Raw genomic sequence first — 115,343 nt, forward strand, 5'->3', positions numbered from 1 at the left:
AACGAGCTGTGCGAGATCGCGAATGGCATTAGGCACGCGCAGGCGCTGGCAAAGCGCATTGACCAGCGCCACGCCGGCTGGACCGTGACCGTGATGGCTGGGCCATAGCGCAGGCGGCGTCAGACCTTTGCCAATATCGTGGCATAGGGTCGCAAAACGAATATCTACTTCCGGACTGAGCTGAGCGGCCATCGCCAGCGTCATTAGCGTATGAATGCCGGTATCTATCTCCGGGTGCCATTTTGCCGGCGCGGGAACGCCAAACAGCCGATCGATTTCCGGGAACAGTATTGCCAGCGCGCCGCAGTCCCGCAGAGTCTGGAAGTAGACCTGCGGGTTGGCGCTGCGCAGCGCGTTTTCCGTCTCCTTCCAGACCCGCTCTGGCGTAAGGGCATCCAGCTCGCCGCTGGCGGCCATCTGGCGCATCAGCGCGGCGGTTTCATCGGCAATGCGAAAGTTCAGGTGGGCGTAGCGTGCGGCAAAGCGCGCTACGCGCAGCACCCGCAGCGGATCTTCACTAAATGCCGGGGAGACGTGGCGGAGCAGACGCAGCTGCAAATCGCGGCGGCCGTGCCAGGGATCGTAGTAGTCGCCAGCCTGGTCGCGGGCAATCGCATTGATTGTCAGGTCGCGGCGCTGCAGGTCTTGCTCCAGGGTAACGTCCGGCGCGCTGTAGCAGGTGAATCCGGTATAGCCACTGCCGCTTTTTCGTTCCGTGCGGGCAAGGGCATACTCTTCCTGGGTGTGTGGATGTAAAAAAACCGGAAAGTCGCGGCCTACCTGCTTGAATCCTTCCGCCAGCATCTCTTCCGGCGAAGCGCCGACCACCACCCAGTCCCGGTCTTTAACCGGTATATTCAACAGGGTATCGCGGACTGCGCCGCCGACAAGAAAGGTTTTCACTACGCACTCCGCAAAAAGAGAAAGACTATCTTACAAAATAGCGGCTACGACAAAAAGGGCATCGCCCGGATGCCCCAATAATAAATTCAGACAGGGTGGATGAAGCTCAATTCATCCAGCGGTCGCTTCTTTTACGGCGCGGGATCATATGCGGAAGCAGCAGACCGAGCAGCAGGCCGATGCCAGCTACGCCACCGCCATACATGAACCACTGCATAATGATGGCCCGCTGCTTGTCATCAAGCTGAACGTTTGCCGCACTGACCTTCTTCTGCGCGACGATAAGCTGATTTTTTAACTGCTCATTTTCATTTTTCAGGCCGTTAATAATGCCGTCGCTGGCCGCCACTTTTTTCTGCATATCCGCAGTACGCTGGTTCCAGCTGCTGTCTATATTGGTCAGCTTGTCGCTGAGATCTTTCACCTGCTGCTCAAGTTGCGGAACGCGGGTGCGCAGGCTGGGATCGTTGCTGAGCTGAGACAGGGGAATCCAGGCCGTGCGGCCGCTTGCGTCGCGAACCTGGCCGTAATGGGTATTTTCGTTAGTTTGCAACAGAGAGACTTCTTCGCCTGCATTAACGGTTCCTGTCAGTCGATACTGGTCACCGGGGCCGCTGCGCAGCCATGTGGTGAGTTCATCAGAAACGTAACGTTTCTCTTCGGCGTGGACGGCTGTTGCGGCGCTAAAAGCCAGTAAAGTCAGGCTAATCAGGTGTATTTTTTTCATTCGATGTCTTTTGGGTTAAGTCCTGGAAAAAAGTAAAGGCTCAGTCTGAAACCGCGTAACCGTAATCTGAATGAGAACAATCCTGGACTCATTACGCTGAGAGATATGACCGGAAAGCGCTGGCTGGATAAAGCACAAACGGTCATGCTGCACGGTATGAAAGTCACCTAAATTCCGCTGTACCGCCAGAATAGTTGTTTCTGCCCGACAGAACGACAAAAACAGCCGGAAAAAGAGCGTTATAATCACTTTCAGAGCGCGAATTTAACAGGTAACAAGCTGAATCAAAAAAATATGACTATCGAAATCGAAATAAAGTTCATTGCCAATGACGAAGCGGTATCGAATCTGCCGCATTGGCTTGCAGCCTGGCCGCATCAGCATTGTGCTGGCGAAAAGCTAACCAATATCTATTTTGAAACCTCAGATAATCAGCTGCGTCGCTGGGATATGGGGCTGCGCATTCGCGGCTTTGGCGATCGCTATGAGATGACGCTGAAGGGAAAAGGGGACAGCATTGGCGGTCTGCACCAGCGTGCGGAATATAATGTTCCACTCAGTCAGCCGACGCTGGATATTGCCCTGCTGCCGACGGAAATCTGGCCGGAGAATACCGATGTGGCGGCGTTACAGCAGCGACTCAGTGCGCTGTTCAGCACCCATTTTGTGCGTGAAAAATGGACCATTTCTTATCAGCAAAGCGAGATTGAAGTGGCCTTCGATCGCGGTGAGGTTGCCGCGGGCGATCTGAGCGAACCGCTCCATGAAATCGAGCTGGAGCTGAAAAGTGGCGAACGGCAAGATCTGATGGCGTTTGCCGCCGAGCTGGCGCGCTATGATGGCCTGCGCCTCGGCAGCCTGAGCAAAGCGGCGCGCGGCTATGCGCTGGCGCAGGGCAACCCTGAACGCCCGCTGCGTCCGCTGCCGCTGCTGGCAGTCAAAAATAAAGCTCGGGTTGAAGAGGGCATGCAGGCGGCGCTTCAGCTGGGGTTGGCGCAGTGGCAGTATCACGAAGAGCTTTGGCTGCGTGGCAATCCGCAGGCGCTGGGGGAAATAAAAACGGCGCTGGCGTTAATCCGCGAAGCGCTGGCGCTGTTCGGTGCATTGGTGCCGCGCAAAGCCAGTACCGTCCTACGACAGCAGCTTACCGCCCTGGAAAATATACTTGAGATTGAGCCGCCGGCAGCGGATAACCTCTGCTTCTCTGCGGCATGGTTACAGCCCCAGTTAGCGCTTACTGACTGGCTGGTCGGCAAGCGCTGGCTGGCGTTTCTCAATGAAAAAGACAGCGCACGCCTGCAGGGTTCTCTTAAACGTTTCGCCGATATTATGCTGTCGCGTATTGCCGCCGATCTGCGGGAAACCTTTGAAAATGTTCAGCAGCCAGGCCAGTACCAGGATAAGTTAACGCGTCTGCAGCGTCAGCTGCTGGCGGTTCACCTGCTGGGTGGCATCTACCCGGCTGAGGCGGTAGTGCGCTGGCTGGAACCCTGGCAGCTTTTGGCCAGGAGTGTCGCGCTGCGCCAGCAGCATATGCTAAAAGTCCAGACGCGTGAGGCGCTAAAGCAACCCCCCTTTTGGAAGCATAGCGGCCAGTAAATAACGTTAACGATCAGGGAGTCACTATGTCGCCATTATCTGCCCGGCCTTTGCCCGCCCGCCTGGCTCAGCACCTTCAGCAGGTACAGGATGGCTGGCTGAGCGACGAACCGCCGCCCGACGCCGATGCGCTCAGGGTATGCGCCTTCAGTGATTTTATTGGCGACGGTTTACAACAGCATCCCCAATGGTGGCAGACGCTGGTGCAGCAGCCCCCGCAGGCGAATGAATATAGCGGCTACAGCGCCGAGCTGGCGCTGCTGCTGGCCGGCGTACAGGATGAAAATCAGCTGATGCGCGCGCTGCGCTTGTTTCGCCGCGAAAAGCTGATCCGTATTGCCTGGATGCAGACCCAGGCGCTCTGTGACACCGACTTATCGCTAATGCAGCTCAGCACGCTGGCCGAGGCGCTGATTGTCGCCGCCCGTGACTGGCTGTACGCCGCCTGCTGTCGCGAGATGGGTACCCCTTGTAATCCCCAGGGCGAGGCGCAGCCGCTGCTGATTCTGGGCATGGGAAAACTTGGCGGTAACGAGCTTAACTTTTCTTCTGATATCGATCTGATTTTCACCTGGCCGGAAAATGGCGCAACCCGTGGCGGCAGGCGCGAGCTGGATAATGCGCAGTTTTTTACTCGTCTGGGGCAGCGGCTGATAAAAGTGCTCGATCAGCCTACTGCTGACGGGTTCGTCTACCGCGTTGATATGCGTCTGCGCCCGTTCGGCGACAGCGGTCCGCTGGTGATGAGTTTTGCCGCGCTGGAGGATTACTATCAGGAGCAGGGGCGTGACTGGGAACGCTATGCGATGGTTAAAGCCCGCCTGATGGGGGAGCGGGACGATCGCTGGAGTGAAGAGCTGCGCAGTATGCTGCGTCCCTTCGTTTACCGGCGCTATATCGACTTCAGCGTTATTCAGTCGCTGCGCAATATGAAAGCCATGATTGCCCGGGAAGTCAGGCGTCGCGGCCTGGTGGATAACATTAAGCTCGGGGCCGGCGGCATTCGGGAAATTGAGTTTATCGTGCAGGTTTTTCAACTGATACGCGGCGGACGTGAGCGTACTCTGCAGGGTCGCTCGCTGCTGCCGACCCTGGCCGCGATTGGCGAACTCGGCCTGCTGCTGCCGGCGCAGGTGGCGACGCTGCAGGCGTCCTATCTTTTCCTGCGCCGCCTTGAGAATCTACTGCAAAGCATCAACGATGAGCAGACGCAGACCCTGCCCGCCGATGAGCTTAACCGCGCGCGGCTGGCCTGGGCGATGGAATATCCGGACTGGCAGGCGCTTCACCGGCAGCTGGAAAACCATATGAGCCAGGTGCGGGCTATCTTTGACGAGCTGATTGGCGACGAAGCGCCGGAGCACGGCGAATCGAATGACAGCGGCGACTATGCCGGGCTGTGGCAGGATCAGCTGGAGGATGCCGATCTTCTGCCGCTGGTACCGCAGCTTGATGATGGCGCGCGCCTGTCTTTGCTAAACGCGATCACCGCATTTCGCCAGGATATTAACCGCCGGACTATCGGGCCGCGTGGGCGCCAGGCGCTCGAACAGCTAATGCCACGCCTGCTGGCGGAAGTTTGCCCGCGTGAAGATGCGGCGGAAACCCTGAATCGCCTTGCGCCGCTGCTACTAAGCGTGGTGACCCGCAGCACCTACCTGGAGCTGCTGACGGAATCTCACGGCGCCCTGCGCCATCTTATTCGCCTTTGCGCCGCTTCGCCGATGATCGCCAGCCAGCTGGCGCGCTATCCGCTGCTGCTTGATGAGCTGCTCGATCCTTCAACCCTTTATCAGGTTACCGCGCCTGATGCCTACCGTGACGAGCTGCGGCAGTATCTGCTGCGCGTACCGCTCGAAGATGAAGAGCAGCAGCTGGAAGCGCTACGGCAGTTTAAGCAGGTACAACAACTGCGTATTGCCGCTGCGGATATAGCCGGTACTTTGCCGGTCATGAAAGTAAGCGATCACTTAACCTGGCTGGCTGAAGCCATCATCGAGGCGGTGGTGCAGCAGGCCTGGGTCATGATGGTGCAGCGTTATGGCCGGCCTGCGCATCTGCAAAGCGACGAGGCGCGTGGATTTGCCGTACTGGGCTATGGCAAACTCGGCGGCTGGGAGCTGGGCTATAGTTCAGATTTGGACCTGGTGTTTCTGCACGACTGCCCGGCAGACGTGATGACTGCGGGCGAACGTGAGATTGACGGCAGGCAGTTCTACCTGCGACTGGCGCAACGCATTATGCATTTGTTTAGTACGCGCACCTCGTCGGGCATTCTCTACGAAGTGGACGCCCGGCTGCGGCCTTCCGGCGCGGCGGGCATGCTGGTGAGCACGTTCGATGCTTTCGCAGAATATCAGCGCGATGACGCCTGGACATGGGAACATCAGGCGCTGGTCCGGGCACGGATCGTATATGGCGATGCGGCGCTGGCGGCCAGATTTGCTACCATTCGTCGCGATATGCTTTGTCGCCAGCGCGACCCGCAGCAGCTCAGGACCGAGGTCCGCGAGATGCGCGAAAAAATGCGCGCCCATCTCAGCAATAAGCATAAGGGACGCTGGGATATCAAGGCGGATCGGGGAGGCATTACCGATATTGAGTTTATCGCCCAGTACCTGGTGCTGTGCTATGCCGCCGGGCAGCCAAAACTGACCCGCTGGTCTGATAATGTGCGGATATTTGAACTGATGGCTCAGCATTCACGTATGGCGGAAGATGAAGCCCAGGGGCTGACCGCGGCTTACGTTACGCTGCGCGATGCATTGCATCACCGGGCGCTGCAATCCTTGCCGGGACACGTTGAGCCCGATGCCTACAGTCAGCAAAAACAGCAGGTCGATAGCAGCTGGCAGCGCTGGCTGTCGGCTGCGGATAGCGACGCGGCTGATGAGTAACCAGCCGCTGCGGGATGTATGTTATTATCCGCGCAAACTTATTTACCGTTGTCTGGAGTCTCTGGAATGAAAGTTACCCTGCCCGATTTTAAACATGCGGGAGTTCTGGTGGTTGGCGATATTATGCTGGATCGTTACTGGTACGGCCCGACCAGCCGCATCTCTCCCGAGGCGCCGGTTCCGGTGGTAAAAGTTGAAACGATTGAAGAGCGTCCCGGCGGTGCCGCCAACGTGGCGATGAATATCGCGGCGCTGGGGGCCAGTTCGCGCCTGGTTGGGCTTACCGGCCCCGACGATGCCGCTAAAGTGTTGGATAATGCGCTGACGGCGTTTAACGTCAGCTGCGACTTTGTTACCGTGCCCGGACATCCCACCATTACGAAACTGCGCGTATTATCGCGTAATCAGCAGCTGATCCGGCTGGATTTTGAAGAAGGCTTTTCCGCCGTTGACCCGCAGCCGCTGCATGAGCGTATTGACCAGGCCCTGCCGGCCGTGGGCGCGCTGGTGCTGTCTGACTATGCCAAAGGGGCGCTGAGCAGCGTTCAGAACATGATACGTCAGGCCAGAGCGGCGGGAGTACCGGTGCTGATCGACCCGAAAGGCGCTGACTTTGAGCGCTATCGCGGAGCCACGTTGCTGACGCCGAATCTTTCCGAATTTGAAGCGGTCGTCGGACGCTGTAAAACCGAAGAAGAACTGGTCGAACGCGGCACGGCGCTGCTGGAACAGTTCGAATTCTCCGCGCTGCTGGTAACCCGTTCCGAGAACGGTATGACGCTACTGCAACCGGGAAAAGCGCCGCTGCATTTGCCGACCCAGGCGCAGGAGGTTTACGACGTCACCGGGGCGGGCGATACGGTAATTGGCGTGCTGGCCGCCGCGCTGGCCGCCGGAGACTCTCTGGAAGAGTCCTGCTTTCTGGCGAATGCCGCTGCCGGCGTGGTGGTGGGTAAACTCGGTACGTCAACGGTGTCGACGGTTGAGCTTGAGAATGCCATTCGCGCCCGCCCGGAAAGTGGCTTTGGCGTAATGGACGAAGAACAGCTAAAACAGGCCGTCGCGCAGGCGCGTCAGCGCGGTGAGAAGGTGGTGATGACTAACGGCTGCTTCGATATTCTGCACGCGGGTCACGTTTCCTACCTTGCCAATGCGCGCAAGCTTGGCGACCGGCTGATCGTTGCAGTCAACAGCGATGCCTCTACCCGGCGCCTGAAAGGCGAAAGCCGTCCGGTAAACCCATTGGTAAATCGTATGATCGTCCTTGGCGCGCTGGAAGCGGTGGACTGGGTGGTGCCGTTTGAAGAGGATACGCCGCAGCGCCTGATTGGCGAGGTTCTGCCAGACCTGCTGGTCAAAGGCGGCGACTACAAGCCGGAAGATATTGCCGGTAGTAAAGAGGTGTGGGCTAACGGCGGCGAGGTGCGGGTGCTCAATTTCGAGGACGGCATTTCGACGACCAATATCATCAATAATATTAAGAAAACGCGTTAACAGCGGCGGGCGGACCTGCGCCGCCCGGCGCTACTATTGCATATCTTCGGTTTTAATCACCGCGTCGCTGCCGGCGCGGCCTTCCAGTGCGGCAACTCGCTGCTCAAGGACCGCCAGCTTCTCACGGGTGCGCAGTAAAACCTGGGTCTGTACGTCAAACTCTTCACGATTTACTAAATCCAGCCGCGAAAGCTGCGCCTGCAGCGTCTGGCGGATCTTCTTCTCCACGTCGTCGCCAAACTCGCGGATGCCTTTCGGCATGGATTCATGTACCTGGCGGGCGAGTTGTTCAATTTTTTTCGGGTCAATCATGGATATATCCTGGTCGCGGCAAACATCTGCTAAGTGTAATCGCTGTTGGGCTATTGATAAACCTGAAAAGTCACAGAAGCCTTCGCCGGTGCGCGCGGCATTTTTTGTACATTGCGCAAGGCCAGGGTTGGCGCTATAGTAAATCCGCTTATTCTCAGGGCGGGGTGCAATTCCCCACCGGCGGTAAATCAGCCCAGGCTGAAAGCCCGCGAGCGCTTCAGGCGACAGCCTGAAGGTCAGCAGATCCGGTGTAATTCCGGGGCCGACGGTTAAAGTCCGGATGGGAGAGAGTAACGTTTCTTGCCGGGCGCAGCGCGCCCGCTCGCCGTTATACCGTCATTTATGACGCTCCTAAGTCCGCCCTGGTTCTGGTAACCCATATAATTAGTAAGGTTTATTTACCATGAATCAGACGCTACTTTCTGAATTTGGCACGCCGGAACAGCGTGTAGAACGTGCAATTGCCGCGCTGCGTGAAGGTCGTGGTGTAATGGTGCTCGACGATGAAAATCGTGAGAACGAAGGCGATATGATCTTTGCTGCGGAAACCATGACCGTAGAGCAAATGGCGCTCACTATTCGTCATGGCAGCGGCATCGTTTGCCTGGTTATTACCGAAGAGCGCCGCCGCCAGCTCGATTTGCCGATGATGGTGGAAAACAATACCAGCGCCTACGGCACCGGTTTTACCGTGACAATTGAAGCGGCGAAAGGCGTCACCACCGGGGTGTCTGCCAGCGATCGTATCACCACCATTCGCGCTGCCGTGGCCGATAATGCCGTGCCTGCCGACCTTCATCGTCCGGGACATGTATTCCCGCTGCGCGCGCGCGAAGGGGGGGTACTGACCCGTGGCGGTCATACCGAAGCGACGCTTGACCTCGTCACTCTGGCCGGCTTCAAACCCGCCGGCGTTTTGTGCGAGCTGAATAATGATGATGGTTCAATGGCGCGCGCACCGGAGTGCGTTGCCTTTGCCAGACAGCAGCAGATGCCGGTGGTTACCATCGAAGATCTGATTGCCTATCGTCGCGCTCGCGAGACTCGCCACGCCAGCTAACTTGCGATGCAGGTGAGGCTGCCTCACCTGCATTTTTCTGCCCCCCGCTTTCCTTCAAATTTTCTGATGATCTTCATCATGCTTATCTGAGTTTTTAATTGCGCGCTCAGGCGTATGGTATTGCCAACAGAGTTTGTATCTTCAGGGGAAAATTATGACGCAGTCCCGTATGCCTGCCTTGTTTCTGGGCCACGGCAGCCCGATGAACGTGTTGGAAGAAAATACCTATACTCAGGCCTGGCGCCAGCTGGGTGATACCCTGCCGCGCCCGCAGGCGATACTGGCGGTTTCGGCGCACTGGTACACCCGTGGCACGGCGGTAACGGCGATGGAGCAGCCGCGTACTATTCACGATTTCGGCGGCTTTCCTCAGGCGCTGTTCGACACCCACTATCGCGCTCCCGGCTCGCCAGCACTGGCTAAGCAGGTGGCGGAGCTGCTGGCGCCGCTGCCGGTGACGCTGGATCAGGAATGGGGATTCGACCATGGCAGCTGGGGCGTACTGATCAAAATGTACCCGCAAGCGGATATTCCGGTGGTTCAGATCAGCGTGGACGGAACTAAGCCGCCGCTCTGGCACTATGAACTGGGGCAAAAGCTGGCGGCGCTGCGCGATCGGGGGGTGATGATCGTCGCCAGCGGCAACGTTGTGCATAATCTGCGGATGCTGAAATGGCAGGGCGATAATCAGGCGTATCCCTGGGCGCAGGGCTTCAATCAGTTCGTACGCGATAACCTTAGCTGGCAGGGGCCGGCTGAGCAGCACCCGCTGGTCAACTTTATGCAACATGAGGGCGCCGCGCTGGCCAACCCGACGCCGGAGCACTACCTGCCGTTGCTCTACGTGCTGGGAAGTCGCCAGCCCGACGAGCCGGTGACGGTGCCGGTGGACGGCAACGTTATGGCAGCGTTGAGCATGCTGTCGGTGCAGGTTGGCTAGCGGGGGAGTTAACCGTCGCGCGCTCTGGCGGCAACGTTATGGCGGCGTTGAGCATGCTGTCGGTGCAGGTTGGCTGGCGGGGAGTTAACCGTCGCGCGCTCTGGCGGCAACGTTATGGCAACGTTGAACATGTTGTCGGTGCAGGTTGGCTGGCGGGGGAGTTAACCGTCGCACGCTCTGGCGGCAGCTTATGCCGCCAGGCGCGTTTTTACCGTCCTCGCTATCTTACCGGGGATCCCGGACGGATTACGTGATATGACCGCCCCGGCACTTCCGGTCCGCGTTATTCGATAAAGGTATGCGGGTAGAAGCGGGAGAGGTCCTGGGTGATCAGCTGGCGGTCTTCGCGCAGGCCAATACCGGCAGGCTGGTCGTTAATCAGCCAGCTGCCGATTAACGTATAGCTGTCGCCGAATTTTGGCAGCGGATGGAACTGCTGAACAATCATGCCTTCTTCGCCGTAGGGGCCATCAACACGGGCGATCTCCTGGCCGTTTTCCACAATGCGAATATTGGCGCCTTCACGGGAAAATAGCGGCTTCACCACGTATTTATCCAGCGCCGGCGGATTCTCGTCGGCAAAAAAGGCGGGCAGCAGGTTAGGATGATTGGGGAACATCTGCCACAGCAGCGGCAGCAGCGCTTTGTTTGATATAATGCTTTTCCAGCCCGGCTCCAGCCAGCGCACGCCGGCATCAGCCAGCTTGGTGGAAAAGATTTCACGCAGCATGAACTCCCACGGATAGAGCTTAAACAGGTTGCTGATGACCTGGTCATCAACGTCGGTAAACTGCCCCTTTTCGCCAAGACCAATCTGATCCATATACAAAAAGGCATTTTCCAGTCCGGCTTCGCTGGCGCAGTCCTGTAAATACTGTACCGTGCCGCGATCTTCCTCGGTGTCCTGGCAGCAGGAAAAGTGCAGCAGATTAAAACCATGCTGCTGCTTCAGATCGGCGAAGCGCTCAATAATCTTTTCCTGCAGACTGTTAAACTGATCGCTGCCCTGTGGCAGGTTGCCCGCGTTCAGCTGGTCTTCCAGCCAGATCCACTGGAAGAATGCCGCTTCATACAGTGAGGTGGGAGTATCAGCATTATTTTCTAACAGCCGGGCATTGCCCACGCCATCCCATGCCAGATCGAGGCGCGAATAAAGCGAGGGCTGATCGCTGCGCCATGAGTCGCGCACAAAGTCCCAACAGTGTTTAGGAATGCCAAAACGCGCCAGCAGCGCTTCGCTGTTTACCACTTTTTCCACGACCTGCAGACACATCTGATGCAGTTCGCTGGTAACCGACTCCAGGGTTTCAATCTGCCCCAGGGTGAACTGGTAGTAGGCATCCTCACACCAGTACGGCTCTCCGTGCATAGTATGAAAGCGAAAACCATATTCACTGGCGCGTTCACGCCAGTCGGGACGTTCACTAATGCTGAGACGTTTCATGGTCTCAGCCTCCAAAACTGCGGCTGGAGGTGGCGCTGCTGCTGCGGCTCATGGTTGCCTGTTTGGCCACCGTTTCGCCAAAGCCGCCGCGGGTCACTGTGTTAGTGGTCGCTGGTTTCGGCGCCAGCGCTGATTTTGGCACGCTGGCGCTACGGCCCGAAGTGGCGCTGCCGTAGTTGCGGCCGGATGCATCAACAAACTTGCCGTTCGCCGGGCTGGCCGGATTGCGTGAGGTGAATAATGGCTGCTGTGCGAAGCCGCCCCCCATCATGCGACCCATCATATAACCGGCCATCAGCGGCATCCAGAAGCTGCCGCCGCCTGCGCTGGCCTGGGTGGCCTGCTGGCACTGACCTTCGCCAAACTCCGCCACGCAGTCCTCGCGCGAGGCGTATTTCGGCGCGGTTTTTTCAGCCTCTTTCAGGGCGTTGTTATACGAGGTCTTGCACTGCTCGCTTTGCCCAGGATTGGCTTTTGAACAATCATCCACGTTTTGATACATCGAGACGGTTTCGTCCGACTGCTCGCATCCTGCCAGCATAAAGACGGCGGAAACCGCCAGTGCGACCGGCGTCAAATGCCTGGCGCGCCAGCTTTTACGAAAAGCGGCATAATTTACTGCCTTTGTCCGTTTCATCATTATTTTCCTTATACCCAAAGGACCTTCAGAATATGGGATATGCGGTGAAAATTGAAGCAGGGGGGGGAGTGGGGGGGCGATCTTTACGTTGCTATACGAATGCCCTTCATCTTCTGTCCTCTGACGGCGTTGGCTGCCTGCGCCCGCCCCGGTCACATACTGGTGTATGCTCGCGGAGCGGACGTAGTTGCCGCCTTGTCAGTGAACAGAATCTTTCGGGCATTAACCCCTGCGTCTTCTGCCCTCTGACGGCGTTGGCTGCCCGCGCCCGCCCCGGTCACATGCTGGTGTATGCTCGCGGAGCGGACGTAGTTGCCGCCTTGTCAGTGAACAGAATCTTTCGGGCATTAACCCCTGCGTCTTCTGTCCTCTGACGGCGTTGGCTGCCCGCGCCCGCCCCGGTCACATACTGGTGTATGCTCGCGGAGCGGACGTAGTTGCCGCCTTGTCAGTGAACAGAATCTTTCGGGCATTAACCCCTGCGTCTTCCGTCCTCTGACGGCGTTAGCTGCCTGCGCCCGCCCGGTCACATACTGGTGTATGTGACCGGGCGGTTAAGTGGGTCAGTTCTGGAATGGATTGCCGTGCTGACGGGACTTCGTCGCGGGTTTGTGGCTGGTCTGGCGAACAGGGGCCGATGAAGAGACCTGGGTCATTCGAGGCGCATCATCGGCTTTATTTGTTTGCTGTTGGTTTTCCGGCGCGACGCTATCCGGCGATGTGGGGACATCTTTGCCCAGCATGCTGTTGAGCTGCATCAGATCCTGCTCATTGAGGGTACCTTCGGCCTGTTTAATATCCAGCAGGCTGATCAGGTAATCATAGCGGGCGTTAGAGAGCTGCTGTTTAGCGTTATACAAAGTCGTTGTCGCATCCAGCACGTCAACGATAGTGCGGGTGCCTACCTGGTAGCCCGCTTCCATTGCATCCAACGAACTTTGCGCAGAGACCACCGCTTGTTTATAAGCGCTGATGCTGCTGATGGCGGCGTTTACGTTGTTAAACGAAGAGCGGACGGTCTGAATCGCCGTGCGATGAGCGCTTTCCAACTGCTCGCTGGCGCTGACAAAGGCGTACTGTGCTTGTTTAACCTGTGAAGAGGTTGAACCACCGTTATACAGCGGCATGGAGAAGCTCAGCCCGACCTGATTTGATCCAGCGATGCTGTCGGATGTCGCTGCCGACTGATTGGCGCGGCGACCGCCGTATTTACTGTTTGATAAGCCGGTTGAGGCGGTCAGGTCGAGGGTCGGCATATAACCGGTTTCCGCCGCGCGAATCTGCTCGCGCGCCAGGCTCTGGGACAGGCGTGCGGAGAGCAGGTCGAGGTTACGACTTTCAGCTTCTTTCAGCAGGCTTGCGACCGACTGCGGCTTTGACGTTTCGAAACGCGTGATATTCAGCGATGCTAACGACGGGTAAAAGGTGCCGGTAACCTGACGCAGCTGCTCCAGCGCATTGTCCAGATTGTTGCGGGCGGTTACTTCGCTCGCTAGCACGCTGTCATATTGCGCCCGGGCGTTTTGCACGTCGGTAATGGCGACCAGGCCAACGTTAAAGCGCTGAGTGGTTTGGTCCAGCTGGCGGTAAATAGATTGTTTCTGCGCCTGGGTGTAAGAAAGTGAATCGATCGCGCGCAGTACGTTAAAATAAGCCGTAGCGGTGTCCAGCAGCAGCTTTTGTTGCGCCGTCTGAAAAACCACGTCCTGAATACCTGCCGTTTTTTCCTGCAGGGTCAGGGCGCGCCATTTGCTCATATCGAAAATAGTTTGCGTCAGCTGCAGCGAGCCGCTGGTGGTATTCGAATGCAGGCCGCTGCCGTCGCGGTAGCCGCCTTGATAGGTATAGTCAGCGCCAAGACCTAACTGGGGGAGCAAGGGGCTGCGGGCTTCGTTAATTTTCTCAAACGCCGCATCGCGATCTGCTGCTGAGGAGCGCAGGTCCGGGTTAGTCAGAAGAGCTTGTTTATAAATTTGCAACAAGTTCTCAGCCTGACTATTGATACTGAAGGCCCCGAGACTCAGCCCAATAATTACAGAGAGCAGTTTCTTCATTTGCATTCCTTGTTGTGCAGCAAAATTGCTAAGTTAGCGCAGGCGCGAACTAAAAATTAGCGCCGATTCTAGCAGAGACCTTCGTCAAGGTAAGTTGGCTGAAAGTGCCATCTGGCCTTAATTTACGCAATTTAACGGCAAATAACCACTTACAGGTCGGCCAGCCTGACGCCGCCGCCAACTGACAGAGGAGTTGTCATATGTCTTCACAAAAAAAATTACCGGTGACTTTCGGCAAAAACGATGTAGAAATTATTGCACGGGAAACCTTATACCAGGGCTTTTTTTCCCTGGTACGTTACCGTTTTCGCCATCGCCGCTTCGATGGCGAGATGAGCGCGGAAGTCAGCCGTGAAATTTTCGAACGCGGTCATGCGGCGGTGCTACTGCCATACGATCCGGTAAGCGACCAGGTGGTCTTAATAGAACAAATCCGTATTGCATCTTTTGACAGCAGCCCTTCGCCCTGGCTGTTAGAATTAGTCGCCGGCATTATTGAAGAGGGCGAAAGCGTCGAAGATGTGGTCCGGCGCGAGGCGCAGGAAGAAGCCGGCGTGACGCCGGGGCGGGTCAAACCGGTGTTGAGCTACCTCGCCAGTCCGGGAGGCACCAGCGAGCGCCTTGCCATTATGGTCGGAGAAGTGGATGCCAGCGTGGCGCAGGGAAACCACGGTTTGGAGGAAGAGAATGAGGATATTCTTGTTCATGTGGTTAGCCGTGAACAGGCTTACCGCTGGGTGGAAGAGGGGAGTATTGATAACGCGGCCACGGTCATTGCTTTGCAATGGTTACAGCTCAATCATAAGAAATTACGACAAGAGTGGAATCCTGAATGAACAAACGCTACACCCCTGACTTTCCGGAAATGATGCGGCTGTGCGAAACCAATTTCGCACAGCTACGTCGCTTGCTGCCGCGCGAAGAGCAGGCCGGGGCGGTAATTGATTATCAGGTTAACGGCGCCAGCTATCGGCTGACGATTCAGGAAGCGACGCGCTACACCACCCTGGTTGAGATTCGGCAAATCGCGCCGGCTGTCAGCTACTGGAGCCTGCCATCAATGTCGGTCCGTCTTTATCATGATGCGCTGGTTGCGGAAGTGTGTTCGACACAGCAGATCTATCGCTTTAAAGCGCGCTATGATTATCCTAATAAAAAACTTCATCAACGTGACGAAAAACATCAGATAAACCAATTCCTCGCCGACTGGTTGCGCTATTGCCTGACCCACGGCGCGGTGGCGGTGCCGGTTTTCTGATAACGCTAACCCAATTCTGAGATGGCGTTAACCTAAGGACTTTGATTGGATAGCCTGCTAAAACTTTCGGCGGCAAGTGGGGCCTCTGTCAGGATTTTACAAATAACAGATACCCACCTTTTTGCCGGTAAACATGAAACGCTGCTTGGGGTCAATACCTGGGCCAGCTATAAAGCGGTGCTGGATGCTATCGAAGTCCAGTCAACGCGCTATGACCTTATTATCGCCTCCGGCGATTTAGCGCAGGATCACAGTGTCGAAGCCTATCAGCATTTTGTTGAGGGCATTCAGCGTTTGCCGGCGCCCTGCGTGTGGCTGCCAGGTAATCATGACTTCCAGCCGGCGATGTTCGCCACCCTGGCGGCGGCAAAAATTGAACAAGCGAAGCAGGCGCTGCTGGGAGATAGCTGGCAGCTGGTTCTGCTGGATAGCCAGGTATTCGGCGTGCCCTACGGTGAGCTGAGCGACTATCAGCTCGACTGGCTCGAAAAGGCGCTGGCGCGCTATCCGCAGCGGCATACGCTGGTCCTGCTGCATCACCATCCTATGGCGTCAGGCTGTACCTGGCTCGATCAGCACAGCCTGCGTAATTCACACATGCTGGATGCGGTGCTGAAAAATTACCCCTTAGCGAAAACCGTCGTTTGCGGGCATATCCATCAGGAGCTGGACCTGGACTGGAACGGACGTCGCATGCTGGCAACGCCGTCTACCTGCGTGCAGTTCAAACCCCACTGTACCAGTTTTACTATTGATAGCGAGCCGCCGGGCTGGCGCTGGCTTGACCTCTACGCTGACGGCCGGGTTGAAACCGTTATTGAACGCCTGACGACCCGTGCTTTCGTACCTGACCTTGACTCAGAAGGCTATTAAGCACCATGTCCACGCTGCTGTATCTGCATGGTTTTAACAGTTCGCCTGCTTCAGCAAAGGCCACGTTGTTCAGAACCTGGCTGGCGGCGCAGCGCCCGGATATTACCCTGCTGGTCCCCCAGTTGCCGTCATTTCCTGCTGAAGCCGCGCAAATGCTGGAGGAGCTGGTGATGGCCAGAACGGGGGAAAAGTTAGCAGTGATTGGCTCTTCGCTTGGCGGCTACTACGCCACCTGGCTGTCGCAATGTTTTACCCTGCCGGCGGTGGTGGTAAACCCGGCGGTACGCCCCTTTGAACTGCTGCTGGATTATCTTGGCGACAACGAGAATCCGTACACCGGCCAGCAATATGTGTTAGAGTCTCGCCACATTTACGAGCTGAAAGTGATGCAGATTGACCCGCTGGAGTCGCCGGATTTAATCTGGCTGCTGCAACAAACCGGCGATGAGGTTCTCGACTATCGCCAGGCGCTGGAGTATTACCAGGCCTGCCGACAGACGGTTGAGCAGGGCGGCAATCACGCTTTCATCGGTTTTGAACGCCACTTCCCGGCGATTGTGGATTTTCTCGGCTTCAACGCACACTGAAGCCTGCGGGATGGCGGCTATTTTTTCTCCACTATCAGAAAGTTACGATGACTCAATCCAGCTATAACGCTGATTCCATCGAGGTACTCAGCGGCCTTGAACCCGTGCGACGCCGCCCGGGAATGTACACTGACACCACGCGCCCTAACCATCTCGGGCAGGAAGTGATTGATAACAGCGTAGATGAAGCGCTGGCCGGTCACGCCCAAAAGGTGGAGGTTATCCTTCATGCCGACCAGTCGCTGGAAGTGATTGACGACGGTCGCGGCATGCCGGTGGATATCCATCCGGAAGAGGGCGTTCCCGCAGTCGAACTGATTTTTTGTCGGCTGCACGCGGGCGGTAAATTTTCCAATAAGAATTACCAGTTCTCCGGCGGCCTGCACGGTGTCGGCATCTCGGTGGTCAACGCGTTATCGACGCGAGTGGAAGTCACTGTGCGCCGCAACAGCCAGGTTTATGACATGGCGTTTGAAAACGGCGACAAGGTGCAGGATCTGACGGTTACCGGCACGGTAGGCAAGCGTAATACCGGTACCCGCGTGCAGTTCTGGCCGGACAGCAAATTTTTCGATAGCCCGCGTTTTTCCGTCTCCCGCCTTTCTCATTTGCTGAAAGCGAAAGCGGTGCTCTGTCCGGGCGTCGAGATAGTTTTTAAAGATAACGTTAACAATACCGAACAGCGCTGGTGCTATGAAGACGGCCTGACCGATTATCTGTGCGAAGCGGTAAACGGTCTGCCGACGCTGCCGGAAAAACCGTTTGTCGGTAGCTACGCCGCAGACGTTGAAGCCGTTGACTGGGCCTTGCTCTGGCTGCCGGAAGGCGGCGAGCTGCTGACCGAGAGTTACGTTAACCTGATCCCCACTATGCAGGGCGGCACCCACGTTAACGGTCTGCGCCAGGGATTGCTGGATGCGATGCGTGAATTCTGCGAATACCGCAATATTTTACCGCGCGGCGTGAAGCTGTCGGCGGAGGATATCTGGGATCGCTGCGCCTACGTGCTTTCGGTAAAAATGCAGGACCCGCAGTTCGCCGGCCAGACCAAAGAGCGCCTGTCCTCGCGCCAGTGTGCGGCGTTCGTTTCCGGCGTGGTGAAAGACGCTTTCAGCCTGTGGCTGAATCAGAACGTTCAGGCCGCTGAACAGCTGGCCGAGCTGGCGATTTCCAGCGCTCAGCGCCGCATGCGCGCGGCGAAAAAAGTGGTGCGTAAGAAACTGACCAGCGGTCCGGCGCTGCCTGGCAAGCTGGCGGACTGCACCGCGCAGGATCTGGCAAAAACCGAGCTTTTCCTGGTGGAAGGTGATTCGGCCGGCGGTTCGGCTAAACAGGCGCGCGACCGTGAATATCAGGCGATTATGCCGCTGAAAGGCAAAATCCTTAACACCTGGGAAGTGTCATCTGATGAAGTGCTGGCCTCCCAGGAAGTTCATGATATTTCTGTGGCGATCGGCATCGATCCCGACAGTGAAGACCTCAGCCAGCTGCGCTACGGCAAGATCTGCATTCTTGCGGATGCCGACTCCGACGGCCTGCATATCGCCACGCTGCTGTGCGCGCTGTTTGTTAAACATTTCCGTTCGCTGGTGCAGCAGGGCCACGTCTACGTTGCCATGCCGCCGTTGTACCGAATTGATCTCGGCAAAGAGGTCTATTACGCCCTTGATGAAGCGGAAAAAGACGGCATTCTCGATCAGCTGAAACGTAAAAAAGGCAAGCCGGGCGTTCAGCGCTTTAAAGGGCTGGGTGAAATGAACCCGCCGCAGCTGCGGGAAACCACCCTCGATCCTAATACCCGCCGCCTGGTCCAGCTGGCGATCGACGATGGCGATATGGATGAAACGCTGCGGGTGATGGATATGCTTCTGGCGAAGAAGCGTTCTGAAGATCGGCGCAACTGGTTGCAGGAGTATGGCGACAAGGCAGACCTGGAAGCCTGATCGGGGCCTTCGCGCTAAGTGTTTGCCGGATTTGATCGGTGGTGGGGGAATCCCATTTCTGCGGGTTTTTATTGCCGCGGTTTTTTGGCCCGCAGTGCGGGCTAAGTTTCTGGTAAAAGAACCTTAGCCCGCGTCGATGTATCACCAGCCGCTGCGGATAACCAGCATTTTCGCTTCGTGGGACTGCACTTCCGCCTGATAGCTATCGCCGAAGGTACCGAGGTCCTTATGCTGCCACAGGTCGCGTACCATCACTTTCGTCCAGGGCAGGTCGAGATCCTGATGAAAGTTAAGCGTCATGTGTGCCGTCTGGCCGGAGCGATTAAGTAATGCCACCGCCCAGGAACCGTCAGCCAGCGGCTTGGCGAAGATCTGCAGGTCGCCGTTACTGACGTAGCGTTTAGCCTGTAAGCCCAGCGCATCCTGATTCAGCGCGATTATCTCCTTATTCTTCAGCGTATCCAGATCCTCTTTGGTCAGATTGTCGAGACTGGCGCCTATCAGCAGCGGCGAGCTGAGAATCGACCACATGCTGAAATGGGTACGATATTCCGTATCGGAGGCGCCGGTGCCGACCAGCTCTTTCGAGTGACCATGCAGGCCAATTATCAGCATGTCGTAATCGTTCCAGTGCCCTTTACCGCTGTACTGCTCCAGGCCGACACCGCGATCGATCATATCCAGCACGTCGAAATAGTAGCCTTCGCGATTGCCCGGATAGTTGAAGTCATCGCTGATATCCTGGCCAATACGCCACTGGTTGGCACCAACGCTGTTTCCCCACTGCCAGATGTTCTGCCAGCCGCAATGACAGGCGTGAAACACCACCGGCCGGCCGCTGGCCTGTAGCGCTTGCGACATATCGCCGAATACCTGCTTTAACACCTTCTGGCTGGCCTGCTGGTGGCTGCAGCAGGAGTCGTATTTCAGATGGTCGACTCCCCAGGAAGCAAACATCTTCGCGTCCGCTTTTTCGTTGCCCTGCGAGCCGGTATAGCCTGCACAGGTGGTATTGCCCGGCCCGCTATAAATACCCAGCTTCATCCCTTTTGCATGCGCATAATCCGCCAGGTATTTGATGCCACGCGGAAACTTCTTCTCATCAAAGACCAGCGGATGGTCGGCGCGTGAACCCTTATATTTTTGCCAGCCGTCATCAATATTGACATAGATATAACCGGCATCGCGTAATCCGGATGAGACCATGTTATCGATGGTGTCGATGATTATTTTTTCATTAATTCTGTCGCCATAATAGTTCCAGCTTGACCATCCCATCGGCGGCGTCTCGGCTAATATCTTCGGCGAGTATTTCTCGCCGTTTTTATCAGTAGATTCGCCGCCTGCATTTCCTGAAATTGCTATTCCGCTGTATAGCGCAATAAAGAACATTGCGTGGCAGAGTTTCATTTGCTTTATTCTCCAGAGGTATGCAGGTACGTAACGGCTCCCTGTGCAGGCACAGTAAATAAAATGTTTTCGCTAACTATTAAATCAGAGTGCGGCAGTCGCTTTTACAGCGTTAATTTTTTCCTCTGAATACACCATCATTGTCGAGCCGCTAATGGCCAGCACGATGCCGATAAATGCCCAGAACCCCGGCATTGACTGATAGATAATCAGCGAAAGAACCGCAGTCAGAACCGGCGCCAGCGCATTGGTGCATGGGGCGATAATCGTTGCTTTACCGCGCGACAGCGCCATCACCAGGCAGAGCGCGCCAACGGCGTTCAGCAGCTGAATAAACGCCGTGGAGAGGGTCGCCATCAGCGGATAAGAGGCCCCTTTGTCCGCCAGCATTAACCAGGCTACCGGCGCTAAAATGATGCCGGTCAGGGTCATATAGCCAAAGATGGAGCTGTCGTGAACGCCCTGATTGGCCGCCTGTTTCATAAAGAACGCCTGCACGCCCCAGGCAACGCAGATAAGCACCGAATAGACCAGCCACAGCAGGCCGTTAGCTTGCTGCCCGTCGCTACTGCTGATGCTGAAGGTCACAATCGACAGCAGTGCCAGCACGACGCCAATCGACCCCAGTTTATTTACCCGTTCTTTCAGCAATGCCAGCGACATGATGACGGTAATCGCCGGCGAAATAGAGATAATCGGGAACACCAGGTAAGCCGGCGCGCCCATCGCCAGCGTTTTAAACAGCAGCAGCTGCCCACCGGCGCCGGTGAAGCCAATCAGACAGCCATAAAAAATAGCTTTACCGGAGAAGTCAAAACGCTGGCCACGCAGGGCGAAATAGCAGGGAATCAGCATGGTTAGCGACCAGATAATATATATCCACTGATCCGGGTAGCCGTAATGCGTTGTTGGCCAGGCGCTAAACGCGCCCCACACGCCCCAGGTAACGACCACCATAAAGGTGTAAACAATCCAGCTTTTATTATTCACATCAACCCCCATGTACTGTCAGTTGTTTTAACGCCTGTCCGGAAAGTGGCGTACCATTTAATTTTGCCGCGTATATTGCTGCCCCCAGGCTTGGGGGATATTCAGGCAGAGAAATATGATAATTGCCGTTCAGCTTTGATAATTCGTAGGCAAAGGCTTCCAGAATAATGTCATTGCCTTTGAATACGCCGCCGGAATAAGAGACGCGGATATTCTCATTGGCGGCGAATCCCAGTGACGATCTCAGGGTATCGACCATCAGCGCCAGCTCATGGGCCGCCTGAAAAAATATTTCGCGGGTTTTTTTATCGCCGCCGGTTGCCGCTTCGCAGGCCAGCTGGGCCAGTGACGCGATTTTGCCGCGTTCTCCCTGCCACTGGTTAAACACCAGATCGCAGATATCCAGATCGTTGCCGCAGGGGTAGTGCTCATGTATCAAATCGTAGAGGATATCTTTCGTCAGGCGGCCATCCGCCATGCGTGAAAACAGGTTCAGTGCCTGACAGCCGATCCAGTAAGCGCTGCCTTCGTCGCTGAACAGCTCGCCCCAGCCGCCGCAGCGCGCCTTGCGGCCGCGCAGTTCGCCATAGGCGATCGAGCCGGTGCCAGAAACGATGTTAATGCCATCCTGGCAGCCGAGGCTGGCGGCCCAGCCGCAGATCATGTCGTTGTCGCAGCGGTAACGCTCCGTGCTCAGCAGCGCCTGGGGTATGGCGTCCAGACGGGCGACATCCGCAGACACTTCACCGTACGCCGGCAGGCCAAGAAAGGTGTACGTTATATCCGCCGGGGTGATCCCCGCCCGGCGACAGGTTTCTTCAATTCCTTTGAGTACGGTTTCCCGGGCTTTATCCATGCCGACGCCAAGGTAGTAACAGGTTGCCGATTCATGCCTTGCCAGCACTTCGCCGTCGCTGGTGATCAGCACGAATGCCGTTTTAGTTCCGCCGCCATCCACACCAAGAAAAATCATTGCATCATCTCCCAAAGTCTCTCAATGACAGGCTGCGGCATAGTCGCGCAATACGTCGGTTATCCGATCGCGTACCAGGGCCTGTGGTTCGTTGGCAAGCTGCTGCTGGCGTACGCGCAGGTACTGCTGCGGCAAATACTGGCTTAATAACGGCAGCGGAATTTCCTCGTCGGCAAGATTAGTCAGCAAGCGATCGACCGCCGCCTGCACCTGCTTGTCAGGCCAGTAATAACGCAGGCGATCGGAATAGCTATAATGACGTGAGAAGTGCTGTTGGCGATCGTTACCGGCATAATATTTCTGCCAGAAATTTGGCTGTGCCACCATGGTTTGTTCAAGGCAGGCGCGCAGATTGCTGCACTGCCCGGCGGGCAGCAGCTCGCGTTCGATATTCTCCAGCGCATACAGCGCTTCACGCAGGGCAAAGGTCAGGGCAGGGCCAACTTTCAGAATGGCAAAATGGCCGTCAACCAGCGCGCGATACGCCTGTGGGGTCTGGTAGTCCGTTGAATGGGCTTCAAACACCATGTGTGGGTAGTCATTGATGAACTGGCTGAGCGAGCGCGCTTTCTCCGGGATAAAATCAACCACCTCATCATGCGAAAATTCAACGCCCGGTTGAACCACAAGGCCAATAACTCGCGGCCAGATATCTTCCAGCTGTTGGCTGGCAAATGCCTGACGATGCGCCTCGATGGTCGCGCGCGCCGCCGCAACCTCGGTGACCTGCAGTTCATCCAGCGACTCCTGCGCGCCGCCGGGCACCGGCACTTCGGTGCCGATAACGTACACCAGATTCCGCTGGCCAAAATGCTCCTGGCTGGTTTGTTCACACACTTTCGCCAGCCTGGCCGCGCGTCCGGCGACGATTTCATCGCTTAGCGGCTGCGGGTCGCCCGCGCAGGACATACTGCAATCAAGATGGATTTTGCTAAAGCCGGCGGCCACATAGCATGCAACCAGCACGTCTGCTTTTTCCATCGCCTGCTCTGCTGGCAGGTGCTGCCAGCGATTGGGACCAAGATGATCGCCGCCAAGGATCAATCGCGCCGGGTCGAATGCCAGCGTTTTGGCTTGTTCGAGCAGACGCTGGTGAAAATCCTGTGGCGTCATGCCGGTGTAACCGCCTTCCTGATCGACCTGGTTCGATGTGGCTTCGACCAGCAGCAAATCGTTGCGCTCAATGGCAAAGCGCATTGCCGCCTCGATAGCCCACGGATGCGCCGAACACACCGAAGTGATGCCAACGCGTTCTCCCTGCTTATGTCTGGCAATAAGCCCTGATAAATCCGTCATGTTCGCCTCTTAATATTTCTTTGTCTTTCGTTTCATTTCGATTTAACTTTGATTGAACATAACGAAAGAAATAGAAAATAGCAATCGGCCTGTCATAGGATTAAAAAATGATAGTGAAAGATAGTGATCCTGTGCACAGTTTAAATGAAAGCAAAAGAAACTTTTTGCTCAGAGGCGAAGGGCGCACGGCGCAAAACGAAAGCACAAGACGGCTTACTGCCAGCGCTGAGTCAGTCGGAATTCACCTCAGCGCCTTTCAGCGATGTGGTTAAGGGCAGACTGCGCACCGGAAGGCGAAAATCAGCAAAGAAAGAGAACGAAAAGCGAAAGGAAAGGGGGGGAGGAGGTACGGACGATTGAGCAAAGCAAAGCGCCGGGCTGTCATAGCGCCAGCGGCAAACCCAGGCGCTGGCAGCAAAGCAGCGCCGGTAGCCGGACGGCGCTTAAACTCCGCTGCCCTGGCGGTCTTCAACCTGCAGGATATGCTCTTTTATCCGCGCTTCTAACAGAGCGGCGTCTTTCAGCCTGATGGCTTCTACGATGGCAAAGTGTTCAGCGGAAGATTTTAATATTCTTGCGTGGGATTTCCACTGGCCGATGGCGGCAGAAGGAACGCGGCTGCGAATATCGAAAATCAGCTCGATCAAATCCTTATTCGAGCAAGGCTTAAGCAGCGCGTGATGAAACTTTATATTGGCCTCAAAAAGCTGTAGCACGCTACCGTGGTAGACGTGGTTATCAAACAGCTGCGCGCAGGCTTCCAGTGCGCTAAATTCCGCAGCGGTGATGTTTTCAATGATATCTTTCGCGACGGCGGATTCCAGAATCGCCCTGATTTCAGAAATATTATTGCGCTGCTTTTCATCAAGCCGGTAAACGTGGTAGCCGCGATTCGGTACGTGCTGTACCAGCCGTTCGATCACCAGCTGGTCGAGTGCGCGGCGCACATCGTTGCGCGAACATGCATAGCGCTCGGCCAGCTCGATCTGTTTCAACCAGGTTCCGGGTAAAAACTTACCCATATTGATATCTGTTGCCAGCAGGGAGGCAACCTCATTCAGCGCGCTTTTATTCTGTTTCATTATGCCAACCTTCCTGATTCAGCGTCGTAACCGCATCGGCATTACCCATCGTCTGCAATATATTTTTCGGTATCTCAGTAAGTTAACCAATTTTAGCTTAATACCTGCAGCTGGCGGCAGAAAATTTTTTACCCGCTGATGGCGGCTTACAGATTTGAATTGTGACACACACCATAACTTTTGTGAATAGATTGTTAATTATATTGGCGCCAATTTTGGTAATGTGATTGACTAGAAATAAAGCAACCCATTATTGCAAGGCCACCAATGAGCGAATTAATTGAATCTAAAGAAAAAACAGGCGAAGAGCGTGATAATCAGGCGGCGCGTAATCTGCAGCTTTACTATCGCGGCAGCACCACCATTTTCTCTTCACGCCACGACCCGCGCTTTCAGTTTTGCATGTATGTGCCGCCAGATTTTGACCAGAACAAAAATGATTACCGGCTGCTGATTGCGGTGCATGGGACCGGCCGGGCGATGGTGCAGTATCGCGACGCTTTTGCTGAATTCGCGCGCTACAACCGTTGCGTTGTTCTGGCGCCGCTATTTCCGGTCGGCCCGCTGGGTGACGGTAACTCACACGGTTTTAAATACATCATCGAGCAGGACCTGCGCTATGACCAGATTCTGCTCGCGATGGTGGAAGAAATCAGCAGCTCGCTGAATCATGATTTTGGCCGCTTTCTGCTGTTTGGCTATTCAGGCGGCGGCCACTTTGTCCATCGCTTCCTGTTTATTCATCCGGAGAAAGTGCTGGCCGTGTCTATTGGCGCGCCCGGCTCCGTGACGCTGCTGGATGAAGACAAAGAGTGGTGGGTCGGCGTTAAGAATTTTGCGGCGCTGTTTGGCAAGCCGCTGAATTATGAGGCGTTAAAGCAGGTTTATGTTCAGCTGGTGGTGGGCAAAGTCGACATTGAAACCTGGGAAATCACCCACCGGCCTGGCGGGCGTTACTACCTGCCGGGCTGTAACGATGCCGGCGTCACGCGCATTGAACGTAATACCTCTTTGCTAAACAGCCTGCGATCCCACGGGGTGAATGCCGTGCAGAATATCGTGCCAAACGTTGGCCATGACGGAGTTAAAGTTGTTGATCAGGTTAAAGATTTTTTCTTTAGCGTACTTGAGCGCGTCAATGCAGGAGAGAAACAATGACCCAGCCATTTCCCCTGATTGAAATTTCAGGTTCACCGTTTGAACGGGGCTGCCAGTACGGTGAGCAGGCAAAGGATCGTATTCACGCCAGCGTGGCTATCTACGGTGACCAGCTGGAAACGCTGGGGGTTAGCGGCGATCAGCGTCATCAGCTTATCGAAGTATTCCGCCAGGCGATTGCTCAGTTCGACCCGGCCTATGTTGAAGAGATGCGCGGTATTGCCGAAGGCGCGGGCGTCAGCTTTGAGTCTATCGTGATGATTAACGCGCGTACCGAGGTCATTGCGCAGGCCAGACGGCAGAAAGAGCAGGACGACGTGCATGACGAATCAATCAAAGATGGCTGCACCGGAGCGCTGATCCTGCCGCAGCGCAGCGAGAGCGGCAAGCTGATCCACGGGCAGAACTGGGACTGGCGCGCCGAGTGCGCAGAAACCTCGGTGGTGGTCAAAATCGCCCGCGATGACGGTCCTGATATCCTGACCTTTGTTGAAGCCGGTGGACTGGCGCGCAGCGGTATGAACAGCGCCGGCATCGCGATTACCGCCAACTACCTGCGCTGCGAGCGCGACTATCGCCAGCGCGGCGTGCCGCTGTCGCTGATTCGGCGCAAGGCGCTGGAGCAGCAGCATTTCGCTCTGGCGCTGCGCGCGGTGGCGAGCACGCCCAAATCCTGCTCCAACAACATGATGCTCAGCCATAAAGAGGGGGTGGCGATTAACTTCGAATGTGCGCCGGACGAGAGTTTCACCCTGTATCCCGAAAACGGTCTGCTGGTGCACGCCAATAACTGGGTAACGGCAGCGGCGCTGGCCAAAATCCGCGAAGAGGGGATTTCAACCTCGCCGGATACTCTTTACCGCCGCTGGCGGGTGACTGAATTACTCAACCAGAAAGATAAGCTTAATCAGCAAGATTTAAAAAACGCCTTTTTCGATGATTTTGGCACGCCTTACTCGGTATGCCGTCCGCCACGCCCGGGATTTAACAGCGACCTGTCTGCCACCGTCGCCATGATCGTCATGACGCCGGCAGATGGGGTTATGGATGCCGTGCCCCTTCCGGCGCTCAACAAGGTTTTCACGCGCTATACGCTCAACTGTGATTAATGAGGGTTACTATGAAAAAGATAATATCTGGCGCGCTGGCAACGCTTTCGCTGCTTGGCTCCACCCAGCTGCAGGCCGCTGACAGTAAAGTAATTAATTTTGCACTTAATCAGGATATCCGCAGCGATCAGCCGGGGGTAAACCGCGACGGCAACACGGATGATGTGCTGAATCACGTTGTTGAGGGACTGGTAGGTTATCGCGAGGATGGCACGGTCGGGCCAATGCTGGCCGATAAATGGGACGTGGGCGACGGCGGTAAAAGCTACATCTTCCACCTGCGTCATGGCGTCAAGTTTCATAACGGCGACAGTCTGACGGCAAAAGACGTGGTTTGGAGCTGGCAGCACTGGAACGATCCTAAAACGCAGTGGCGCTGCGTGCATGAGTTTGACGGCAGCGGCTTGATTCACGTTACCAACGTCAGCGCGCCGGATGATTACACCGTGGTGATGACGCTGGAAAAACCGGCGGCGCTGTTTCTCGACACCCTGGCCCGTAACGACTGCGGCCAAACAGCGATTGTCAGCCCGAAATCTGTCGGCCCGGACGGCAAGTGGTTGAAACCTGTCGGCACCGGTCCCTTCACCTTTGCGCAATGGAAGCACGGGGAATATGTCTCCCTGAAGCGCTTCGATCAGTACAGCGCGCGACCGGGCCAGCCGGACGGCTTCGTCGGCGGTAAGAAAGCGCTGGTTGATGAAGTCCGGTTTATGGTCGTGCCTGATGCCGCCACGGTAAAAGCCGGGCTGGTTTCCGGCGCCGTGGACCTGGCGCAGGTCAGTCCGATTGACGGTAGCGATCTGAAAAAAAATCCTGATATCAAGCTGGAAGTGGCGCCAAATGCCCAGCGACACGTCCTGCTGATTCAGACCAATGACCCGCTGTTGAAGAATCCCAAAATGCGTCTGGCCATTGCCTCGGCTCTGGACAGTGAACAGATTGCCACCGGCACCAGCCAGGGGATGGCGAAAGCCTCCAACTCGAATATTTCCACCGCTTCCGCCTTTTATAAAGACGCAGAAAAGCAGGGCTATAAATACGATCCCGCCCGCGTTGCTCAGCTGCTGAAAGAAGCCAACTATAAAGGCGAGACGATCGATATTATCGCCAATAAGCGCTCGACCGTTCCCAGCTACGACATGGCGATTATCATCCAGGCGATGCTGCAGGCTGCCGGCATCAACGCCAAAGTTTCCACCATGGAATGGGCCACGCAGCTTGAGCGCTATCAGGCCGGTCGCTACCAGATGATGACCTTTACTTACTCCGCGCGCTTTAACCCGGCGCTGGCGTTTGAACAAATCGTCGGCGATAAGAGCAAACAGTCGCGCAAAGTCTGGGGCGATCCTCAGGCTATCGCCCTGACCGATCAGCTCGGCGAAACGGACGATCAGCAAAAGATCCAGTCGCTGACCGATCAACTGCATAAGCTGATGATCGAGCAGACGCCGCTGATTGTGTTCTACCCCGGCCTCGACATCGTTGCGCATCGCAAGTCCATTACCGGTTACAAAGCTTGGCTGGCCGCTTCGGCAAGGCTGTGGAACGTCGAAAAATCCTGAAAGGGTGAGGGGTAAATATGTTTCAGTTTCTGTGTACGCGGATTCTGACCGCCATACCGACGCTGTTTCTGGTGATGATTCTGGTGTTTTTACTCACCAGAATGGTGCCGGGCGACCCCGCGTTGCTGATGCTTGGCGATATGGCATCGGAACAGACCCTGGCCGACCTGCGCCATACCATGGGATTAGATCAAAGCCTGGTCAGCCAGTTTGTTATTTGGTTCAGTCATATCTTCCAGGGTGACTTTGGCCATTCGATTCAAAATGGCCAGGCGGTGTTACCGCTGATCCTGCAGCGCTTTAGTGTGACGCTGAGCGTCGTGCTGGCGGCCATTGTTATCGCGTCGCTGCTGGCGGTGCCCGCAGGCATGCTGGCCGCATGGAAACAGAACTCCCGACTGGATATCGGCGTGGTGACCGCGGCGACCCTGCTGTTGTCGATTCCCAGCTTCTGGATGGGGCTGCTGATCCTGATGGCTTTCGGCCTGCAACTCGGCTGGCTACCGGTGGTGGGTTACGTTTCGGTCGCTGATAACTTTGAAAAAGGCATGCTTTATCTGCTGATGCCGGTCGCCACGCTGGTGCTGGTGGAGGTCGGTGCGCTGGTGCGGATGATGCGCGCCAGCACCCTCGAAGTGCTGCGGCTGGATTATGTCTCACACGCCCGTGCCAAGGGGCTGCGCGAGCGAACCGTGCTGTCGCGGCACGTGTTCCCTAACGCTTTTGGCCCGACCTGGACGCTGATCGGCCTGACCATGGGCCACTTGCTGAGCGGCGTCGCGGTGACAGAAACCGTATTTAGCCTGCCGGGTTTAGGGCGGCTGCTGGTCGATGCGATTTATGCCCGCGACTATCCGGTTATCCAGGGCTGCATGCTGTTTATCGCCGCGCTTTACGTGTTGATAAACCTGACCGTCGATGCGCTGTATCCGCTGTTTAATCCGAGGGTAACCGCATGATCAGAAGAAAAATAACCCTTGCGCCGAATGCCCTGGTCGGCGGCGTTTTGATCGCTATCGTGGCGCTGGCAGGGCTGATCGGTTTTATCTGGACGCCTTACGATCCGGGACGGATTAATATTTTGGCCCGCCTGCAAGGTCCCGAAGCCGGGCACTGGTTCGGCACCGATGAGTTTGGTCGCGATGTTATGAGTCGACTGCTGGCCGGCGCCAGCGCCAGCCTCTCAATTTCGTTAACCACCGTTGCCTTTGCGCTGGTGCTGGGGATTACTTTCGGGCTGATCAGCGGCTATCTGCGCGGCATCACCGACCGCATCATTATGATGATTACCGACACTCTGCTGGCGTTTCCGGGCATTCTGCTGGCGCTGGGGCTGCTGAGCATCGTTGGTAATAATCGTTACGGCATCGTGTTTGCCCTCGGGCTGGCTTACACCCCGGCGGTGATCCGTATTATGCGCGGTACGGTGATGGGGCTGCGCGAAGCCGAGTTTGTTACCGCTTCGCGGGTGATTGGTCATAACGAGCTGACCATTCTGCGCCGCCACGTGCTGCCTAACTGCATCGCACCGCTGACGGTACTGGCAACCTCAATGCTGGGATGGGTGCTGATAGCCGAAAGTGCGCTCTCCTTTCTTGGACTCGGCGTACCGCCGCCGGAACCGACCTGGGGAAATATGCTGGCCGCCAGCCGTACTTATCTGGCGCAGGCGCCCTGGCTGGCTTTGCTGCCCGGCGCCTGTATTTCTCTGGCGCTGCTGGGGGTTAATTTGCTTGGCGATGCGCTGCGAGACTATCTGGACCCGAGGATGCAATGATGAATAACGCCCCATTATTAAGCGTCAATCAGCTCAGGGTCAGCGTTGCGGACCGTGACGTGGTAAAAGGCATTAGCTTCGAGCTACAAGAGCGCGAAGTGCTGGCCGTCGTGGGCGAGTCGGGCAGCGGTAAAACGCTGGCGATGCGCTCGCTGATCGATTTACTGCCGGTGAGCGTCAGCGCCGAGGCCGTCAGCATGACCTTTGACGGCCAGGATATTAATCATCTCAGCCCGGAGCAGTGTCGGATGCTGCGCGGGGCGGGCATCGGTATGATATTTCAGGAGCCGATGACCTCGTTAAATCCGGCGTTGACCATCGGTCAGCAGCTGGAAGAGGGGCTGGTATTACATACTGACCTGAGCCAGCAGGCGCGGCGCGCAAAGATCATTGCCATGCTGGAGCGGGTGGGGTTAATGCAGGCGGAAAACCTGCTCGGCAAATATCCCCATGAGTTTTCCGGCGGTATGCGCCAGCGCGTGATGATCGCCTCGGTGATGCTGCTGGAACCGAAGCTGATCATTGCTGATGAGCCAACCACCGCGCTCGACGTGCTGGTGCAGCACGAAGTGATGGAGCTGATGCTGGCATTAACCGCGCAGAAAGGCAGTGCGGTGATCCTGATTAGCCACGATCTGTCGATGGTGGCGAATTACGCTTCACGCATTATGGTGATGGAAAACGGTGAAATCGTTGAGCAAAACAAAACCGTTGAGCTACTGGCAAGTCCACAGCATCCCTACACGCGCCGGCTGCTTGAAGCCTTGCCGGTAAGAAAACCGGCGCCTGACCGGCAAAAGCTGCTGGCCGCCGAAAGTATCATTGTCCTGAAGAATATCAATATTCATTACCACGGTCGTAAAGCCTGGTTTCGCTTTGCGCAAAGCACCCACGCGGTGAAAGATGTCAGCTTCAACGTGCGCAGCGGCGAAACCGTCGCGCTGGTCGGCGCCAGCGGGTCGGGCAAAACTACGTTGGGTAAGCTGATCGCCGGCACGCTGGCGGCCAGCAGCGGGGAGATGCTTTTTCGCGGCCTGAATGTCAACACCAAAGGTAAAGCGCTCGCCAGAGACTGGCGCCGGCAGTGCCAGATGATTCAGCAGGATCCGTTCTCATCGCTCAACCCGCGCATGCAGATAAGCCAGATCCTCGAAGAGCCGCTGCTACTGGTTGATACCATGAACAAAAGCGCCCGCAGTGCCAGGGTGCGTGAAGTGATTAACGAAGTGGGGCTGGGCGAACTGTTCCTTAACCGCTACCCGCACCAGCTGTCCGGCGGGCAGCGCCAGCGGGTGGCCATTGCCCGCGCCATTATCCGTCGACCGCTGTTTATCGTCGCCGATGAGCCGACGTCAGCTCTGGATATGACGGTGCAAAAGCAGATCCTCGTTTTGTTGAAAAGTTTGCAGGAAAGCTATCAGTTTGCCTGTTTGTTTATCACCCATGATTTAGGGGCGGTAGAGCAGATCGCCGATCGCATTATGGTGATGGATAAGGGGATAATTATTGAGAGCGGGTGGAGCAATGATGTACTGGATGCGCCGACCCAGTCTTACACGCAAAGGCTAATTGACTGCCTGCCGATGCTCAAGCCTCTGGCAAGCGGCGGCTATCAGGTACAGAAAAAGAGCGCCTGAGCCGCTAAAGGCTTTATTCCCGCGTACTACGCGATGCTCTGCTGTGAGTACGCCGCGCCGGTCGCAGAAGGCCCGTCAGCTTTCCGCACCGGCGCAAGCACGTCCGTGTGATGATGGCGTGCAAACGGCAGACCCTCATTGTTGCATGCCCGGTCCCCAGGTCGCAGAAGGCCCGTCAGCTTTCCGCACCGGCACAAGCACGTCCGTGTGGCCTGACGCACAGCCATCCCTGGCCGCGAGCCTGCTGAAATCAGCCGGGCCTTCTCCTCCCCCGTAAACTTCTTCATCGCTTTAGTAAAAAAACCAAGTCTGCGCCGGACTGAATACCGGTAACCTGTCTTTTGCTTTTTAATAAAAAACGGATGCCGTTTCCCACAAACCTGTATCAACAGGCTTTTCTGCGCCGAACGAATGAAGCCCGCCAGGGTGAGCCGCAGGGAGGCGGCGAAAGTAAGCGCTGCGTCGGGAACGCATCGCGAACGGCCCGTACGGCGGGCTACATGCGTGAGGGAAGGGCGCAGCCACGCAGAAACTGCCGGAAGTCCGGGGTCAAGGGACCATGACGTTTGATGGCCCCTTGCCGGTCGCCCGCAGCGGCGGGCAAATATGCCACTCGCCGCACAGGCGAACGGAATACTTCACCGCAGGTGAAATAAGCCACCCGCCTGCCAGGCGGAACAACCCACCGTAGGTGAAGAAATCAGCCACCCGTCATAACGCCGTTATCGATTAAAAACGGATGCCGTTTCAGCAACCCTGTACCAACAGGCTTTTCTGCGCCGAGCGAATGAAGCCCGCCAGGGTGAGCCGCAGGGAGGCGGCGAAAGTAAGCGCTGCGTCGGGAACGCATCGCGAACGGCCCGTACGGCGGGCTACATGCGTGAGGGAAGGGCGCAGCCACGCAGAAACTGCCGGAAGTCCGGGGTCAAGGGGCCATGACGTTTGATGGCCCCTTGCCGGTCGCCCGCAGCGGCGGGCAAATAAGCCACTCGCCGCGCAGGCGAACGGAACAACCCACCATGGGTGAAATAAACCACCCGCCTGCCCGGCGGAACAACCCACCGTAGGTGAAATAAGTCGGGCAGGCAGGGAGGGATAACCCCCGCGTCCGGATTCAAAGGGCCGTGGCGCCAGACGGCCCCCCCATCAGGTTATCCCAGCCGGCCATCGCCACCTGCACCATGCCGCGGAGCTCGGCGCTGCTGACGCCGTCGCGCGCCAGAATCGACATGCCGTTTTGCAGCGTCTGAACGAAGCGGGCCAGCGCCGGAATATCGCTATCGGCGGGAATTTCTCCTTGTTCAACGGCCTGCTGCAGGCGTGTTTTCAACCGCTCAAAGGTCATTGATCTGGCGGTGCGCACAATATCGCCTAGCAGGGGATGCCCCTCGCTGCCTGCCGCCGAAAGGGTCACCATGCAGCCGTTGGGAATATCGCAAACGTCGCCGGTTAAAGTCAGGGCTGAGTCTGTCAGCAGGCATTCTACCGCCTCACGTGCGCTGTCGGCGGCAAAAAAACCGCGCCACACCAGCGCGTCATAGCGGGTGCGATAATAATCCAGCGCCTCAACGTACAGCATTTCCTTTGAGCCAAATGCGGCGTACAGGCTGGGGGATCCGATCCCCATGGCTTTGGTGAGATCGGATATCGAGGTGGCCTCATAGCCCTTCTGCCAGAACAGACGGGTTGCTTTTGCCAGCGCCGCTTGCCGGTCAAATGCCCGTGGGCGACCGCGTGGCTGCGATGAGGCTGATTTAGCGGTCAGTGCCGTGTTTTCTGATTTCTGCATCGAACGTTATATAAACCCATTGACAGCTTTCTGCAAGCCTTTTAGCATTTCTGTGTCGATCACTACATAATGTTTTGACGCGGCAAATTAAGCTGCCACGACGACCGTAAAGGCGTCCTGCCTGCGACAACCAGACTCACTAACCAGGAAAATGAAATGGCTTCCAGTTTAAACCGGCAGTTTGTGATTGCCGCTCGCCCGCAGGGGAAAGCGAAACTGAGTGATTTTCAGCTAACGCAGCGGCCGCTATCTGCTCCACAGGATGGCGAGGTTTTATTTCGTAATCAGCTGATTTCTATCGATCCGTATCAGCGCAATTTGATGGGTAACGCCTCCAGCGAGCTGCCGCCTGTCGAGTTAGGACAGCCGATGCCCGGCCCGACCGTAGCCGTGGTTGAACAAAGTAAAAACGCCGATTTTGCGCCAGGCGATCGGGTGATCAGCTGGTCAGGCTGGCAGGAGTATGGCCTGTCTGATGGCAGCGACCTGCAAAAAGTGGCGCTGCAAGGCGCTCCGCTAACAGCGGCCCTGGGGGTTCTGGGCCATACCGGCCTGACCGCCTGGGTCGGTATGCGTAAATTTCTTAATGCGAAACCCGGCGGCACCCTGGTGGTGACTGCGGCGGCAGGATCGGTAGGCTCGCTGGCGGCTCAGCTGGCGAAGCGGGACGGCCTGCGGGTGGTCGGCATTGCCGGCGGTGCCGAAAAGGTAAACTATCTGCGCGAACAGCTGGGACTGGATGACGCCGTTGACTACAAATCGCCTGACTTTGCCGAACGATTGGCGCTGGCGCTGCCGCAGGGGCTGGATGCCTTGTTCGATAATGTCGGCGGCGATATGTTCGAAGCGCTGATGCCCTTTTTTAATCTCCATGCCCGCATCGTTATCTGCGGCACCATCGCCCAGTATGACTTTCCTGGCGCCGCCGCTGGCCCCAACCGCCTGCCGGAGCTGCTGAAATCGTTTCTTTATCGCTTCATTGAAATTCACGGATTCGCCGTTCCCGATCACTTTGCCTGCTACCCGGATTTCCTTGCCGAAGTCGCTCCGCTGGTCGCGCAGGGCAAGATCAAATACAGCGAAGAGTTGGTTGATGGCTTTGAAAATATCCCGGACGCTTTTATGCGTTTATTTGATGGTCGTAATCGCGGCAAGCTGATCGTCAGAGTCGATCAGGATACCCCCGCAAGCTAAATGAGGAGAAGCACCATGAACGAACTACAAGGTAAACGTGCGCTGGTGACCGGCGCTTCACGCGGCATTGGCGCCGGCATCGCGCTGGCGCTGGCGAAAAAGGGCGCTGATGTGGCAATCACCTACGAACATGCGGCCGATCGCGCCGCCGGGGTGGTCAGGGCGATTGAAAAGACCGGCCGGCGTGGATTTGCCATTCAGGCCGACAGCGCCGATGCCGAAGCGGTGCAGCGCTCGGTCGAGCAGGCGGTTAACCAGCTTGGCGGCCTGGATATTCTGGTCAACAATGCTGGTATCGCTCGCCTTGGCGGACTGGACGAGCTCAGCCTTGCCGATATTGATGCGTTGCTCAATGTTAATATCCGCTCGGCGATACTGGCTTCACGCGCGGCTATTCCTCATCTGGGACAGGGAGGACGCATTATTACCACCGGATCGAGCACCGCTGAGCGCGTTCCCCAGCCGGGCCTGACTATGTATGCGCTGACGAAATCGGCACTCCTTTCTTTTACTCGCGGGTTAGCGCGCGATCTGGGTCCAAAAGGGATAACGGTAAACCTGCTGCAGCCTGGTCCGGTTGATACCGATATGAATCCGGCCAGCGGCGGTGAGTTTGCTGAAGAAAATCGGCGTCTGACGGCGCTTGGTCGCTACGGCACACCGGACGAAATCGGCGCGACCGTGGCGTTTCTTGCCAGTCCGGCGGCCAGCTACCTGACCGGCTCAGCGATTACGGTTGATGGCGGTTTTAACGCCTGAAGCTTGCTGTCTGATACCGGCCCACAGTGGCCGGTTGTCTACACTTATATGGCGGTTAAAGTTAACGCTCCGGGTTTACTCTCTGCATAAGGAATCGTCATGGATCTACGCCGCTTCTACCATGGATATATCGCCTGCCTGAACCAGCAGAACTGGGATGCGCTGGGACAATATGTTGCGCCGGAGGTGCGCCACAATCAGCGTCCGCTAGGGCTGGCGGGCTACCGGGCGATGCTGATAAAAGATTTTCAGGATATCCCCGACCTGCGTTTTGTGGTGGAAACGCTGGTCTGCGAACCGCCGCTGATCGCCGCCAGACTGGCGTTTAACTGCACGCCCTCTAAGCAGTTTTTAGGACTGGATATTAACGGACGGCGCCTGTCATTTGCCGAGAATGTATTTTATCAGCTGCAAAACGACAGGATCATTGCCGTGCAGTCGGTAATAGATAAAGCCGCAATCGAGCAGCAAATCTCCCCTTGAGCGTTATTCCGCGCGGCCCGCACCTGATACATGGCGTCTGATGCAATGTATTAATGCAAGTGCTGCGTCTTCCGCCCTCTCACTATGCCGATTATATTGCTTAAAAAGCGGCCGGCAAAAACGCTTAAGGCTGCATATTCGCGGAGATTAAACCTATGGCACCTGACAACAGCGTTAAACATATTCTCATCGTCGGCGCCTCGCGCGGCCTTGGTCACGCGCTGGCGGCGGAGTTTTTACAACACGGCTGGAGGGTTACTGGCACCGTGCGCGCCGGTGGTCAAAAAACGCCGCTGCATCAGCTGGCGGAGAGCTATCCCGATCGGCTGACGATTGAAACCCTGGATATTTGCCTGCCTCAGCAGCTTGAGACGCTGCATGACCGCATGACCGGTTCGGCATTCGACATGCTGTTTGTCAACGCCGGCACCACCAACAGAGATCCGAGCCAGACCATCGGTGAGGTATCTACTGACGAATTTATGCAGGTGATGCTGACCAACGCGTTGTCGCCAATGCGGGTGATTGAACGACTGGAGAAGTATGTCGCCAACAAGGGTCTTATCGGCGTGATGTCCTCCGGGCAGGGCAGTATTGCCAACAATCTGAACGGCCAGCGCGAACTGTATCGCGGCAGTAAAGCGGCGCTGAATATGTTTATGCGTAGCTTCGCTGTTCGTCAGTCTGACAGCGACAGAGCGTTGGTTACCGTGGCACCGGGCTGGATTAAAACCGAGCTGGGCGGGGCGGATGCGCCGCTGACCATTGAAGAAACCATCCCCAGCCTGGTGAAGGTGCTGTTGGATAAATGGCAGCGGCCGGGGCTTGAGTATCTTGATTATCTCGGTCGCACCGTGCCCTGGTAAAGGAAAGCGCGATGAAAGTGATTGCTATTGAGGAGCATTTCCTCACCGCAGAAACCCAGCGTGCCTGGCAGCAGGCCGGGCTGGATTTAATCGACCCCGGCGTGCGCTCTCATTCGGCGGATATTGATCGTCGGCTGCTGGAACTGGCCGATGAGCGCATTGCGCTGATGGATGAAAGCGGGGTGGATGTGCAGGTGCTGTCGTTGACGACGCCTGCCTTGCACGACCTTGGATCGCAGAGTATTGCTATCGCCCAACGTGCTAATGACGCGATGGCTGAAGCGGCGGCCCGCTATCCCGGTCGTTTTCAGGGGCTGGCGACGCTGGCAGTTTCATCGCCGGAACAGGCCGCGCTGGAGTTCGAGCGCTGCGTTAACACACTCGGCTTTAAAGGCGCCATGCTATGCGGTCGGGTGGGCGATAAGAATCTCGATGCCTCAGAGCTGCTGCCGATTTTTCAGGTAGCGCATAGCCTGGCGGTGCCGCTACTGCTGCATCCGAGAACCCCTGCGCAGCCGGTGCGTGATGCTTACTACGCCGGCTTTAACAGCGAGATCGACGCGGTGTTAGCGTCCTACGGTCTGGGGTGGCATTACGATGCCGGTATGCAGTTTATTCGCCTGTTGCTGGCGGGGCATTTTGACGCCATGCCAGGGCTGCAAATTATTCTCGGCCATTGGGGGGAGGTGGTTCTGTTCTTTTACGAACGACTGACGGCCCTTAACCGGGTTTCCGGACTGGAGCATGAGGTTGCGCACTATTTTCACCATAATCTTTACGTCACCGCCAGCGGCATGTTTCTGCCGCACTATCTGGCGCGCGCCGCCAGTATCGTTGGCGAAGATCGGCTGTTGTTCTCTACCGATTATCCTTACCAGTACCGGCCGGGCGGCGATGCGCGTCGCTTTATCCAACAGTGCGGGCTTGATGAAGAGGGGCAGAGTAAGTTCGCCAGCGCTAACTGGCTGCGCCTGACGCGTTTACCTTCTCCGCCTGCTCTCGCCGCTGCGCCTTAGGGTTGCCGCGTCTGAAACAATAGCGTGCGGCAATGATGACGGCGACGATAGCCACCAGCGCCAGCGACCACAGTCCCATCCGGGAAAAAAAATGTTGATAACCGCTAATGGCGGTCTGATTGGGCTGGGGCGCCATCGCCCGGGTTGCGACCACGCCAGCCAGCCAGTTGGCCAGTGCGCCGGTCGCTAACATATAAATGCCGGTGAGTACCCCAGTGACGCCCTGTATGTCCAGCCTGGTGATGCGGGCCATGGCGATGGGATCGATGAACAGTTCGCTGACGCCCATGATAGACAGCCCGGCGATCATCATGCCCATCGACGCCTGGCCCGATGCCCCGACGTTACGGGCGTTATATGCCAGCAGCATAAATCCGCAGCCCATCAGCAGCAGGCCAAATATAAATTTGATCCATACAGCCGGGCCATTACTCCGGGGGCTGGACGAGCGCATCAGCCATCCGAGCAGTGCGCCAGCAACAATGATGGCGATAGCGTTTACTGACTGAAATAGCGCGGTTGGGATTTCAATACCCAGCCAGCGGCGATTAACGAAGCGGTCGATAAACAGACTAATGGAGCTGCCCCCTTGCTGTGCCAGCACCCAGAACAGCATACCAACCGCCATCAGCGCAACGATCTGCCATAGTTCGCGGCGATGTTCCGGGGCGGAAAGCATCATTTTTACGATCAACAACGCGGCGCCGAGGCTGACCAGCAGCAGCAGATAGCCCGTCAGATGGTATTTCAGCAGGGCCACAAAAAAAAAGGGCGCGCTCAGTAACGCCAGCGTCAGCCATATCCAGCAGGGAAAGACAACGTTGATTGCCCGCAGTCCGGTTTTATTTATCCCGGCGGTATGGCGGAAATGGCGCTGCCCGGTTAAAAAAATCAGCAGGCCGAGTGCCATGCCGATGCCGGCCAGAGTGAAGCCGGGATGCCAGCCATAGCGCTGCGCCACCAGGCCGCATGCAATCGGTGAAATAACCGACCCCAGGTTGCCGGCGGCATACATTAGCGAAAAGCCGCCGTCCCGCCGCCGATCGTCCGGCGTGTAAAGCTCGCCCAGCAGGCAGCTGATATTAGATTTAAATAAGCCGTATCCGCAGATAATGATAGCCAGCGCCAGGTAAAGGCCAGACAGCGAGTCAGGTGCGCAGCCGAGTACGATATGACCCAGGGTCATCATTAGCGCGCCGGAGATGACCGCCATACGGTTGCCGAGAAAGCGGTCTGCCAGCCAGCCGCCAAAGATTGGCGTGACATAAACCAGTGAGGCGTAAGCGCTGAACAGGCTGATGGCGTGGCCGTCATCAAAGCGCAGTTGATGAGTGAGATAGAGGATGAGTAAAGCGCGCATGCCGTAAAAGCTGAAGTATTCCCAGATTTGCAACCCCACGATGTAGTAAATCGCGGGAGGTTGTGAGGGTGTTTTCATGTTAGCTCCTGATTAAAAAAGGGGAAGCTGGCAGGCTTCCCCTTGATTTTTTATCGTTGTTATTCGGCTTTCAGAACCTTAACGGTGTAGCGGCCGTCCGGCTGGCGATAGGCGCCGTGGATATCGGTTTCAAAACCAGGATAGTGCGCACCGATTTCGCACAGCATTTGCAGGAATTCCAGCACCGGGCGACTTTCGTCGGTGATCATTTCGCCTGGCATAACCAGTGGTACTCCCGGCGGGTAGGGCAGGATCATGTTGGCATTGACCCGACCAACCATCTCTTCCATGTAGACCTCTTCAACCTCGCCGTGCAGCTCTTTCTGGAACGCCTTGTAAGGGGTTTCCACCATTGCGGGCAGCACTTCGAATGCTTTATACATCAGGTCCGGCAGATTATGGTGCTCAACCAGTTGGTGAATGCTTTGTGCCAGCTCCTGGATACGCATGTTTTCGTAAAATTCCGGCGCTTCGCTGTACAGCGAAGGCAGCATATTTTTCACCCGCAGATTGAGGTCAAAGGCGCGTTTGAAATCGGTCAGCGCGCGCAGCAGGCTAAGGGCTTTGGTTTTATCAATGCCGATGCTGAACAGGAACAGCAAATTATACGGGCCCGTTTTTTCAACAATAATGCCGTGCTGATCGAGATATTTTGCGACGATGCTGGCCGGAATGCCGAATTCGTCCATGGTGCCATTTTTTCTCATGCCCGGCGTCAGAATGGTGACTTTAATCGGGTCGAGATACATATGCTCATTGTCGATATTCTTAAAGCCGTGCCATGCGCTGTCGGAGCGCAGCGGCCAGCATTCAGGATCGCCAATATGTTCCGGCTGCCAGACGTCGAAGAACCAGCCTTCAGACTCGCCTTTCAGACGTTTAATCTCTTTGCGGAAGCGAATTGCACGCTGAATGGAGCCACTGATCAGACGTTTACCTGAATTGCCCTTCATCATGGCGGCGGCGGTTTCGGTTGACGCGACGATGCCGTAATGGGGGGAGGTTGAGGTATGCATCATGTAGGCTTCATTGAAGGTTTCTTCGCAGAGGTCACCTTTAACATGAATCATTGAAGCCTGGGAAAACGCCGCCAGCAGTTTGTGGGTAGACTGCGTTTCGTAAATCACTTTGCCTTCAACGCGATCGCCACTCATGCCGCATTTGCCAGCATAAATCGGGTGGAAATTGGTATAGGGTACCCAGGCAGAATCAAAGTGTATGGATTTAACATCCAGGGTTTTTTTAATGTAATCGGTGTTGTACAGCAGGCCGTCATAAGTCGAATTGGTGATGACAGCATGTACCGGCCAGGTAGCATTCGGCGTCTGTTTTACCCGTTTGGCGATCGTTGCGTGCTGGAATTCGCTTTGCGGGATGCCGCCGAGAATGCCGTAGGCATTGCGGGTCGGGCGAAAATAAATTGGGGTGACGTCGCTCATCATCATCAGATGGGTCAGCGATTTATGGCAGTTACGGTCGATAAGGATGGTGCTGCCAGCCGGCGCGGAATACATACCGACAATTTTGTTGGCGGTAGAGGTACCGTTGGTCACCATATAGCTGTGTTCAGCGTTGAAAACCCTGGCAATATACTCTTCTGCTTCTTTGTGCGGCCCACTGTGGTCGAGTAACGATCCCAGTTCAGACACTGAAATCGAAATATCCGACTTCATGGTATTCGGGCCAAAGAAGTCATAGAACAGGCTGCCTACCGGGCTTTTCTGGAAGGCGGTGCCACCCATGTGTCCCGGCGTACAGAAGGTATATTTTCCTTCGCGAACATATTTAAACAGCGCCTTAGTCAGCGGCGGCAAAATATTATCAATATATTCGTCAGTGTTTTGTTTTATTTTGGCTGCAATGTCATTAGCCGCACCCAGCGCATACTCAAAAAAGCGTACCTGCATGCGGAGATCGTTAAGGCTGACATCCAGGGGGGAGTAGGTGTTGGCAAAGGCATACAGCGGCATATATTCATTCAGCTCGCTAATATCTTCGCACAGTTCAAGATTATATTTATCCCAGTCGAAAATGACGCCGCACAGGCGGGCATTATTTTCAATTAGTTTCAGTAAATCTTCGCGATCGTTGGGATAAACAATACGAAAATCGAGGCGTTCCAGTGCATTATGCAGTTCACGAATGGGCTCTTCTTTAAAATAAACGCCCATATGATTCATTATAGCGATAACGTTCATAATATTTTCTCCTGGCACAGCGAGCCCCTGCTGTTATCAGCAATGAATAAAACAGGGGCGGTGAAATTCGGGTGATGACTTAAAGTGCGTTAGCCGCAGTGCTATCAGTTTTCTGAGGGGGGTTACCCTTAGGCATTTTGCGGGCATAGAACATCAGGATTATCAGGCTTACGATAAAGGTGCCGGAGAGTTCAAAAGAACCGGCGCCTAACAGGGCGATAAAGCAGAAGCCGCAGCCCAGAACTGAACACAGCAGGCTTACCAGATTGCCGAAGGTGATACCTTCAAAACGAATCAGGTCAACGCAAGAGTAGAAATAAGGCAGCATGGTCAGCAGCACCGCGATGCCGGTCAGCTCGCCAAACAGGTCGGAAGCTTTGCCGCCGCTGGAGTTCATGATGGTGATCAGCGCCATCAACACGGTCATTTTCACCGCCGCCAGCAGCAGGCCTTTTTTCGGAATGCCACGGTCGTCGAGCTCGCCATATACTTTCGGGAAGTTTCCGTCGTTAGCAGCACGCACGCCAGCCTGGCCGACCAGCATCATCCAGGAACCGAGAGAGGTCAGGCAGGCAAACGCGGTAAAGGCAGAGACGATAGGCGCAGCCCATGAGCCGAGCATGGTTGAAGCGCTGTAGGCGAAAGGCGCGCCGGATGCCGCCATTTTTGCCGCCGGATACATGCCGCCAATCACCTGCGTTGCGGCGATATAGACAATACCTGCCAGGCCAGTACCCATCATGGTCGCCAGCGGGACGGTACGTTTAGGGTTGTTGACCATACCGGTACTTACTGCGGCGGATTCGACGCCGACAAAGGCCCACAGGCAAAGCAGAATGCTTTTAACCACTGCGTGGTAATTGGTTGTGGTAGAGGTGTTCCAGTTCGCGCGATAGGTGGCAACGTCAAACCAATGCCAGCCGGCAACGGCCGTCAGGACGACCGGTATCAGCACCAGTACCAGCCCGGTAGTGGTCAGTCGGCTTACCCATCCGCCGCCCAGCATATTGACGAAGGTAAACAGCCAGACGATGGCGATACAGGCGATACCGGCAGGAATCGGACTGTTTAATACCGGGAAGAAGGTGGAAAGATAAGAGACAGCGGTAATGCCAATTGCCAGGTTACCAATCCAGTTAGCGTGGTAATAAAGCACCCCGGTCTGGAAACCAAACGCCGGCGATATTTCACCCGCATAAGCAATAGGGCCACCCTGTTGCGGATTTTTCGTTGCCAGTCTGGCATAAACATAAGCCAGAGACATCGCGCCTAACAGAGAGATAACCCAACCCCAGATAGAAATAGTACCGATGCTGGCAAGGTTTGCAGGTAATAAAGCTATACCGCTCCCCATCATATTACCTGCCACCAGTCCGGTGCAGGCAATAAGCCCGATTTTTTTAGCAGAACTCATATTATTACCCTCAACATTATTTCTTGTGCGGTCGAATTTTTATGTTCAGCGATTCAGATCCGACCAGATGGCAAAAGAGTAAAGTTTGGGCTGAGAAAAGTCCTAAAGATAAAGTTAATTTAAGGAAAGTAAGTTATAAAGGCGTTTGTTGAGAAGTTTATATGGCAGGTAAAGAATTGGTATTGAGGTCAAATAAAGATAAATATTATTACTATTCAATAGCTTGTAATCATCTCTTGTGTTTAAAAATTGTTATATAAGTGTTTTAAAAATGAATTTATTTTAACGAATGTCATTTTTAATATTCATTTATTTAACTCGCCAGGGGGCGGGCGAGTTTATATTAATTTTACGGAGGTATATTTATTTGACATTAAATCTCATCAAATAGGGTGCTACCTGTTGAATGGATGTCTGGAATACGCTGTTTTCAATCCAGTTGAGCGTGTTGGCGCCCGGGCGAAGATTAAAGGCGGTGAGATAAGCATCCGCTGCCTGACGGTTATCGCCTTTCATTTCGTATACTTTGCCAAGCAGTACATAATTAAGCCATGACATTTGCTGACCAATTCCCAGCTTAATCATTGCATAGGCATCGTTGATCTTTCCATGCTCAAGATAATCGATGGTCTTAATCTGATAATAAATGGCGCTGCCCTTAATCTGCGGCATTTCGGTTGCCTGATTGACTTCATTTTGCAGCCCGCTGTCCTGGCCATCCTCACCCGGCTGCTGCGAATAGCGCAGGGTATCTATCAGCGCTTTTTCCGCATAGGCCCAGGCATAATCAGGCCACTGCTTCATTATCTCCGCCAGAATATCGCTGGCCTGAGACAGGGAATCGGCATCGCCTTTAAGTAATAACTGATGCGCCGTATAAAAGCGCGCCAGCGCCGGGCCCTGCTGCGGCAGGTAAGCGTCCAGCATTTTTTGCATTGCCGCAGGCAAAGGCTGCGCCAGCGCCGTCAACAGGCTGTTAAGCAGGTCTTTTAATATCGACAGTTGGTTATCGCTGGTAATGAAATAGCGCTTATCCAGCATCACGGTCGCATCGCCGTTATCGATCAGTTTTACCGACATAAAACATTGCTGGGAGCGGTAATGGCGCTGGTTAACAAACTCAATTGTCAGCGTTTTTCCCGAGGGGCCGGGTTCATCAACGTTGTAGTTGGTTTTGTCATGTACTAAAAAAGTGGAGTAGGTATTTAATGAGGTGGCAATCAGATCGCCAATGCCGACGGCATAGGGATATTGCAGCGATCGGTTATTACAGGAGTTGCCGTTGAGCAGGCGGATATCGATGTCGCGCGGGTTTAGCATCAACATCATTTTCACCTGCGGCGGGCGGGAAGTCATGCTGGAGAGCGCTACCAGCATGACGCAGCTGACCAGTGAAATGATAAACAGCGCCCAGACCAGGGTAGTGGCGACTCTTTTGCGCGCACCCGCCGCCGTAACCGGCGCGGCCGGGATGATGGCGGCCGCAGGCGCCGCCGTTACGTTTTCCACCGGCGGGGTGCTATCCACAAGCTCGGGTAAATCGATGGCCGTCGGGGGAGTTTCATCGGCGCACCAGATTACCGGCGCCACCAGCTTATAGCCGCGTTTAGGCACGGTAATAATGTATTCGAAGCTATCTTCATCGCCATCTTTCAGAGACTTACGTAGCTCTGAAATGCTTTGCGTTACCACATGATTGGTAACGATGTTGCGCGTCCAGACGTTGTCGATCAGCTCATCCCTGCTCAGCACTTCATCAGGGTGGCGGGCAAAGAAAACCAGCAGATCTATCAGGCGTGGTTCCAGCGTAACCAGGCGGTCAGAGTGACTAAGCTGGTTAACTGACGGTGTCACCAGCCATTTGCCAACGCGCACTACGGGTTGCTGCATTTTTAAGAAAACCTGCACAAAACTAATAAAGTGCTAATACTAACACACTTCTGCGAAATGTTATTTTGCTGCGGGCGAAATTAATGGCGCTTATACCCACAGGCTGTCAGTCCCGTCAACTAATGCCGGACTAAGAACGCGATGACTGGGCATTATATGGACAGAACTATCTGACATTTAACAAAATGAATCTATTTCACCGGCTGCGCAGGTTTCATCCAGACGACTTCTTGTTGCGTCGTTATATTTTTTAATGAGGGTAAACGTAACAAATGGCCTCGGTACTAACCAGAGGTAATTCCGGCAGAAAGCGCAGAAATGTTATTGATAATGAGTATCTATTGTTGCGTAATAAAGTCGAATATAGCCCTGCTAAGGGCAGCTATATATTGATTAGCAGGGTGATTATATAAGGTTAAATTAAATACTCTGAGGGAGGCTAGCGCCGTCCCTGCGGTCAGTATTTAGCTCCCGTCAGGGAGCTACGTTGTGCTGGCCGTTGACCGGCTGTAATACGAAAATCTTAACGTCCGACACATCATCTTTGATATTAGCGCGGTGGGCTTCCATATGCGGCGCCTGCTGGTGTTTTTCCAGATGGCGCAGCGATTCCCAGTGCTCCAGCATAAAAATTGAGTCAGGCGAATGCTGTTTCCAGGGTACGGAAGAAACATAGTCCACCAGCATCTGGTAAGTGCCACAGCCTTCTTCATCCAGTACCGTCGGCGTAATACGTTCTATGGCCTGGATAACTTGCTCGCGGTGGCCGGGGCGTACGCAAATTTCTGCAATGACGGTCAACATGGCTAATCCTCTGGTTAGGCGTCCGTTTTTATTTAAGCAAAGATCTGGTTGAGATGAGTCTGATAGTTGTCTATGTCGCGTGCGATATCCGGCTGCTTGATGACATCGTTACAGATAAATGTCGGCAGGGCTTCCATGCCAAGGAACTGGTTGGCCTTATGAAAGTGCAGATAAACGCCGTCAACGCCGACGCCTTCAAAAAACTGCTGCGGGTCGTTAAAGGCTTCAAGCGGCGCGTTCCAGGTTAGCGACAGCATATATTTTTTGCCTTGCAGCAGGCCGCCGGAACCGTACTTTTTGCCGGCATCGGACCGGGTGCGCCCGTCGCTGGCGTACAGCTTGCCGTGACCTTCGGTAAACACTTCATCAATATATTTCTTCAGGATCCAGGGTTCACCCATCCACCAGCCGGGCATTTGATAAATAATCGTATCGGCTGCGAGGTATTTTTCAATTTCCTGCTGAATATCATAGCCTTCATCGACGGTCGTCACGACGACATGGTGCCCGCATTCACACAGTTTATCGGCGGCAACGGCGGTCAACGTGTGGTTTAACTCGCCTTTGGAATGGTGGAAGCTTTTGCCAGCATCGATAATAAGAATATTGCTCATGGTTATGCTCCTTAAAAACAGTGCCAGCAGTGTAGCCTGATTGTTTATCGCTAAAAATGTGCAATCGATCACAAGACTTTTGCTAGCTGAGCAACAATGAATATAAACAGGTTACTGTTTTGCCTCCTGAATATGACAGAGCACAATAATGAAAATACATTTCAGCCTGCTGGCGCTCACGCTGTTCGCCGGCGCTGCCAGCGCAGCATCGCATTTAGACAGCGTGCGAGAAAGTAAAACGCTTAACGTCTGTACCACCGGTGATTACAAACCTTACAGCCTGAAAAAGTCCGATGGTCGCTATGAAGGCATTGATATCAGCATGGCGCGCTCGTTAGCCGACAGCCTTGGCGCCAAAGTAAACTGGGTGCCAACCACCTGGAAAACCCTGATGACGGATTTTCTGGCGCAAAAATGCGATATCGCGATGGGTGGCATTTCCGTCACGCTGAAGCGCCAGCAGCAGGCATGGTTTGCTGAGCGCCTGGGCATTGATGGCAAAATTCCGCTGGTGCGCTGCGCCGACAAAGCAAAATATCAAACCATTGAGCAGCTCAACCAACCCGCAGTGCGCCTGATTGAACCGGCTGGCGGCACCAACGAAGCCTTTGTGCATACTCATCTGCCGCGTGCGGCTCTGACCCTGTTTCATGACAATGTGACCATCTTCCAGCAGCTGGTCGATAACAAGGCCGATGTGATGATCACTGATGCCTCCGAAGCGCAGTACCAGATGAAGTTCTATCCACAGCTTTGCGCGCTGAATCCACAAAAACCGCTGCAGTATGGGGAAAAAGCCTGGATGCTGCCGCGCGACGACATGAGCTGGAAACTGTACGTCGACCAGTGGCTGCATTTAAGTAAAGCGACCGGTGAGTATCAGGCCATCCTCAGCCAGTGGATCGCCGCGCGCTGACCGGCAAACATGGCAGCGATGGCGGTTGCCGCTGCGGGTAGTTTGTGACTCAGCGCGTGAGATAAGGTACTATCCCCGGCAAAGCTGCCAGCGTCGCGCAACCTGCGTTCTGCCGAGGATAAAACAGTAATGAGTGAATTGACGCATGACGGGGGAGAGCGTCTTGCCCTGCATAAGTTTACCGAAAAGGCGTATCTGGATTATTCCATGTACGTCATTATGGACAGGGCACTTCCCTACATTGGCGACGGGCTAAAGCCGGTTCAACGGCGTATTGTATATGCCATGTCCGAGCTGGGGCTTAGCGCCAGCGCAAAATTTAAAAAATCCGCACGTACCGTCGGTGATGTGCTGGGTAAATATCATCCACACGGTGACAGCGCCTGCTATGAAGCCATGGTGCTGATGGCCCAGCCCTTTTCCTATCGCTATCCGCTGGTGGATGGCCAGGGGAACTGGGGCGCGCCCGACGATCCCAAATCCTTTGCGGCGATGCGCTATACCGAATCGCGACTGTCAAAATATGCCGAAGTGCTGCTGGGGGAATTGGGCCAGGGCACGGTGGATTACATTCCTAACTTTGACGGCACCATGGATGAGCCGAAAATGCTGCCGGCGCGGTTGCCCAATATTTTGCTGAACGGCACCACCGGCATTGCGGTGGGAATGGCTACCGATATACCGCCGCACAATCTGCGCGAAGTGGCTGCCGCCACCATCAAGCTTATCGACAGCCCGAAGACCAGCCTTGATGAGCTGCTGGATATCGTCCACGGTCCTGACTTCCCGACCGATGCGGAAATTATCACCCCGCGCGATGAGATCCGTAAGATCTATCAGAATGGCCGTGGCTCAGTGCGCCAGCGCGCGATATGGAAAAAAGAAGATGGCGCGGTGGTGATCACCGCGCTGCCGCACCAGGTTTCCGGTGCGCGCGTACTGGAGCAGATTGCCAGCCAGATGCGCAATAAAAAGTTGCCGATGGTAGAGGATCTGCGTGACGAATCCGACCATGAAAACCCGACGCGGCTGGTGTTGGTGCCGCGCTCTAATCGGGTCGACATGGACCCGGTGATGAACCATTTATTCGCCACCACCGATCTGGAAAAAAGCTATCGCGTTAACCTGAATATGATCGGGCTGGATAATCGTCCATCGGTGAAAAACCTGCTGGAGATTTTAAGCGAATGGCTGGTATTTCGCCGCGATACGGTGCGTCGGCGCCTGAATTATCGCCTGGATAAAGTGCTGCGTCGTCTGCACATCCTTGAAGGTTTGCTGGTCGCCTTCCTCAATATTGATGAGGTGATCCACATCATCCGTACTGAGGATGAACCCAAACCGGAGCTGATGTCGCGCTTTGCTATTTCAGAAACTCAGGCTGAAGCCATCCTTGAGCTAAAACTGCGCCATCTGGCTAAGCTCGAAGAGATGAAAATCCGCGGCGAGCAGGCGGAGCTGGAAAAAGAGCGTGACAGCATTCAGGCGATTCTGGCATCTGAGCGCAAAATGAACAGCCTGCTAAAAAAAGAGCTGCAGGCAGATAGCGACAAATATGGCGACGATCGTCGTTCTCCGCTGCAGGAGCGGGCTGAAGCGAAAGCGATTAGCGAAACTGATCTGGTGCCTTCCGAGCCGGTGACGATCGTGCTGTCGCAGATGGGCTGGGTGCGGAGCGCTAAAGGTCACGATATCGATCCGCAGGGATTAAGCTACAAAGCCGGCGATAGCTTCCGCGCTGCCGCCCGGGGTAAAACCAATCAGCCCGTGGTGTTTATCGACTCCACCGGGCGCAGCTACGCGCTCGATCCGCTCACCTTGCCTTCGGCACGCGGTCAGGGTGAACCGCTAACCGGCAAGCTGACGCCGCCGCCCGGCGCCATTGTCGAGCAGGTGTTAATGGAAGCCGATGAGCAGAAGCTGCTGATGGCCTCCGATGCGGGCTACGGCTTTGTTTGTACCTTCAGCGACCTGATCTCGCGCAATCGCGCCGGCAAAACCTTGCTGAGCCTGCCGCAGAATGCGAAAGTAATGCCGCCTGCTGCCATCGTCAGCGATGAAATTATGCTGCTGGCAATTACTAAAGCGGGCCGCATGCTCACTTTCCCGGTAAGCGATCTGCCGCAGCTGGCGAAGGGTAAAGGCAACAAAATCATCTCCATCCCTTCCGCCCAGGTGGCTTCAGGTGAAGACGGTCTTGCCTGGCTGCTGCTGCTGACGCCGCACAGCGCCATTACCTTGCATGTTGGTAAGCGCAAACTGACGCTGAAAGCGGATGACCTGGCGAAGTTCCGTGCTGAGCGGGGCCGCCGTGGTACGCTGTTACCGCGTGGTTTACAGCGCATCGATCGGGTTGATGTTGACGATCCGAAACGCACTGTCGAACCGGCCGGGGACGATGCCTGAAAAACCATTCAGCCGGGTAGGCGCGATCTGATACCCGGCTGACTGACAGCGCAGCGTTTTTAGTCTGAAGCCGTTATAATATCAGGCGAGTCTGCCCGAATTCTGGCGCCTTCAGGAAGTCATGATCATTGAGGTTGGAATGCTCGCACTTTTTCGTATCATCATCGTGGTTATTTATTCCATTCTGGTTTGTGTATTTGGCTGCATCTGGTGTTTATTCCGGCCCAGGCATCCAAACCATGTGGCGCGTTTTGGCCACATGTTCGGCCGCCTTTCGCCGCTGTTCGGCGTGAAGGTTGAAATGCGTTTACCTCCGGGGGCCGGTAATTTTCCCAATGCTATTTATATCGCTAATCATCAAAATAATTACGATATGATAACCGCTGCGAATATCGTTCAGCCGAATACCGTTACCGTGGGCAAAAAAAGTCTGCTGTGGATCCCTTTTTTCGGTCTGCTTTACTGGCTGACGGGTAATTTGTTAATTGATCGTAATAATCGCGCTAAAGCACATGGTACTATCGGGCTGGTAGTCGATCAGTTCAAAAAGAAAACGATTTCCTTTTGGATGTTTCCGGAAGGCACCCGCAGCAGAGGACGAGGTCTTTTACCTTTTAAAACCGGCGCTTTTCATGCCGCTATTGCTGCTGGAGTTCCAATTATTCCCGTGGTGGTTTCCAATACTCACGGGAAAATAAAACTTAATCGGCGTAACAATGGCCTGGTCATTGTTGAGATGATGCCGCTGGTCGATATCTCTGCTTTTGAAAAAGAGTCGGTGCGTAAACTGGCGACCCATTGCCGTGAGCTGATGTCCGCCAAACTGGACGCGCTGAACGCAGAAGTCGCAGAGCGCGAGGCCAGCGGTAATATTTAACCGGCGGCCAGCCGGTTTTTCGCAGAAACACATAGCGCACAGCACAGCCTTAACACCATAACAAAATGGAAGCGATGCTTACGGCGTCGCTGCAGCACGGAGTATGTATGTCCCTTAGTCGACGTCGGTTTATTCAGGCATCTGGCCTGGCGCTTTGTGCGTCGGCGCTGCCTTTTACCTCGCGGGCCAGCGGCGGCGGTAATCCGTTACCCGTTCCGCCACTGATTGAATCACGTCGCGGGCAACCGATATTCCTGACGTTGCAACGTAGCCACTGGTCTTTTTCCGGTCGAAACGGTAATAAAGCCATGGTCTGGGGGGTTAACGGCCAGTATCTTGGGCCGACGGTGCGTGTCTGGCGCGGTGACGATGTCAAGCTTATCTGGAGCAACCGCCTGCCGGAGCCGGTGGCGATGAGCGTCAGCGGGCTGCAGGTTCCCGGCGCTCTGATGGGGGGCGCGCCGCGCCAGATGTCTACCGGCGCCGACTGGGCGCCGGTCATTCCAATCGATCAGCCCGCAGCGACCTGTTGGTATCATGCAACGACGCCTAACCGTATGGCGCCCCACGTTTATAACGGCCTGGCGGGCATGTGGCTGATTGAAGATGAGATGAGCAAATCTCTGCCGCTGCCAAACCATTATGGCGTTGACGATTTTCCGCTGATTATTCAGGACAAACGGCTTGATAGCTTCGGTTCGCCGGTATATGACCCGCCGTCCAACGGCGGTTTTATTGGCGATACGCTGCTGGTTAATGGCATACAAAACCCCTATGTTGACGTGTCCCGCGGCTGGGTGCGTTTGCGCCTGCTGAATGCTTCCAACAGCAGACGCTTTGAACTCAGAATGAGCGACAGCCGACCCTTTAACGTTATTACCAGCGATCAGGGCTATCTGCCGGCGCCGGTTAGCGTGCAGCAGCTGCCGCTGGCGCCGGGTGAACGGCGAGACATTCTGGTTGATATGACTCAGGGAGATGAGGTTTCAATTACCGCCGGTGAAGCGGCGGGTTTGATGGAGCGCCTGCGCGGCTTTTTTCAGCCCTCGACGACGCTGGCTAATACAGTGGTTCTGACGCTGCGTCCAACCGGATTACTGCCGCTGGTCACCAGTAATTTACCGATGCGCTTGCAGACCGATCAGCTGGTGGACGGCGCGGTTAGCCGTACTCGCGAGTTTCGCCTCGGCGACAGCCAGCCGGGGATAAACGGCTCGCTGTGGGATATGCGTCGCATTGATGTTCAGGCGCAGCAGGGCAGTTTCGAACGCTGGATTATACATGCGGATATGCCGCAATCCTTCCATATTCAGGGCGTAAAATTTCTGATTAAAAGCGTTAATGGCGCTTCGACCCTGACCGAGGATCGCGGCTGGAAGGATACCGTGTGGGTGGATGGTGAAGTGGAACTGCTGGTCTCTTTCGCCGAGTCTTCATCCGAACACTTCCCCTTTACCTATTACAGCCAGACCCTGGAAATGGCGGATCGCGGCACGGCGGGGCAGCTGCTGGTGGTGCCGACTCCGACGCTCTAAAATCCGGGGGGATCCCGTCCGATGATTGCGTGACGATGCGGCGCCGGCTCCCCTGCCGGCGCTTAGACGAAAACGGCGTCGTGATTCAACCGTACAGATCGTTTCGCACCGCATGCTGATACTGCTCATCTACCGCTTTGGCGACGCTGGCATCCTGTCTGGTCATTGCTGCCATAATCTGGCCGGGCGTCGGCAGACTTTTAGCGTTCAGCTGTGATTCCGCTTGCCATAATTTTGCCCGGTTAAGCGCCTTACCGCAGTGAAAAAGCACTTCATCAATGGTTACCACAATTGCGCTTTTGGCTATTTTGTCTCCCTCTGCCAGGCGGCTACAGAGATCGCGATTATCGCTAATATAGCCGTGTCCGTTAATCCTCATGAAAACCTCAAGTCCCGGAAAAATAAACAGCATGCCGATGCGGTTATCCTGCGTCAGGTTGCGCATTGACTCAATGCGGTTATTCCCCGGCCAGTCGGCGAAGGCAATGGTTTTGCTGTCCAGCACCTTAACAAAGCCCGGCGGGCCGCCGCGTGGCGATGCATCAAGACCCGCGTCCCGGCCGGTTGCCAGGCAAAAGAAAGTGGCCTTTGCCAGATATTGCTCATGAAATGACAGCAGCTCTGGCATGACCGCCTGTTGAATGCGCTCTGACGGCGGCGAATAGAGCCGCGCAAGATCGGTTTCGTTCAGTTTTTCCGGCATTATATTCCTCCGACGGCGCGGCAGTATCGACTGCGTCACTATATGCCCTCTCACCTGGCCGTGCTAAGTTAAATACGCCAATCAATTGCGAGTTGCCGCCATGCATGAAGATAAATTTGCCATTGCCATGGGCGATAGCAGTGAACCCATCATTGTTTCTATCTACGATACCCGCGCTGAATACCGCGAATTAGGGCGCCATAGTCACCCTCGCGGACAGCTTTGCGGGCTACGCTCCGGGCTACTGACCATTGGTACCGATGACGGTTCCTGGGTGGTGCCCGCCGACGTTGCGGTGTGGATCCCGCCGCACCACGGCCATTATGGCTGGACCCACGGCGCGGTCGATGGCTGGAGCTGTTATGTCAGCGAGGCCGCCTGCGCTGAGCTGCCGCAAAAACCCTGTGCAATCAATGCATCGGGCCTGCTGCGTGAAGCGATCATCTACGCGTCAGCCTGGCAGGGGACAGCGCTGGATCCGCAACAGCAGCGTATTGCCAGGGTAATCCTGGACCAGCTGCACGCGGCGCCGGTTGAACCCTTTAGTCTGCCGATGCCGCGCGACCCACGGCTGGCGATCATCGCGCGCGCTCTGCTGGACGATCCAGGGGATCGGCGGAGTATCGATCAGTGGGCTGGCAAGGTGGGGATATCGGAAAGAACGCTGAGCCGGCGTTTTGTTGCCGAAACGGGTCTGACCTGGAGCGACTGGCGACAGCGGGCGCGTTTAATTCGGGCGCTTGAACGGCTGGCGGACGGCGTGGCTGTTACCACCGTGGCACTCGATTTAGGCTATAACAGCGTCAGCGCTTTTATCACGCTGTTTAAGCGGGTGTTTGGCGTAACGCCGACGAAATATTTTAACCAGGAAAATGCGGGCTAAGCAGGCAGAAATCTGTCACGGCGGCGCGATGCGGGCAGCGTATTCAGACGCCAGCAGCGCAAACCGGCGAGGGAAGATCAAAAAAAGGATCGCCGTACTGCGGCGATCCCTGGTGTATTTTCAGTCTAATTCGTCCGGGTTGGGCCCCAGGCGGTTGCCGCTGTCGAGGGCGGCAATATCGCTGATTTCCGGTTTTTCCAGGCGGAAATCGAACACGGCGAAGTTCTCTTCAATACGCGCCGGGGTGACGGATTTAGGTATCACCACCAGGCCGCTGTCGAGGTGCCAGCGGATAACGATTTGCGCGGGCGTTTTATCATATTTTTTCGCCAGATCTTTAATCACCTGCTGATCGAACACGCCCTTGCCGCCTTGCGCCAGCGGGCTCCAGGATTCGGTCTGGATTTGGTGCATCGCATTCCATGCATGCAGGGTGCGCTGCTGTAACATCGGATGCAGCTCAATCTGGTTTACCACGGGCGTCACGCCGGTTTCATCAATCAGGCGTTTGAGGTGGGTTTCATGGAAGTTGCAAACGCCAATGCTTTTCGTCAGACCCTGCTTTTGTAAGTCGATTATCTGTTTCCATGCCTCGACGTAATTGTCTTTACCGGGGCAGGGCCAGTGCATCAGATAAAGATCAACCTGTTCAAGCTGAAGCTTTTTCAGGCTGGTTTCCATCGCGGCGCGGGCGTTCAGCTGGTCGTCATTCCACAGTTTGGTGGTAACGAAAATTTCTTCGCGCGGCAAGTCGGTTTGCTGTAGCGCCTGGCCAATACCTTCCTCGTTCTTATAGATAGCGGCGGTATCAATTGAACGGTAGCCCACTTCCAGCGCTTTGAGCGCCGCATTTTTGGCCTCCTCAATGCTGGCCTGCCAGACGCCCAGTCCAAGCTGCGGCATCATGGTGCCATCACGCAGTTTGATAATCGGTTGTTCTGCCATTTTCACTCCTTTATCTGTGGTCAGGTCGACGCTGTGCGTCGGGTAATACCTGCATTAAGTCTAGCCGGGAAATAGACTGCCGTTGGAAGAACTTTAGTTTGCTTCGCTGTTCAGCATCCCTCAACGGCTGATTCTGCTGTAATCTTGCCCAATCCTGCTTAAGGCTGGAGAATTGGCCTGCTTCAGGGCATGATATGTTCATAACGGCACAAAGGAATAACCATGAACAGAGAAGCAATTTGCGATCGGCTGGCGCAGCAGGTCATCACGCTGATGACAACGTGTAAACACTCGCAGGCTTCCGTGCCGGACGTGACGCTTATTTTCGCCGATCGCCCCTGCGCACGCACGCCGGTGATGTACCAGCAGGGGATTGTCATCCTGTTTAGCGGACGTAAAACGGGCTATCTTGGCGATACAGTATTTCATTATGATCCAACGCGTTATCTGATGCTGACGGTACCGCTGCCGTTTGAGTGCGAAACGTTCGCTACCTCTGAGGAGCCGCTGGCGGGCATCGTTCTGCGGGTTAATAGCCTGAAACTGCAGGACTTGCTGATGGACATCGGCGATGACAGCAGCTTTCAGCCGCAGCCGACCTCGAGCGGCATTCATTCCGCCGATCTGACTGAGGAGATGCTGTGCGCGGCGGAGCGCCTGCTGGATGTGATGTGCGATCCCCGTGATGCAAGGGTGCTGGGGCCGCAGCTGGTGCGGGAAATCCTTTACTATGTGCTGCTTGGTCCCTGCGGCGGCGCGTTGCTGGCGATGGTCAGCCGTCAGACCCAGTTCAGTCAGATTGCGCGCGCGCTGCGCCGTATTGAAAGCCACTATGCCGATAGCCTCAGTATCGAGCTTCTGGCTTCAGAGGTTAATATGAGCGTTTCGGCGTTTCATCATAACTTTAAAGCCGTCACCAGCACTTCGCCGTTGCAGTATCTGAAAAGCTATCGCCTGCATCAGGCGCGGACGTTAATGCTGCATGAAGGGCTGAAAGCCAGCGCGGCGGCAATGCGGGTGGGTTATGAAAGTGCCTCGCAGTTTTCCCGCGAGTTCAAGCGCTATTTTGGCGTGACGCCCGGCGAAGAGATGCTGCGAGTGCGGCAGGCTGTATAAAGATTGGCGGATAGATAACATTTCAGCAAGCTGGCGCTCGCTCTGGCTTTTGCGCTCCTGAAGTCAGCGGGAAGCAGAGCAGCTTCCCGCAAGTGTTCAGGGTTCAGCGCGTTTTTTTCGTTTAATTATCATGGCAATGCTGCCGAATAAGCCCACGCACAGCAGCACAATCGGGATTACCATCAGGATCGCCATCACCTGATCTTCGTGGCGTTTGATAAACGGAACCTGGCTGATGGCATAGCCCAGCGCAATAACAATTCCAACCCAAAGCACCCCGCTCAGCCAGTTAAATAGCTGGAAGCGGCCATTTTTAAGGCCGGAAATGCCGGCAAGGGTGGGCAGTAGCGTGCGGACAAAAGCCAAAAAGCGGCCGACCAGCAGCGCCATCAGGCCATGCCGGTGAAACAGGCTCCATGCGCGTTGGTGATACTGCGCCGGCAGGTGCAGCAGCCAGCTTTTCACCAGGCGGGTATTGCCCAGCCATCGCCCTTGCAGGTAGCCAAGCCAGCAGCCGAGGCTGGCGGCGGTCGTCAGGATGACCATCGTCGGCACAAATTCCATCACGCCTTTGGATATCATTGCGCCAGCCAGCAAAAGCAGGCTGTCGCCGGGTAAAAAAGCAGCGGGCAGCAACCCATTTTCCAGGAATAGCACGACAAACATGATGCCATAAACTACCCATAGCACTTCTGGATTGCTGAGCGCGGCAAAGTCCTGATGCCACATTGCCCGCACAATCTCATGCATTACACTCATTTTTTATCCTGATTAACTGCATTAAACCCTGATACGCTCCGGGCTACGGCTCAAGCCAGCAGGGCAGATAATACCATTTTTACAACAACTCTGCTGACGCCAGGCGCACTCCTTTAGCCTGCTATCGGTGCGTTGAGCTGCCGTTTAGTTTTTATTTCCCCAGTCTATATCCGGTTATATCGGCAATGTTATGGCGATATTGCACTAATTCTTTCCAGCCCGGCGGCAAGATCGGCAATCAGATCGTCGACGTGCTCCAGCCCAATATGTATTCGCACCAGCGTCCCGCTGAAATCAACGCCGCCGGCCGGGCGGATCGCCGCGATTTCTTCAGGCTGGTTGGCCAGGATCAGCGATTCATATCCGCCCCATGAATAGGCCATGCGGAAGTGGGTAAAATTATCAAGGAAGTGCGCCAGCTGTTGATCCGTCAGCCGCTGTTTCAGTATGAAGGAGAACAGGCCGCTGCTGCCGCTAAAATCCCGCTGCCAGAAGGTATGCCCTTTACACTGCGCCAGCGCCGGATGATTGACCCGCGCCACCTGCTCATGCCCGGCCAGCCAGTTTGCCACGGCAAGGCCGCTTTCATCATGCTGACGCAGGCGAACCGCCAGCGTGCGCAGGCCGCGACTGGCCATGTAAGCGGTGTCGGCATCGACCATCTGCCCCATCAGGTAAGCATTTTCGCGCAGCTGCGGCCAGCAGCGGGCGTTTGCCACGGCGGTGCCAATCATGGCGTCGGAATGACCGATCAGGTACTTGGTTCCCGCCTGGATGGAGATATCGACGCCCATCTCCAGCGGGCGGAAAAGCACGCCGGCCGCCCAGGTATTATCCAGCATGATGACCGCCTCAGGCGCTTTGCGGCGCACGGCGGCGACAATAGCGGGTACATCCTGAACTTCCATGGTGATTGAAGCGGGTGATTCCAAAAATACTACGCGCGTATTGGGGCGGATAAGATCGGCAATTTGTTCGCCGATGCAGTGATCGAACCAGCTGGTTTCCACGCCGAGTTTGGTCAGGACTTTCGTGCATAAATCCTGGGTTGGCTCATAAACCGCGCCGCTCACCAGAATATGATCGCCGTTGCTGACAAATGCCAGAATCGCGTTGGCGACAGCCGCCGCGCCGCAGGGAAACAGGTAGCAGCCCGCGCCGCCTTCCAGTTCGGCCATCGCATCTTGCAGCGCGAAGTGGGTTAGCGTACCGCGACGCCCGTAAAACAGTTCGCGATCGGCGCGTCCGGCAGTTGCGCGCTTTTTATCGGCAACGTTGTCAAAAACCAGTGAGGAAGCGCGTTGAATTACGCTGTTTACCGCGCCTTGCGTGTAGCGGCGATCGCGCCCGGCGGAGATAAGCGCGGTTTCGATTTTTTTGCTCGACATGCTGAACAGGCTCTGTTGGTTATGGTTATTGGCTGAGGTTAACATGCCAGCCGGCGGCGGCATATTCATCAGCGGTGAAAGTCGCGAACTTTCCCTAAAAAAGTCCCGTGGCAAAGGGGATACATTTGAGGGAAAAGTGCTCAAAATGTAAATAGTAATGAGAACCACTATCAATTCAGTCTGATTTTGGTATGATCCGCGCTGGAAATTTTAAAGCAGGACAACGTTGGAGACACAGCGTGACGAACGACTTAATGCAGACGGACCTTTCCGTCTGGGGCATGTATCTGCATGCGGATATCATTGTAAAGATAGTGATGATTGGCCTGTTGCTCGCTTCCGTAGTGACCTGGGCGATTTTTTTCGGAAAATTTACCGAATTAAGCAGCGCCAGAAGACGGGTTAAAAATGAGCAAAATGCGTTAGCGAACGCCCGCTCGCTCGATCAGGCTGAAGAAATCGGCAGCAAGTTTCATCGCAATAGCCTGTCGGCGCGGCTGATTAAAGAAGCGCAGGATGAGCTGATACTGTCGCAGGGAAGTCAGGACAACGAAGGGATTAAAGATCGTACCGGCTTTCGCCTGGAGCGCCGTGTGGCAGCCTTCAGCCGCCACGCCGGACGCGGCAATGGTTTCCTGGCAACGATTGGCGCCATTGCGCCGTTTGTCGGCCTGTTTGGCACCGTGTGGGGGATCATGAATAGCTTCATCGGTATCGCCCAGACGCAGACGACTAACCTTGCGGTGGTTGCGCCGGGGATCGCTGAAGCGCTGCTGGCAACTGCCGTTGGCCTGGTTGCAGCGATTCCTGCGGTGGTTATCTACAATATATTTGCGCGTATGATTGCGGGTTATAAAGCCTCGCTCGGCGACGTAGCGGCGCAGGTTCTGCTGCTGCAAAGTCGCGATCTCGATCTGGTGGCGTCTGGTCATACGGCGCAGGCGAAGGCCGCTCAGAAGCTGCGCGTGGGGTAAGTTTATGGCAATGCGCTTGAACGATGACCTTGAAAGCGATGGTGAAATGCATGAAATCAACGTAACGCCGTTTATCGACGTTATGTTGGTTCTGTTGATTATTTTCATGGTTGCCGCGCCGCTCGCTACCGTTGACGTACGGGTAAACTTACCGGCTTCTACCAGCGCGCCGCAGCCGCGTCCTGAGAAGCCCGTCTACCTGTCAATTAAAGCGGATAAGCAGCTTTATATCGGTAACGATCAGGTAACGCCGGAGACGCTGGTTAATGTGCTGAACGCTCAGACCGAAGGTAAAAAGGACACCACGATCTTTTTCCAGGCGGATAAAAGCGTCGATTATGAAACCCTGATGGGCGTGATGGATCAGCTGCGTCAGGCTGGCTATCTGAAGATTGGCCTGATGGGAATGGAAACCGCCAAGCATAATTAAGTGACGGCATAGTTCGACCTGTAGGCAATAAAAAACCCATGTCCGGCATGGGTTTTTTATTGGGCCTCATCCAGCCTTAAACCGGCAACCCGGCCGCTGGCGCGCGCGTAACTAGCTGCGTGCCGCTTCGGCACTGACCGGGTGCTGAGCCTGATACTTCTTCACCAGACGTTTGATGCACAGGGTACCGATTAGCCCGCAGACGCGGCGAACGTCAGCCAGACGCCGGGCATAGCTTTATCGCCAGTGGCGTGAATCAGATAGCTTGAAACCGCAGGCGTAAAGCCGCCGAACAGCGCTGTTGCGAGGCTGTATGCCAGCGAGAAACCCGCCGCGCGAACTTCCGCCGGCATAATTTCAGCCAGATAAACCACCATTGCGCCGTTATAGCTGGCATAGAGGAAAGAGAGCCATAGCTCGGCAACCAGCAGGTGGTTAAAGCTTGGTGCGTTAACCAACCAGTGTAAGACCGGCCATGAAGTGAACGCTGCCAGAATGGTGAAGGTAATCAGCAGCGGGCGTCGACCGATGCGGTCAGAGAGGGCGCCCATTACCGGCAGCCAGATAAGGTTTGACAGCCCGACGCACAGCGTAACGAAAAAGCTCTCTTTGTCGCTCATCATCAGAACGGTTTTGCCGAAGGTCGGGGTAAAAGCGGTAATGGCGTAGAACATGACGGTGGTGGTGACTACCATCAGCATGCCTGCCAGCACCAGCGCCCAGTTGCTGGCAACCGAGCGCATAATGTCGCTCATGGAAGGATGGTGCTTACGTTTGCTGAACGCTTCGGTCTCCGCCAGCATGCGTCGCACCCAGAACAGGAATGGCACTATCATACAGCCAATAACAAAGGGAATGCGCCAGCCCCATTCTGTGACCTGATCTTTTTCCAGGATATGGTTCAATGCCAGGCCGAGCAGCGCCGCGAAAATTACCGCAACCTGTTGGCTGCCGGACTGCCAGCTAACGTAGAAGCCCTTACGTCCTTTTGGTGCAACTTCAGCAAGGTAGACCGATACGCCACCCAGCTCCACGCCGGCGGAAAAGCCCTGCAGTAAGCGGCCTAGCAGGATCAGGATTGGCGCCGCGATCCCCAGCGTGTTGTAACCCGGTACGCAGGCGATGGTCAGGGTTCCTATTGCCATCAGGGTCAGGGTTAGCAGCAGGCCTTTACGGCGACCGTGGTGGTCAATGTAGGCGCCGAGGATGATGGCGCCCAGCGGCCGCATCAGAAAACCGGCGCCGAAGGTCATTAGCGTCATCATCAGCGATGCATAAGGGTCGTTGCCGGGGAAAAAGGTTTTAGCGATGGCGCTGGCATAGTAGCCAAACACCATAAAGTCATACATCTCCAGAAAGTTACCGCTGGTAACGTTGAAAATAGTTTTTGCGCCGTTCTGCTTTGGCGACGGCGTCGTTGTACTCTGTGTTGTCATAGTGCTTCCCGATCTCCTTGCGATTAACATCCTGTTTTAACTAGCGGATAGCTGGCCTGTTGTGAGCCAGATCACTGTTAGCAATTTACGCCTCCGGGCAATTAGTAACAGCCTATTAACAAGCAGGCTATCCGGATAGTTCAAAATGACAGATCGACGATGACGCTGTCGCTGTAGCTGCCGATAGCGGGCGTGGCCTGTGCACTAAGAATAGCAGCAGTGTAATTGTAGGTTTTGGTCAGGCCGTCGGTACTGGTGCTGTTCGCGCTGCTGCTGGCAACCCGCTCGCTATCCAGTGGCCCCCAGCGATTGCTGCTGCTTCCTTTGTAGATTTCATAGGCCAGCAAATTAGCCCCGTTTGCCATATAACGCTGATTGTTGTTGGCATGTCTGCCGTTGCTCAGGCCAATGGTGTAGGTACTGCCTTTGGTACACACCACGCTGAGTGACTGCGACACGCTGGCAAAGCGATTGACCAGCGGCGCGCTGCCAAAGTTAATATCAGGTGCGCTAATGGTGGTGCAGTCGTTGGTGATCGTCATGGTGAGTGAAACGGGCACCACGGTGGTGTCAGTCTGTGGCGTCAGGCAGATATTGAGCAAGTTGATGCTGGTGCAGATATCGTAGGAAACCTGCACGTTTAGCCGCACTTTATAATTTCCGGCGGCGACCACCGCGCCGGGAACGGTGCGCAGATAAATAGGGATGGTAAAATTTTTGCCAATGACAATCAGCGAGAGCAGATCGTTGGATCGGTAGGTAACGCTGGTGGCCGGATTAATGGTTAATTCGTTGCCGCAGCTGGCGGCAAGGCACAGCTGAACCGGGATACTGTCGCTGCCGGCGAGCTCGGTTTGCATAACCCCGCGTGAACCGTTACTGACAGTGGCGTTCAGCAGTCGCAGCGAAATGGTATCGGAGGAGAGTAATCCGAGCGATAGCGCGGCGCCGCAGTTTACCTGGATCGCCGAGGCGGTGGTATTGATCGTGCTGTTGACATAAAAAGAGGTAACGGTGCCAAATGCCGCGCTTTGTGAGGGTAAGCTGCAGCTGCCCAGTGCCGTTTTGGCCCATAGCAGCAGTAAAATCAACAGGCCGTGCCGGATAGCGTTTTTGATCATGGCGAGTTTCCTGAAGCGGGCGCGGGGAGGGCGCAGACAAAGGGACCGTAAGTATTCAGCGTTGAGGAGGCTGCATCGGTTATTTTGACGGTGACTTCGCAGCTGCGTCCGTCAGGCGTCACCACGCGCAGTGGATTTTCAGTTTGTAAGCCCTCCAGCCAGGTGATGCCGTCCCAGCCGACAACGCCAGACTGCCGATCGGAACCTGAAACCACGCTGGAAACCGGCAGCGGATCCCCCTGACTATCCTGCAGAATAATATTGGCCGCGCGCAGCGACTCGATGGGGAAATTGAGCAGATAGCCGCTCTGACGGCGCACGGAAAATCGCTGCTCAACGTTTGGAATGCTCATGGTGGCGGGTAAATCGAGAGTATCAATATCATATTTAGCCGGATACCAGGCGCTGACGCGGGGGACCAGTAAGTAGCCCCGCTCGTCGGTTTGGCCCATCAGCTGATTTTCGTAGCTGACTTTAATATTGGGATAGCCGGTTTTTACCAGCACAAACGCGTCATTGACCTGATTGGCGCTGAACAGATGCCCATCCATAAATACCAGCGATCCCATCATATCGCCCCAGGTGGTGCTGTACCTGTCATCGCCGTAGTAACCGCCCGCCAGCTCTACGTTATTATTGCGCCAGTTCAGCCCGGCCTGACGATAGTCGCTATTGCTACTTTGCCGAGCCCAGGAGGCATCCCAGGCCAGACCGCCGTCGGAAGGCATGGCATGGGACAGGCTCAGGCGTTGGGTATAGCCATTTTGCCGATCTCGTTCCATGCTGATGCTGGCATTGCCTTGAGCGCTGAATGGAATGACCAGCGAGATAGCCCCGCTCCAGCTATCCTGCTGCTGGTCGTGGCTGGCGGAAACATACAGGCTGCTGCTTTCCCACAGGCTGATGCTCCATGACATATTCCACAGGCTGGTGCGTTCGCCGCTGCTGCTGGTGATGTCAATATAGGCCGCTCCCAGACTGCCATAGCTGTCGAGGGACAGGCTGGCGCTGTACTGGGCGCTGCGGCGGCTAAGCGTGAACTGGCTGCTGCCGCCGAAGCGGTTGTTATCCTGCCGGTCGCCGTACAGTGCGAGATTGCTGAATTCAGCGCTGCGGATGACCTGCTGAGTGCCGATACTGAAGCGGCGATTGTTGTATTGATAGCCCCAGCCGTATTGCGTGCCCTGCGCGCCGGACATCTGGCTTCGGGTCAGGGAGCCGTTAAAGGTACCGAAAGCCCCCGGCTTGAACTGCGCGCCCGCGCCTCCCAGCATTAGATTCTCGGCAGTTTCAGCATGGCTCTCCAGCGTCAGCCAGTCTGCCAGACCGTAGCGGTAAGAGCCATTAGCCGCCGCGCTGCGGTAATCGAAGCTTTTCAAACCATAGTTTTGTCTTAAGGCGCCGGCTGACAGCGAAAAGTCCGACAGCCCCGCCTTGAGCAGGTCGCTGGAAACGTAAAACGGCAGGGTAGTGGTAACGCGTCGGCCAACGGCGTCAGTGGTGACGATAACCGCATCGCCCGCGCCGTTGACGTAGGGCATATTGGTCAGAAACCAGCTGCCGGGCTGCACCTGATTGCGGCTGGAACGATAGCCGTTGATAAACAGATCGACGGTGGATGGCACCGCTGCCTGACCTGCGAACGTTGGTAGCGGGTAGGTTATCAGGTCCGGGCGGACGCTGAAGTCGCGGGCGAACTGAACGCCGCCGAGGCGAACGCTGGAGCTCCAGCCCAGGGCGTTAGTGGTCAAATCGCCCACGCGCCAGCTCAGCGCTTTCTGTTCATTTTCGTTCGCCCACCAGCTATCGTAACGGAGATAGCCGGCAGGTTGATCAAACGTTGGTCCGGTTAGCTGTTGCTGCCAGACGCCGTTACTGGAAAACTGCCCGCGCTCGCCGAACAGCCGCAGCTCATTCCAGGCGGACAGCCGGGTTCCCTGAGCGCTGGTATGGCTGGTGTAAAAGTCATAATTAAGCAGTACGCCCTCGCTGCTACGGCCCGGATAGCGGGGGCCTCTACGCGTTTGCGAATTTAAGGTTTGTGCCGGCAGCCAGCCTGGCGGAACCGTCAGCATAATGCGCTGACGATTACTATCGTAATGGGCCTGCATCCCGCTGGTTGCCGAGACATCAACGTCCGCGCCGTCAAGATGGCGGCTGGCGATCCCCGCCTGGATCAGGTCGGCGGCGCGCAGAATATAGTGTCCGTTGCGAAAGGTCACCTGCACTATCTGGTTACTGTCATATTCATTAACCACCAGCCCCAGCATGTATTGTTGATTTTGCTCGCTAACCGGCGCGGCGCTGGGCGGCGGCGGTAACGAAGACCAGGTTTCAGCGCTACCTTGCTGCACGATCAGGCTGCTCAGTAAGCCGCAGAGGGCGAGCGGGTATTGCCTGCCAGTCCGTCGATGCCGTTTGTTCATTCCGCTTGCGGCGAGCCTTTACTTTGCCAGCTGCGCGTTGTTGAAAGCTGAGCGCTAAGCGTATCGCGAACTGATGCCGGGAAATTCAGCGGGAAAGCGTTCTGACTACCGGCCAGTACATAGCCCAGCAGGCTACTGGATAACTGACGCCCTGCCAGGGTGACGTTGCTCAGACGCGCGTGGCCGCTGCCGCGGTTATCGATAAGTAGCAGCTGGCGCCCATCACGTTTAGCAATGTGCCAGCTAAGCTGCGGTTTGGCGTTTCTGGCTACCAGACCTTGCCCATATACAAACAGCGGCACGGAATAGCGCATCTGAAACGCCAGACCGGCCTGTTTGCTGCCCGGTGCCGGCGGCGCGGGAATTTCATCAAGTAAAATCCGGTAGGCGGATTCTTTGCCTGCCGGCGTTGCCCGCTGTTTGATCAGGCGTATCAGCTGCCTTTTCCCCGGCTCGATACGCACCATCGGCGGGCTGGCGACCACATCCTGCTGATTTTGGTACTGCTCGTTTCCGTTAAGCTGGCGCCAGCCGAAGATGCGCACCTGCATTAAGGTGGTCGCGTCTCCCCGGTTCTCCAGCCACAGCTCTGCGGCCTTGTCATCGCTATCGAGGATCGGGTCGATAGGCCAGATCATCACCGAATTGCCGGCGCGGGCAGTGGATACCAGAGAGCACAGCAGCAGCGTCAGGAAAAGAGGGCGGATCAGTGAATGGGACATAGCGCGTTCCTTGTCGAGGCGGGTTACCAGCTCAGCGTTATCGTCAGGCTGTCGGCATAGCTGCCGGCGCGATAGACGCCGTTCATCTGTAGCTGGCCGTAAACCGGTAAAATGATGTTATTGGCGTTGCTGTAATTAACGGCGACGTTTTGATCTATCGGGATCTCCGCCGCCGCGTTATAGGCAGCGCTGGAAAAAATGCGGTAGGGCAGTAGCTCACCGGAACGGCTGTTTTTTAAATTGCGGGTAGTGGTGTAACTGCTGCCGCCATTAATACTCATACTCAGGGTGGTTCCGGGTGAGCAGGCGAGAGTCAGCGTGGTGTTCTGAACGTAGCTGGCGTTGACCGCACGCGAGCCTACCCCAGGATGAGTACCAAAGTTAAGCGTACCGAATACACCGTTGTTGCTGCCGGAGATAGCGCATCCCGCCACGATCGCGGCGCTGACCTGAAACGACTTAGTCGGCAACGCTGACAGCGAGCCAGATTGTATTATCAGCAGCGTAAAGGCGCTAAGGCCGATGCAGCGCCTGATCCGGCGGTCGTTCATCTTCCCTGCCTGCCATTTAGTAGTTCACGACAACGCTGATGGTATCGGTATAGGTTCCCGCCGGTATGGCGGTATTAAAATTCCCCCCGGTAATGCGGCCGTAAACCGGATAGTTATCACCGTTCGCGGGATCGCTGGTTCCACTGGTAGCCAGATTGGTATTGTTAGCGATAGGGGTGGTATAGGAGGTGTTGCTGTACAGCGTATAAGCGATGCCTTTAGTGGCATCGTTGCCAAGCAGCAGATAGCGCGGCTGAGCGCTGACCGAGCCATACACCGTATCCGGCGCATCGTTGCTGCTGGTCAGCTGCACGTTATAAGACTGGTCGGTGGTGCATTTAACAAAGATGCCATTGCCACGGGAGCCGATCAGGGTGGCGTTCAGGGTACTGAAGGTGGCCGCGCTGGTGCCAAAGTCGAGGGTACCGAAGTTAACGCCGGTAGTGGCTGACTGTCCATTGACCAGACAGCCGGAGGTCAGGGTTAGCGTTGCATTAATCGTACCGGTACTGGTTGCCGCCATCGCCGTACCGCTCAGGCCTACAGCAGCGCTGCACCCGGCGATAAAAAGCCTTAATTTCATAAATAACCCTTATATTATTAAAGATATTAGTAATTACTTATTCTGATGTTTTAAAGCGTCTGCTAGCGCGCCAATAGCATTGGCGTGACGATAACTTACCGTTAAATAATAATAATTCAGGAAGGTTATTATTTTTTTGTACACGGAGTCCAAAAATTTTTTTTCTACTATAGAACAAATATAAAAATCAGGCTAAGTAGAAAGTAAAAAAATTATTAATGTATGGTTGAGCTCGCGTTATCTGCCCGATAAACAGTCACAGGGTGTCTGCCCGGCGTCACGGTGCCAGGTAAATGTGAATTGCTGAGGATGGTTTACAATGCCGTAGCCGGGAGCGGTGAAGTTTGCGCAGTTTCGTCTTATGGTTGCCGTATATCGTGTTGTAAGTAAGAAATTTTATAAAATAACCTCCTGACACTGGCGCAATTTAAATGTTAAATCGGGCCTAATAAATCAAATTTTCATGATTATATCCAGGCCGGGATCCTGTCTGATTAATTATCGTCGATCAGGCTTGCCGCCATGTATCGCCAACCTATAATAGTGCTTATTTCCCCAAAAACAGGCTGTAACAGATGGCCAAATATCAGAAGCTGGTGGATGAAATTCGTCAGCAGATAGCCAGCGGTGTCTGGCTGCCGGGCGATAAGCTTCCTTCACTGCGCGAGCAGGTTGCCCGCAGCGGGATGAGCCTGATGACGGTAATGCATGCCTACCAGGTGCTTGAAAGCCTTGGTACGCTGGTTTCGCGCCCGCAGTCCGGTTACTACGTTGCACCGCAGGCGGAGTTTTTGCGTCAGCCCGAAGCGCACCAGAAGGTGCAGCTGGCGGAGTCGGTGGATATCAATACTTTTATCTTCGATGTTCTGCAGGCAACGCGCGACCCGCACATTTTACCTTTTGGCTCCGCCTTTCCCGATCCGGACCTGTTTCCCCAACGGGCGCTAATGCGCTCGCTGAATACCGTGGCCCACAGCATGAAGCCTGAGGATGCGCTAAATAATCTGCCGCCGGGTAACGAAGCGCTGCGCAAGACTCTCGCACAGCGGTACGCCATGCAAGGAATAGCCGTTGCACCGGATGAAATCGTCATCACTAACGGCGCGATGGAAGCGCTGAACCTTAGCTTGCAGGCGGTCACTGAACCGGGAGACTGGGTGGTGGTTGAAAACCCCTGCTTTTACGGCGCGTTGCAGGCGGTGGAGCGGCTGAAATTGCGTGCGGTGGCGATCGCCAGCGATCCTCAGCACGGCCTCGATCTGGACGCGCTGCGCGAGGCGTTATCACGCTGGCCGATCAAGGCCTGCTGGCTGATGACCAACTATCAAAATCCGTTAGGCTGTTCGCTCAGCGATGAAAAGAAGGCGCAGCTGGTATCTTTACTGCAAGAGAAAGGCGCCTTTTTAATTGAAGACGACGTTTATGCTGAGCTTGGCACCGACGGCGAGCATCGGCATCCGGCTCGCTACTGGGACAGCCAGGGAACGGTATTGCACTGCAGCTCGTTTTCCAAAAACCTGGTGGCTGGTTTTCGCGTCGGCTGGGTGGCTGCGGGGCGTCACGCGGCAAAAATTCAGCGCTTGCAGTTAATGAGCACGCTGTCTACCAGCGTGCCGATGCAGCTGGCATTAGCCCACTACCTGACCAGCAACAGCTACGATCGCCACCTGCGCGCGCTGCGTCGCAGCCTGGCACAGCGAAAAATGCTGGCCAGACGGGCGCTGACTCGCTGGCTGCCCCCTGAAGTGAATATTAACGATGCCCAGGGCGGCTATTTTTTATGGATTGAGCTGCCGCCGGATCTGGATGCGATGCAGCTTTATTACCGGGCGCTGGCGCGGAACATTAGCATTGCGCCGGGGAAAATGTTTTCCTCCGGCGATCAGTATGCCAATTACTTTCGCTTTAATGCATCCTGGGCGTGGGGAGATGAGCAGGAGCAGGCGGCCAGAATACTGGGTGAGCTGATTCGCACTCTGCTGGACGAGCAGCAGAAAAGGCTACTTAGCCAGCCCTGAAATCGGTTCGCGTGAACCCCAGGTAAGATGGAACATATCGTAGAAATCCACTTCGCCTTTGGTTGCAAGCAGGCGCTGCACGCCTTGTTTGATACTTTCAGGGATAAGCTGATGGGTTAGGATCTCGTTAACTGCTTGGTTCGATAAGTTGCGGTCATAGTACCATTCGCCGTTATAGCAGACGCGCAGATCCAGGGTATCGATATCTTCAAAGCGGTAGCGGGGATTGATATCCATCAGCATCAGAATGCTCATGATCAGGACGAACAGCGTTGCGCCCCAGAACGCCGGCCAGCCAAGGAAGTCGGTCGTAAAGATCAGCGCGGCGGTAAGCAAATAGCAAATAAACATCAGTGCCCACAGGCCCGGATGTTTTTTCATAAAGCTGAAGCTGAAACGGGGTTTATTATCACGCCGTTCTTCACGGTTTATCTGCTCGATCTCGCGCAGCATGATGGTTTTGATGATGTCCATGCTTTCCCCCTGAATTTGGTTATCTGAATATTAAACCACGGCGCGCCGGAAGCGGGCAGAGACAGTTTTTATTTATTCAGCTATAACAGTCGGGTTTATTTGGCTTAAGTTAATAAAATTAGCACGTTATGTGATGTGTAACCATTCAGAGTGATTGCAACCCGACGCCAAAGTGCCACAATTGATTAACAATCTGGTTTCGAATTTATGACAACAGGAGACGCCGTATGCTATACGCTTCTTGCAGTCTGATGTCGCTGATGTCGTTTGCCGCCGGTACGCTGATGACTGGCGCCTCAAGCCAACCGCACTATTTATTACTATCGCAGACGGACAACGGGGTGCCCAATAATCCACGGTTTCCGCTGATCTGTTATCCGCAGGCTGCGCCAGAGGATAGCGAGGATCTCGCCGTCTGGTTTGAAGATCGTTTTGCTGCTAACCAGTGGCTGCCGCGCTGGCGTTATCCCGTTTACCCTTACACCCATTTTCATCCAAATACCCATGAGATGCTGGGCATTTGCGCCGGCTGGGCGGAAATATTATTTGGCGGTGATAATGGCCGGGTAATGACGGTGCACGCTGGCGATGCGGTACTGATCCCCGCAGGCGTCGGGCACAAGCAGATAGCCGCCAGCGATGACTTTTTTGCCGTCGGCGCTTACCCGCGCGGGATACAGCCGGAAACGCTGCGCGACGATAAAGCGCAGTTAAGCCTGGCGCTGGAAGCGGTGAAGCAGGTTGCCGTGCCGCAGAGCGATCCTCTGCTGGGTGACCAAGGCGGCCTGGTTGATATCTGGCACCCGCTGGTCGGCGCAGAAAACCGCAGCGACAGCTAGCCCCACGGCAGCGGTGGTCATTTAATCACAGCGTCCGGGGTTGTCCGCTGCCTGGGCCATGCGCAGCAGCATGCGATGGCCGATATCATTATCCCAGTTAAAGCTGTTTTGCAGCACCACAATGGCGTTGCCGTGGCGCCTGTCCATGCCTATATAGCTGGCGTAGCCGCCGATAAAGCCTGACTGATAAATAATATCCTGCCCGTAAATATGATTGGCGAGCCAGCCGAGAGCGGCGGAGTCATCGTCGCTGGCATATAAGCGCATCCGCATTGCGTCGGCAAAAGCGCGGTCGCGCGTTGGGTTGCCGCTAGCGTGCAAATGGGCAGACAGATATTTCAGCAGGTCGCCCGCGCTGGACCAGAGCGAAGCCGCCCCCATCATGTAACCGCTGAAGTGCCATTCCGGCACCACTTCACCACGCGCGACGAACTTCGGCTGATCGCCGGCATGGCCGCGCGCGCGCCGTATATAGCCCGGCAGCAGCTGCGGATAATAGCCGCTGTGTTTCATCGCCAGCGGTTGCAGTATCAGGCTATTTACCAGCTGCGGTACAGGCCTGCCGCTATGCTGCTCCAGCGCCTGATCGAGCAGGGCATAGCCCAGGTTGGAGTAGATAACTTTGCCCTGCGCGAGCGTGTGGAAATTACGCAGAAAGTCGTTATAGTCGCCAGAATCAAGATCGCCATAAAACGGCGCGCCGGTAAACAGGTAGTACACCAGCTTATCCAGCATTGCGATATTGCTGACCTGTCGCGGTAATCCGGAGGTATGACTCGCCAGTTGCTCCACGGTAATGCGTCGGGCATCGGGGCTGAGTTTATTGCTGCGGGGTAAGAGCTGGCCGAGGGTATCCTGCCAGCTAAGCTGCCCGTGCTGCACCAGCAGCGCGGCGCTTTCGGCGGTAAAGCCCTTGCTGATCGAGCCAACGGCGAACAGCGTATCACCGTCAACCGGTATCAGACGGTCGGTATCGGTATAGCCATAGCTGAATATCTGCTGCTGGCCGTCGGCGGTGATAATACCCACCACCATGCCTGGCGTATGGCCGCTGTCTATTTGCGGCTGTGCTAACTGGTCGATCTGCTGATGCAGCGACAGCGAGCAGCGTGCGCCGGTATTCTCAATATTAGGAGCGTCGATGCTATTGCTGGAGAGTGAGGTGCCGCAGCCGATCAGCAGTATGCTCAGCAGCAGAATGATTACGCGTTTCATGTCCCTGCAAAATGGAAACTGTGCGAAAAATTGCGCTCAGATTAGCAGAAGTCTGACGGATTCTCATGGCTATATGCCGATTAAACCACTTTTTTATTGTGCCCGAACCAAAGTCTTCGTTTATTCGATAAAATTTGACTTAATTAATGCGCTATTGTCACCGGGATATATACCTGATGGTTTTATGGTTATTACCGATGTAGAGTTGGGCGATTCTGGGTTATTACCAATATAACGCGCAGCAGGGCCGCTGTTTTAAATTATGCCGCCTGTGCTTTTTGCTACTTTGTTATTTGAAAAAACATAGCAGGAGCTTAATATTTCTGTAATAGGAGCGTCACAGGCGAGCTTTAATTTCGCGGTAAAAACACCCGGAGATAACTTGTGTTCACTATCGAACAGGTTCTTGCGGATCTCTATCCCGATCATAAACCGGCAGGCTGGCAGCTGGCGCTGCTTAAAAGGCTGCTGCACGAAAAGCAATTTCAGGCGTTTGATCAACAATATCGTCATCTGCAAGGCCTCGATATGGTTGAACAGGTGCTGGAATATTTCGATTTTCGCTGCGATACCAGCGAACGCGATTTGGAACAAATTCCCCCATCAGGACCGCTGGTCATTGTCGCCAACCACCCACTGGGAACCCTTGACGGCCTGGCGCTGCTCCATGCCATCTCCCAGGTTCGACGCGACGTAAAAATTGTTACCAACCGGCTGCTTAACTGCCTCACGGCGCTAAAAAGCCTGATGCTTGCGGTCGACAATATGGGCAATCGCACCAGCCGCCAGCAGGTCGCGTTAATGCAGGAACAGCTCGAAAATCAGGGCGTGCTGATCTTCTTCCCCGCCGGTGAAGTGTCGCGGCTTGGCAGCAAAGGCATCCGCGATGGGAAATGGAGTCAGGGCTTTGTTCGTCTCGCCGCGCGATCGCGCGCGCCGGTGGTGCCTGTACACATCAGCGGGCGCAACTCTTCGCTGTTTTATGCGACTTCCGCGCTCTATCAGCCGTTCTCGACCATGTTGCTGGTCAACGAAATGTTTAAGCAGCAGGGGAGCCGGATCAAACTGCAAATTGGTGAGCGGATACCTTTCGCCAACTGGTATGACGGTCGCACGCCGGCAAAAGAGCTGGCAGCCCGTTTTCGTCGCCACGTTTATCGTATCGGCCAGGGAAAAAGCAGCTTATTTCAGACCGAGGCGGCGATCGCCCGCGCAGAAGATCGGGCGGTGCTGAAAAAAGCGCTTGCTGACTGCGAGGTCTTGGGCCAGTTGCCCGATGGCAAAGTCATTTATCTATACCGCCGCAATGATGAAGCCTACGTGCCAATTCTGCGCGAGCTGGGTCGACTGCGGGAAATCGCTTTTCGTGCCGTTGGCGAGGGCAGCGGTACCCGCCGCGATCTCGATGATTACGATGATGATTATTACCATCTGATTCTGTGGGATGACGAGGCGCTGGATATCGTCGGCGCCTATCGTTTTATTCCCACCGCAGAACAGGTCAAACGCAAGGGAATGGCCGGTCTCTACAGCTATAGCCTGTTTAATTACGGTAACGAGATGAATCCAATACTCGACCAGGGCATTGAGCTTGGCCGCAGTTTTATTCAGCCAGCTTACTGGGGTAAGCGCGGCCTGGACTACTTATGGATGGGAATTGGCGCCTGGCTGGAGAAGTATCCGCAATATCGCTATTTGTTCGGCCCGGTCTCTATCTCCGGCGGCTTACCGCTGGCGGCGCGGGACTTACTGGTGGCCTTCTATCGGCTTTACTTCGCACCGACTCTGCCGCTGGCGCAGTCACGTCGCCCTTACCCGGCATCATTGCCGACGGTGCTGGCGCAATTCAGCGGCGATGATTATCACGAAGATCTACGGCGGCTGAAGCGGCTGTTAAACAATCTCGGCACCGGCATTCCGCCGCTGTACAAACAATATTCCGAGCTGTGTGAGCCAGGCGGCGTGCAGTTCATCGACTTTGGTAGCGATCCCGACTTTAATAACTGCATTGACGGCCTGGTTTTAGTTGACGTCAGTCAGCTTAAAGAAAGCCGCTTTGAACGCTATGTTGCCGTTCATCGCTCACAAGACGCGGGCGCTGAACAACCTACGGTTTGATGCGCTGCCTTTTCCGGTCAGAAAGCGATGGCGCGGGCGTTGATGCCTGCGCCATTTACCCATTCTGAGGATAAGTCGTCAAAAAAATGACTTGTTTTACCGCTGCGGTAATGGAAATCTGTTTGCGCCACATGTTCTGCTATGGACGTTGTTAAAAAGGAATGATTTATGCGTTTATTACTCTCCGCTGTTGCCGGTGCGCTGCTTGTCAGCCCGCTGGTTCAGGCACAAACAGAAGTCGATTTTTCTGCGATAAAGAAGATTGTTGAGACCACCACGCCCGCCAGCTCCAGCCCGGAGTTCGTCAAATTTCAGCAGGATGTCGAGCAGAGAGCGTTAAAAGCGCTGCAAGGCGCCGCGCCGAAGCTGACGCTGCAAGAGGTGATAAAAGCCAGACAAAATAGTACTCAGGCCGATGAAGCCTGGCTGAAAGCCAGCGGTTTCAGCTTTGATAAGAAAGCGCTGAAGAAAGAGAATGTCCAGCTGCTGAGTGCCTTTTCAGCGTTGCCGGAAAGCATCCTCAAGCAGAATCTTGCCACGGTAGAAAAAATCAATAACGGCGCCTCTGATGCCGATCGTCATCAGGCGCTGGTGGATGCCGACGATCGCCCCTATCTTTATTTCCTTGCTGATGCGCTGGGGCCGCGCTTAGGAAAAGCCTTTCTTCGCGCTTATGATAAGGGCGAGCTAGGTAAGGCGGCGGCGTTGATTAAGCGTAGCGAAGTGGGTATTCATCAGGCGAAAGAGCATTACAATAATCCGCGTCCGTTTCGGGTTGCCGGTAACAGCATCCAACTGGTGAAAGACAGCGTTATCGTCAAAAACGACGGATTGTACAAACCTTCCGGCGGTTCGTTCCCAAGCGGTCATACGAATACCGGCTACACCGATGCGCTGCTGCTGGCTGAAATGCTGCCGGAGCGATTTGTGCCGCTGATGGATCGCGCGGCCAAGTACGGCTATTCCCGCCTGGTGATGGGCGTTCACTATCCGCTTGATCTGGTCGGCGCACGCATGGTGGCCCAGCACAATGTCGCCAGCTTCCTCAACCAGCCGGCCTATCGCAAACTGTTTGACGACGCTAAGCAGCAGTTGCGCAGCGCGCTGGAAAAAGAGTGCGGTACTTCATTGGCGGAGTGCGCTAAGCCCGTCAGTAATGCGGACGATCCCTACAGCGCGCCGCAGATGAAAACCCTTTACCGCTTTACGATGACCTACGGTCTGGCGCAGCAAAAAGCGCCGCAGACGCCGGTGGTGGTGCCGAAAGGTGCGGAAGTGCTGCTGGAAGGGCCGCTGCCCAACCTCAGCGCCGAACAGCGCCGCCAGCTGATGGTAAAAACCGCGCTGGCCAATGGTTATCCGCTGTCCGGTAACGTTGAACAGAGCTTCTGGCAGCGTCTGAATTTGCGTGATGCCGCTGCGATGGGGCTGAACGCGGCGAAATAACAGGATGAGATAAGTAAAACGGCCCGGCGTTTGCGCACCGGGCCGTTTTTTTATAGCGCCGGATAAACGCCGGGGCCAATAGGCAGGCCGGAAAAATACCATGCCAGCAGCAGCAGTACCCAGACGCTGATAAACACCAGCGGATAGGGCACGATCAGCATGTAATAGGTACCGAGCTGCGCATCTTTGCGGTAGCGCTGCAAAAAGCCGAGAAACAGCGGCAAGAAGGGGGACATCGGCGCCAGCGGCAGAACGGCTGAATCGGCAATGCGAAACACCATCTGGGCAAAGGCCGGATGAAAGCCGAGCAGCATGAACATCGGAACGAAGATCGGCGCCAGGATCGACCAGATCGCCGATCCGCTGGCGATAAACATGCACAGCAGCGCCGAGAGAAACATCAGGCCAATAAACGCCGGCGCGCCGCTCATACCCAAGGCTTCCAGTCCGTCAGTCAGCGCGATGGCCATAAACTTGCCCATATTGCTCCAGTTAAACATCGCCACGAACTGCGACAGCGGGAATACCATGACGATGAATCCGGCCATGCTTTTCATTGGTTCAATCAGCAGCGCGGGGATATCGTCCGGACGCTTAATCTGCCTGGTCACTACGCCATAGGCGATCGCGACGACGAAAAACAACAGAATGATCAGCGGAACGATGCCCTTAATAAAAGGCGAAGGAATGATGCCGCCACTTTTGGGATCGCGCAGCATTGCGCCCTCCGGCACCACCAACAGGGCCAGCAGAGCGACAAAAATCAGCCCGGCGATGCCGCTCCATAGCAGACCGCGATTTTGCAGCGGCGTCAGCCGGGCGAGCTTTTCTTCTGATTGTCCCTCCCAGGCTGGCAGGCGGGGTTCGATAAACTTGTCGGTCAGCAGCGCGCCAGCAACGGTGAGCACAATGACCGATGCCGCCATAAAAAACCAGTTGTCTATCACGTTAACCTGCACGGCGTCGTTCACCGCTTTCGCCGCTTCGGTACTGATACCGGACAGCAATACGTCGGTGGTGACAATCAGCAGATTCGCGGTAAAGCCGGATGCGACCCCGGCGATCGCCGCCAGCAATCCGGCGACGGGATGACGCCCCACGGCGATAAACATCAAGGCGCCGAGCGGCGGCATCACTACCAGCGCTGCATCAGAGGATATATGGCTGAAAAAAGCGATGAACAGCACCATGTAGCTGGCGTAGCGTGCGCTTACAAATGACGCCATGCGGTTCATCAACGCCTGTAGCAGACCAACCTGCTCAGCCAGTCCGGCACCGATCATCAGCGCCAGGATGGAGCCCAGCGGGGTAAATCCGCTGAAATTTTTAATAATGTTTGGCAGCAGCCACTGTATGCCGCCGCTGCTTAGCAGATTTTTTACGACAATCGCCTCGCCGTTGACCGGATTACGAACTGATATATGAAGCCAGGAGAGCAGGGCGGTGGCGGCCATTAAAACCACAATCAGATAAACAAACAGTAAAAAAGGATTAGGCACCCGGTTACCGATGCGTTCGATCACACTGAATATCTTCCCTGGGCTTTTCTCACGTGCTGTCACGTCGCTCATGGCGAACCCTCGTGGTTGTTTTCCGTCAGTAATGACGAAATCATTGATGTTGTGTTTTGTGCTTATTATTTTTTATCTTGCTACGCCGCTCGCTGGCGGCGCAGGTAAAACATCAGATCTGCGGTGAAGGCGAGACGCCTTCCGGTATTGGGCACTGCCATGGGTATGCCGCGCGCTGCCGGGCAAGTTCCTGCTGCGCGAGATTCAGCGTCTCTGGTTGGGTAAACAGCGTCAGCGCGGTGGCGCCCAGGGTTTTCGCTGCCAGCCACATCCCTTTGTGAGCAATAGAAGTGCGGCCCTGAGCAACCAGTTGCCAGGTGTGCAGCGGCGTACCGAGAGCGAAACAGGGAGCAAAGCATTGCGCGGTCGGCGCTACCCAACTGACGTCGCCGACGTCCGTTGAGCCGTACATCACCGCGTCGGCCTCGGCGTAGGGCGCAACCTCGTGCGTCAGTGTCCGATCGCCGAGACTCTGTGCCCACTGCTGACCTGCGCTGCCGCCGGTACGGGCGATATTATCGCGCGCGTTATGCAGATCTGCCTCGCTAAGCGTCTGACGGATTTGTCCGGCGAACGCGAGCTCCTCCGTGCTGTAGTCCGGTACGCCGAAGTGGTGCAGATGTTGATACATCACCCGCTCCAGCGTTCGGTTAGGGCGGTAATCTGAACAGGCTTTATCAAAACGGATGCTGAGCTGGGTGTCGGTCATCAGCGCCGCGCCGCGCGCGATATTACAAACCCGTTGATAAATATCCTGTACCTGCTCGGTTTTCGGCGCGCGCACCAGATAGAGCACCGCCGCATCGGCCTGCACTACGTTAGGCGAGCGGCCGCCGGTGTTGGTGACCGCATAGTGCAGGCGGGCGTCCTGCACGATATGTTCACGCAGAAAGTTAGCGCCGGTATTCATCAGCGTCACCGCATCCAGCGCGCTGCGGCCAAGGTGCGGCGAGTTCGCTGCATGGGCCGCCAGTCCTTTAAAATGGAATTCGGCCTGAATATTAGCCAGCGTGGGCGTATTGAACATGCCGGCAAAACCCTCCGGGTGCCAGCTCAGGGCGGCGTCGACATCATCAAACAAGCCGTCGCGTACCATAAAGGTTTTTCCGGAGCCGCCTTCCTCGCCGGGGCAGCCATAAAAGCGCACGGTGCCAGCCTGCGGGTGCTGCTCCAGCCAGCCTTTTACCGCTGAAGCCGCCGCCAGCGCGGCGGTACCAAGTAGATTGTGACCGCAACCGTGGCCGTTGCCATTCTCAATCAGCGGCTGCGGGCTGGCCAGCGCGGCCTGCTGACTTAGCCCCGCCAGCGCGTCAAACTCACCCAGCAGGGCGATCACCGGTTTTCCCTCGCCGTAGCTGGCAATAAACGCGGTCTCAATACCGCCGGCATTGCGCTCAACGCTGAACCCTTCAGCCTCCAGCGCATCGGCCAGCAGCGCCGATGAGCGATACTCCTGAAAGCGGGTTTCCGGAACGTCCCAGATGGCGTCGCTTAGCGCGCTATAATCCGCCTCCCGCGCCGTTATCCAGTGATTAATAAATGCCGCCTGTGATGCTGTCATTTTTCCTCCTCCCGGTATTGGTCGATGTTGAGCGCCAGCAGCGTCAGGGTTTTAATTGCCGTGGCCATAACCGATTCGTCGAAATCAAACTTTTCGTTATGGTGTCCGGCGCTGAGATCGCAGCCGAAAATAAGGTAGGAGGCTTGTCCGCCGCGGGCTTTCACCCTTTCCATCATCCAGGTGGCATCTTCCGATCCGGCGGCCTGGTTTTTGCTATCCACGCGCGAGGTGATTTGCGCGATCTGCGCCGCCTGCTGACGAATAAAACGCACCCAGGGCGCGGTGGGCTGCGAACTGCGCGCGCTGCCCATCAGGGTTATGTGGTGCTCGACGTCGTACATTGCGGCGGCGCCGGCGATAACCTGCTGCGTTCGTGCAAAAATGTCATCATTAACCTGATTGCTGCCGCCGCGCGTTTCCACTTTCATGCTGGCGCGATCGGCGACGACATTGCGCCCGCTGCCCGCGCGCAGTACGCCGACGTTAACTCTGGCGCTGCCGCCGCTGTGCTGGGTCAGGGTGTGTAGCGCCAGGGTGGCCTGCGCCGCCGCCAGCAGCGCGTTGCGACCTTCCTCCGGTCGGCCGCCGGCATGGGAGGCGACGCCGTGGAAATCGACGTCCAGCTTGGTGGTTGCCATGAAGCTGTCGCAGCCGCATACCAGTTCGCCGGCAGGAACGCCGGTGCCGATATGAATAGCGCCAAAGAAATCAACCTCATCCACCACGCCAGCCTCCACCATCGCTTTCGCGCCGCGGGTGCCTTCTTCCGCCGGCTGGAAAATGATTTTCAGCGTACCGTTAAGCTGCGCAGCAAACGTCATCAGCGTACGCGCCAGGCCAATGCCGATGGTAGTGTGGCCATCGTGGCCGCAGGCGTGCATCATGCCAGCGTTACAGGAGGCAAAACCATCGCGAAACGGCCGGTGGTCATCTTGCAGGCGTTCGTTAAGATCCAGCGCGTCCATGTCAACGCGAAATGCCACCACCGGACCGGGGCGGCCGGTTTCGAGGGTCGCGACCAGGCCGCAGAAACCGCCGGAAAAGTGGGGCAGCCACTCGGTCAGCGCGCCCTGTTCAATGGCTCGCTGCTCCTCACGCTGTAAGGTCGCGGCATCGGGTAAGCCCATACGATGTTCGGCGCTGATCACTTCCCGCCCCATTTGCAGCTGCCAGCCGAGGCGGTGAAGCTCCGCTGCGACCAGCGTGGCGGTCCGAAACTCCAGCCAGCCGGATTCCGCGTAATGGTGCAGATCGCGACGCCAGTGCTGCAAATCCGCGGCCAGGCTATCGACATAGTCCAGTATTTCCTGTTGCATCAGTCCGTTCCTGTATCAGGTTATAACAGCGCAGGCAGGCGTTGCTCCCCCGTCGCTGTCGGGTGGTAGATATTTTGGGGAAGTAGTAAGACGCATCTGCTCCGGGGAGAGATGACTACTGACCGCTAACTTGTTACCGCGAATTCAATCGCGTTGAGTAACTACGTTGCCGTTGGGAAAGTTGTGCCGTTTACCGGCGTGAAATGCTTTTTTTTAGTTTGTTTAACCGAATCTACACAATGGTAATTATTGAAAAAAGATGACAGTATCTTTTCACTGATAAACAGCGGTTATCACTAAAGAGGCATCAATGCCTGCGGCGATCAAACTTCATCAACTGCGTGCTTTCGTGGCGGTGGCCCGACTCGGCAGTATTCGCGCGGCCAGTCGCGCTGCCCATTTATCCCAGCCGGCGCTAACCAAATCGATTCAGGAACTGGAAGATGGGGTGGGGGCTAAGCTGTTTATTCGCCGTCGGCAGGGCGTGGTGATGACCAATATCGGCGAGAGCTTTTTTAAACATGCCAGCCTGATTCTGGAAGAGTTACGCGTGGCGCAGGAAGATATCCAGCAGCGGCTGGGGCTGGCGGGCGGCAGCGTTAATATCGGCGTTGGCGGCAGCATTGCGCGTACTATCATGCCGCAGGTGATAACCCGTTTTCATCGGGAATATCCGAACGTGAAAATCCGTATCGTTGAAGGCCAGCTGGTTTCAATGATCCCAGCCCTGCGCCAGGGAGAGCTGGATTTCACCATCAATACTTATTATCAGGGGCATCTGGATAATGAGCTGAGCTACGAATACTTAATGGATCGCGAATATCAGGTGGTGGTAAGGCGGGGTCATCCCCTTGAACATGCTACTTCTATTACCCAGCTGCTGGAATGCGACTGGACGATGCCAACGCCTAACGGCAGCTACTACCGGCTGCTGCATGACTTATTTGCCGACCGCGATATGATGCCGAAGATCAGCGTGACCTGTGAAACCTTTATGGCATGCACCAGCCTGGTGGCTCAGAGCGATTTCGTCAGCATTCTCTCGCGTGACGTTATTAGCGATCCCATTCTGGGTAACCACCTGGTGCCGCTTGCGGTCTGCGAACCGTTACCGAAGGCGGGGTTTTATCTGATACAGCGCAAAGATACCGCGCTGACGCCGATGGGAGCCAGCCTGGCGCAGCTGTTCAGACAACAGTGTCGCGTGCCAATGAGTTTTTGATTATGGTATAGCTCTGGTTTTTATTTCGCGCATGTGCAGGAAGCCCTATGGAACCCATCCGTATTGAAGACTGGCGCCCTGAGTTTCGCCAGCAGGTTATCGGTCTTATCCTCCCGATCCAGACCGCAGAATTTTCTATTACTATCACCGCCCAGCAGCAGCCGGATTTGCAGGATGTTCGCGGGTTTTATCAGTACGGCAACGGCGGATTCTGGCTGGCCTGCCACGGTAAACAGGTTGTGGGCTGTATCGCGCTCAAAGATATCGGTGACGGGGAAGGGGCGCTGCGTAAAATGTTTGTTGCCGCTCCGTGGCGCGGGCGGGAGCATGGCGTCGCGGCGGCGCTGTTAGCCCATTTGCTGACTCATGCCCGTGAACGCAAAATGCGAACGCTCTATCTTGGCACCACCGCAGCCTTTCTGGCGGCGCATCGCTTTTATGAAAAGCATGGCTTTAGTCTGGTGGAGGCCGATACGCTGCCAGAAAGCTTTCCGCGTATGGCGGTAGATTCACGCTTTTATCGCATGGCGTTATAAGAAACGCCGCTGCGAGCGCAGCGGCGTAACAACGTCAGAGAGTTTCCTGAGCGCCCATTTTGCCGAGGTCTTTATCGGCCAGATACAGACCTTTACCATCCTGGCCAACCAGTGCCAGTTTATCAATTACCGCTTTGAACAGTTTCTCTTCTTCATGCTGCTCAGCGACGTACCATTGCAGGAAGTTGAAGGTTGAATAATCTTGGCTGGTCATGGCTGCGTGAGCCAGCTCATTGATTTTGCTGGTGATTAGCTGTTCGTGTTCGTAAGTCATGTCAAAGACTTCAGACAGGCTGTTGAAGGTAACCGGCGGTGCTTCAATGCTGCCCAGCACCGGCATAGCGCCGGTATCGCTCAGGTAATTGAACAGACGCTTCATATGATCCATCTCTTCGCTGGAATGCTCGCGCAGAAACGCCGCGGCGCCTTCAAAGCCTTTGTCACTGCACCAGGCACTCATTTGCAGATAGAGATTGGCAGAATAAAACTCAAGATTCAGCTGCTCGTTGAGCCTTGCTGTCATTTCATTAGTTAGCATGGTTACTCCCGGAATGTTATTTTGAAAATTAATATCAGGCGATGGTGCTTATTATGCATAGCTTAATAAAAATAGAAATGGCGAACAGGCTTAATTTTTAAATATTTGTTTCGATTTATCGTTAAAATGATTAACTGATAATTATTATCGCGTTAAAAGTGAATTATTCTCATTGTTTAATGGGGATGATAATTATTTTTATTACCTGGCGATGAGTTTCAGCCTGGAAAATAATAACCACATATATCATAAGGTTGATAAGGCCGGCCGCCGTGGGGCATGCCGGTATCTGGCCCTTATCGGGCGGGTTGGCGGGCACCGGGCGACAAACACGTATTCTTGTCGCCCGGAAAATAAAATAACAAACCAGGTCTGGTGGCTGTTAATAATAATCTTGCGATGAATGGCTAAATAATTCAGCAGGGCGAGCGATGTGACGGTAGGCGAATAGTTTCATGCCGCAGACGATGCTGGAATATATCGCTGGTGCAAATAATTGGTCGGTGGATAAATAAAGAATCGGGTAAAGGGTCGGCTGTGGGCCCGGGCCGCGCGCGCTTTCACTGCGTGCAGAGACATCGCCGCGCCGGGCAGGATTTATGCCGGTGCGATTGCCCTCTATAAACCAGAGAGGGCGGCGATGGCAGCAAAGGGCTATCAGAGAACAGCGGCCCGCATCGCTTACAGAGACATCGCCGCGCCGGGCAGGACTTATGCCGGTACGATTGTCCGCTATAAACCAGAGAGGTGACGATGGCAGCAAAGGGCTATCAGAGAACAGCGGCCCGCATCGCGTAGTGGCCTCTGCGTCGCGCCCGTCGGCGATGTGCTTCTGGTAACAAATGTCAAGGATACGTCGGCACTGCTATAACTGCCTGATCTGGCATCGTGGGCTGCACTGACAACGCCGGGCGGGCAGTCTATAACAATTCTCGCGCAATAAGTTATAACAATATTACTTTAAGGTTTTTATATTAATATCATAAAGATGGAGTGTTTTTGTTGAGTTAATGTTGTGAGAAAAAACGTTTTCATTAACATTTGTTAACATTTTTGCGGCTTACCCTGACAAAAAATAAGATTATTTTAACTCCATTCAAATTACTCCAATAATTATTAGCGTGCTTAACATCGGGCCATCTATGGCGACGTTTGGCACTTTTTTGGTATACACCGACTGGAAAGCATAATGAGTAAGAAAAGCAACGAGGGCGTGCCCTCGCGGCGGCGTTTTCTGCAAAAAACGCTGTCGATTATCCCATTGGCTGCCGTAGGCGGCAGCAGCGTCGTTTCCCTCAGTACCCTTGCCGCCGATGCAGACTCCAAAGCAGAAGGCGTTTCAGCCCACTACGTACCGACTTTTTTTAATAATGATGAGTGGCGGTTTATCCTCGCCGCCACCGATCGACTGATCCCAAGCGACAGTAACGGTCCGGGCGCCGTCAGCGAAGGCGTGCCAATTTTCATTGATAAACAAATGGAACTGCCATATGGCCATGGTCAGCTGTGGTATATGCAGGCCCCTTTTGCCAGCGCTGCTCCTGAAATGGGCTATCAGTCCAATCTGGTGCCGCGTGAAAACTATCGCCGCGCTATCAAAGCAATAAACGGATATTGCCAGCAGCAGTTCCAGAAAGTGTTTGCCGACCTTAGCCATCAGCAGCAGGAAGATATTCTGCACCAGCTAGACGGCGGCAAGCTGACCTTTGATGACGTGCCGGGCAAGCTGTTTTTTGAGCAGCTGTTGGAAAACACCAAAGAAGGCTATCTGGCCGACCCGCTGCACGGCGGTAACCAGACGCTCGCTTCCTGGAAGCTGATCGGATTCCCCGGTGCCCGCGCCGATTATCAGCAGGTAATGGATAACCCTAACAAGCCTTATCCGTTAGGGCCGGTCAGCATTTCCGGTAAAAGGAGCGTTTAATCGTGGCAATTAAAAAAGATCCGGTCGACGTAGTGATCGTCGGCTTTGGCTGGACCGGCGCGCTGATGGCGATGGAGCTGGCAGACACCGGCCTGAACATTCTGGCGCTGGAGCGCGGCGAAGCGCGTGATACTTATCCTGACTTTGCTTATCCGCGCATCATTGACGAACTGACTTACGGCATTCGTCTGAAGCTATTCCAGAACGCTTCGAAAGAAACGGTGACCGTGCGTCATACCAGCGGCGAAACCGCGCTGCCTTATCGTCGCTTCGGTTCTTTCCTGCCCGGCGACGGCGTCGGCGGCGCCGGGGTTCACTGGAACGGCATGCTGTGGCGCCCGCTGGAAGCGGATATCAAAATGCGCAGCACCGTTATCGAAAAATACGGCGCGGATTTTATTCCCAAAGATATGACCGTGCAGGACTATCCCTTCAGCTATGAGGAGATGGAGCCGTTTTTCGATAAGTTCGAAAAAATATGCGGAACCGCAGGCCAGGCCGGCAACGTTAACGGCGATAAGCACGAAGGCGGCAACCCGTTTGAAGCGCCGCGTAAAAATCCTTATCCGACGAAGGCGCTTAAGCAGCAGTATTCCGGCATGTTATTTAGCAAGGCGGCCAAAGAACTGGGGTACAACCCGTTCCCTGTGCCGGCGGCAAACTGTTCTGAACCTTATACTAACCCGTACGGCGTAGACCTTGGCGTCTGTAACTACTGCGGCTTCTGTGAACGCTACGGCTGTTTTAACTACTCGAAAGCCTCTCCTAACGCGAACGTGCTGCCTGCGCTGCGTTCCTATAAAAATTTCGAGCTGCGCCCGCAGTCGCATGTTCTACGCGTGAATACTGATTCAACCGGTAAGAAAGCCACCGGCGTAACCTATATTGATGCTAACGGCCAGGAAGTTGAGCAGCCGGCCAACCTCGTGGTTTTGAGCGCCTTCCAGCTGCATAACGTGCGTCTGCTGCTGCTGTCGAAAATCGGTAAGCCTTACGATCCGACAACCGGAGAAGGCGTGGTCGGGCGTAACTATGCCTATCAGATGACCGGCGGTATTAAGCTGTTCTTTGATAAAGACACCTATTTCAATCCGTTTGCCGCCACCGGTACTACCGGGATGTACATTGACGAGTTCAACGCGGAAAATTTTGATCATGCCAAACTGGGCTTTATCGGCGGCGCAACCATTTCTGCCACCACCACCGGCGGCCGTCCTATTCAGCAGATGACTCTGCCCGGCAAGGCGCCGAAGTGGGGTTCAGGCTGGAAAGCATCGATCAAAGATAACTACCTGCATTCGATGGGCGTCGGCTCTTCCGGTTCGGTGATGCCTTATAAGCAGTGCTATCTCGATCTCGACCCGACCTACAAAGATGTTTTCGGCCAGCCGCTGCTGCGTATGACTTTTGACTGGCAGGAAAACGAGCTGAAAATGACTAATTTCATTGGCAGCAAAGCGGAAGAAATTGTTAAACGCATCGGGCCAAAATCTTATGAGATGGGTTTCAAGAGCATGAAAGCCCATTATGACGTGCGTCCCTACCAGTCAACCCACACCACCGGCGGCGCGGTGATGGGTGACAACCCGAAAGACAGCGTGGTGAATAAATACCTGCAGAGCTGGGATGTGCCAAACCTGTTTGTGCTGGGCGCTTGCTGTTTTCCGCAGAACCTGGCCTATAACCCAACGGGTATCGTTTGCGCCACTGCGCTGTTTTCTGCGCACGCGATTCGCACGCAGTATCTGGCTAACCCCGGACCGCTGGTCCAGGCATAACAGGGTAGAGACGACAATGACTATGCGTTTAAAAGGAATCATCCCCCTGTTGTCGCTGGCGCTGTTTCCGCTCGGCGCTTACGCCGCTGACGGCAGCGAAGCGGTCAGTAAGGGGCAGTATCTGGCAACGGCCGGCGACTGCGTTGCTTGTCATACCGCCGCAGACGGCAAGCCGTTTGCTGGCGGCCTGAAAATGTCGACCCCGGTCGGCGCGATATACAGTACCAATATCACCCCGGATAAAGAGACGGGCATTGGCGATTACAGCTATGACGACTTCGCCAAAGCGCTGCGTGAAGGCGTGGCGAAAGATGGCCATCATCTCTACCCGGCGATGCCTTATACCTCATTTGCCAAAATTAATGATGAGGATATGCACGCGCTGTACGATTTCTTTATGCAGCAGGTGCAGCCGGTTAAACAGGCTAACCGCGACAGTGATATTCCCTGGCCGATGAGCATGCGCTGGCCGCTGGCGGTGTGGAATAGGGTATTTCATGATGAAAAGGTCTTCCAGCCAGACAGCAGCCAGAGCGCCGAGTGGAATCGCGGCGCCTATCTGGTTCAGGGCCTGGAGCACTGCGGTACCTGCCATACGCCGCGCGGTATTGCCTTTGAGGAAAAAGCGCTGGACCAAAGCGACAGTGCTTTTCTGACCGGAGGGACGCTTGAAGGTTGGCATGCGCCCGATCTGACCGGCAACGCGAAAGATGGTTTGGGGCGCTGGAAGCAGCAAGACATCGAAAATTTCCTGAAAACCGGACGTACCGATACCACTATGGCGTTTGGCTCTATGACTGACGTTATTGAGCACAGTACCCAGCACCTCAACGATGCCGACCTGAAAGCGATGGCGGTTTATCTGAAGTCGCTGAAAGCGTCGAATCCTGAGGCTAAAGCGCCTGCTGAGCAAGACGACACCACGGCAGCGTTGATTAAAGGTGATATGAGCAAGCCCGGCGCGCAGGAATATATGGACAACTGTGCTGCCTGCCATCGCACTGATGGTAAAGGCTACACCAACGCCTTCCCGGCGCTGGCCCATAACAGTGCGCTGCTGAGCGATGATCCGTCATCACTGATCAGCATTGTGCTGAAAGGCGGCAAAACGGCGGTGACCAAAGAAGCTAAGAGCGGTATGGCGATGCCGGACTTCGGCTGGCGCCTTAACGATCAGCAGGTGGCCGATCTGCTTACCTTCGTGCGCAGCAGCTGGGGCAATCAGGCGAAAGCCGTCACTGCCGATCAGGTAAAAGATATCCGTAAGGAATCATCGACAGCTGAGCAGAAAGACGTTCATCACAGTGATAAACGTTAAGCATTACGCTTGCCATCAAGCCAAAACCCCGGATTTCCGGGGTTTTGTTTGTCAGGTGGACGGTTCAGGCCGCTGTATCAGCCATGCAGCCGGTGCTGGCCCGGAAACCATTCCGGAAGCAGTTGGCTGCTGTGCTTTGTCAGCCGGGTAGCTGACAGCGCTGGGTTATCTGCGCGCTTATCTGGTCCAGCAGCTCATAGCGCCGACGGTATTCCGCGCGCTTTTTGCTGGCAATATCTTCAATCGCCTTTCTCGGCATTTGCAGCGGAAAGATGAAGTTGCCTTTAACATCCTGCACGGCGCCTAGCGATTGCCAGAACTCATCATAATCTGCCAGCAGCTTATCTTTTTTCTTTGTCCGGTAGCGCCATGAAGCATAAATATGGTTGCGGTTACTGACGGCGATGACCTGCTCAGCAGAGAGTTGTTGCGCCAGATTAATTACGGCCTCTGTCAGCAGACGTTTTGGAAATAAACCGTGACAGGATTTGGTCGCCGAATGGATACTTTCATGAGGCGTGTGATTCCGCGCGCCCTGTAATCCGCCAATAAATATAGCCTGCTTATTATTGTATCTGACAAGCGTAAACGTCAGCAGCGCCAGCGTGGTATTTTGCTCATCGCAAAACTGGAGGGTTGCTTCGCCCTCTTTACCGAGAAAATCTTCAGCACGTAATTTTACGCTGAATTCTTTCTGATCTTTGCCGGTTATTTTTGCCAGTACGGCACCGCGATCGGAAAAATAACCGTCAATAAGGTTGCGCGGCAAGGCATGGCAGAACTGAAGGTAGTGATTGTTTATGCTGCTTTGCTTTTGACCCAGGCCGATGCCCAGCGCCATCCATGGGCGCTGCAGGCGGCAAGGCAGACCCGGTTGCGCCTTGATTATCTGGTTGAACAGGGGATTTTTCGCCATCTCAGAAAGATAGCGATAAGTGTGAAATGGCATGCAAAGAGAACGAATAACAAATTTTCTGCGATAGGTTTTTCCCAGCCAGTATTTTCCAGGCGTGATGTTACCCTGCGCCAGATTAAAAAATAGTGACCAGCCGTTTAGTGGCTTCGCGCCATAAATGTTATTGGTTGTTTGGATTGATGACACAATTAATCCGCCATAATAATCATGAAATTACGAGACAGGGTAAGCAATTAATTCTCATTGTCAGCATTACCCGTAACATAAGGCGTGGCGATAGTATCATTACGAAAATAAACCAGGGTTAAACTTGCGCGGGGCGAATGACGGAGTAATCGTTAATAATTCCTGGCCGTTGTGGCGCCGTTTAATATTCATCTGCGGTGACGTTTAAAGGCAGTGCGGGTTAATTATCGCCGTGGTTAGCGATAAACATTCTTTAGCGACGCATCACCCACTTCGCTGTAAAAGTGAGATCGGGATCGGATTGCGCGATGCTATGGTGTTAAAAAATAGGACAAATGTGGCGCACATCGATTTTTTTCTCTGCGCAATAGGCTATCAATTACATCTGTCATCGCATTTATCGCCGGAGAAAGTATGTTTAGCATCACCTTTATCCACCTGTTCAGAATCCGCCGCTGGCGGCGACGTGAGGTCTCAGCTTCCGCGACAGCAGCACGCTAGCGCGGCTGGTCCAAACGGCGCTTTTGTAAAGCGCAACGCTACGTTTTTGAATTATCCTGTTTTGGCCAGTGTTGTCCCAGACTGTTTTAGCGTTGATGGCAGGTTTTCTATTTTATTTAGCGATAACAGCGCATTAGCGTAGTGATATTTGAAGTGCATCTTTGAAATTTTAATTTTATTACGCACGGATTTTTCTGAAATGGCGCGTTAATAGTATGACAAAATGTGTTGGTTAATAACTGAGAATAAACCACAGCAGTATATCTTTGATTTCCTTTACATTGCGTTGATTTTGAATCCCTGACGCCTTCCCCTATAATAAGAGACCTGACTTCGTAAAATAGACATCACATCAGGTTCACGACGTAGAAGGAGGAGATTATTATCAATATTCAACGCAAAGATATCGATAACATCTATCCTGGTAGTGACGAAGAGAAGAACCTGTTCAACAAAGATTGGGAAGTTATTCCGGCGGATCCGGCTGAGGTTGAACCCCAGCCGGAGGTGATCCGGGGTATGCCCGTTCCTGACATTTTAACGCCAGCGGACAGATATCTTGAGTTGTTTGAGTCGGTTCAGCTCGAACGCGTTTTTGCCGATAGCAAAACCTTTGCCGATTGCGCGCCGTTAAAAGATCCCCAGCAGATCCTCGATGACTATCGACGCCTGCGCTATACGCATGGGTTCAACTTAAAACAGTTTGTCGCAGACAACTTTGAATATACCCCTGTCGAAAAGAGCGACTACGTCTCCGATCCGGGTAAAACCCTTGCGCAGCATATTGATGACCTGTGGCCGGTCCTTACCAAGGAGCCACGCGGTCAGTCGCCGTTTTCTTCGCTGCTGCCGCTGCCAAAATCCTATGTTGTTCCCGGCGGGCGCTTCGGCGAGACCTATTATTGGGATTCCTACTTCAGCATGCTGGGACTGGCTGAAAGCGGGCGCGAAGATCTGCTGCGCAATATGGCGGACAACTTCGCCTGGCTTATCGATAACTACGGTCATATTCCCAACGGCAATCGCACCTATTATCTCAGCCGTTCGCAGCCTCCGGTGTTCGCGCTGATGGTCGAACTGTTTGAGGAGGACGGCATTCGCGGTTCTAAACGCTATCTGAGCCAGCTGATCAAAGAGCACGATTACTGGATGGATGGCGCCGCCACGCTGGAGCCGCAGCAGGCTTATCGCCACGTAGTGAAACTGCCGGACGGTTCGCTGCTCAATCGCTACTGGGACGATCGGGACACGCCGCGTGACGAGTCCTACGCGGAGGACGTGGAAACGGCCCGCGAGTCATCGCGCCCTGCCAGCGAAGTCTATCGCGACCTGCGAGCCGGCGCCGCTTCCGGCTGGGATTATTCGTCGCGCTGGCTGCGCGATCCTCAGCGGCTGGCGAGCATTCGCACGACCCAGTTTTTGCCGATCGACCTTAATGCATTGTTATATAAGCTGGAGTGCATGATAGCCAGTATTTCGGCTAATGCCGGCGATGAAACCACCTCGGCGCGCTTTAACCAGTACGCCGTGCGCCGCCGCCGGGCCATTGACCGCTACCTGTGGGATTACAATGCCAACATTTATCGCGATTATGACTGGCATCGTCAGCGGCTGGCCGCGTATACCGCAGCGGTAGTGGTTCCGCTATTCGTCGGGCTGGCAAGCCCGGTGCAGGGAACCTTCGTTGCCCGGGCGCTGGAGAAAGATCTACTGAGCGCAGGCGGTCTGGTTACTTCACTGCACAATTCCGGCCAGCAGTGGGACAGCCCCAATGCTTGGGCGCCGCTGCAGTGGATGGCGATCCAGGGATTAAATGCCTATGGCGAAGAGGTGATGGGCGCCGAGCTGGCGCGACGCTGGCTGACGACGGTGCATGATTTTTATCGCCAACATGCCAAGCTGGTAGAAAAATACAATATCGTCGGTAGTGAAGTTAAAGCGGGTGGCGGCGGCGAATACCCCTTGCAGGATGGTTTTGGCTGGACAAACGGGGTCACGCGCCGGCTGATTGCTCTCTATCCCGGCGTGGTTGATTAGTGCCTTTCCAGGGTTAAAACCGGTAATACCTCAGCTTCAGCCCGCGTAACCAGCGCGGGCTGAAGTCTGTTGCCCCAACGTATTTCGCGCCCCGCGGATAATTTCAGGCAATTGCAGAGCAAACTGCGCAGAAAAAATAGTTAATTCAGGTTATTACTTAAAATATTTGAACGTTATAAGCAAAAGCTTTTAATAACCTGCTGGCGTTAAATTCTGCACAATCGAAACTCCATTCCTGAATAAAAGGTCAGACGAATGTCAGTAATGAAAAAGCTATATTTACCCTTGGTTATCGGGCTGGGTATTTATTCGCAGGTAGCGGCAGCAGCGGGGGAGCGTTATACCATAGATCCGGGCCATACCTCCGTTATCGTCTCCTGGACGCACTTTGGTTTCTCTCACCCGACGGCTTCCATTAGCGAGGCATCGGGCAACATTGTTTTTGACCAGGCCGACCCTTCGCAGTCAAAAGTAGACGTCAGCCTGCCGCTTAAAACCATCGATACCCGGGTGCCCGCGCTGACCAAAGAGTTTCTTGGTGCTAAATACTTTGACGTGAAAAAATACCCGACGGCGGTTTTTCACAGCAGCAAAGTGACGGCAACCGGGGATAACAAATTCGACGTGGCTGGCAACCTGACGATTAAAGGCATTACCAAACCGGCTGTGCTGCATGCCGTGCTGAATAAGCAGGGAATGCACCCGATGGTGAAAAAGCAGGCCATTGGTTTTGATGCCACAACCACCATTAAGCGCGCTGATTTTAAACTCGATCAGTACGTGCCGGCAGTTAGCGATGAGGTTGAAATTCGTATTTCAACCGAAGCTTACGCCAAATAAGTCTTCGCCAGTGAAACCCGCAGTCGCTTCTGCGGGTTTTGCCACGGCGAGGCGGGTAATGCCAGGGGTGCTTGCCGCGCATCGGCATAGCCAGAGGACTTTTCTGCTGGCGCGGCGGGCAGAAAAATCAGCCACAGCAGCTGGCTGCTCAGATTAGGGGCGTTTACCGAAACTCTGCTGTAAAACCGTCCAGCGGCGCGCCTGTTCACTGATAGTAATTCCCAGACCGTGGCGCGCGGAGATCAGCATACGACCCTCGCGCAGTTCAAGCTGCTCGTCGAACAACGGATTAAGCCACTCAAAATGCTCAAGCCAGGGTTCGGAAGGATAAGCCGCAGCCAGGTGCAGATGGATCTCCATGGCAAAGTGCGGAGCCAGCTTCCTGCCGTGGCGCGCCGCCAGATCCATAATTTGCAGGAAGGGGGTGATGCCGCCGACGCGCGGTGCATCCGGCTGAACAAAATCGCTGGCGTTACCCAGGATCAGCTGCTCATGTTCGCGGAAGCTGGTGAGCATCTCGCCGGTGGCGATAGGGGTATCCAGCGCGTCAGCCAGCGCGGCGTGGCCTTCAACGTCATAAGCATCGAGCGGCTCCTCGATCCAGATCAGGTTAAAGCTTTCCAGTTTACGGCCTATGCGAATGGCCGTTTCCCGATCCCACTGCTGGTTGGCGTCCACCATCAGCGGAAAGTCATCGCCCAGCTCTTTGCGTACCGCAGTCAGGCGGCGTAGATCCTGCTGGCTATCCGGGTGGCCCACTTTTAGTTTGATACCGCCGATGCCGCTTTCACGGGAAATCGCAACGTTCTTTATTACCTGCTCCAGCGGCGTATGCAGAAAGCCGCCGGAAGTATTGTAGCAACGCACAGAATCGCGCTGGGCGCCTAACAGCTTCGCCAGCGGTAAGCCGGCCCGGCGGGCTTTCATATCCCACAGCGCGATGTCGACAGGCGAAATTGCCTGTACCGCCATGCCGCTGCGCCCAACGGACGCGCCGGCCCAAAGTAGTTTGCTGTAAATTTTCTGAATATCGTTAGGATCTTCACCCAGCAGATTATCGGCGATCTCCACGGCGTGAGCATAAATACCCTGGCCGCCGGCGCGTTTGGAATAGCTGAATCCGACCCCTTCAAATCCGTCGCGGGTGCGGATCTCGGCGAAAATTATTGCCACTTCGGTCAGCGGCTTTTGTCGGCCGGTAAGAACCTTCGCATCGCTTACCGGCGTGGCCAGCGGTAGAAATGCCAGTGAGATGTTTACCCATTCAATGCGGTCACCGCTTTCAGCAGCGCTACTGCCGCCGGCGGATTGCGCGTAAGTCACGGCGTCGGAATTTCCACTGGATATCATTAGGGTGCTCCTCTGTGAGTTAAATGTTTGCGCTAACATTTTATATTGTTGGATTATCAACCATCTTTTTCCGCTTTAAATCTACTAAGATCACAAAATTTAGCGTTATTAATCCCGATTAGCATAATGGACTGATTGCGATAACATTTTATATGCACCGCTATTGGTTTGCTGGTAATGGCGGCCACATTGCCGGATAATGCAACGGTCACCGTGGCGAGGGGGAGTAGATGAAAAGGGAAAAACTAAGGTCTGAGCGCTCTGCGGCGCCGACCCTGGAAGATGTCGCCCGTGAAGCGGGGTTATCACCGATGACCGTCAGTCGCGCGTTGAACAACCCGGCAATTGTTCGTCCGGCCACGGTGGCGCGGGTGATGCTGGCGGTGGAGAAAACGGGCTATATTCCTAACATGCTGGCTGGCGGTCTGGCCTCGCGGCGCAGCAAACTCATCGCTGTTGTGGTGCCGCAAATCAATAACAATATGTTTGTCGATACCATCCAGGCGATCAGCGATACCCTGGCGCAGCGCGGTTACCACATGCTGCTTTGCGTTGGCGGCTACGGCAGTGACAGCGAAGCCGCGTTGGTTGCCACGCTGCTATCGCGCAAGCCGGACGGCATCGTGCTTACCGGCATTCATCATGCGCCGGCGCTGAAAAAGCGTCTGATTAACGCGGCGCTGCCGGTAGTGGAGATATGGGATCTTACCCCGACGCCGATAGATATGCTGGTCGGTTTTTCCCATGAGAAAGCAGGTAACCTCAGTGCCCGTTTTTTACTGAGTAAAGGCCATCGCCGCTTTGGTTTACTGTGGACCAGCGACCAGCGCGCTCTGCTGCGTAAGCAGGGGGTCATCGATATTTTGCAGCAGCACAATGAGTGCCGGTTTGTCGAAGCGTCGGTCGGGCTGCCGGCAACCATGCGTCTGGGGCGGGAAGGCATGCAGGCACTGCTGGCCGGCAACCCTGAGCTGGATGCGATAATTTGCAGTTCGGATACGCTGGCGCAGGGGGCGATCCTTGAAGCGCAGTCTCAGGGCATTGCCGTGCCGCAGCAGCTGGCGGTAATGGGGTTTGGCGATCTTGATTTTGCCGCCTGCCATCTGCCCGCGATAACCACGGTGGCGATCGACCGCTGGCTGCTGGGGCAGGAGGCTGCGACCATGCTGGCTAATAAAATCGAAGGCATTACCATCAGCGATCCGGTGCGCGATCTGGGCTTCTGGCTGTGTGAAAGACAATCCGCCTGACTATTACTGTGGTTAATAAATATTACACTTTTCGCCGTCTGCTCGCATTTTTTGACTGGCGCTGCCGACCTCAAACCTTATCATGACCGACTGTTTTGCCCTGAATTGCCCCACTGATGAATCTGCCCGATTTTGAACAACAAGAAAAACTGTTTATTCGCCGCACGCTGGTCGCATTCAGCCTGGTGTTAATCGGTTTTGTGGTTCTGACGATCACTCTCTGGCATCTGCAAATTGACGATTATCATTATTACCAGACGCGTTCCAATCAGAACGACATCAAGATGATCCCGCTGGCGCCGACGCGCGGCATTATTTATGACCGCAATGGCATCCCGCTGGTAAAGAATATCAAGATGTTCGATCTCACCGTCATGCCCTACAAAATCCATAATATGAAAGCGCTGATAAGCGCGCTGACGCCGGTGATCTACCTCACCCCTGAGGATATAAAAACGTTCTGGCATACCCTCAAACGCAGCAGCCACTACCGGGAAGTTGTGCTGAAAAGTGAACTTAGCAGCGTTGAAATGGCACGGTTTGCGGTTAATCAGTTCAAATTTGACGGGGTAAATATTGAAAGCTATTACCAGCGTGAATATCCATACGGCGCGGCGCTGGTGCACGTGCTGGGATACGTCTCGCGGATTAATGACACCGATTACCGACGTCTGAAAAAAGCCGGCGAGCTGGAAAACTACCTGGCGGATCATAATATCGGCAAGCAGGGGATCGAAGGCTACTATGAATCGCTGTTGCACGGTAAAACGGGCTATCAGGAGGTGGAGGTCGATAACCACGGCCGGATAGTGAGGGTGCTGAAAGAGGTGCCGCCGGTTGCGGGGAAAAATATCTACCTCACCCTCGATTTACCCCTCCAGCTGTATGTCGAGAGCCAGCTGAAAGGCCAGCGTGCCGCCGTGCTGATTGAAAATCCCAGCGATGCCTCGGTGCTGGCGATGGTCTCCTGCCCCGGCTACGATCCCAATCCCTTTGTTAAGGGCATCAGCTTTAAGGCCTATCGCCAGCTGCTGACCAATAAGGATCTGCCGTTGATCAACCGGGTTACCCAGGGGCTTTATCCGCCAGCCTCAACGGTAAAACCCTATATGGCGATGTCAGCGCTGCTGGATAAAGTGATTTCACCACAAACCATCTTTTTTGGCGGCCCGACCTGGACGCTGCCGGGAACCAATCGCCGCTACCGTGACTGGAAAAAAAGCGGGCATGGCCTGCTGGATGTGACCAAAGCGATTGAAGAGTCCGCCGATACCTTTTTCTACCAGGTGGCGTTCGAAATGGGTATTGACCGCATCCACTCGATGCTGTCGCAGTTTGGCTATGGCCGTCTGAGCGGCATCGATCTGCACGAGGAATACCCCGGCCTGCTGCCCTCGCGCGCCTGGAAGATGCGGGCGCACCACCAGTCCTGGTATCAGGGCGACACGATTTCAGTGGGTATCGGGCAAGGATACTGGACCGCCACGCCGATCCAGATGGTAAAAGCGCTGGTGACACTGCTGAATAATGGCCGGGTGATGACGCCGCACCTGCTGTACGCGGCAAAGCTCGGTAAAAAGACCAGCTATTACAAATCGCCGACGCGCGTAGGCCAGATAGCGTCAGCCAGTTCGCCTTACTGGGCGCTGATCCGCAAGGCGATGTTTGGTATGGCGAACGCGCCAAACGGCACCGGCTACAAATACTTCCACAGCGCGCCTTACGGCATCGCGGCTAAAAGCGGCACGGCGCAGGTCTTCAGCCTGAAACAAAACCAGGTTTATAACGCCAAAACGATCCCGCTGCGCCTGCGCGATCATATTCTTTATACCGCCTTCGCGCCTTATAAGCATCCGACCATCGCGATGGCGCTGATACTTGAAAACGGCGGCGATGACGGCGTGGTGGCCGGGCCGGTCGTACGCCATATCCTGGATTATATCTTCCTGCCTGACTCGTCCTCCGAAACGCAGATGCAGATGGCCGATCGGGCTGAGGCGCTGCATCACGGTCACACCTAGCGAGTCACTCTGCTGTTATCGGCAATTTTCCTCATTAACTGGCAACGCAGGCCGCCGCGATTCCTATCCATAGCCGTACGCTGTTCTTATCTTTACGTTCGGCTAACCGGTTAAAATTACTACTATAAAATCCCGCACGGCAGGCCCCCTGGCAAATTACGCTAAGGTAATCACGGCTAACGCCGGTAGTTTTGTTTTCGCCCCAAGAAGAGTCGCGATGCTTGGCAATGTACTGATCCATAGAAAAAATAATTCAGACGCAGAAACTTCCTTGATCCGTATCTGGCAGCAGGCTGACCGCCTGATGCTTTCCATCTGCTGTGCGCTGTGGTTTACCGTCATGCTGACAGGCTGGCTGACAGATAAGTTTGAGCTGGCGCTGATTGCGGGCGGCGCGCTGACTGCGCTGGCCTGCGCCCTGCGCTACCTGTTCTGGGGGAGCGCCGTCAGCCGGGCCGGTTTTGCCGTGGTGCTGATTGGCTTTGCCGGGCTGTTGATTCAGCTGGGCGACGGTGAAACTGAATACCACTTCTCGGTTTTTGTGCTGCTTTCCGCACTGCTGGCTTACCGCGATTACCTGCCGATTCTGGCGGGAGCGGCTACCGCCGCGCTGCATCACGTATTGTTCAATTATCTGCAACAAAACGACCTGTTTGGCGTGGTGGTTTTTGTCCACAGCGGCTGGCACATGGTGTTTTTCCACGCGCTGTTTGTTGTGGTACAAACCGTTATGCTGCTGTGGATCGCCAGGTATATGGCAGCTGACGCACGGGCTGCCAGCGAGGTCGCTCAGCTGGCCGGCTGGATTAATCGCGAGCCGGGTCATTTGACGCTGGTGGCCGATAATGCGGCCAGCAAAACCCCCTTCGCCCGCACATTCAGTTCGACCTTAGGTACCATGCACGGCACGCTTAATCAGGTTAATCAAAGCGTTATTTCTTTGCTGAGCGAGGCCGAGAGTATTTTGCAGCGCAACTCCGCGCTGTCCCGACGCACTGATGAGCAGGCGCGCGCCCTTGCTGACGTTGCCAGCGCGATGGCGCAGATGAATAGCGCTGCCAGCCACACCAGCGATAAGGCGCAGGCGGCCAGCGAGCTGGCGAGCAGCGCCCGCAGCGTTGCGGCGCACGGCAGGGAAAACATTGATGCGGCGAAGCAGTTAATGGATCGCGTCGGCGACGACTCCCGGCGGGTGGGTAGCGTGCTGGAACTGATTGATGGCATCGCATTTCAGACCAATATTCTGGCGCTGAATGCCTCGGTGGAGGCGTCACGCGCCGGCGTTCACGGTCGGGGTTTTGCCGTTGTCGCGACGGAGGTGCGTACCCTGGCTCAGCGCTGTGAAAAGGCGTCGGAAGATATCCGCCAGCTGATTAACGCTGCGACGGAAAGCACCCAGAGCGGTCAGCGTCAGGTGGAGGACGCCGGTCAGACAATGTATGAGGTAATGAATCGTATTGATGCGCTGGCGCAGCTGGTGGACGAGCTTTCACAGATGAGCGAACAGCAGAGCAGCAGCATCAGCCAGATGAAAGACAGCATTGCCAGTATCGATCACAGCGTACAGGATAACGTGGAACACGTTGCGCAGACATTGCAGGTTGCCCAGCAGCAGCAATCGCAGGTGAATGCGCTGAAGCAGGCGATATCGGTGTTTCGCATCGCCTGACTGCGCGCAGCCTGAGGCTATGCGCCGCCGGGTTCAGGGCGGCGCGATTTCTCCGCGTCATTACAGCCAGACTTTGAAAGTTCCTTAACGGGCAGATGCTGGCACGTTCAGCTGGCGGCAGCCGTTTTGGCATGCCAGTAAGCCACGGCGCGCAGGCGATCTTTTTCGATCGGCGTGGTCGCCAACAGGGCATCCGCCAGCATTTTCACCGCCGCGCCTTCACCAGTCATCCAGATAAAGTAATCTTCGCCTGGCGCCTGTGCCTGCAGGACGGTCAGCAGCTTCTCCAGCGCCGCGCCGTGCATCGCGCCGCTGCCAAGCCAGTGGCGCGCTAACGGCAGCTCGGTTTCCAGGTAAGCTTCGCCAACGGCGGCATCGGTAAAGGCATACAGGCTCAGTTGGCGGCTGGCCGGGCTGGCCGCCAGATCGTGCAGGCGGCGCTGCATCGCGGGCAGGCCGGTTTCATCGCAAACATAAATCTGTTTGCTGTAGCCGGTGGGAACCACCAGAGAACCGCGAGGCCCGCCAATCACCAGGGTATCGCCGGGCTGCGCCGCTGCCGCCCAGTCGCTGGCAACGCCATGCGCGTGGATATAAAAATCGAGGGTGAGCAGGTTGTTTTGCGCATCAAAAGTCAGCGGCGTGTAATCGCGCATCGCCGGGCGTGGCCCCTCCGGCCAGACGACGCCGCCATCGCTGACGGTCGGCATCAGCAGCACGCCGCTCTGGGCATCGGGGAAAAAAAGCTTTATATGGTCGTCGAAGCCACGGGAACTGAAACCGGCCAGCGCGTCGCCGCTAAAGGTCAGACGATAGAAAGATGATGCCAGCTGGACCTTGTCTTTCACCGTAATCCGGCGGAAGGCCAGTTCGTTACGTACCCGCTGCGGCAGCGGAGTTAAAATCGGGGAATCTGACATAGCGGCAATCCTGTTAAGATGAAACTGATTATCATTTACAGGCGGAATTATGGCCGGGTTAGATTTGCGCTTCAAGCCCGGCGACTGCTCATTCCGTGCGCTTTGCGTCGCCGGCTGGCTTTTCTGTTACTGACAGGGCGCGCATACCGGTGATTTGCGGCATCATCTCACGCATCAGATCAAGAAACTTGCGCAGGCGCGCCGGATAGTAGCTGGCAAAAGGATAGAGTAGCCAGACCTGCAGCGGGTGGGCTTGCGGAAGAAACGCAGGGCGGCTGCAGAATCCCTTTTTGCCGTCAGCAGAAAGTCGATGGTCTATCCCGCTGTATCAACAGCACGGTGCAGATATTTTCACTGTCCCCTTGACTTTAATGTACGTTTCATCCATTTGCCAGTGGCGCCCCACGGCACGCTTATACCGGCGAAACGACTTAAAGCGACAGAGCCAATCTTTGCGTATGAAAGCAGAATCACTGCGCGCGAGATCGAGTGCGGTAATGATATTTATGACGTTACCCGAGCATTTTATTGTAGAAAAAAAGCGTCAGTGACTACATATTTTCATCCTTCCGCCGTGAGTCGGATAAATTTAATGGCAGCCATTAATGGCCATTCGCCGGATTGACGGAGGCGGGTTAATCACATCTCACATCACGATAACCTGTCAGGAGACCTCCGGACGGCCGGGTCTGATTTGTTCAACAAAAACCGGAAATTAAGGGAAAAAATGCCACCAGTTAGCTCTACTGATGCTGCCGGGATGCTGAGGATTGCGCAATTCTGTGCAGGGGATGCTACCTCTACAGGCGCGAGATGAAACCACACGTCCACGGGGTATTCTGCAGCATATTGTCAATTTCTTCACCTGTGGTTGGGTTCAGAGAGAGAAAAGCAGAGGCTGTGATGCATTTGCAGAGGCAATGACGGCAGAGCTTATACGGCAGGGCGTAGGCACGCGCACCTTCACTCTGCCAGAGAGGATGGTTGTTGATTGTTTTAACGCTACAGTCATATTCACTCAACCCGCTAAAAATCAGTCTTATTCTGATGGAGGCGAGAACGTGACCATTGAAGTCAGCAAAAACGGAGAAAATATGTGGTGCAAGGTGCCGCGTAACTCATTCCACCATATTTGTAAATGCCTGTTGTTACGCGACAGAGAAGGGTTACCTCCGACCTCCGCAGTTTTAACCGAAAAATGCAACTTTAGCGGAAACGGGTTTGCACCGGGAGGGATAAATCTAAAAGGGGTAAATCTGAAACAGACACATCTGGAAGGGGCTGCGCTGGAAGGGGCAAACCTGAAAAGAGCAAATCTGAAAAGGGCACACCTGAGAGGAGTAAACCTGAGTGGGGCCAACCTGACAGGAGCAAACCTTGGCGTAGCAGACCTGGAACAGGCAGACCTGAGTGGGGCCAACCTGGGCGGAGCAAACCTGAGCGGTGCGGAGCTAAACAGAGCAAACCTTAAAGGGGCAAACCTGAGAGGAGCAAACCTGAAACGGTACTTGGACGGGTTCAACCCCCCGAAGGGGATACGTCTGGCAGGAGCAGACCTGAGAGGAGCAGACCTGAGCGGCGTAGATCTGAGAGGCGGAGACCTGAGAGGAGCAGACCTGAACGGGGCAAATCTGAGCGCCGCAAACCTGAGCGGGGCATTTTTGAGAGGAGCAAACCTGGAACAGGCGAACCTGAAAGGGGTAAAACTGCACAACCTGAGAGATTCAAATGATTTATCAACTATTGAGCCAGACCTGAGCGGAGCAAGCCTGAAAGGCGCTAACCTGGAGGGTACCGACCTGAGAAAGGCAACTCTGGAAAGGGCGTGTCTGAGTGGAGCCCGTCTACAGGGAACCCGTCTGGACTGGGCACAATTACTCAGCATTGACCCGGATAATCTCCATTGCGAAGGGACGTTGCTGCATTTTCCTCAATGGAATGACGTTAATTTAGACGTAAATCTCAATCATATCAACAACACCACTGGCGGCAGCTGGCTGACCAGAATGGACAGTATTGCTGAGCGGCACGCTAGTTTAAAATTACACATGGCCCGTGAACTTGTAAGATCGCTGCGAAATGCGCGGGCCGACCCGTACGCAGTCGCTCTCCCGCTAATGGATGTCCTCTCAAAATCGCCCTATAGCCACGACGCAGAGATTAATGGATGGATGAATACGGTCTGTGAAAAATACTTGCAGCCATATAACAGACTGCCTCTCCCCAGTAATGAGGGTGTGCTTAATCAGTCCGTTAATCTGTTCGCTCAGAAGCCGGAAATGATGCTCAGCCACAACGGGGCGTTTATTCAAGTTATTGCCCTTGGAATGTCGGAAAGCAGCAGCCCGGCGATTAAAGCAAAGGCCACCACGCTTTATGAAACATATCTAGCGCTCGACCAGATAAAACCCTATTGCGGGACGTCGTTTTTTGGCGATTTCAGCCAGAAACCGGACTGGCAAGATGAGGATGCGATTAATTATATTATAGTCGCCTCCGGACAGGATTCACGTTCCGGGACGGGCGGCGCCATGTTACTGTCGCAGACTTCGCTGAAAAACATGCTGAGCCCGGGGCTGGACTCCACGTGGGATAAATTTTATTTGTACCGGGGTCCGGAACATTGCCTGACGGAGGGCGAACTTCCCGCACTCGGTGAGCTCTTTGCCAGAGACTTCCCGTTATTCCAGGACAGCTATCAGTACGCGCATAAAAAAGCGCGATTCGGCTTGTTACTTAAGGCACTGAACCTGGGGAGTCTGCATGAGGCGTTTGTCGCGGCCACCGGTAAGCGAACCTTGACGACAAAGCTGGTCGATACCGATTCCCAGCGTAGTCTGAGCGACATATTCACCCCCAAACTCAGGTTTCCGGCAGAAGACGGTCGCTGTTGCCTGAACGACGCGCACTATGATGAGGTCATCCGTGTATACGGTTTAGGGGATGCCGGCGACAAAGACAAAAGCCGGACGCTGCTTTGCCTGGCCGCCGTGTTTACCCGATATTCCTCCAGTGCCATTTTTGGTACAGAACATGATTCGCCTCAGCTGCTGAGAAACTATGCGTATGCACTGATGAATAAAGCGTATACGCTGGACGCGTCCCTGCTTGCCCCGGGGGTGTTTAAAGACTGGGAAAGGCGGTTGCTGGGCCTGAACGGAGCGTTTACCTGCAGCGCGGTGTTATCCGGAGCGATGACGGAACATATTAACTCGAAGTTTCCTGAGATGCTGGCGGATATTATGCCGCCGGCCTGGCGCTGATGCGTCAGACCGGAAGGGGCTGAAAATGCCATGCCCGTGGGGCATCTGGCCCACAACGCCTGCCCCAGCGCATCAAGCACGAACGTCGTTTCCATTGATGAGGATACGGCGTTCCCGCTGGCTAGGTTTTCCGGGAACCGTCTATGTTGCTGATGCCGGTAATACGTCGATAGGGCGATATCCAGCTCGTGGCATACTGATCCGACTCGGTGCCAGAGCGCCCGGCGGCGCTGAGCTGGGCGCCCGCTGCGATGCCTCTTAGTTCTGCGGTGCGGGTTGTGACAAATCGTCCGGTGGCGATACCCGCGCGCGATAGGGGGAAACGCTGATGGCATCTGGTCGGAGTTAGCTTGCTCCGTTGCCCGCAGCCCTCTTTCGAAGATGGCCGTGGGTTATGCCATCGCCATCTCGCCCAGCTGCCAGCGGATCGCGCTAACCCCTCTTTCACGGCTGAGGCGGCTTACCAGTTTTTCCACGTGGGCGGCAGCGCCGGGCAGTCCCAGCATATCCGCCTGCACTCGCATTTTTCCGGCCTGCGGCAGGTCTTCGCTTTCCAGCCCCTGCAACTGCAGACGGCCGCTTTTCAGCCCTTCCAGGATCAGACTGCGCATCTGCACCTCTTCTTCAGCAAGGCAGGTGAGATGCAGGTGATAAAGCTGGGCAGCCTCGCTGGCCGCCAGTCCCTGCTGACCGTTAACACGCAGCGTAATTTCGCGCAGCAGGATATTGGCGCTCAGAATAATCATGCAGCCAAGGGCGGCCTGTAAGATTAGCCCCATGCTGCAAAGTACGCCGATGGCGGCGGTACACCACAGCGTCGCGGCGGTGTTCAGCCCACGAACATTCATGCCGTCACGCATAATGACGCCGCCGCCGAGAAAACCGGTGCCTGAGACGACGTAAGCGGCCACGCGCGTGGCGTCGAGACCCTGTACGCATTGGGTCATAACAACAAACAGGCAGGCGCCAGTGCAGACCAGCGCATTGGTGCGCAGTCCGGTGAGCCGCTGGCGAAATTGCCGCTCCGCGCCGATAAGCGCACCGAGCAGCAGCGCGACAAGCGCGCGTAGAAAAAAGACTTTCCAGTCCATGTGACACCTCAATAAGCGGCAGATATTCCGCAGGTCATGAGGGATTACATACAGGTTATGCCTGTTATCGTCAGATAAGGGCAGAAGGGGAACAACAGAAACGCGCCTGCTGCGCCGACTTAAGTAAGTCAGCGGCCGGCGGCATAAGCTGACTTACGGATTAACCTGGCGTAATCCGCCGGGGTGATTGTCCAAGCGTGGACTCCTCAGTAAGTGTTTGATAAAGCGCGGGCATAATAGTGTTGCCAGCACCGTCTGGCAAGGCTGCTTAATGAACCAATCGACAACGAATCACAGAATCCGGCTGGCTGAGAGTTTTAACCAATACTTTGCAGCAGCTTAGCTTTTTGCCTACAATGCGCGGCAGACGAAAAAAGCCGCTTTTTTCGCGTACGCGTTAACGTTAATCAACGCCATTTACCATGACAAAGTCGTCCATGATAAGGTGCGCGTGAAATGACTAAATCGTCTCATTCTGCCGTTTCTAAAACGCTGGCTATCAGCGCAATTATTTTACTGGGTGCGAACTTACGGGCGCCTATTACCAGCGTGGGTCCACTGCTGGATCAGATAATACAAACCTTTCATCTCAGCGCCGTATCGGCTGGCTGGCTCAATGCCCTGCCGCTATTGGCCTTTGGCCTGCTGGCGCCGGTTGCCCCCATTATCGGCCGCCGGTTCGGCCTGGAGCGAGCGCTGTTCATCGCCGTAGTGCTGGTGGCGCTGGGAACCCTGGTGCGCTCCATTGGTCAGCAGTGGGGCCTGTGGCTGGGAACGCTGTTGATGCCCTCCGGTATTGCGCTGGCAAACGTACTGCTGCCGCCGCTTGCCCGGCGTGATTTCAGCCATAACCCCGCCGGAATTATCGGACTGTATGTTACCGTGATGTCAGTCACCGCCAGCCTGGCGTCGGGCATTGCCAATCCACTTGCCGAACTAAGCGGCTCCTGGCAGTTTGCACTTGGTATCTGGGTCTTGCCGGCGATGCTGGCCGTCGCCCTTTGGGGGCGTCGCATAAAAGGGCTGCCCCGGTCAGAGCCTGTCAGCCCGCCGCAATCTGTCGCAAAACATCTCCCGGATGCGGCAGCCAGCAAGCTGCGCAGCCCGTGGCGCAGCGCGCTCGGCTGGCAGGTCTCGCTGTTTATGGCGCTGCAAAGCCTGAGTTTTTATACCCTGCTTGGCTGGTTTACCCCTTACGCTATCAGCCAGGGCTATAGCGCTAACGAAGCGGGCGGGCTGCTGTTTTGCTATCAGATAGTGGCGATCTTCGTTAACTTACTTGGCGTTTCCTTGCTGAAAAAATCCACCGATCAGCGCCTGCTGGCGTTTTGCGCGACGCTGGCGATTTTCATCGGTATCGCCGGGCTGCTGTTAATGCCCCATCTGGCGCTGCTGTGGATGCTGATAACCGGCCTTGGCAACGGCAGTTCGCTGCTGATCAGCCTGTCGCTGTTCGGCCTGCGCACTCATGATCATCACCAGGCCGCAATGCTTTCCGGTATGGCGCAGTGCGTCGGCTATATTACCGCCTCCGTCGGGCCGCTGGCTTTTGGCGTTATTCACACCCTTTATCACGCCTGGCAACCGGCGCTGGTGGTTCTGCTGCTGAGCGTGGTATTGCAGATGCTGTTTGCTGCTCTCGCGGGACGCAATCAGAAAATCTGAGCGCTATCTGGCGTTGATAAAACCGTTTGCCAGGCTGGCAACGGTCGTTGATAAAGCCGCCAGCCTTTACTTCCCGTCGGCGCGTGTGCGCGACGGGATTTGCCTTTCTGTCATCAATCTCTTGCTGTGGCTTGCATCGGCTCATCTCATGTAATATTGTTAGTTATATGAAAAGAGACAGCAAACTCTCCGGCATTTTGCACGTACTGCTGCACATGGCGGAATATCAACATCCGGTCACTTCGGAAAAGCTGGCGCTGCTGATGCATACCAATCCGGTGGTTATCCGCCGGGTTATGGCTGGTCTGCGCGAGCGCGGCTACGTCCATTCTGAAAAGGGCCACGGCGGCGGCTGGCACCTCACCTGCGATCTGAATCAGCTCACTCTTGCCGACGTCTGGCGGGCGGTGGGCGAACCGGCGCTTATCGCGCTCGGCAATCGCAGCGAGTCACCGGGCTGCCTGGTGGAGCAGGCGGTTAATCGCGCGCTGGATGATGCCAGTCGTCAGGCTGAAGCGCTGCTGCTGGCCAGGCTAGAACGGGTGACGCTGGCTCAGCTCTCGCGCGATTTCCATCACCACTACCCCGCTGAAACCACCTGCATAGCGAGTAACCCGGATGATAAACAACACTAACGACATTTTTAACAGCGAATTTTCCCGCAATTACGATGCCTATAACGGTCGTCTGGGGGAGATTGGTGACAATTTGCATCTGTTGATTTCGCTGCTGCTGAACGATCTTCCGCAGCAGGCCAACATTTTATGCGTAGGCGTGGGAACCGGCACCGAGATCCTGCGTCTGGCGCAGCGTCATCCTGAATGGCGCTTTACCGGCGTCGACCCTTCGCCGGATATGCTGGCGGTTTGCGCTGAAAAGCTGGAAAAGGCGGGCATCAGTTCACGCTGCCAGCTGGTTGAGGGGCGCCTCGATCGGCTACCGGTCAGCGGCGATTTTGACGCGGCTCTGTGCCTGCTGGTGGCGCATTTTATTCTTGATGCTGAACGTTATGGCCTGTATGACCAGATGGCCAGCCAGCTGCGCACCGGTGGCCGGCTGGTGGTTGCTGAAATCGCCGGCGAGATTGACAGTCCGGCGTTTGATGAGCATATGGCTATCTGGGCGCGCATGCATGAAGTGGCCGGCCAGGGAACACGCGACCCGGCGGAGATGAAAGCGCAGCTGGCTGAGCGCCTGCTGCTGCTGGCGCCGGAGCATACCGAGGCGCTGATTGCGCGCAGCGGCTTTACCCCGCCGCTGCGCTTTTTTCAGTCGTTATTAATCCACGGCTGGAGCGCGTGCAAAATCGCCCCTGCCGCTGGAGTTTAAGCCGCTATAGCGGCTTCTGGTGGTCGTTTTTACCCAGCGTCAGCAGGGCGAAGAAACTCACCAGCGCCGTGCCCGCCACGTACCAGGCGGGAATGTCCAGATTACCGGTCTGGCGCATCAGGCCGGTGATGATCAGCCCGGCGCCGCCGGAGAAAACCGCATTCGACAGTGAATAAGCCAGTCCCAGACCGGTGTAGCGCACGTGGGTAGGAAACATCTCGGCCAGCATCGCCGGTCCCGGTCCCGCGAGGATCCCCACCAGCGCGCCGGCAACAAACACCGCCAGCGTTTTTACCCACAGGGTACTGGCCGGGTCCTGTAATATTTTCAGCAGCGGGAAGGCTAAAACCAGCAACAGCAGCGTCGCCAGCAGCATCAACGGGCGACGGCCAAAGCGATCGCTCAGTATGCCAGCCGGCAAAATGGTGACGGCGAAACCGAGATTCGATACCACCGCGATAATCAGCGCCTGGTTAAAGGCGGTATGCAGCGCGGCCTGCAGGTAGGTGGGCATAATAACCAGATAGGTATAGCCCGCAGCTGACCACACCATCAGGCGCGCGATGCCGAGCAGGATAGCGCGCAGCGTGGCGCCGGTACTGGCTGTGGTCTGCTGGTTATCTTTTGCCTGGCGAAACTGAGACGATTCTTCCAGCCCGCTGCGCAACCACAGCGCCACGATACCCATCGGCAGCGCCAGCAGGAAAGGTACGCGCCAGCCCCAGTCGTTCATTGCGCTTTCACCGATAAGTAGCGGTAAAGCGGCGACCACGGCGACGCCCGCCAGCAACCCCAGCGCCACGGTTAGCGACTGCCAGGCGCCATACAGACCGCGTTTGCCCGGCGGGGCGCTCTCGGTCATCAGCGAGACGGCGCCGCCATACTCGCCGCCGGCAAATAGCCCTTGCAGGATGCGCAGCGCCGTGACCAGCAGCGGCGCTGCAACGTCGATGGCGGCATAGGTCGGCACCAGGCCGATGGCGACGGTGCTTAGCGTCATCATCAGCACCACGGCTATCAGCGTTGGCTTGCGGCCGTACCTGTCGCCTAGCCGGCCAAACAGCAGGGCGCCCAGCGGTCGAAAGAAGAAGGCCACGGCGAAGGCCGCATAAGTGAGTATCAGGCTGGTTAAGCCGCTGGTGTCTTTTAGCTGAAAAAAATGCTGAGCAATCAGCGTTGCCATAAAGCCATACACGGCAAACTCATACCACTCGATAAAATTGCCGATGGCGCTGGCAATCAGCACCCGCTTTTGCCTCGCGGGCAGGGGAGTAGCAACGGACATCGGATTATCCTTTTATGGTCAGAGGCAGGTGATATCTCATCCTGGGGTGGAGCTTGCTCCGATACAACAGATAGTCGCAACGCGATGCTAAAAATCCTCGCCACGTCATAAATCTCTTAGCGCTGATACTGACGGCAACGGATAGTTGTCGTTGTCGCCTTAGCCAGCCAGATTGCACTGAGGGCAGGCAGGCTGCTGCCAAATCGGGTAGCTGGCGTCAGCGCGCACTAAGTTTATTTGTGTGGTAAATAGTATTTTATATTAAATATTTGTTGGACGAATGACCTGCTTTGACGACAGCATAGCGACGATAAACCATTGCGGAGATCGTCAGATGAGTTCACTTGATCAACAGCAGCTGGATGCCCAGCGCCATGCAGTTGAAACCATTTATCGTGCCTTTAGCGAGAATAAACCCGACCTGCTAAACGACGTGGTCACGCCGGACTGGCAGGACATCCCGCTGGCACCGGGGCAGGCACCCGGTCCAGCAGGCCTGAAGCCAATTATCGCCGCTTTTGTCAGCGCGATGCCGGATGTGACAATCATCATTCATGAGTTGATGCAGCTGCCCAATAAGATCGCGGTGCGGGCGGAAATTCGCGGCACGCACCAGGGTGAAATTTTTGGCATCCCTGCCAGCGGTAAAGCGGTGAGCTTCAGCCTGCACGAGTTCCATCATTTGCAGGGTGACAAAGTCGTTACCACCTGGCATCAGGAGGACTGGCTGAGCTTTTTCCATCAGGTAGGACAGTTCCCGCCCGTTCAGTGATGCAACCCCTGCCAGCCGTGCCAGGCCATAAAGCAGGCTATCGTGAACATTAGCAAGCTGGAAATCCAGGGGGCGCGGCGGGCGAGGGTATTAAATCCATCCCAGCGGCGCGCCAGCTGATCGACGCTCAGCCGGCCGCCACGCCCACCGCAACCATGGTTAACGCCAGGACGATACTGAAACACAGCACCAGCACGCTGCCGAGAGATAGCGCTTTCATTTGCAGGCAAAGCAGCAGCACCGTGACCGCCGCCGGGCAGGGAATCAGTCCCCCCGTCAGGCCGAACAGCAAAATCTGCCCGTTGGTGACCGCCTGGCCCTGAAAGCGTTGTTCAATTTGCCTGGCGTGCGCCAGCTCGTGCGCATCCTGAAATACCGCTGCGTCTACGGCGGCGTTTTGCGGAGCAAACTGCAAATCATAATCATGGGCATGACCTGCGTGGCTAAGCGTCAACAGGGCGGTAGCCTGCTGCTGATCCGCTACCGGCTGCGTTGAGCGTAGCAGTCCGTCAGCGGTTTTAAAATTAGACAGTTGGGCAAAACCTGCATCCGGCTTAGCCGCAATGGTTACTTCATTTGCCTGCCATGGTCGACGCGCTAAGCGTACGTAGCTGCCACCAGCTTTTTTCCTGCTGCTGCGTCAGCGACACTTCGACCAGCCCGTGGCCGGTATCTATAACTTGCAGTCCGGCACTTTGCTTCATCTGCTGGCGCAGACTTTGCTGCAAGCGCCAGCGGCGTTCCTGACGCCAGTTGTGCCAGGCAATCCAGGCGGCGATGACAACAATTATTAGCGCGGAGATCAGCGCCATCCAGGGCTCAACGGCTGCGGCGGTAAAGCGGCTGCTAATCCAGGTTCCGCCAAGGGCAACCAGCCAGACTACCAGCGTATGAGAGAAGGTAGCCGCCAGTCCGAGCAGAACAGCCTGACGTACGTTGCCGCGGATCGCGACGATAAACGCCGCCATCATGGTTTTTGAGTGGCCGGGTTCGAGGCCATGAAGGGCGCCAAGCAGGATGGCTCCGGGCACAAACAGCCAGGCATTGCTGTGCTGAAGAAGAGAAACGAAGTCGAACATAATGATGATCTCTGTGTAATCAACATACCAGGGGGGAGTATATATACCCCCCCCTGGTATATCAATGGCGATCTGTTATACTGCGCAAACTAAGCAAAGGAGCACAGAAATGGCGCATACCATTCAGGACAAGAAAAAATTACAGGCGCGGGTAAACCGCATTCAGGGCCAGCTAAGTGGACTGGGGAAAATGCTGGAGCAGGAAGCCGAATGTGATTTAGTCCTGCAACAGATAGCGGCGGTGCGCGGCGCCGTTAACGGTCTGATGCAGATCGTTATTGAAGGTCATTTACGCGATCATCTGGTGCATGAAGCTGACCAGACTCAGCGAGCCGCCGAGCTGGATGTTATGCTCAAAGTGTTAAAGGCCTATATGAAGTAGTCGCTGATTGTAGCGGTTCAGTGACCGTCTTGTTGTTCCTCGTTTCGTGACATTGCGCGTTTCATTTGCCTGCCAGTCAGCAGTAAACGCTGTCGCCGTTACCCTCCTTGCCTGCGGACAATATTAATTTTTGACCAGAAGTTTACTTACGGTTAATAACTATCTTCTTGTCTTATCTGTGAATTAACATCTGTTTACATAGTTAATGTTAATGCGTATAGTTCTCATTTGTTTTTGTGGACTCATTCTTAATTGTATTGGCTCGCTGAGGCTGTAAACCGCCTTTCAGGCAGAGCTGCGCTCAGAATAGTCACACAAAAATCCCCGGCAGAGATCAGCCCGCCCGGCTTTTCTTGGCCAGCAAGCAGTGGCTGGCAGGGCCCTGAGAGGTCCACGCAATAACCAGAAATACACAGAGGAACAACCATGTCTTTCGAGCTTTTTCGTATCAGGGAAGGCGCGCGTGCGGGAGTGCGTCCGGCATACTCCGTACTGGCAATGATGATAGCGGGGGCCATTTACGCGCCTCAGGCTGCCGCGGCTGAGGCCGGTAAAGAACAAACGATGACCGTCAGCGCGACGGGCGAGGGAGAGGCCAGCGACGCTGCCAGCCACGATTACAACCGGCCGCTGACCCGCTCCGGCACCAAAATGCAGCTGGCGCCGCGCGACGTGCCGCAGTCGGTTAGTACCATCACTGAACAGCGGATGAAAGATCAGAATCTGCAAAGCGTTAAGGATGTGCTGACCAATACCACCGGCGTATCCGCTTACAATATCGATTCAAACCGCACCACGTTTTTTGCGCGCGGTTTTATGATCAACAAATACCTCTACGATGAAATCCCCACCACGGTGAGCAGTGTCTGGAACTTTGGCGATGCGCTAACCGATACCGCGATCTATGACCATATTGATATTACCCGCGGCGCCACCGCGCTGTTAACCGGTACCGGCAACCCATCGGCGGCAGTGAATATGGTGCGTAAGCACGCGGACAGTAAAACGTTTACCGGGAACCTCTCCGCCAGCTATGGCAGCTGGGATAAGCAGCGTTACGTGATGGATCTCACCGCGCCGCTCACCGATTCCGGTAACGTACGCGGTCGCATGGTGGCGGGCTATCAGGACAATGATAGCTGGCTGGACCGTTATCATTTCCGTAAAAAATTTATCTATGGCGTAGTGGATGCCGATCTGACGGACTCGACCACGCTGTCAGTTGGCTATGAATACCAGCAGGGACATACCGGCAGCCCGACCTGGGGAGGCTTACCGACCTGGTACAGCAATGGCAATACCACACATTATGATCGCAGTTTCAGCGTCGCACCGGACTGGGCTTATTCAGAAAACGATGCGAAAAAAGCCTTTGCCACCCTGACTCAGCGCTTTGATAACGGTTGGGAAGTGAAGCTAAACGGCACCCATGCTGAAACCACGCTGGACAGCAAAATGACCTACCCATCGGGCTTCCCGGACGAAGTGACCGGCCAGGGCGTCTCATACTTTAGCGGCTGGAACCGCGGCAAACGCAAAGTGGATGCCGGCGATCTTTACGCGTCGGGTCCGTTTGAGCTTTTTGGCCGCCAGCACCAGCTTATCGGCGGTCTTAGCTATAGCCGTGAAGATAATAAGTTCTGGAATTCCTTCTATCCGGGCGTAGTCTACGGCGATTTTAATCACTTTGACGGTTCGCTGCCCGATGAGGGCTGGAGCGCCTGGCGCGAGTCGCAGCATGATACGATCCGCCAGAAAACCGGCTATCTGGCAACGCGCCTGTCACTGGCCGATCCGCTTAACCTAATCCTCGGCGCGACCTATACCGACTGGGAAGCGGTAGGCACTTCAGCGAACAGCAGCGCGGATAACCTTGCGCCTTATGCCGGCCTGGTGTACGACATCAACGAAACCTATTCGGCCTACGTCAGCTATACTTCGATTTTCCAGCCGCAGACCAACCGCGATAGCAACGGACACTATCTTGACCCGATGCAGGGTAAAAGCTATGAAGCCGGGGTGAAAGGCGACTGGAACAGCAGCCGTCTCAGTGCCAGCTTGTCGCTGTTCCGTACCGACATGGATAATTACGCGATATCCACCGGCAGCTATATTCCGGGCACCACCTCGTTTGCTTATGATGCCGTGGACGGCACCAAAACCAAAGGCGTGGAGTTTGAGGTTAACGGCGCGTTGACCGATAACTGGCAGATGACCTTTGGCGCCAGCCGTTTCCTGGCAGTGGATAACGCTCATAACGAAATTGGCACTTACCTGCCGCGTACCACCATGAAGCTGTTTACCAGTTATCGTCCGCCCGTCCTGCGCGATCTGACGCTGGGCGGCGGGGTTAACTGGCAAAACGGCATCTGGCGCAACGTCTCCGGGCCGAATAAGTCCACCCTGCACGCGACCCAGGGAAGCTACGCGCTGGTCAATCTTTTCGCGCGTTATCAGTTGACGAAACAGCTGGCGGTGCAGGGTAACGTCAACAACCTGTTTGACAAAACTTACTACGACTACGTCCAGTCTTATGCCGTTTACGGCGCGCCGCGTAACTTCTCCCTTTCTCTTGATTACAACTTCTGATCGTCTAGCCGGGGGGCGCTTGCGCCCCCCATCAGGCTGACTGCCAGCGAAACTGGTTATTCTCGCGCACGATATATCCTGCAGAGCTGCCGGCAAAATGAGAGCTAAACCATAACGCCTGGCGATCGGCAGCCCAGTTGAGCATCCGGCTACGTTGGCGCTGAGCCTGCTGCGTATTTTCGCAAAAGCGCGAGGCTAACTGCGGCTGGCTTATCTGGATTTCATTGTGCAGTAAATCGCCGCTGAACAACGCGTACTCTCCGGCGCTGTGCAGAATAATCGACGCGTGATCGTGGCTGTGGCCGGGCGTCGGTTCATAGCGCAGCAGCCCGGCGAACTGCGGTCTGCTGTCGACATCAATGGTTTCCAGCTGCCCGCTCTCAATCACTGGCGTCAGGCTATCGGCAACGATTGCGGCACGGGCTGGATCCTGCTGCCAGCGTGCCAGTCCGGCGGCGGAGCAGATGTAGCGGGCATGTGGAAACATCGGTCGCCATGCGTCGTTTTGCCAGTGGGTGTTCCAGCCGACGTGGTCACCGTGCAAATGCGTCATCAAAACAATGTCAACCTGCTGTGGATCGATTATCCCGATCAGGCGTTCTGCGTAAGGGGTGTTCAACTGATGAAACATCGGGCTACCCGGACGTTCACGCTGATTGCCGGTTGCGGTATCAATGACGATCAGCGTATCGGGGGTTCTGACAATCCAGCTATGCATCGACAGCGTAACGCTTTGTGGCTGAACGTCATCCGTAAACTGATTGGGGTAGAGCGTCGCCGTTGGTATGGGAACTTCCTGTTCCAGAACCTTGAAAATCTCGCATTCACCAACGCGAAAATGTGGCATTTTCGTCATAGCAGATCCTGAAAAGTGGCAGCGACGGTAGGCGTCGCTGCCAGAGAAGATTATTTTAGCTTGTCAAAATCAGCGGCATCATGGCGCTCTGGCAGCTGTTCGTTTTCCTCACCCCAACTGCGGTTGACGATACGTCCGCGTTTCACCGCCGGGCGACTAGCAATCGCATGCGCCCAGCGCAGCACGTTTTTATAGCTGCCGACGTCAAGGAACTCGCCTGCGCCGTACTGTTCGCCAAACACCAGGTTGCCATACCACGGCCAGGTGGCAATGTCGGCAATGCTATATTCATCGCCCGCCAGGTACTGATGGCTGGCAAGATGCTGGTCCAGTACGTCCAGCTGACGTTTAGCCTCCATGGTAAAGCGGTCGATGGCATATTCAATTTTTACCGGCGCGTAGTGGTAAAAATGTCCGAATCCGCCGCCGAGATACGGGGCCGAACCTTGTAACCAGAACAGCCAGTTGAGCGCCTCCGTACGGCTGGCGTGATCTTTGGGCAGGAAGTGACCGAACTTCTCCGCCAGATAGAGCAAGATGGCCCCGGATTCAAATACCCGCACCGGCGGTGTCACGCTGTTGTCCAGCAGCGCCGGGATCTTTGAATTGGGATTAACATCGACAAAGCCGCTGGAAAACTGCTCTTCTTCGCCAATGCGGATCAGATGCGCATCATATTCCGCGCCGCTGACGCCCAGCGCCAGCAACTCTTCTAACAAAATGGTGACTTTCTGGCCGTTAGGCGTTGCCAGAGAATAGAGTTGCAGGGGATGTTTTCCCGTTGGCAGCGCTTGCTGATAGCGGGCGCCGGCGGTTGGGCGATTAATTTTAGACCAGGTCCCGGCCCCATCTTTGTTCCAGCTCCAGACTTTGGCGGGCTGGTATTGACTATCCGACATACCGTTTTCTCCTGTCAGGTATTGAAGTTTCCATCAACAATAATGGACCAGGATGACAAAACTATCAGCGTAATGTGCTGCACAATAAATGCGCGCCGGTCTGAGAAGCTGGCCTGCGTCCGGCGCGTCGGGCGAATTTAATGACTCAGGTCAGAGAGAAAAAAATCGCTCAAAGCCTGATAAACCTGAACGCGGTTTTTCTCCAGCACCATCATGTGCGTGGCTTCGCCAATCTCAATCCAGCGCTTCCAGGGCGCGCCGGTGGCGCGCAGAAACCAGGCTTGCGCCAGCGACACCGGCACATCCACATCCCATTCGCCGTGCAGCAGCAGCAGCGGCACGGTTATCGCTGCCGGATCGTAAAACGGTCGGTCAACCGTCCAGTAATCGCGCGTGTCCTGCACCGGTCCGTTACTGGCCCGCATCATATCCTGTCGACGCAGCGCTTCATCCGGTTCCTCCGACAGCGTCTGCGCCTTCCACGCGGCGAAGCCGCCGGGCGGTATCAGGGTTGCACGTTTATGCTGCGGGGCGCCGCTCAGCCAGCGTTTTTCCATGGCATTAACCTCAATGATGCGCCAGGCGCCCAGCTCGCCGCCCGGATCGAGCGGTGCGCGACCGCTGGTCAGCCACTGCGGAGCGATTAGTCCAAGGCGACGCACCTTGTCGGGGTGCCGCGAGGTATAGCTGCCGGTTACGCTGCCGCCCCATGACATGCCGATAATGTTCAGCTGCGTCAGCCCCTGACGTTGCAAAACATACTCAATCGCGCAGCTCAAATCGCTAACGGCGATTTCGGTGCCAACCGCCGGCGCATTATCCGCAGCGGGCGCAAGCATTGCTGCGGGGCGGGTTGAAGCGCCGTAACCGCGCACGTCCAGCGCCCACACATCAAATCCCGCAGCAGCCAGCCAGTCGATGAAAGAAGCGCCTTCCAGCGGGGTATCAAACAGGCTGCCTGACGAGTAGGTTGCGCCATGCATCATCATAATGGTCCGACTGGCGTCAAACCGGGTTTGCCCCTGGGGGCGGCGGTGGCGCAGATTAAGTTCAATTCCTGCCGTTGCGGCAGGGATAGTAAAAGCTTCGCTAAATAGTTCAGTGGTCCGGCTCATGACAGTCTCCTGTTATGCTGCTTGCCAGCTCAATCCTTCAGCGTGACGCACAACGCGCCCCGCGGAGCTGCCTGGAAAATGGGTGGTAAAGACTAACGCCTGCTGTTTTTCCGCCAGCGCTAATGCCTGCTGGCGTGAATGCAACGCCTGCTGCGGGAATTCGCAAAACACCGAGTTCCACTCCGGCAGTGCAACCTGCAACGGGCTGTGTAATACATCTCCCCAGAACAGCGCCGTTTCTCCGCCGCGCGTCAGGCTGAAGCCAAGATGGTCATGGCTGTGGCCGGGAAAACGATGCAGCTGAAAGCCGGCGGGTAACGCACTGAAATCGGCGCCGATGCGCACGTCCAGACCGGCATCCACTATCGGTTGAACGCTGTCCTCAAACACGCCGGCGCTGGGATCCTGAACGTTATCCGGCTGGCGGTAGAACTGATATTCAGCGTCGGAAAAGTAATAACGCGCATGGGGAAACGTCGCCGTCCAGCTGCTGGAGGATTTGTCGGTATTCCAGCCGACGTGATCGACATGCAGGTGGGTTAGCAATACGCTGTCGATGGCTTCAGGCAGAACGCCGGCGCTATGCAGGTTTTCCAGCCAGCGGGTATTCATGCGATGAAAACCGGGGTTTAACGGCCGCTCCTTATCGTTACCGGAAGCGGTATCAATCAGGATGGCTTGCCCTTCCACCTGAACCAGCCAGCTGTGGGTACTCAGGGCAACGCTTTCGCTGTCAGTGTCGACACATCCCGGCGGCAACGCTGATGCCGCCAGCATCGCCCGATCGCTGTTCCATTGCGGAAAAAGAAACGATGCCGCCACGCCGCTGGTTTCACGCTCTGGAATTTTGCTGATAACTGCGTCGCCCAGACGCCAGCTTTGCAGGCTATTCATAGTCATGATCCTCTGTAATTCTGCTATTAACGGCGCTATCCTCTCTCTGTCGCCGCGCCGGAACAATAGGGCTGCGGGCAAAGTAAGATTGCAAAAATAGCAATGATGAGGGGCTATGGATAAACTGAGCGCGATGCGCAGTTTCATACAGGTGGTTGAGGCGGGGTCATTCAGCCGCGCCGCCGAGCTGTTAGCGCTGCCAAAATCAACGGTGACGCGTCAGTTACAGGCGCTGGAAAATGATGTTGGCAGCAAGCTCCTGCACCGGACATCGCGCCGGTTAAGCCTGACGACGGCGGGTGAAGCTTATTATCAGGGGGCGCTGTCGGTGCTGGAGCAGCTGGCGCGTCTGGATAGCCGCGTAGTGGCCGATGGCGCAACGCCGGGCGGCCTGATTCGGGTCGAGATGGCAGGCGCGCTGGCATATGGCCGGATACTCCCCGCACTGCCGGATTTCCTTAGCCGCTATCCTGAATTGCAGCTGGAACTTAGCGTCGGGAACCGAACCATCGACCTGATTGAACAGCGCATTGATTGCGTTATTCGCGTCGGTCCGTTACGCAATGATGCGTTAATCGCCCGCTCGCTCGGCGCAT

The 115,343-nt window shown here is 55.5% G+C and carries 96 protein-coding genes, 4 pseudogenes and 1 riboswitch (2 of these 101 running past the window's edge); of the genes and pseudogenes, 52 read left to right on the forward strand and 48 right to left on the reverse strand.

Annotation, left to right across the window (positions count from 1 at the left end; all coding sequences use genetic code 11):
- Together BTJ39_RS01810 and BTJ39_RS01815 are read right to left on the reverse strand one after the other, a co-directional pair.
- A protein-coding gene (locus BTJ39_RS01810) for a multifunctional CCA addition/repair protein (protein WP_078000942.1) crosses the window boundary here: on the reverse strand, positions 1-903 show its 5' portion. Its footprint begins 324 nt before the window's first position; 903 of the gene's 1,227 nt are visible here — the first part of the coding sequence; it begins with the start codon at positions 901-903; its stop codon lies beyond the left edge, outside the window.
- 106 nt (positions 904-1,009) lie between these two features.
- Positions 1,010-1,630, reverse strand: a complete 621-nt coding sequence (locus BTJ39_RS01815; protein ID WP_078000943.1) for a TIGR04211 family SH3 domain-containing protein — start codon at positions 1,628-1,630, stop codon at positions 1,010-1,012.
- A 294-nt stretch (positions 1,631-1,924) separates the two neighbouring features.
- Between BTJ39_RS01815 and BTJ39_RS01820 the strand changes: the two genes are divergently transcribed.
- From BTJ39_RS01820 to hldE, 3 genes are all read left to right on the forward strand, one after another.
- A complete protein-coding gene (locus BTJ39_RS01820) occupies positions 1,925-3,229 on the forward strand; it encodes a CYTH domain-containing protein (RefSeq protein ID WP_078000944.1) in 1,305 nt (434 codons plus the stop codon).
- 26 nt (positions 3,230-3,255) lie between these two features.
- Positions 3,256-6,126: a bifunctional [glutamate--ammonia ligase]-adenylyl-L-tyrosine phosphorylase/[glutamate--ammonia-ligase] adenylyltransferase gene (glnE, locus tag BTJ39_RS01825; RefSeq protein WP_078000945.1), complete on the forward strand. Its 2,871-nt coding sequence runs from the start codon at positions 3,256-3,258 to the stop codon at positions 6,124-6,126.
- A 66-nt stretch (positions 6,127-6,192) separates the two neighbouring features.
- Positions 6,193-7,620 (forward strand): bifunctional D-glycero-beta-D-manno-heptose-7-phosphate kinase/D-glycero-beta-D-manno-heptose 1-phosphate adenylyltransferase HldE, encoded by a 1,428-nt coding sequence (gene hldE / locus BTJ39_RS01830; protein WP_078000946.1) that lies wholly within the window; start codon positions 6,193-6,195, stop codon positions 7,618-7,620.
- A gap of 33 nt (positions 7,621-7,653) precedes the next feature.
- On the opposite strand, the gene ubiK is transcribed toward hldE, so the two are convergent.
- Positions 7,654-7,932, reverse strand: coding sequence for a ubiquinone biosynthesis accessory factor UbiK (gene ubiK / locus BTJ39_RS01835; RefSeq protein WP_078000947.1), 279 nt, complete (start codon positions 7,930-7,932; stop codon positions 7,654-7,656).
- Between the two features lie 146 nt (positions 7,933-8,078).
- Positions 8,079-8,228: riboswitch (FMN riboswitch) on the forward strand.
- A gap of 107 nt (positions 8,229-8,335) precedes the next feature.
- Between ubiK and ribB the strand changes: the two genes are divergently transcribed.
- The 3 genes from ribB to BTJ39_RS01850 all read left to right on the forward strand — a co-directional run bounded on the left by ribB (position 8,336) and on the right by BTJ39_RS01850 (position 10,186).
- Positions 8,336-8,992: a 3,4-dihydroxy-2-butanone-4-phosphate synthase gene (ribB, locus tag BTJ39_RS01840; protein WP_078000948.1), complete on the forward strand. Its 657-nt coding sequence runs from the start codon at positions 8,336-8,338 to the stop codon at positions 8,990-8,992.
- A gap of 154 nt (positions 8,993-9,146) precedes the next feature.
- On the forward strand, positions 9,147-9,932 hold the full coding sequence (ygiD, locus tag BTJ39_RS01845) for a 4,5-DOPA-extradiol-dioxygenase (RefSeq protein ID WP_078000949.1): 786 nt from the start codon (positions 9,147-9,149) through the stop codon (positions 9,930-9,932).
- Positions 9,933-9,970: 38 nt separating this feature from the next.
- Positions 9,971-10,186, forward strand: a complete 216-nt coding sequence (locus BTJ39_RS01850; RefSeq protein ID WP_078000950.1) for a hypothetical protein — start codon at positions 9,971-9,973, stop codon at positions 10,184-10,186.
- A gap of 29 nt (positions 10,187-10,215) precedes the next feature.
- Here BTJ39_RS01850 and BTJ39_RS01855 read toward each other — a convergent pair whose 3' ends face one another.
- The 3 genes from BTJ39_RS01855 to tolC form a co-directional block, all read right to left on the reverse strand.
- On the reverse strand, positions 10,216-11,376 hold the full coding sequence (locus tag BTJ39_RS01855) for a glutathionylspermidine synthase family protein (RefSeq protein ID WP_078000951.1): 1,161 nt from the start codon (positions 11,374-11,376) through the stop codon (positions 10,216-10,218).
- 4 nt (positions 11,377-11,380) lie between these two features.
- A complete protein-coding gene (locus tag BTJ39_RS01860; RefSeq protein WP_078000952.1) occupies positions 11,381-12,013 on the reverse strand; it encodes a DUF1190 family protein in 633 nt (210 codons plus the stop codon).
- 566 nt (positions 12,014-12,579) lie between these two features.
- The gene (tolC, locus tag BTJ39_RS01865) at positions 12,580-14,070 is read right to left on the reverse strand and encodes an outer membrane channel protein TolC (protein WP_078000953.1); all 1,491 of its coding nucleotides are present in this window, start codon (positions 14,068-14,070) and stop codon (positions 12,580-12,582) included.
- A gap of 200 nt (positions 14,071-14,270) precedes the next feature.
- On the opposite strand from tolC, the gene nudF reads away from it, so the two are divergent.
- The 5 genes from nudF to parE are packed head-to-tail and all read left to right on the forward strand — an operon-like array spanning position 14,271 to position 18,731.
- Positions 14,271-14,906 (forward strand): ADP-ribose diphosphatase, encoded by a 636-nt coding sequence (gene nudF, locus BTJ39_RS01870; protein ID WP_078000954.1) that lies wholly within the window; start codon positions 14,271-14,273, stop codon positions 14,904-14,906.
- Positions 14,903-15,328, forward strand: coding sequence for a DUF1249 family protein (locus BTJ39_RS01875; protein ID WP_078000955.1), 426 nt, complete (start codon positions 14,903-14,905; stop codon positions 15,326-15,328). The genes nudF and BTJ39_RS01875 overlap by 4 nt, the downstream gene beginning before the upstream one ends.
- Before the next feature lie 45 nt (positions 15,329-15,373).
- Positions 15,374-16,201: a 3',5'-cyclic-AMP phosphodiesterase gene (gene cpdA, locus BTJ39_RS01880; protein WP_078000956.1), complete on the forward strand. Its 828-nt coding sequence runs from the start codon at positions 15,374-15,376 to the stop codon at positions 16,199-16,201.
- 5 nt (positions 16,202-16,206) lie between these two features.
- Positions 16,207-16,788, forward strand: a complete 582-nt coding sequence (yqiA, locus tag BTJ39_RS01885; RefSeq protein WP_078000957.1) for an esterase YqiA — start codon at positions 16,207-16,209, stop codon at positions 16,786-16,788.
- 47 nt (positions 16,789-16,835) lie between these two features.
- Positions 16,836-18,731, forward strand: coding sequence for a DNA topoisomerase IV subunit B (gene parE, locus BTJ39_RS01890; protein WP_078000958.1), 1,896 nt, complete (start codon positions 16,836-16,838; stop codon positions 18,729-18,731).
- 141 nt (positions 18,732-18,872) lie between these two features.
- On the opposite strand, the gene BTJ39_RS01895 is transcribed toward parE, so the two are convergent.
- The 5 genes from BTJ39_RS01895 to BTJ39_RS01915 form a co-directional block, all read right to left on the reverse strand.
- Entirely contained in the window at positions 18,873-20,141 is a 1,269-nt protein-coding gene (locus tag BTJ39_RS01895; RefSeq protein ID WP_078000959.1) for a glycoside hydrolase family 27 protein, read from the reverse strand.
- Positions 20,142-20,225: 84 nt separating this feature from the next.
- A complete protein-coding gene (locus BTJ39_RS01900) occupies positions 20,226-21,131 on the reverse strand; it encodes a DMT family transporter (RefSeq protein WP_241825849.1) in 906 nt (301 codons plus the stop codon).
- A gap of 1 nt (position 21,132) precedes the next feature.
- Positions 21,133-22,104, reverse strand: a complete 972-nt coding sequence (locus BTJ39_RS01905) for an N-acetylglucosamine kinase (protein ID WP_078000961.1) — start codon at positions 22,102-22,104, stop codon at positions 21,133-21,135.
- A 21-nt stretch (positions 22,105-22,125) separates the two neighbouring features.
- Positions 22,126-23,400 carry a tagatose-bisphosphate aldolase subunit KbaZ gene (gene kbaZ, locus BTJ39_RS01910; RefSeq protein ID WP_078000962.1) on the reverse strand — a complete coding sequence of 425 codons (1,275 nt, stop codon included), beginning with the start codon at positions 23,398-23,400 and terminating at the stop codon, positions 22,126-22,128.
- Between the two features lie 443 nt (positions 23,401-23,843).
- Positions 23,844-24,482, reverse strand: coding sequence for a GntR family transcriptional regulator (locus BTJ39_RS01915; protein WP_078000963.1), 639 nt, complete (start codon positions 24,480-24,482; stop codon positions 23,844-23,846).
- A 267-nt stretch (positions 24,483-24,749) separates the two neighbouring features.
- Between BTJ39_RS01915 and BTJ39_RS01920 the strand changes: the two genes are divergently transcribed.
- Genes BTJ39_RS01920 through BTJ39_RS01945 form a run of 6 tightly spaced genes read left to right on the forward strand, consistent with a single transcriptional unit; the run spans position 24,750 to position 31,728 of the window.
- On the forward strand, positions 24,750-25,640 hold the full coding sequence (locus BTJ39_RS01920; RefSeq protein ID WP_078000964.1) for an alpha/beta hydrolase family protein: 891 nt from the start codon (positions 24,750-24,752) through the stop codon (positions 25,638-25,640).
- Entirely contained in the window at positions 25,637-26,749 is a 1,113-nt protein-coding gene (locus BTJ39_RS01925; RefSeq protein ID WP_078000965.1) for a C45 family autoproteolytic acyltransferase/hydrolase, read from the forward strand. Before BTJ39_RS01920 ends, BTJ39_RS01925 begins: the two co-directional genes overlap by 4 nt.
- Positions 26,750-26,760: 11 nt before the next feature.
- The gene (locus BTJ39_RS01930) at positions 26,761-28,314 is read left to right on the forward strand and encodes an ABC transporter substrate-binding protein (protein WP_078000966.1); all 1,554 of its coding nucleotides are present in this window, start codon (positions 26,761-26,763) and stop codon (positions 28,312-28,314) included.
- Positions 28,315-28,331: 17 nt separating this feature from the next.
- On the forward strand, positions 28,332-29,273 hold the full coding sequence (locus BTJ39_RS01935) for an ABC transporter permease (RefSeq protein ID WP_078000967.1): 942 nt from the start codon (positions 28,332-28,334) through the stop codon (positions 29,271-29,273).
- The gene (locus tag BTJ39_RS01940) at positions 29,270-30,091 is read left to right on the forward strand and encodes an ABC transporter permease (RefSeq protein WP_078000968.1); all 822 of its coding nucleotides are present in this window, start codon (positions 29,270-29,272) and stop codon (positions 30,089-30,091) included. The genes BTJ39_RS01935 and BTJ39_RS01940 overlap by 4 nt, the downstream gene beginning before the upstream one ends.
- A complete protein-coding gene (locus BTJ39_RS01945) occupies positions 30,088-31,728 on the forward strand; it encodes a dipeptide ABC transporter ATP-binding protein (protein ID WP_198412925.1) in 1,641 nt (546 codons plus the stop codon). The genes BTJ39_RS01940 and BTJ39_RS01945 overlap by 4 nt, the downstream gene beginning before the upstream one ends.
- A gap of 549 nt (positions 31,729-32,277) precedes the next feature.
- On the opposite strand, the gene BTJ39_RS24750 is transcribed toward BTJ39_RS01945, so the two are convergent.
- Together BTJ39_RS24750 and BTJ39_RS01950 are read right to left on the reverse strand one after the other, a co-directional pair.
- Positions 32,278-32,436, reverse strand: a complete 159-nt coding sequence (locus BTJ39_RS24750) for a hypothetical protein (RefSeq protein ID WP_176110173.1) — start codon at positions 32,434-32,436, stop codon at positions 32,278-32,280.
- A gap of 406 nt (positions 32,437-32,842) precedes the next feature.
- The gene (locus BTJ39_RS01950; RefSeq protein WP_078000970.1) at positions 32,843-33,517 is read right to left on the reverse strand and encodes a TetR/AcrR family transcriptional regulator; all 675 of its coding nucleotides are present in this window, start codon (positions 33,515-33,517) and stop codon (positions 32,843-32,845) included.
- 156 nt (positions 33,518-33,673) lie between these two features.
- Here BTJ39_RS01950 and BTJ39_RS01955 point away from each other — a divergent pair, with 156 nt between their 5' ends.
- The 5 genes from BTJ39_RS01955 to BTJ39_RS01975 all read left to right on the forward strand — a co-directional run bounded on the left by BTJ39_RS01955 (position 33,674) and on the right by BTJ39_RS01975 (position 37,835).
- The gene (locus BTJ39_RS01955; RefSeq protein WP_078000971.1) at positions 33,674-34,711 is read left to right on the forward strand and encodes an NADP-dependent oxidoreductase; all 1,038 of its coding nucleotides are present in this window, start codon (positions 33,674-33,676) and stop codon (positions 34,709-34,711) included.
- 15 nt (positions 34,712-34,726) lie between these two features.
- On the forward strand, positions 34,727-35,470 hold the full coding sequence (locus BTJ39_RS01960) for an SDR family NAD(P)-dependent oxidoreductase (protein WP_078000972.1): 744 nt from the start codon (positions 34,727-34,729) through the stop codon (positions 35,468-35,470).
- 99 nt (positions 35,471-35,569) lie between these two features.
- Positions 35,570-35,953, forward strand: a complete 384-nt coding sequence (locus BTJ39_RS01965) for an ester cyclase (RefSeq protein ID WP_078000973.1) — start codon at positions 35,570-35,572, stop codon at positions 35,951-35,953.
- Between the two features lie 155 nt (positions 35,954-36,108).
- Entirely contained in the window at positions 36,109-36,819 is a 711-nt protein-coding gene (locus tag BTJ39_RS01970; RefSeq protein ID WP_078000974.1) for an SDR family NAD(P)-dependent oxidoreductase, read from the forward strand.
- An 11-nt stretch (positions 36,820-36,830) separates the two neighbouring features.
- Positions 36,831-37,835 (forward strand): amidohydrolase family protein, encoded by a 1,005-nt coding sequence (locus BTJ39_RS01975; RefSeq protein WP_078000975.1) that lies wholly within the window; start codon positions 36,831-36,833, stop codon positions 37,833-37,835.
- Here BTJ39_RS01975 and BTJ39_RS01980 read toward each other — a convergent pair.
- The 6 genes from BTJ39_RS01980 to BTJ39_RS02005 all read right to left on the reverse strand — a co-directional run bounded on the left by BTJ39_RS01980 (position 37,777) and on the right by BTJ39_RS02005 (position 46,193).
- Positions 37,777-39,273 (reverse strand): POT-type proton-dependent oligopeptide transporter, encoded by a 1,497-nt coding sequence (locus BTJ39_RS01980; protein ID WP_078000976.1) that lies wholly within the window; start codon positions 39,271-39,273, stop codon positions 37,777-37,779. The two genes, BTJ39_RS01975 and BTJ39_RS01980, sit on opposite strands and share 59 nt — an antisense overlap.
- A gap of 59 nt (positions 39,274-39,332) precedes the next feature.
- Positions 39,333-41,471: a lysine decarboxylase CadA gene (cadA, locus tag BTJ39_RS01985; protein ID WP_078000977.1), complete on the reverse strand. Its 2,139-nt coding sequence runs from the start codon at positions 41,469-41,471 to the stop codon at positions 39,333-39,335.
- Between the two features lie 79 nt (positions 41,472-41,550).
- The gene (gene cadB / locus BTJ39_RS01990; protein WP_078000978.1) at positions 41,551-42,885 is read right to left on the reverse strand and encodes a cadaverine/lysine antiporter; all 1,335 of its coding nucleotides are present in this window, start codon (positions 42,883-42,885) and stop codon (positions 41,551-41,553) included.
- 363 nt (positions 42,886-43,248) lie between these two features.
- On the reverse strand, positions 43,249-44,775 hold the full coding sequence (gene cadC / locus BTJ39_RS01995; RefSeq protein ID WP_078000979.1) for a lysine decarboxylation/transport transcriptional activator CadC: 1,527 nt from the start codon (positions 44,773-44,775) through the stop codon (positions 43,249-43,251).
- Between the two features lie 474 nt (positions 44,776-45,249).
- Complete coding sequence (locus tag BTJ39_RS02000) at positions 45,250-45,579, reverse strand: putative quinol monooxygenase (protein ID WP_078000980.1); 330 nt, start codon at positions 45,577-45,579, stop codon at positions 45,250-45,252.
- Positions 45,580-45,611: 32 nt separating this feature from the next.
- Positions 45,612-46,193, reverse strand: a complete 582-nt coding sequence (locus tag BTJ39_RS02005; RefSeq protein ID WP_078000981.1) for an NAD(P)H-dependent oxidoreductase — start codon at positions 46,191-46,193, stop codon at positions 45,612-45,614.
- A 148-nt stretch (positions 46,194-46,341) separates the two neighbouring features.
- On the opposite strand from BTJ39_RS02005, the gene BTJ39_RS02010 reads away from it, so the two are divergent.
- The 4 genes from BTJ39_RS02010 (at position 46,342) to ftsP (ending at position 51,927) form a co-directional block, all read left to right on the forward strand.
- Positions 46,342-47,109 carry a transporter substrate-binding domain-containing protein gene (locus BTJ39_RS02010; RefSeq protein ID WP_078000982.1) on the forward strand — a complete coding sequence of 256 codons (768 nt, stop codon included), beginning with the start codon at positions 46,342-46,344 and terminating at the stop codon, positions 47,107-47,109.
- Between the two features lie 129 nt (positions 47,110-47,238).
- Entirely contained in the window at positions 47,239-49,515 is a 2,277-nt protein-coding gene (parC, locus tag BTJ39_RS02015; RefSeq protein ID WP_078000983.1) for a DNA topoisomerase IV subunit A, read from the forward strand.
- A 139-nt stretch (positions 49,516-49,654) separates the two neighbouring features.
- Positions 49,655-50,392 carry a 1-acylglycerol-3-phosphate O-acyltransferase gene (locus tag BTJ39_RS02020; protein ID WP_078001246.1) on the forward strand — a complete coding sequence of 246 codons (738 nt, stop codon included), beginning with the start codon at positions 49,655-49,657 and terminating at the stop codon, positions 50,390-50,392.
- A gap of 107 nt (positions 50,393-50,499) precedes the next feature.
- On the forward strand, positions 50,500-51,927 hold the full coding sequence (gene ftsP, locus BTJ39_RS02025; RefSeq protein ID WP_078000984.1) for a cell division protein FtsP: 1,428 nt from the start codon (positions 50,500-50,502) through the stop codon (positions 51,925-51,927).
- 85 nt (positions 51,928-52,012) lie between these two features.
- Here the strand turns inward: ftsP and BTJ39_RS02030 are convergent, their stop codons facing one another.
- A complete protein-coding gene (locus BTJ39_RS02030) occupies positions 52,013-52,630 on the reverse strand; it encodes an MSMEG_1061 family FMN-dependent PPOX-type flavoprotein (RefSeq protein ID WP_078000985.1) in 618 nt (205 codons plus the stop codon).
- Between the two features lie 100 nt (positions 52,631-52,730).
- Here BTJ39_RS02030 and BTJ39_RS02035 point away from each other — a divergent pair, with 100 nt between their 5' ends.
- Complete coding sequence (locus BTJ39_RS02035; RefSeq protein ID WP_078000986.1) at positions 52,731-53,513, forward strand: AraC family transcriptional regulator; 783 nt, start codon at positions 52,731-52,733, stop codon at positions 53,511-53,513.
- A gap of 120 nt (positions 53,514-53,633) precedes the next feature.
- On the opposite strand, the gene dkgA is transcribed toward BTJ39_RS02035, so the two are convergent.
- A complete protein-coding gene (dkgA, locus tag BTJ39_RS02040; RefSeq protein ID WP_078000987.1) occupies positions 53,634-54,458 on the reverse strand; it encodes a 2,5-didehydrogluconate reductase DkgA in 825 nt (274 codons plus the stop codon).
- A gap of 222 nt (positions 54,459-54,680) precedes the next feature.
- Here dkgA and BTJ39_RS02045 point away from each other — a divergent pair, with 222 nt between their 5' ends.
- Positions 54,681-55,574: an AraC family transcriptional regulator gene (locus BTJ39_RS02045; protein WP_078000988.1), complete on the forward strand. Its 894-nt coding sequence runs from the start codon at positions 54,681-54,683 to the stop codon at positions 55,572-55,574.
- A 96-nt stretch (positions 55,575-55,670) separates the two neighbouring features.
- Here BTJ39_RS02045 and BTJ39_RS02050 read toward each other — a convergent pair whose 3' ends face one another.
- On the reverse strand, positions 55,671-56,333 hold the full coding sequence (locus BTJ39_RS02050) for a DedA family protein (RefSeq protein WP_078000989.1): 663 nt from the start codon (positions 56,331-56,333) through the stop codon (positions 55,671-55,673).
- 188 nt (positions 56,334-56,521) lie between these two features.
- Entirely contained in the window at positions 56,522-57,721 is a 1,200-nt protein-coding gene (gene metC / locus BTJ39_RS02055) for a cystathionine beta-lyase (RefSeq protein WP_078001247.1), read from the reverse strand.
- Between the two features lie 239 nt (positions 57,722-57,960).
- Here metC and exbB point away from each other — a divergent pair, with 239 nt between their 5' ends.
- Together exbB and exbD are read left to right on the forward strand one after the other, a co-directional pair.
- On the forward strand, positions 57,961-58,695 hold the full coding sequence (gene exbB, locus BTJ39_RS02060) for a tol-pal system-associated acyl-CoA thioesterase (protein WP_078000990.1): 735 nt from the start codon (positions 57,961-57,963) through the stop codon (positions 58,693-58,695).
- A 4-nt stretch (positions 58,696-58,699) separates the two neighbouring features.
- Positions 58,700-59,125: a TonB system transport protein ExbD gene (gene exbD / locus BTJ39_RS02065; RefSeq protein ID WP_078000991.1), complete on the forward strand. Its 426-nt coding sequence runs from the start codon at positions 58,700-58,702 to the stop codon at positions 59,123-59,125.
- A 111-nt stretch (positions 59,126-59,236) separates the two neighbouring features.
- On the opposite strand, the pseudogene tcuC reads toward exbD, so the two are convergent.
- From tcuC to BTJ39_RS02095, 6 genes and pseudogenes are all read right to left on the reverse strand, one after another.
- A pseudogene (tcuC, locus tag BTJ39_RS02070) lies at positions 59,237-60,561 on the reverse strand (tricarballylate/proton symporter TcuC).
- Positions 60,562-60,701: 140 nt separating this feature from the next.
- Positions 60,702-61,682 (reverse strand): Csu type fimbrial protein, encoded by a 981-nt coding sequence (locus tag BTJ39_RS02075; RefSeq protein ID WP_078000992.1) that lies wholly within the window; start codon positions 61,680-61,682, stop codon positions 60,702-60,704.
- Positions 61,679-64,108: a fimbria/pilus outer membrane usher protein gene (locus BTJ39_RS02080; protein WP_078000993.1), complete on the reverse strand. Its 2,430-nt coding sequence runs from the start codon at positions 64,106-64,108 to the stop codon at positions 61,679-61,681. Before BTJ39_RS02080 ends, BTJ39_RS02075 begins: the two co-directional genes overlap by 4 nt.
- Positions 64,105-64,830 (reverse strand): fimbrial biogenesis chaperone, encoded by a 726-nt coding sequence (locus tag BTJ39_RS02085; protein WP_078000994.1) that lies wholly within the window; start codon positions 64,828-64,830, stop codon positions 64,105-64,107. The genes BTJ39_RS02080 and BTJ39_RS02085 overlap by 4 nt, the downstream gene beginning before the upstream one ends.
- 23 nt (positions 64,831-64,853) lie before the next feature.
- Positions 64,854-65,381 (reverse strand): Csu type fimbrial protein, encoded by a 528-nt coding sequence (locus BTJ39_RS02090; protein WP_078000995.1) that lies wholly within the window; start codon positions 65,379-65,381, stop codon positions 64,854-64,856.
- Positions 65,382-65,397: 16 nt separating this feature from the next.
- Complete coding sequence (locus BTJ39_RS02095; protein ID WP_078000996.1) at positions 65,398-65,964, reverse strand: Csu type fimbrial protein; 567 nt, start codon at positions 65,962-65,964, stop codon at positions 65,398-65,400.
- 575 nt (positions 65,965-66,539) lie between these two features.
- On the opposite strand from BTJ39_RS02095, the gene BTJ39_RS02100 reads away from it, so the two are divergent.
- Positions 66,540-67,982 carry an aminotransferase-like domain-containing protein gene (locus tag BTJ39_RS02100; RefSeq protein WP_078000997.1) on the forward strand — a complete coding sequence of 481 codons (1,443 nt, stop codon included), beginning with the start codon at positions 66,540-66,542 and terminating at the stop codon, positions 67,980-67,982.
- Here BTJ39_RS02100 and BTJ39_RS02105 read toward each other — a convergent pair.
- Entirely contained in the window at positions 67,965-68,456 is a 492-nt protein-coding gene (locus BTJ39_RS02105) for a YlaC family protein (protein ID WP_078000998.1), read from the reverse strand. The two genes, BTJ39_RS02100 and BTJ39_RS02105, sit on opposite strands and share 18 nt — an antisense overlap.
- Positions 68,457-68,683: 227 nt before the next feature.
- On the opposite strand from BTJ39_RS02105, the gene BTJ39_RS02110 reads away from it, so the two are divergent.
- Complete coding sequence (locus BTJ39_RS02110) at positions 68,684-69,295, forward strand: hypothetical protein (protein ID WP_078000999.1); 612 nt, start codon at positions 68,684-68,686, stop codon at positions 69,293-69,295.
- 21 nt (positions 69,296-69,316) lie between these two features.
- Here the strand turns inward: BTJ39_RS02110 and BTJ39_RS02115 are convergent, their stop codons facing one another.
- A complete protein-coding gene (locus BTJ39_RS02115; RefSeq protein WP_078001000.1) occupies positions 69,317-70,510 on the reverse strand; it encodes a serine hydrolase domain-containing protein in 1,194 nt (397 codons plus the stop codon).
- A 384-nt stretch (positions 70,511-70,894) separates the two neighbouring features.
- Between BTJ39_RS02115 and olsF the strand changes: the two genes are divergently transcribed.
- Positions 70,895-72,628, forward strand: coding sequence for a bifunctional ornithine lipid synthase OlsF (gene olsF, locus BTJ39_RS02120; protein WP_078001001.1), 1,734 nt, complete (start codon positions 70,895-70,897; stop codon positions 72,626-72,628).
- A 168-nt stretch (positions 72,629-72,796) separates the two neighbouring features.
- A complete protein-coding gene (locus BTJ39_RS02125) occupies positions 72,797-74,074 on the forward strand; it encodes an acid phosphatase (RefSeq protein WP_078001002.1) in 1,278 nt (425 codons plus the stop codon).
- A 50-nt stretch (positions 74,075-74,124) separates the two neighbouring features.
- On the opposite strand, the gene abgT is transcribed toward BTJ39_RS02125, so the two are convergent.
- From abgT to BTJ39_RS02140, 3 genes are all read right to left on the reverse strand, one after another.
- Positions 74,125-75,645 (reverse strand): p-aminobenzoyl-glutamate transporter, encoded by a 1,521-nt coding sequence (gene abgT / locus BTJ39_RS02130; RefSeq protein ID WP_078001003.1) that lies wholly within the window; start codon positions 75,643-75,645, stop codon positions 74,125-74,127.
- A gap of 112 nt (positions 75,646-75,757) precedes the next feature.
- A complete protein-coding gene (locus BTJ39_RS02135; protein ID WP_078001004.1) occupies positions 75,758-77,206 on the reverse strand; it encodes a M20 family metallopeptidase in 1,449 nt (482 codons plus the stop codon).
- A complete protein-coding gene (locus BTJ39_RS02140; protein ID WP_078001005.1) occupies positions 77,203-78,522 on the reverse strand; it encodes an amidohydrolase in 1,320 nt (439 codons plus the stop codon). Before BTJ39_RS02140 ends, BTJ39_RS02135 begins: the two co-directional genes overlap by 4 nt.
- A 310-nt stretch (positions 78,523-78,832) precedes the next feature.
- Between BTJ39_RS02140 and BTJ39_RS02145 the strand changes: the two genes are divergently transcribed.
- Positions 78,833-79,744 (forward strand): LysR family transcriptional regulator, encoded by a 912-nt coding sequence (locus BTJ39_RS02145; protein ID WP_078001006.1) that lies wholly within the window; start codon positions 78,833-78,835, stop codon positions 79,742-79,744.
- 47 nt (positions 79,745-79,791) lie between these two features.
- Entirely contained in the window at positions 79,792-80,280 is a 489-nt protein-coding gene (locus BTJ39_RS02150; protein ID WP_078001007.1) for a GNAT family N-acetyltransferase, read from the forward strand.
- Between the two features lie 34 nt (positions 80,281-80,314).
- Here the strand turns inward: BTJ39_RS02150 and ftnA are convergent, their stop codons facing one another.
- On the reverse strand, positions 80,315-80,818 hold the full coding sequence (gene ftnA / locus BTJ39_RS02155) for a non-heme ferritin (RefSeq protein ID WP_078001008.1): 504 nt from the start codon (positions 80,816-80,818) through the stop codon (positions 80,315-80,317).
- A gap of 1,189 nt (positions 80,819-82,007) precedes the next feature.
- Between ftnA and BTJ39_RS02160 the strand changes: the two genes are divergently transcribed.
- The 3 genes from BTJ39_RS02160 to BTJ39_RS02170 are packed head-to-tail and all read left to right on the forward strand — an operon-like array spanning position 82,008 to position 85,838.
- Positions 82,008-82,742, forward strand: a complete 735-nt coding sequence (locus tag BTJ39_RS02160; protein WP_078001009.1) for a gluconate 2-dehydrogenase subunit 3 family protein — start codon at positions 82,008-82,010, stop codon at positions 82,740-82,742.
- Between the two features lie 2 nt (positions 82,743-82,744).
- The gene (locus BTJ39_RS02165) at positions 82,745-84,520 is read left to right on the forward strand and encodes a GMC family oxidoreductase (RefSeq protein ID WP_422385994.1); all 1,776 of its coding nucleotides are present in this window, start codon (positions 82,745-82,747) and stop codon (positions 84,518-84,520) included.
- 16 nt (positions 84,521-84,536) lie between these two features.
- Positions 84,537-85,838: a c-type cytochrome gene (locus tag BTJ39_RS02170; protein WP_078001011.1), complete on the forward strand. Its 1,302-nt coding sequence runs from the start codon at positions 84,537-84,539 to the stop codon at positions 85,836-85,838.
- Positions 85,839-85,977: 139 nt separating this feature from the next.
- On the opposite strand, the gene BTJ39_RS02175 is transcribed toward BTJ39_RS02170, so the two are convergent.
- Positions 85,978-86,940 carry a VirK/YbjX family protein gene (locus BTJ39_RS02175; RefSeq protein WP_078001012.1) on the reverse strand — a complete coding sequence of 321 codons (963 nt, stop codon included), beginning with the start codon at positions 86,938-86,940 and terminating at the stop codon, positions 85,978-85,980.
- 945 nt (positions 86,941-87,885) lie between these two features.
- Between BTJ39_RS02175 and treF the strand changes: the two genes are divergently transcribed.
- A complete protein-coding gene (treF, locus tag BTJ39_RS02180) occupies positions 87,886-89,478 on the forward strand; it encodes an alpha,alpha-trehalase TreF (RefSeq protein ID WP_277869760.1) in 1,593 nt (530 codons plus the stop codon).
- Positions 89,479-89,733: 255 nt separating this feature from the next.
- The gene (locus BTJ39_RS02185; RefSeq protein ID WP_078001014.1) at positions 89,734-90,318 is read left to right on the forward strand and encodes a YceI family protein; all 585 of its coding nucleotides are present in this window, start codon (positions 89,734-89,736) and stop codon (positions 90,316-90,318) included.
- A 153-nt stretch (positions 90,319-90,471) separates the two neighbouring features.
- On the opposite strand, the gene BTJ39_RS02190 is transcribed toward BTJ39_RS02185, so the two are convergent.
- Positions 90,472-91,668 (reverse strand): L-talarate/galactarate dehydratase, encoded by a 1,197-nt coding sequence (locus BTJ39_RS02190; protein WP_078001015.1) that lies wholly within the window; start codon positions 91,666-91,668, stop codon positions 90,472-90,474.
- A 230-nt stretch (positions 91,669-91,898) separates the two neighbouring features.
- Here BTJ39_RS02190 and BTJ39_RS02195 point away from each other — a divergent pair, with 230 nt between their 5' ends.
- The 3 genes from BTJ39_RS02195 to BTJ39_RS02210 all read left to right on the forward strand — a co-directional run bounded on the left by BTJ39_RS02195 (position 91,899) and on the right by BTJ39_RS02210 (position 96,608).
- Positions 91,899-92,918 (forward strand): LacI family DNA-binding transcriptional regulator, encoded by a 1,020-nt coding sequence (locus tag BTJ39_RS02195; protein ID WP_078001016.1) that lies wholly within the window; start codon positions 91,899-91,901, stop codon positions 92,916-92,918.
- A gap of 116 nt (positions 92,919-93,034) precedes the next feature.
- Positions 93,035-94,939, forward strand: a complete 1,905-nt coding sequence (gene mrdA, locus BTJ39_RS02200; RefSeq protein ID WP_078001017.1) for a penicillin-binding protein 2 — start codon at positions 93,035-93,037, stop codon at positions 94,937-94,939.
- Positions 94,940-95,156: 217 nt separating this feature from the next.
- The gene (locus BTJ39_RS02210; RefSeq protein WP_078001019.1) at positions 95,157-96,608 is read left to right on the forward strand and encodes a methyl-accepting chemotaxis protein; all 1,452 of its coding nucleotides are present in this window, start codon (positions 95,157-95,159) and stop codon (positions 96,606-96,608) included.
- Positions 96,609-96,715: 107 nt separating this feature from the next.
- On the opposite strand, the gene BTJ39_RS02215 is transcribed toward BTJ39_RS02210, so the two are convergent.
- The 3 genes and pseudogenes from BTJ39_RS02215 to BTJ39_RS02220 all read right to left on the reverse strand — a co-directional run.
- Complete coding sequence (locus BTJ39_RS02215) at positions 96,716-97,528, reverse strand: siderophore-interacting protein (RefSeq protein ID WP_078001020.1); 813 nt, start codon at positions 97,526-97,528, stop codon at positions 96,716-96,718.
- Positions 97,529-97,616: 88 nt separating this feature from the next.
- A pseudogene (locus BTJ39_RS25340) lies at positions 97,617-97,784 on the reverse strand (LysR family transcriptional regulator); the annotation flags it as partial.
- A pseudogene (locus BTJ39_RS02220) lies at positions 97,772-97,961 on the reverse strand (DDE-type integrase/transposase/recombinase); the annotation flags it as partial. The pseudogenes BTJ39_RS25340 and BTJ39_RS02220, both read right to left, overlap by 13 nt.
- 358 nt (positions 97,962-98,319) lie before the next feature.
- Between BTJ39_RS02220 and BTJ39_RS02225 the strand changes: the two are divergent.
- Positions 98,320-100,791, forward strand: coding sequence for a pentapeptide repeat-containing protein (locus BTJ39_RS02225; protein WP_078001021.1), 2,472 nt, complete (start codon positions 98,320-98,322; stop codon positions 100,789-100,791).
- A gap of 392 nt (positions 100,792-101,183) precedes the next feature.
- Here the strand turns inward: BTJ39_RS02225 and BTJ39_RS02230 are convergent, their stop codons facing one another.
- Positions 101,184-101,882: an MgtC/SapB family protein gene (locus BTJ39_RS02230; RefSeq protein WP_078001022.1), complete on the reverse strand. Its 699-nt coding sequence runs from the start codon at positions 101,880-101,882 to the stop codon at positions 101,184-101,186.
- Between the two features lie 456 nt (positions 101,883-102,338).
- On the opposite strand from BTJ39_RS02230, the gene BTJ39_RS02235 reads away from it, so the two are divergent.
- The 3 genes from BTJ39_RS02235 (at position 102,339) to BTJ39_RS02245 (ending at position 104,876) form a co-directional block, all read left to right on the forward strand.
- Complete coding sequence (locus BTJ39_RS02235) at positions 102,339-103,547, forward strand: CynX/NimT family MFS transporter (protein WP_078001023.1); 1,209 nt, start codon at positions 102,339-102,341, stop codon at positions 103,545-103,547.
- Between the two features lie 167 nt (positions 103,548-103,714).
- A complete protein-coding gene (locus BTJ39_RS02240; protein WP_078001024.1) occupies positions 103,715-104,182 on the forward strand; it encodes an Rrf2 family transcriptional regulator in 468 nt (155 codons plus the stop codon).
- Positions 104,166-104,876: a class I SAM-dependent methyltransferase gene (locus BTJ39_RS02245; RefSeq protein ID WP_078001025.1), complete on the forward strand. Its 711-nt coding sequence runs from the start codon at positions 104,166-104,168 to the stop codon at positions 104,874-104,876. Before BTJ39_RS02240 ends, BTJ39_RS02245 begins: the two co-directional genes overlap by 17 nt.
- 4 nt (positions 104,877-104,880) lie before the next feature.
- On the opposite strand, the gene BTJ39_RS02250 is transcribed toward BTJ39_RS02245, so the two are convergent.
- Positions 104,881-106,161 carry an MFS transporter gene (locus tag BTJ39_RS02250; RefSeq protein WP_078001026.1) on the reverse strand — a complete coding sequence of 427 codons (1,281 nt, stop codon included), beginning with the start codon at positions 106,159-106,161 and terminating at the stop codon, positions 104,881-104,883.
- Positions 106,162-106,495: 334 nt separating this feature from the next.
- On the opposite strand from BTJ39_RS02250, the gene BTJ39_RS02255 reads away from it, so the two are divergent.
- Positions 106,496-106,933: an ester cyclase gene (locus BTJ39_RS02255; protein WP_078001027.1), complete on the forward strand. Its 438-nt coding sequence runs from the start codon at positions 106,496-106,498 to the stop codon at positions 106,931-106,933.
- On the opposite strand, the pseudogene BTJ39_RS25345 reads toward BTJ39_RS02255, so the two are convergent.
- Both BTJ39_RS25345 and BTJ39_RS25350 read right to left on the reverse strand, forming a co-directional pair.
- A pseudogene (locus BTJ39_RS25345) lies at positions 106,927-107,306 on the reverse strand (nickel/cobalt efflux transporter); the annotation flags it as partial. The gene BTJ39_RS02255 and the pseudogene BTJ39_RS25345 overlap by 7 nt on opposite strands.
- Positions 107,307-107,505: 199 nt before the next feature.
- Positions 107,506-108,012 (reverse strand): HoxN/HupN/NixA family nickel/cobalt transporter, encoded by a 507-nt coding sequence (locus tag BTJ39_RS25350; protein ID WP_078001028.1) that lies wholly within the window; start codon positions 108,010-108,012, stop codon positions 107,506-107,508.
- Between the two features lie 109 nt (positions 108,013-108,121).
- On the opposite strand from BTJ39_RS25350, the gene BTJ39_RS02270 reads away from it, so the two are divergent.
- Both BTJ39_RS02270 and fhuE read left to right on the forward strand, forming a co-directional pair.
- On the forward strand, positions 108,122-108,394 hold the full coding sequence (locus BTJ39_RS02270; RefSeq protein ID WP_078001029.1) for a metal/formaldehyde-sensitive transcriptional repressor: 273 nt from the start codon (positions 108,122-108,124) through the stop codon (positions 108,392-108,394).
- A gap of 426 nt (positions 108,395-108,820) precedes the next feature.
- Positions 108,821-110,983 (forward strand): ferric-rhodotorulic acid/ferric-coprogen receptor FhuE, encoded by a 2,163-nt coding sequence (gene fhuE, locus BTJ39_RS02275; RefSeq protein WP_078001030.1) that lies wholly within the window; start codon positions 108,821-108,823, stop codon positions 110,981-110,983.
- Between the two features lie 31 nt (positions 110,984-111,014).
- Here fhuE and BTJ39_RS02280 read toward each other — a convergent pair whose 3' ends face one another.
- The 4 genes from BTJ39_RS02280 to BTJ39_RS02295 all read right to left on the reverse strand — a co-directional run bounded on the left by BTJ39_RS02280 (position 111,015) and on the right by BTJ39_RS02295 (position 114,747).
- Entirely contained in the window at positions 111,015-111,839 is an 825-nt protein-coding gene (locus BTJ39_RS02280; RefSeq protein ID WP_078001031.1) for an MBL fold metallo-hydrolase, read from the reverse strand.
- Between the two features lie 50 nt (positions 111,840-111,889).
- Complete coding sequence (yghU, locus tag BTJ39_RS02285; RefSeq protein ID WP_078001032.1) at positions 111,890-112,738, reverse strand: glutathione-dependent disulfide-bond oxidoreductase; 849 nt, start codon at positions 112,736-112,738, stop codon at positions 111,890-111,892.
- Between the two features lie 137 nt (positions 112,739-112,875).
- Complete coding sequence (locus BTJ39_RS02290) at positions 112,876-113,853, reverse strand: alpha/beta hydrolase (RefSeq protein WP_078001033.1); 978 nt, start codon at positions 113,851-113,853, stop codon at positions 112,876-112,878.
- Positions 113,854-113,865: 12 nt separating this feature from the next.
- Entirely contained in the window at positions 113,866-114,747 is an 882-nt protein-coding gene (locus tag BTJ39_RS02295; protein ID WP_078001034.1) for an MBL fold metallo-hydrolase, read from the reverse strand.
- A gap of 115 nt (positions 114,748-114,862) precedes the next feature.
- On the opposite strand from BTJ39_RS02295, the gene BTJ39_RS02300 reads away from it, so the two are divergent.
- Positions 114,863-115,343 carry the 5' portion of a LysR family transcriptional regulator gene (locus BTJ39_RS02300; protein ID WP_078001035.1) on the forward strand. The gene runs 425 nt beyond the window's last position, so only the first 481 of its 906 coding nucleotides appear in the window; it begins with the start codon at positions 114,863-114,865; the stop codon falls past the right edge of the window.

The organism is Izhakiella australiensis, assembly GCF_002006995.1.
GTDB classification, from domain to species: domain Bacteria; phylum Pseudomonadota; class Gammaproteobacteria; order Enterobacterales; family Enterobacteriaceae; genus Izhakiella; species Izhakiella australiensis.

What these genes read in the sequence shown, in the direction of transcription:
- BTJ39_RS01815 (WP_078000943.1), bottom strand. Translation starts at nt 1,630, where the DNA reads ATGAAAAAAATACACCTGATTAGCCTGACTTTACTGGCTTTTAGCGCC.
- BTJ39_RS01820 (WP_078000944.1), top strand. Translation starts at nt 1,925, where the DNA reads ATGACTATCGAAATCGAAATAAAGTTCATTGCCAATGACGAAGCGGTA.
- glnE (WP_078000945.1), top strand. Translation starts at nt 3,256, where the DNA reads ATGTCGCCATTATCTGCCCGGCCTTTGCCCGCCCGCCTGGCTCAGCAC.
- hldE (WP_078000946.1), top strand. Translation starts at nt 6,193, where the DNA reads ATGAAAGTTACCCTGCCCGATTTTAAACATGCGGGAGTTCTGGTGGTT.
- ubiK (WP_078000947.1), bottom strand. Translation starts at nt 7,932, where the DNA reads ATGATTGACCCGAAAAAAATTGAACAACTCGCCCGCCAGGTACATGAA.
- ribB (WP_078000948.1), top strand. Translation starts at nt 8,336, where the DNA reads ATGAATCAGACGCTACTTTCTGAATTTGGCACGCCGGAACAGCGTGTA.
- ygiD (WP_078000949.1), top strand. Translation starts at nt 9,147, where the DNA reads ATGACGCAGTCCCGTATGCCTGCCTTGTTTCTGGGCCACGGCAGCCCG.
- BTJ39_RS01850 (WP_078000950.1), top strand. Translation starts at nt 9,971, where the DNA reads ATGGCGGCGTTGAGCATGCTGTCGGTGCAGGTTGGCTGGCGGGGAGTT.
- BTJ39_RS01855 (WP_078000951.1), bottom strand. Translation starts at nt 11,376, where the DNA reads ATGAAACGTCTCAGCATTAGTGAACGTCCCGACTGGCGTGAACGCGCC.
- BTJ39_RS01860 (WP_078000952.1), bottom strand. Translation starts at nt 12,013, where the DNA reads ATGAAACGGACAAAGGCAGTAAATTATGCCGCTTTTCGTAAAAGCTGG.
- tolC (WP_078000953.1), bottom strand. Translation starts at nt 14,070, where the DNA reads ATGAAGAAACTGCTCTCTGTAATTATTGGGCTGAGTCTCGGGGCCTTC.
- nudF (WP_078000954.1), top strand. Translation starts at nt 14,271, where the DNA reads ATGTCTTCACAAAAAAAATTACCGGTGACTTTCGGCAAAAACGATGTA.
- BTJ39_RS01875 (WP_078000955.1), top strand. Translation starts at nt 14,903, where the DNA reads ATGAACAAACGCTACACCCCTGACTTTCCGGAAATGATGCGGCTGTGC.
- yqiA (WP_078000957.1), top strand. Translation starts at nt 16,207, where the DNA reads ATGTCCACGCTGCTGTATCTGCATGGTTTTAACAGTTCGCCTGCTTCA.
- parE (WP_078000958.1), top strand. Translation starts at nt 16,836, where the DNA reads ATGACTCAATCCAGCTATAACGCTGATTCCATCGAGGTACTCAGCGGC.
- BTJ39_RS01895 (WP_078000959.1), bottom strand. Translation starts at nt 20,141, where the DNA reads ATGAAACTCTGCCACGCAATGTTCTTTATTGCGCTATACAGCGGAATA.
- BTJ39_RS01905 (WP_078000961.1), bottom strand. Translation starts at nt 22,104, where the DNA reads ATGATTTTTCTTGGTGTGGATGGCGGCGGAACTAAAACGGCATTCGTG.
- kbaZ (WP_078000962.1), bottom strand. Translation starts at nt 23,400, where the DNA reads ATGACGGATTTATCAGGGCTTATTGCCAGACATAAGCAGGGAGAACGC.
- BTJ39_RS01915 (WP_078000963.1), bottom strand. Translation starts at nt 24,482, where the DNA reads ATGAAACAGAATAAAAGCGCGCTGAATGAGGTTGCCTCCCTGCTGGCA.
- BTJ39_RS01920 (WP_078000964.1), top strand. Translation starts at nt 24,750, where the DNA reads ATGAGCGAATTAATTGAATCTAAAGAAAAAACAGGCGAAGAGCGTGAT.
- BTJ39_RS01925 (WP_078000965.1), top strand. Translation starts at nt 25,637, where the DNA reads ATGACCCAGCCATTTCCCCTGATTGAAATTTCAGGTTCACCGTTTGAA.
- BTJ39_RS01930 (WP_078000966.1), top strand. Translation starts at nt 26,761, where the DNA reads ATGAAAAAGATAATATCTGGCGCGCTGGCAACGCTTTCGCTGCTTGGC.
- BTJ39_RS01935 (WP_078000967.1), top strand. Translation starts at nt 28,332, where the DNA reads ATGTTTCAGTTTCTGTGTACGCGGATTCTGACCGCCATACCGACGCTG.
- BTJ39_RS01940 (WP_078000968.1), top strand. Translation starts at nt 29,270, where the DNA reads ATGATCAGAAGAAAAATAACCCTTGCGCCGAATGCCCTGGTCGGCGGC.
- BTJ39_RS01945 (WP_198412925.1), top strand. Translation starts at nt 30,088, where the DNA reads ATGATGAATAACGCCCCATTATTAAGCGTCAATCAGCTCAGGGTCAGC.
- BTJ39_RS01950 (WP_078000970.1), bottom strand. Translation starts at nt 33,517, where the DNA reads ATGCAGAAATCAGAAAACACGGCACTGACCGCTAAATCAGCCTCATCG.
- BTJ39_RS01955 (WP_078000971.1), top strand. Translation starts at nt 33,674, where the DNA reads ATGGCTTCCAGTTTAAACCGGCAGTTTGTGATTGCCGCTCGCCCGCAG.
- BTJ39_RS01960 (WP_078000972.1), top strand. Translation starts at nt 34,727, where the DNA reads ATGAACGAACTACAAGGTAAACGTGCGCTGGTGACCGGCGCTTCACGC.
- BTJ39_RS01965 (WP_078000973.1), top strand. Translation starts at nt 35,570, where the DNA reads ATGGATCTACGCCGCTTCTACCATGGATATATCGCCTGCCTGAACCAG.
- BTJ39_RS01970 (WP_078000974.1), top strand. Translation starts at nt 36,109, where the DNA reads ATGGCACCTGACAACAGCGTTAAACATATTCTCATCGTCGGCGCCTCG.
- BTJ39_RS01975 (WP_078000975.1), top strand. Translation starts at nt 36,831, where the DNA reads ATGAAAGTGATTGCTATTGAGGAGCATTTCCTCACCGCAGAAACCCAG.
- BTJ39_RS01980 (WP_078000976.1), bottom strand. Translation starts at nt 39,273, where the DNA reads ATGAAAACACCCTCACAACCTCCCGCGATTTACTACATCGTGGGGTTG.
- cadA (WP_078000977.1), bottom strand. Translation starts at nt 41,471, where the DNA reads ATGAACGTTATCGCTATAATGAATCATATGGGCGTTTATTTTAAAGAA.
- cadB (WP_078000978.1), bottom strand. Translation starts at nt 42,885, where the DNA reads ATGAGTTCTGCTAAAAAAATCGGGCTTATTGCCTGCACCGGACTGGTG.
- cadC (WP_078000979.1), bottom strand. Translation starts at nt 44,775, where the DNA reads ATGCAGCAACCCGTAGTGCGCGTTGGCAAATGGCTGGTGACACCGTCA.
- BTJ39_RS02000 (WP_078000980.1), bottom strand. Translation starts at nt 45,579, where the DNA reads ATGTTGACCGTCATTGCAGAAATTTGCGTACGCCCCGGCCACCGCGAG.
- BTJ39_RS02005 (WP_078000981.1), bottom strand. Translation starts at nt 46,193, where the DNA reads ATGAGCAATATTCTTATTATCGATGCTGGCAAAAGCTTCCACCATTCC.
- BTJ39_RS02010 (WP_078000982.1), top strand. Translation starts at nt 46,342, where the DNA reads ATGAAAATACATTTCAGCCTGCTGGCGCTCACGCTGTTCGCCGGCGCT.
- parC (WP_078000983.1), top strand. Translation starts at nt 47,239, where the DNA reads ATGAGTGAATTGACGCATGACGGGGGAGAGCGTCTTGCCCTGCATAAG.
- BTJ39_RS02020 (WP_078001246.1), top strand. Translation starts at nt 49,655, where the DNA reads ATGCTCGCACTTTTTCGTATCATCATCGTGGTTATTTATTCCATTCTG.
- ftsP (WP_078000984.1), top strand. Translation starts at nt 50,500, where the DNA reads ATGTCCCTTAGTCGACGTCGGTTTATTCAGGCATCTGGCCTGGCGCTT.
- BTJ39_RS02030 (WP_078000985.1), bottom strand. Translation starts at nt 52,630, where the DNA reads ATGCCGGAAAAACTGAACGAAACCGATCTTGCGCGGCTCTATTCGCCG.
- BTJ39_RS02035 (WP_078000986.1), top strand. Translation starts at nt 52,731, where the DNA reads ATGCATGAAGATAAATTTGCCATTGCCATGGGCGATAGCAGTGAACCC.
- dkgA (WP_078000987.1), bottom strand. Translation starts at nt 54,458, where the DNA reads ATGGCAGAACAACCGATTATCAAACTGCGTGATGGCACCATGATGCCG.
- BTJ39_RS02045 (WP_078000988.1), top strand. Translation starts at nt 54,681, where the DNA reads ATGAACAGAGAAGCAATTTGCGATCGGCTGGCGCAGCAGGTCATCACG.
- BTJ39_RS02050 (WP_078000989.1), bottom strand. Translation starts at nt 56,333, where the DNA reads ATGAGTGTAATGCATGAGATTGTGCGGGCAATGTGGCATCAGGACTTT.
- metC (WP_078001247.1), bottom strand. Translation starts at nt 57,721, where the DNA reads ATGTCGAGCAAAAAAATCGAAACCGCGCTTATCTCCGCCGGGCGCGAT.
- exbD (WP_078000991.1), top strand. Translation starts at nt 58,700, where the DNA reads ATGGCAATGCGCTTGAACGATGACCTTGAAAGCGATGGTGAAATGCAT.
- BTJ39_RS02075 (WP_078000992.1), bottom strand. Translation starts at nt 61,682, where the DNA reads ATGATCAAAAACGCTATCCGGCACGGCCTGTTGATTTTACTGCTGCTA.
- BTJ39_RS02080 (WP_078000993.1), bottom strand. Translation starts at nt 64,108, where the DNA reads ATGAACAAACGGCATCGACGGACTGGCAGGCAATACCCGCTCGCCCTC.
- BTJ39_RS02085 (WP_078000994.1), bottom strand. Translation starts at nt 64,830, where the DNA reads ATGTCCCATTCACTGATCCGCCCTCTTTTCCTGACGCTGCTGCTGTGC.
- BTJ39_RS02090 (WP_078000995.1), bottom strand. Translation starts at nt 65,381, where the DNA reads ATGAACGACCGCCGGATCAGGCGCTGCATCGGCCTTAGCGCCTTTACG.
- BTJ39_RS02095 (WP_078000996.1), bottom strand. Translation starts at nt 65,964, where the DNA reads ATGAAATTAAGGCTTTTTATCGCCGGGTGCAGCGCTGCTGTAGGCCTG.
- BTJ39_RS02100 (WP_078000997.1), top strand. Translation starts at nt 66,540, where the DNA reads ATGGCCAAATATCAGAAGCTGGTGGATGAAATTCGTCAGCAGATAGCC.
- BTJ39_RS02105 (WP_078000998.1), bottom strand. Translation starts at nt 68,456, where the DNA reads ATGGACATCATCAAAACCATCATGCTGCGCGAGATCGAGCAGATAAAC.
- BTJ39_RS02110 (WP_078000999.1), top strand. Translation starts at nt 68,684, where the DNA reads ATGCTATACGCTTCTTGCAGTCTGATGTCGCTGATGTCGTTTGCCGCC.
- BTJ39_RS02115 (WP_078001000.1), bottom strand. Translation starts at nt 70,510, where the DNA reads ATGAAACGCGTAATCATTCTGCTGCTGAGCATACTGCTGATCGGCTGC.
- BTJ39_RS02125 (WP_078001002.1), top strand. Translation starts at nt 72,797, where the DNA reads ATGCGTTTATTACTCTCCGCTGTTGCCGGTGCGCTGCTTGTCAGCCCG.
- abgT (WP_078001003.1), bottom strand. Translation starts at nt 75,645, where the DNA reads ATGAGCGACGTGACAGCACGTGAGAAAAGCCCAGGGAAGATATTCAGT.
- BTJ39_RS02135 (WP_078001004.1), bottom strand. Translation starts at nt 77,206, where the DNA reads ATGACAGCATCACAGGCGGCATTTATTAATCACTGGATAACGGCGCGG.
- BTJ39_RS02140 (WP_078001005.1), bottom strand. Translation starts at nt 78,522, where the DNA reads ATGCAACAGGAAATACTGGACTATGTCGATAGCCTGGCCGCGGATTTG.
- BTJ39_RS02145 (WP_078001006.1), top strand. Translation starts at nt 78,833, where the DNA reads ATGCCTGCGGCGATCAAACTTCATCAACTGCGTGCTTTCGTGGCGGTG.
- BTJ39_RS02150 (WP_078001007.1), top strand. Translation starts at nt 79,792, where the DNA reads ATGGAACCCATCCGTATTGAAGACTGGCGCCCTGAGTTTCGCCAGCAG.
- ftnA (WP_078001008.1), bottom strand. Translation starts at nt 80,818, where the DNA reads ATGCTAACTAATGAAATGACAGCAAGGCTCAACGAGCAGCTGAATCTT.
- BTJ39_RS02160 (WP_078001009.1), top strand. Translation starts at nt 82,008, where the DNA reads ATGAGTAAGAAAAGCAACGAGGGCGTGCCCTCGCGGCGGCGTTTTCTG.
- BTJ39_RS02170 (WP_078001011.1), top strand. Translation starts at nt 84,537, where the DNA reads ATGACTATGCGTTTAAAAGGAATCATCCCCCTGTTGTCGCTGGCGCTG.
- BTJ39_RS02185 (WP_078001014.1), top strand. Translation starts at nt 89,734, where the DNA reads ATGTCAGTAATGAAAAAGCTATATTTACCCTTGGTTATCGGGCTGGGT.
- BTJ39_RS02190 (WP_078001015.1), bottom strand. Translation starts at nt 91,668, where the DNA reads ATGATATCCAGTGGAAATTCCGACGCCGTGACTTACGCGCAATCCGCC.
- BTJ39_RS02195 (WP_078001016.1), top strand. Translation starts at nt 91,899, where the DNA reads ATGAAAAGGGAAAAACTAAGGTCTGAGCGCTCTGCGGCGCCGACCCTG.
- mrdA (WP_078001017.1), top strand. Translation starts at nt 93,035, where the DNA reads ATGAATCTGCCCGATTTTGAACAACAAGAAAAACTGTTTATTCGCCGC.
- BTJ39_RS02210 (WP_078001019.1), top strand. Translation starts at nt 95,157, where the DNA reads ATGCTTGGCAATGTACTGATCCATAGAAAAAATAATTCAGACGCAGAA.
- BTJ39_RS02215 (WP_078001020.1), bottom strand. Translation starts at nt 97,528, where the DNA reads ATGTCAGATTCCCCGATTTTAACTCCGCTGCCGCAGCGGGTACGTAAC.
- BTJ39_RS02225 (WP_078001021.1), top strand. Translation starts at nt 98,320, where the DNA reads ATGCTACCTCTACAGGCGCGAGATGAAACCACACGTCCACGGGGTATT.
- BTJ39_RS02230 (WP_078001022.1), bottom strand. Translation starts at nt 101,882, where the DNA reads ATGGACTGGAAAGTCTTTTTTCTACGCGCGCTTGTCGCGCTGCTGCTC.
- BTJ39_RS02235 (WP_078001023.1), top strand. Translation starts at nt 102,339, where the DNA reads ATGACTAAATCGTCTCATTCTGCCGTTTCTAAAACGCTGGCTATCAGC.
- BTJ39_RS02240 (WP_078001024.1), top strand. Translation starts at nt 103,715, where the DNA reads ATGAAAAGAGACAGCAAACTCTCCGGCATTTTGCACGTACTGCTGCAC.
- BTJ39_RS02245 (WP_078001025.1), top strand. Translation starts at nt 104,166, where the DNA reads ATGATAAACAACACTAACGACATTTTTAACAGCGAATTTTCCCGCAAT.
- BTJ39_RS02250 (WP_078001026.1), bottom strand. Translation starts at nt 106,161, where the DNA reads ATGTCCGTTGCTACTCCCCTGCCCGCGAGGCAAAAGCGGGTGCTGATT.
- BTJ39_RS02255 (WP_078001027.1), top strand. Translation starts at nt 106,496, where the DNA reads ATGAGTTCACTTGATCAACAGCAGCTGGATGCCCAGCGCCATGCAGTT.
- BTJ39_RS25350 (WP_078001028.1), bottom strand. Translation starts at nt 108,012, where the DNA reads ATGTTCGACTTCGTTTCTCTTCTTCAGCACAGCAATGCCTGGCTGTTT.
- BTJ39_RS02270 (WP_078001029.1), top strand. Translation starts at nt 108,122, where the DNA reads ATGGCGCATACCATTCAGGACAAGAAAAAATTACAGGCGCGGGTAAAC.
- fhuE (WP_078001030.1), top strand. Translation starts at nt 108,821, where the DNA reads ATGTCTTTCGAGCTTTTTCGTATCAGGGAAGGCGCGCGTGCGGGAGTG.
- BTJ39_RS02280 (WP_078001031.1), bottom strand. Translation starts at nt 111,839, where the DNA reads ATGACGAAAATGCCACATTTTCGCGTTGGTGAATGCGAGATTTTCAAG.
- yghU (WP_078001032.1), bottom strand. Translation starts at nt 112,738, where the DNA reads ATGTCGGATAGTCAATACCAGCCCGCCAAAGTCTGGAGCTGGAACAAA.
- BTJ39_RS02290 (WP_078001033.1), bottom strand. Translation starts at nt 113,853, where the DNA reads ATGAGCCGGACCACTGAACTATTTAGCGAAGCTTTTACTATCCCTGCC.
- BTJ39_RS02295 (WP_078001034.1), bottom strand. Translation starts at nt 114,747, where the DNA reads ATGAATAGCCTGCAAAGCTGGCGTCTGGGCGACGCAGTTATCAGCAAA.